Raw genomic sequence first — 115,343 nt, 5'->3', positions numbered from 1 at the left:
CGATGTTCACGGCATCTACATACTGGTCATCGATGAGGTGGAGCAGGTTGTTCAGACGGTTGCTTCCACTGTTGATGACATTGAGACGGTTGCCGGCGAAATGATTCGAAAAGAATGTGCCGATGATGATGCCCAGCACAACGCAGATCGCCATGATGAAGGGCATATACCGATTGGTCTTATTCTTATTCATATTCATAACTAACTAATTTAATATACTAACGTTTCTTTCTCTCTTTTTCTCTCTTTAATCCTGTGAGGCTTCTTCTTCATCCGGATTCATGTATTCTACCACAACTCCTGCACGCTTCAGAAGATCCACACCGTCGGTGAGGCGGTATTTCTCGGCATAGACCACACGCTTGATGCCCGACTGGATAATGAGCTTGGAGCATTCGATGCAGGGAGAGGCAGTGACATAGAGTGTACTGCCCTCGCTGTTGTTGCTGCTGCGAGCCAGCTTGGTGATGGCGTTGGCTTCGGCATGCAGAACGTATGGCTTGGTTACATTGTTCTCCTCGCAGATATTCTCGAATCCGCTGGGAGTTCCATTGTATCCATCGCTGATGATCATCTTGTCCTTCACCACCAGCGCACCTACCTGGCGGCGCTTGCAGTAGCTGTTCTCAGCCCAGATGCGAGCCATGCGCAGATAGCGCAGGTCGAGCTTCTTCTGTTTAGAAAGTTGATTTTCCATCCTTCAACATTTTCTATTTAGATTCAACATTTTCTATATAGATTCTACTTTAGATACTACATATCTTATTTAGATTCTACATTCCTCTTGATCTCGTTGCGTTCGAGCAGGGCATCGATGGTTGGCTCCTGTCCGCGGAATCGCTTGTAGAGGGTCATCGGATGCTCGGTGCCTCCCTTGGAAAGGATATTGTCACGGAAGCTCTGGGCGGTAGCCTGATCGAAGATGCCGTTCTTCTTGAATACGCTGAAGGCATCGGCATCGAGCACCTCTGCCCACTTGTAGCTATAGTAGCCAGCCGCATATCCACCTGCCATGATATGAGAGAACTGTACGGTCATACAGGTATCAGGCAACTGTGGGAAGATCATCGCCTTTTTCCATGCCTCCTTCTCAAATGGGATGATATCTTCGGTGAAGGCATCCTTCTTGGTATAGTATGCCATATCCAGCAATCCGAAACTTACCTGGCGCAGGCAGGCATAAGCCGTCATGAAGTTGCGGCTCTTCACGATGCGCTCGATGAGATTGTCCGGCAATGGTTCGCCTGTCTCGTAATGGAAGGCAAAGGTGCGCAGGAAATCCTTCTCCACCGCATAGTTTTCCATAAACTGGGATGGCAACTCTACGAAGTCCCACCATACATTGGTGCCCGAAAGACTCTCGAAACGGGTATTGGCAAACATGCCGTGGAGGCTGTGACCAAACTCGTGGAGGAAGGTCTCTACCTCGCCCAGGGTCAGGAGGGCTGGCTTCTCGGCGGTAGGCTTGGTGAAGTTCATTACCACGCTGACATGAGGGCGCACATTGGTGCCCTTGTAATCTATCCACTGTCCCTGGAACTCTGTCATCCAGGCACCTCCCTGCTTGCCCTTGCGAGGGAAGAAGTCGGCATAGAAGACTGCCAGATAGCTGCCATCCTTATCGAATACCTCGTATGCCTTGACATCAGGATGATAGACCGGGATGTCCTTGTTCTCCTGGAAGGTGATGCCGTAGAGCTTGTTGGCAAGACCGAATACGCCATCAATCACCTTATCGAGCTGGAAATAAGGACGAAGCATCTCTGCATCGAGATTGTACTTCTCCATCTGGAGCTTATGAGAATAGAATCCGAAATCCCATGGCTGCATCTCGAAATCATCGCCCTCCAGTTTCTTGGCGAGTGCCTCTACCTCTGCCGTCTCGTGGATGGCGGTAGGCTTGTAGGCATCGATGAGATCGTTCAGGAGCTTATACACATTTTCTGTGGTGCTTGCCATACGATGACGGAGTACGTAATCGGCATAGGTCTCGAAGCCCAGAAGCTGTGCCAGCTCTCTGCGCAGGTTGACCAGTCGCTGACAGATCTGCAGGTTGTTCTGCTCGTTGTCGTGGGTGCAGACGGTATTTCTCGCCATGTACATCTGCTTGCGGAGTTCGCGCTGGGTAGAGTAGGTCATGAAAGGAGAGTAGCTCGGGAAGTCGAGGGTGAAGATCCATCCCTCTTCGTTCTTCTCCTTTGCATTATGGGCTGCGGCAGCGATGGCGGTCTCAGGGAGTCCGTCGAGCTGATTCTTATCGGTGATATGCAGGGTGTAAGCCTTGTTTTCCTTCAGCAGATTCTGCGAGAACTGGAGGGTGAGCATGCTTGCCTCCTCGGTGAGCTTGCGCAGCTTCTCCTTGCCTTCTTCATCGAGCAGGGCACCGCTGCGCACGAAACCGTCGTAGCTGGTATCGAGGAGCATCTGTTCCTCGGCATTGAGCTTACGGTTGGGATGATCGTGAACAAACTTGATGCGCTCGAAGAGCTTCTTGTTCAGGGTGATATCGTTGGCATGCTTGGTGAGGATCGGACTCAGTTTCTGTGCCAGTTCTTCCATCTCATCGCAGGTTTCTGCACTCATCATGCAAGAGAATACATTGGAAACACGACTCAGGAGATCGTAATAATGTTCTCCTTTCTCGGTATCTACGCGGGCAATGGTGTTCTCGAAGGTTGGTTCTGCCGGGTCATTGATAATCTTATCAGTGGCCTCGTCATCGCGTCGGATACCTTCCATGAAAGCCTCTTCGTAATCACCGAGCTGGATGCGGTGGAAAGGGACTGTATAATGTGGGGTGCCATAGGGCAGGAAGAAAGGATTCTCTCTCTTCTGGGTTTCGTTATTCTTTGTGGAATTATTATCTTGCATAATTTTAATTGTTATCTATTGATTAATTTCTCGAGTGAATGTTATCTATTGATTAATTTCTCGAGTGCTGGGATGCTGATTCTGCCGCGATGGAGTTCGATCAGTCCCTGGGTCTCCAGTTCGTTGAGCGCCACTGATACCTTGAGCCGCTTGACATTCAGTTCCTGTGCCAGGCGATCCATCTTGATGTAGAAGCTTTTTTCGCCTGCCGGGCGTAGGCAATGATTCTCGAAGAATCGGATAATGCTGTCGCTGAGCGTCTTCGGGGGTACCCTGAAGAGGCGGCGATTGCTTCTCTGTGCCTGGGTGGAGATGAGGTTGAGCAGATTGATGTGGAAGATTTCGTATTGTTTGGCGAGTCGCAGCACTTCTTTCTTGCTGATGCTCATCAGGCTGCAGTCATTTCTCGCCACATAGTGATGGGGCGAGTGCTGGTCGTATCCGAAGAGGCGTTCTATCATGAATACCTCCGGTGCCTTGATGGTCTCTACGATTCTATACCCACGGTCGTCTGCCATGGTCTCTACTGCCACTTCTCCGGAAAGGAGAAAGAGCAACCGGTGATAGGGTTCACCTATCTCGGTTAAAGTCTCACCTCCTTCTATCTTCTGGAAATCGAACTTGGTATGTCCGGCAATCTGAAGAAGGTCGGTGCGGCTCATTCCGAGAAACAGAGGCAGATTCAAGAGCGTATCGTATAACTTATCTTCCTGCATCGTTCTATATTTTTCTTACTTTTTCTGAAGTTTTATTTTCCTAACTTCTTCTGAAGAGATGGAGAATACCAGATTTGGTTGCTGCCCTTCTGGTCTGAATAAATCAGATAGGCGCAAAGCTCGGGATGTTTCTCCAGAATCTTCTTGGCTCCATCCAATCCCAGTACCATGAACGAAGTGGCATAGGCATCGGCAGTGGCACAGTCATCTGCAAATACGGTGGCAGAAAGGATGTTGTGCTGTACCGGATAGCCTGTCTTCGGGTCGATGGTGTGGGCATACTTCTTTCCGTTCTTGTAGTAGAAGTTGCGGTAGTTGCCACTGGTTGCCATCGCGATATTGCTTACGCTGACTACATCCTGGATAGCCTGATTGGTATTGAGCGAATCGTCCGTAGGCTTGTTGATTCCGATGCGCCAAGGCTGCAGTTTCTCGCTGTTGCCGTTAACCACGATTTCTCCACCTATCTCTACCATGAAGTTCTGAACGCCCTTTTTCTTGAGGAATCTCGCTACCACATCGGTGCCATATCCCTTGGCAATGGCAGAGCAGTCGAGCATTGTCTTCGGATTTTTCTTGATGACGTAACCATCCTGCAGGGAAACGGTGTGGAATCCCACGATGGCACGCAGACTGTCGATGGTCTGTCGGGTAGGAGGGTTACCGGTCTTGAAACCGAATCCCCAGGCATTCACCATAGGCGCCACGGTGATATCGAAGGCTCCGTCTGTATCTCCGGAAATCTTCTCGGCGAGTTGGAATACCTCGCTGAACATCTCATCTACCTTCACCTTTTCATTGCGGTTGATGCGTGAGATGATGGAGGTCTTGTTGAAAGGGGAAAGTGAATTGTCCACCTTCTGCAACTCAGCCTCTATCTCTTTCTGATAGTTGGTGTCGCTCTGGTAAGTGATGTGATAGATGGTGCCGAACACCATACCCTCATCTTTCTGGAATGGGGTGTTGTGCTGCTGGCGTATCACGAAGATACTGCCTATGATCAGAATGAGCAGAAAAGGTATCTGCCAAATCAGTTTCTTTTTTTTCATTGTCTTGCTTACTGAACTTCCGCTTTTGCGAAATTTGAATGAACGATCTGTCTATATCTCGGATTATATCTCGAGTGTAACATTAAAGGTGCCGCCTAATCGGGAACCGCCTTGCTTTCCGAAGCCCGGCACATAGTAGCAGTTGCCTATTTCGCCATCCTTCTTAGCCAACCGGCGCTTGTATCGGAAACTCCATCCCATGCGGACGGGACCCCAGATCTTGGCATCTACTCCGAAGACTCCTTCCAGCCAGTGATAGTTGCTCTTCACGCCTTCGGCTCCATAAGGAACATCGCCACCCCATACCGGATCCTTGATAGGAGGAGAGGTGACATCGTATTTGAAGGAGGTGAAACCATAGCGGAAGCCACCGAACAGACGGTAATCGTCGTGCTTGTTCTTCAGCAGGTTCCAGTCTATACCGATGCGGGCGTAGGGAGCGCTGGTCTTGTAATTGATCTTCGTGCTCTCGTCGCTGGCATCAGCCTTGCCATATCCCAGCTCGAAGACCGGATAGTACTTGTCCTTGAGATTGATACGGAGGGATGCCTCATACTGGCCGTAATCGCTGACCATCAGCTGAACCGGTCCGATGACATCTACTCCCACAGCCATTCCTCGGAAGAACGGGATGGTATCCTTCTCCACAGTAGCCATCTTCTTCTGGTTCTGTGCATTCGCAGAAGCACCTCCCAGCATCAGAAGACAAGCCAGAAGGAAAGCTCCTTTCTCTACAGCTTTTGTCATCTCCAAAGAAACAGCTTTGGTTATCCCCATGGAAGCTGTCTTAGTGGCGATTGCCGAAATAGATATAGAAATGTGCTTTAGATGCATCATAATTTACCTCTTTATTGTTGATGACTATCGAGTCGATGTAGTTGTGAGTGGTCTTCACCTCCGTAATGGTATGGAAGAATGACGGACCGCAATCCACAGACTCGAAATGCGAATAATTCTCCTTCTTCACGGTCACCGTGTCTTTCCACACCTGATGATCGCGGTTGTGAATCTCGAAGTAGAAAACATCCTCCGGCTGATGATAACTCATCGGAAGAATGAAACTATCTACTTTCACATCCTTGTTGATGAGCACGCTGTCGGTGCCCGCAGTCTTGGTGGTCGAGATGGTCATGGTGTCCTGCAGGGTCTTGATGTTGCCCATCAACTTGTACTTGGTGTAAGTCGTGTTGTTGAGCGGGCAGTCGAGGGTAGAACACCCTACCATCGTGAGCACCATCATCAGGATGACCATTGGTATTATTTTCCGCATCTTATTTCCTTTTCTATTTGATAATCGTTACGGTTTGGATTCTGACGGCTGATCAGGTCGCCCAGGAATCCGGCAAGGAAGAACTGGCTACCCAGTACCATAGCGATGAGCGCAATGTAGAAGTATGGGGAGTCGGTAATGAGATGACCATATACGCCATGGTAGAGGTCGATGCTCTTGTCGATGCCCAAGCCGATGAGCGAGAGGAAGCCGATGAAGAATACGAGACTGCCCAGGAATCCGAATACATGCATTGGCTTCTTGCCGAAGTTGCTGAGGAACCAGAGGGTCATCAGGTCGAGATAGCCGTTTACGAAACGGTTCCAGCCCATGAACTTGGAGGTTCCGAACTTGCGTGCCTGGTGATGAACCGGTTTTTCGCCAATCTTGGCAAAGCCGGCGTTCTTGGCAAGATATGGGATGTAGCGATGCATCTCGCCATATACTTCGATGTTCTTGACTACTTCGCGGCGATAAGCCTTCAGTCCGCAGTTGAAGTCATGGAGATTATGGATTCCGCTTACCTTGCGGGCTGTAGCATTGAACAGCTTGGTAGGGATGGTCTTGCTGAGAGGGTCGCCCTGCTTGCGGTTCTGCTTGTAACCGGAAACGAGGTCGTAGCCTTCCTTGGTAATCATCTGGTAGAGTCCCGGAATCTCATCAGGAGAATCCTGCAGGTCTGCATCCATGGTGATGACTACATCTCCCTGTGCCTCCTTGAATCCGCAATAGAGTGCCGGGCTCTTTCCGTAGTTGCGGCGGAACTTGATGCCCTTTACCTGCTCGAACTTCTCGGCAAGCTCTTCTATGACATTCCATGAATGGTCGGTAGAACCGTCGTTCACGAAGATAACTTCGTAGGTGAAATCGTTGGTGTCCATCACTCGCTTGATCCAAGCAAAGAGTTCTGGCAATGATTCTTCCTCGTTGAAAAGAGGAACTATAACTGAAATATCCATTTTCTTATGTTATGTTTTAAGATTTTCTAATTTGCCGGTTACTGCTGGCTGATTCGTTTCTTTGAATAGATGGCTGCGAGAATCGGACTGAGTACTGCGCCTGCTACCAGGTCGGTGATCATGAACATGGATGCCCATGCGATAGGCTTCATCATCGTGATGGCATCGAAGAGGGATTTGGATTCCTCTGCTGTCAACTGATAAGCCTGGGCTATCATCTGGTAGTTCGCCTGAAGCTGGGTCATAAACATGCCGGTATTCATGAATCGGAACCAGAGATACTGTATGATGGTGAGCAGCAAGGTGGCATAGAAGAATGTCTGGACACAGTAATACAATCCGTGCTTGAAGGAGATATGACCTTCTCTTACCACATCACGGAAATATTTCAAACGCTTTGCCACCACAAATGGAGTGGAGAGGATGAGGAGATTGGAAAACAATCCCAAAATATGGTGTTCCGGATCGGCTGCCAGCATGGTACAAACGAAACTGGCTACCCATACGATACCAAGCAGGGTACCGTCTTGACGGGCAAAAGCCTTGGTCTGTTTGATCTTACCTGTATCAATCACAAAGATCTTGATCTTCTGATCAGAGTTGTCGAACTTTGTCTGGCTCTGTTCATCGTTCTTCTTTTCTTCTTGCTTCTCGTTATTTTCTGTATTCATTGTCTTAATGTATTTCTACGAATGTAACATATCAATTTGCAAAAATACAACTTTTTTATTATATAAGGTGTAAAGGGGGAGAATATTTATAGATAATTAAAGATAGAATGGTTTTGAAAACAAAAAAAGGAACCTTCTGAAAGAAGATTCCTTTTTTGAGCCTCTTGTCGGATTCGAACCAACGACCCCGAGATTACAAATCACGTGCTCTGGCCAACTGAGCTAAAGAGGCGGGTGGACAAGCGATTCATATCGCACCGCTACAACCAAGTACCCTTGCTATGTTCCCATCCTGGGGGATTCCGAGGGAGCTGGTCGTATGAGACTTGTCCGTCTCATATACTTGAAAGCGGTTATTGCTTTTAAGCGAGTGCAAAAGTACTGCAAATTTCTGAACCTGCCAAATTTTTCAATGAAAAAGTTTACACTGTTAACGTTTATTTAGAAAAAGGAGGCAGATAATTGCCCCCTTTTTTCTATTACACCTTATTATATTTAGAAGATGATAACTCCTTTTTCTGGCGCTTTTTTCTTCTAAAAATCAACTACCGTGATGCCGGCACCGCCGAATTGAACATGCTCATCGGCATAATGCGTCACATTTGGAACGCTGCTCAGGTACTGACGGATGAGCTGGCGGAGAATTCCATTGCCCTTGCCATGAAGAATTCTAACTCTTGGCATTCCTACCAGGATGGCATCATCAATGAAATACTGAACGGCATTCAGTGCCTCATCGCCACGCATACCTCGTACATCCAGATCCTGGTGGAAGTTGGTCTTGTGGGCATCTATCGTCTTGCGGGTCTCCTTGCTGATACCATAAGAAGCCAGGTTTTCCTTGCGCTCCTCGGTCTTATCTACGTTTTCGGCTGTGGCTGTGGCGTGCTCCAGTCTGTTGAGGCGCATCTTGGTACGCATGCCGCCAAAAACAGCAGTGGCAGTATCGCCGTTGATGTTCTCTACCTTTCCTATCGTAGTCAAGCCCTTGATTCGTACGGTATCGCCCACCTGGATTTCCCGCTTGCTGTCGCTCTGTATCTTGCTCTGTGCATTTCGCAGAGCCGCAGCCGCCTTCTCCTGGTTCTCTTTCTTCTCAGCCTGGCGCTTGGCATGGCGCTCCTTGCGCTGCTGAATCTGGGCAATCTTGCGGGCAATCTTGTCGTCCGATTCCTTGGTGTCAATCTCCTGGACCTCCTGCTTGAAGGCATCGAGTTCCTGACGGATGCGACGGGTTTCCTCCTTCTCCGCCTGACTCTCTCGAATCTCTCGGATGGCATTCTCAATCTTCTTGTTGCTCTCCTTCAGAAGTTCTGCAGCTTCCTCTTTCGCTTTCTTGAGAATCGCCTTTCTGCTGCGCTCGATATCCTCGATGTCGCTTTCATATTTCGAGATGGTCTTCTCTATATCCTTCTCGCGCTGATGGATGTTCTGGCGCTTGTTCTCCCAGTATCGCTTGTCGCGGACGATATCCTGCAGGTACTTGTCGCTCTGGATGTATTCGGAACCTACGATGTCGGATGCCTCCTTGATCACTTCTTCCGGCAATCCGATCTTTCTTGCGATTTCGATGGCGAAAGATGAACCTGGACGACCGATGGCGAGCTGGAAGAGGGCCTTCATCTCGTGACGGTCGTAAAGCATGGCACCGTTTACCACTCCCTCGTGACTGTCGGCAAAATGCTTCAGGTTCTGGTAGTGGGTGGTGATGACGCCGTACGCCTGCTGTTTGCAGAACTTGTCGAGCACGGCTTCGGCGATGGCACCGCCAATGCCCGGTTCGGTACCTGTACCGAACTCATCTATCAGTATGATGGTGTCGCCATTGGCTGCCTTCATCATATTCTTCATGTTCAAGAGGTGAGAAGAGTAGGTACTCAGATCGTTCTCCAGACTCTGTTCGTCACCGATGTCTATCATGATGTTCTGGAAAATACCTGTCTTGGAACGCTCGCTTACAGGGATGCTCAATCCGCATTGCAGCATATACTGAAGCAGACCTACGGTCTTGAGACATACGGATTTACCTCCGGCGTTAGGTCCCGAGATGATGAGGATGCGCTTATCCTGTGTCAGGGTGATGTCGAGTGGTACCACCTTCTCGTTCTTCTTCTGCAGGGATTGCTGGAGGAGTGGATGGATGGCACGGATCCAATCCACGTGTGGATGGTCTTCTACCTCTGGCTCTATCGCCTTGAATACATCGGCGAGTTTCTGTTTAGCCTGAATCAGGTCGATGATGGCGAGGAAGCGGTAGCTGTCTAATATTTCCTTGGAGAATGGGCGCACCTTGTTGGTGAAATCGGTAAGGATTCGGATGATTTCCTTTCGCTCTTCTCCTTCCAGTTCGCGCACGCGGTTGTTGGCTTCCACCACTTCGGTTGGCTCGATGAAGACGGTCTTGCCGGTGGCACTTTCGTCGTGAACGATACCCTTGATTCGGCGCTTGAGGGTAGGGATGACAGGGATAACCAGTCGGCCGTCGCGCAGGGTTGGGGTAACATCTTTCTCTACGATTCCTTCGCTCTGTGCCGAGCGCAGAATACTATATAAGGTACGCGAGATGCTTCCCTCTGTCTTAGCCAGTTCTCTGCGAATCTGGAGAAGTTCAGGGGTTGCGTTGTCGCGAATCTTACCAAACTTGTCGAGAATCTGGTCGATGCGCTGAATCAACTGTGGGAAGGTCATCACATCTTGTGAAAGGCGATGGAGGGCAGGATAAGGATACTGCTTTTCTCTGCGCCAGCCATCTTCCGGTTCGCCGTGACCATCATCCTCGTCGCTGTGATTCAGAATCTTTACCATTCCTGCGATGGTGGCAAGCGAACGTCTTAGATCGAACAGTTCATCCTCTTCCAAGTGTGTGTTTTCCACACGGATACGGAGGATGCTTTCTCTTACGTCATAGAAATATTGAAGGGGGAAGTCTTCTACTTCCTCCATCAATCTACGGAACTCACGCACCTGCATGAGCCACTCGTTAACGAGTTCTGCGTCGCTGCTGAAAGACATCTTGTCCACCTGTTCCTTGCCAAGTGGAGAGAGACATCTTTCTCGCAACATTTTACGGATTTCATTGAATCCTATCTTGTTTTCAAAATTATCTGGATAAATCATGGGTGCAAAAGTACAACTATTTTGGCTAACTACCAAACATTTGAGCCATTAAGTGTGTTCTTGGCTCCTCGTGGTGTTAATCTTTGTCTGATATCTATCAGGTATTCCTTCCAGTTGTATTCGTGTCGTCGGTTCCAGATGTCACCCAGAAAAGCTGCTCCGCCAAAGTTCCAGGCGCGCAGCTGGGGAATGAATTGAGGAATGATGCCGCCAAGGGCTATTACCTTTTCGTTGATGATGCCGCTGTTGCCCGCATCTTCCAGATCTCTGTTGGAGAAGGAATGCTTGTAGCCTTTCTTCGAAATGCTGTCGAAGATCGGACTGAGGAATACGTAATCGAATGTTGTCTTCGATCCCTTTGGAAAATCGGGATTAGCGTTATCTAACGATTCGGTGACTTCCTCGAAACTGTGGCAGGAGCGGGAAATGCTTCCCTGGAAGTTCTCTGGAATCTGGTTGTTTCTCCGGTTGAGGTGAATGCCATGGAGATGGTATTTCTCGCAGAGTTCGAAGTGGTCGTGAATCACGATCTGAGGATACCATTTCGGGTCAATCTTCTGGAGCAGTTGCTCGCATTCTTCTGGTGTTGAATCGGGTTTGCGCAGATGGAGCAGATCGATTCCTGCTTCAAAAAGCTGGTCGATGTACTTTGCTTCATGCGAAATAAAGGTTGGTGTTGTGATTATAATCCATTTCATTTCTTCTTGCTTTTGGATGTTTTCTTAGTTTCTTGCTTTTCCTCGGAAGCTGTTTCTTACGAGTGCTGATTCGCAGTTCTGGCAGAGTGCTTCTGTGGCAGTATGGTGCTTGAAGCCTTCTGTCATTGCCTGGGCACGGGGGGAAGAGAGGATTTCTTCGAGTGACTGATGGAGCAGGTTGCCCAAAATGACATCGCCGTTATGGTCGAGACAGCAAGGTACGAGACTTCCGTCGGCAAGAACGCCAATCTGCTTCAGCAATGCTTTGCAGAAGACTTCCCGATTTTCGCCGTTGCCTTCGTTCTTGTCTTTTCTCTCGCTTATTTCGTCTTTGTCTTTTCCCTCGCTTATTTCGTCTTTGTTTCTGTTTTCATCTTTGTTCTTGTTATCATCCCCTTTCTTGATGTCGTTTTCGAAGTTAGGCCATTCGAATTTCCGGTCAAACTCCAGATATAGATGATCGCAAAGTCGGAACCCGTCAGGGCGTTCCTTCCATGGCTTGGGTACGTATTTCTCGATGAGTCGCATCACTTCCTCGTTTTCCTTGTCCCTTCCGCCTTGGTTCCAGAGGCGCAATACCATACAGGTGCCTTTGGAGGCGGCTTGGGTGGAGAAGGTCATCACCTCATCCATATAGCTGGAGAGCTCTCCCTTGGCATTGCTTTCGTGGGAATGGAGGGAGAGTTGTATCTTGTGGGGTAGGGTGTCGAGGAGTTTCATGGCACGGTGCAGGAGGGTTCCATTAGAGGTAAGCACCGTCTTGAATCCTTTCTCGCGTGCCGTTGTGATAAACTGTGGCAGCAGGGGATGGAGCAGGGGCTCACCCATCAGATGGAAGTAGAGGAAACAAACCTTTCCACGGATCTTGTCGGTGAGCAGGTTGAATTCCTCTGCACTCAACTGTCGCTTTTCCCGGGTGTGCTTGGGACAGAAGTGACAGTTGAGATTACAGGTGTTTGTGATTTCTATGTAACAACGATCAATCATTCTTTCTTTGTCTTTTCTCTTCTCTGTTTTATCAGCTTTTTCATGAGCGGCTTATTGTTTTCGCTCTTTTTCAGCTTTTGGTAAATAATGATTTTGGTTCGTAGAAGTGGTTCACTGGACCGTGACCTTCTCCAATCTTAATGTCCTTACCTGCCAGAATGGCACCTGAAAGATAGGTTTTAGCCATAGCGATGGCTGTGTTCATATCCATTTCTCTTGCCAGATAAGAGGTGATGGCAGAGGATAGGGTGCAACCGGTACCGTGGGTATTGCGCGTGTTGACGCTGATGCCACGATAGCTGGTTTTCTGTTTGCCGTCCTCGAAGAGGTAGTCTATCTTCTCCTCTCCATCAAAATGACCGCCCTTGATCAATACATATCTGCATCCCAGTTTGCTGATGGCAGCTGCGGCAGCTTTGATATCTTCTGCATTCTCTATTTTTCTATTGGCAAGAATTTCTGCCTCTGGGATATTTGGAGTGAGCAGGGTGGCTAAAGGCAGCAGTTCGGTGATGAATACATCGAGTGCATCCTCCTGCATCAGTCGGCAGCCACTGGTAGATACCATGACAGGATCAATAATGAGATGCTGGAAGCTTTCCTGATACTTCTTGAGGGTTTCTGCAATGGCACGAATGGTATCGCAATCATTTACCATACCTATCTTTATAGCATCAGGGTGGATATCTTCCATCACGGCCTCTATCTGTCCTTTCACGATTTCCGGTTCCACATTCTGAATGCCAAACACTCCCTTGGTGTTCTGTACGGTGATGGCTGTGATTGCGGAAGCGGCATATACGCCCAATGCCGACATCGTCTTGATGTCTGCCTGAATGCCAGCTCCTCCGCAACTGTCAGAACCGGCTATAGTTAATGCTGTGTAGTATCTCATATCTCCTTTTTTTTTGTATGTTACTTTTGCAGAAGTATAGTCGTTTTTATATCTATATTGCAAAAGTACAATTATTTATTGAATTATCACTCTCTTTTATGGATAAATTTGATGGTTGGGCTTACTTTTTATTCATTATTGAACTTTTGTATGTGGTTCGAATATGAGCTGAAAGCTTAAAAGCTCTGGAAACTGTACGCCCTGAAAGTTTAGTAATATCAAAGATCTAGGAAGGTGATATAAAAGAAAAAGCCTTCTGAAATTTCTTTCAGAAGGCTCTTGCGGAGAGAGAGGGATTCGAACCCCCGGTACCTCTCGGTACGACGGTTTTCAAGACCGTTGTAATCGACCACTCTACCATCTCTCCAAATTCGGTCTGGATGACTATAGCTTGGTTTTCTTAAGCGGGTGCAAAGGTACTACTTTTTTTTGAATCCACCAAATTTTAGGGGGATAAATTTGCAGAAAATATTTAAGGTGAATCGTAAATCTCCTTTCACGGAATGTGGATTGTATTGAAAATAAGAGAGTTAAGTGTGAAAGGAGAAATCTCTTTATTTTGAGTTGGTAATTGATGGCTAAGCTTAAATATGGCGATGTTCCTTGCTCCGATAGGGAATAGTGGGCGTCTTGATAGGGAATAGTGGTCGTCTTTATTATGAATGTTGGGATGAAGCATCGTAACCAGAAGGATGAGGGATAGATGTTGGCAGGCGAAAAGGGTTGATTCATCGGATGGATGACTAAGCTCGTCTATATGGATGACTCGGGTCATCTATATGGCTCACTCCCGTCATCTATATGGATGACCCGGTTCATCCGATACAAAGAAGCCTTTTCTATTCCTTTTGTGATAGTTGCTTTCTCCTTTATACTAAGTTGCCTTCTCCTTATATCTATAGTTCTTTCTGCTGATTATTATAGTTGTTTCAGCTCCAGGTATATGGTGCGGTGATAAGCGCAATAGTTTCTTTTATCGTTTTCCTATGGTTATGTAGTTCTATTGGGTTGTAGAAATCTCCTTTCACACTTAAGCAATTGATTTTGAGCGGATTTTTGTGATTGTGAAAGGATAATGAGTTTTTTTATTGTAAAAGTGTGAAAATGAAAAAAGCCTTCTGAAAGAAATTTCAGAAGGCTCTTGCGGAGAGAGAGGGATTCGAACCCCCGGTACCTCTCGGTACGACGGTTTTCAAGACCGTTGTAATCGACCACTCTACCATCTCTCCAAATTCGGTCTGGATGACTATAGCTTGGTTTTCTTAAGCGGGTGCAAAGGTACAACCTTTTTTTGATTCCACCAAATTTTTGAGAAACTTTTTGAGAAAAAATATCGAAAAATATGGGAAATAGCTCTGAAAAAGCATCAGAACTGGTGAAAAAGGCATAAAAAAAGGGCTACCGCCGTAGCCCCAACCTTGATAACCTTAAATCTAATACTATGAAAAACACAGTGCAAAAATACGAAATATATCTGTTTCTTGTGTATAGAAAACAGAAAATCTATATTTTAGCTGTGATTTTTTATCTTTTTTAAGCGTTCTCCTTTCTATTTTAAATAACCTTTAGCCTTGAACTCTTCCATCAATGGCAAGGCGAGAACCTTGGCATCTGGGTGAGGAGCTCCTGTGGTTCCTAAAGCACGGAGATCGAAGAAATGCTTCCAGTCGCTGATAAATGCGGTATGTACCAACTCAGTGTTGCAATCCAATGGCAGGATGGCACGAGCCTCCTGTGGTTTGCAGCCAGCTTCTATCAATTTCATGTAGGCATATTCTGCAGCCTGATTGGCGAAGATCCAGGTGTCGAGCTTGCTCCATTCCTGTGCTCTGCCTTCAGCAATGTCGGCGCACATATCTTCCAATCGGTAATCCTCTTTCTCCTGAGAACCATTATAACCTTCTTCTTCTACCCAGGTAGGAAGGTTGATCGTAATCTCATTGTCGAACTTGTTCTTGGAGTAGTTGCAGTAGCGTGTGCTCTGCTCTGCCATAGAGTTGGCACGATGGCGGTTGTACTCACGGGTGATGGCAATCTGTGTGGTAAAATGTACGGTGATGCGGAGCTCGTGCTTTCCTTCCTCATAGTTGCTGAGGAATTTTAGATCATCTAGTGCCTTGTTTTCTGCCAGAACACGGAGATTGGTAGTGATGTAATCCTTGCCGTTGATGGTGTGGCAGCGAGAGAATTTATTGGTGGTATAGAGTGGCAGCTCTCCATGATTGCATACGAGATAGACTGTGCCATGTTCCAACATTGCATAGTGCTCACTCTGTATCATTCTATCTACGAATGGCTTAGCCGAGTCGTTGGTGGTGTTGTTCTCACTCTTGTAGCACACTCTTCCGGCACGTTCTATCTGCTGATAGATGCCGAGTTCTCCTGGCTTTTGCAGCCAGATTTCATATTGAGGCCTTTCTATTTTCATTGTTTTCTCTTTTTATTTCATTGATTGCTTGTTAATATTATGGTGCAAAGGTACATTATTTTATGGAGACAACAAAATAATCGGGCGCTTTTTTCGTACTATATATATAATAAGGTGTAATCGTTGGTATATATGGAAATATACCCCATAATATGGAAATTGGAAATGAAATCAATAGTATAAAGATATCGAAATATAAACAATAGCATAAAGATATGGAAATAAAACCAATAGCAAGATTCCGTTCTCCGTTCAGCAGTAAGTTTGGTATTCCCAAGCAGGCTGGATTGGTGGCTGAACTGGAAGGACAGATTGTTTTTGAACCCGAATATCGCAATCCGGATTTCCTCAGAGGAATGGAAGGTTTCGATTTTCTCTGGCTTATCTGGGAATTCTCGGCAAATAAGCATAAGGCGAACAGTCCGGTTGTAAGGCCTCCTGTCTTGGGAGGTAACGAGAAGGTTGGGGTATTTGCTACCCGCAGTCCTTTCCGTCCGAACAACATCGGATTGTCATCCGTGAAAATCTCCCGTATTGAATGGGAAACAAGCAAGGGACCTGTCATTCATGTAAAGGGTGGTGACCTGATGGATGGTACTCCCATCTATGATATCAAGCCTTACGTGGTGTATGCCGATTGTCATCCTGATGCACGAAGTGGATTCGTGGATGATCGGAAATGGGCGAAGCTGGATGTTGAGATTTCCGGGGAAATAAGGGAATACCTGATTTGCCAGGGATTGAATGATGAGAAGATTGAAATCTTGAAAGAGGTTCTGGCGCAGGATCCTCGTCCGCATTACCAGAAAGACCCTCATAAGGTTTATGGAATGCCTTATGAGGGTCTGGATATTCATTTCTCTGTCTGCGAAAAGACGCTTACTGTTGTAAGGTAAGTGTTTGACGCATTTAGAGAGAATGGTTTGCGATATGGTTTCTTACTTTGCAAAAGTAGCGAAGTTCACATTCTCGAGCTTGATTTTGCAAGTCTCATCGATATCCTGAGCCTTCTGATTGTAGAAGATATAGGTATCCTTGACGGTAATGTCGTGAACCATTCCCTCTGCGCCGTGAGCAACGATGCTGTTGTTATCTCCTTTTCAGAATACGTAAAAAGGCGGCTCTAACCGAAGTCAGAAACCGCCTAAATGAAAGGAGGAGTGGTACCACCAGGAATCGAACCGGGGACACAAGGATTTTCAGTCCTTTGCTCTACCAACTGAGCTATGGCACCATCTTGCTTTTTGCGGTTGCAAAGGTACAACAAAAATTTTAATTGAGCAAGAGAAAACCAAATATTTTCTCTTGCTTAATGTTTATTAACTAAAATCGCCTCTTTCGGGTTTCTTCCTTAGAGAAGGCGATTCGTGAAACTAGTCTTTCAGAGGATTCCATCCCTGCGCCTTGAGTTCGAATTCCTGACCATCGCGGGTAATGAGGAACTTGCCGAGGCTCTCCTTGGTGATGTAACCAATCTGCTTCACGCCTTCCATTTCCTCGATCTTGGCATGGTCGCCGATAGGAACGGTAAAGAGAAGCTCATAGTCTTCGCCACCATTCATGGCACAGGTAGTGAGGTTCATGTTGAATTCCTCTGCCTGAACTGCTGTCTGGTAGTCGATAGGGATATTCTTCTCATAGACACGACAGCCGCAGTTGCTCTGTTCGCAGATGTGCATCAACTCGCTGCTCAAGCCGTCGCTGATATCCATCATAGCGGTAGGTCGGATGCCTGCCTCACGGAGCTGGGCTATGATGTCGCCGCGAGCTTCTGGCTGGAGCTGGCGCTGCAGCAGGTATTCCTTGCCGGCGAAGTCTGGCTGGAAGTTACGCATTTCCTGCAAGTCTTTGTTGAGGGCTGCCAACTTCTGGTCGTCACCCTGCGCTTTTGCCTCTGCCATCTTCTTGCGGATGTCTTCTACCTGTCCGTAATATACAGCCTTTTCGCGTTCCAGGAGCTGCAGACCCATATATGCAGCACCCAGGTCGCCGGTTACACAGATGAGGTCTGTTTCCTTGGCACCGCTGCGATATACGATATCTTCCTTTGCAGCCTCGCCAATGCAGGTGATGCTGATGGCAAGACCGGTGAGTGAGGAAGTGGTGTCGCCACCTACGATGTCAACGCCAAACTTATCGCAAGCCATACGCAGGCCTCTGTAGAATTCATCAAGATCTTCTACCTTGAAGCGCTTGCTCAGTGCAATGCTTACCACCATCTGGCGTGGCGTTCCGTTCATGGCGAAGATGTCGCTGATATTGACCATGGCACTCTTGTAACCCAGGTGCTGCATATCAATATAGGTCAGGTCGAAATGCACACCTTCCATCAGCATGTCGGTAGTCATCAGCACCTCCTTGTCGGGATAGTGCATCACCGCGCAGTCATCGCCTACGCCATAAACAGTAGAGGCGTTCTTGTTTTCATATCCTTTGGTGAGATGGTCTATCAGTCCAAACTCACCCAACTTAGCTATATCCAAGATAATTTATAATTTATAATTAATAATTATGATCTGCGAATCATTTCTCGCATAATCTCAGTCATCTTAGGCTGAGCAGCATTGGCAGCAATCTGCACCTCCTCATGGCTTACCTCTACAGGAACGTCGAAGCCGCCGAGGTCGGTGATGATGCTGATGCCGAATACCTTGATGCCGCAATGGCGGGCCACGATCACCTCTGGAACGGTGCTCATGCCTACGGCGTCACCACCCAGGGTTCGGTACATGCGGTACTCTGCCGGAGTCTCGAAGGTAGGACCCTGGACGCCCACATATACACCATGCTGAACAGGAATATCCTTCTCCTTGGCTATCTCGTCGGCAAGATTACGGAGCTGCTTGTCGTATGCCTCGTGCATATCTGGGAAGCGAGGACCGGTAGGGAAGTTCTTGCCACGCAATGGATGCTCTGGGAAGAAGTTGATGTGGTCGTCGATAACCATCAGGTCACCGATCTGGAACTTAGGGTTCATTCCGCCAGAGGCATTGCTTACGAAGAGGGTCTCGATGCCCAACTCGAACATCACGCGCTCTGGGAAAGTTACTTCCTTCATATTATATCCCTCATAGAAGTGGAATCTGCCTTCCATCGCCATGATGTCCTTGCCGCCCAGCTTTCCGAAGATGAGCTTGCCTGCATGTCCTTCTACGGTAGATACCGGGAAGTTAGGAATTTCACTATATGGGAATTCGTAACTATCAGTTATTTCTGAAGCTAATTGTCCGAGACCTGTTCCCAGAATGATTGCAGTCTTCGGACTTGTGCTCATCCTTTCTCTTAGCCAGGATGCTGTTTCTTGAATTTTTTCGTACATAGCTTATTATCTTTTCGTTAAAATTATCTTCTTGGTCAAGCATGAAGCTTACCTTGATAGGCAATTCGTACATGCTTTCTTTCACACTCTCGTAGAGTCCTTCTGCCTCTCTCAGTCTCACGGCATCCTTTTCTGTTGTGATGATGATGCGTGGTTCCGGCAAGGCTTCGAATGCCTCATTGATGCGGTCAATGTCTTTGTTCTTGAAGCGGTGATGGTCGCCGAAAGAGAGAGACTTCATCTCCTTGACCATCGGTTTCAGGTCGTGCTCCATCTGTTTTGGAGACGCGATGCCGGTGAGCAGAAGCACGTGATAGTCTTTTGGATCTTTCAGTTCTTTTCCAGTGAAAACACCCTTCAGTGTATCGTAGTCGATGCAGGTGAAGTAGAGCTTCTGGAATGGATAGAGATCCATAGCCTTGGTGAGTACACGAAACTCCATAGGTTTCAGATCCTTTGGACATTTGGTGATAATCACGATGTCGGCACGGCTCTTTCCGCTCAATGGTTCGCGCAGTCTTCCTGCTGGTAGCATCTTGTCGTAGATGATGAGACGATGGTAATCTACCAGGAGGATATTGATGCCTGGCTTGACATAGCGATGCTGGAAGGCATCATCAAGCAATACCACATCTACATCCTTGGTCTCTTCGTTGCTTTGCAGGTTGTTGATGCCTCTTACTCGTTTGGCATCTACCGCTACGTAGATATCAGAAAACTTCTGGTGCATCTGGAATGGCTCATCACCTATATCCGACATTTCTGTATTTTCATCTGCAAGTACATATCCGTGGCTCTTGCGTTTGTATCCACGTGACAGCACGGCAATTTTCACCTTGTCGTGCAAGAGGCGAATCAAGTATTCCACATGCGGAGTCTTTCCCGAACCGCCCACGGTGATATTGCCCACCGAGATGACGGGAATCGAGAAGTCGCGGCTCTTCTTCAATCCGATGTCGAAGAGCCAGTTGCGGAATCTTACGATGCTGCCGTATATCCAACTGAGCGGTAGCAGCCAATCGTTGATCTTTATCAGATCTCCTTCTGTTCTCATTTCCTCACTCCTTTTTTATACCTTATTATATATATTAATGTATATTCAGTACGAATGGCATTGCTGCCTGCACTGGTTCTTTCTCCTTGATGTTGCGAATCATCATAAATGGTTGGTAGAGGTCACCCAGTGTGAGTCGTAACTGCTCATCGAGATAGTTGCCGCCGCTGCCTGACAGTCCGTCTAAAAGCTGGTCTATCCAGTCTGCAGGCATAGGATACTCTGTGGTTCCGTAATCGGAAACCTTGGCAAGTTGAGCTGCCTTGGCAACAGCGTCGTCGAGACTGCCAAAACCGTCAATCAGTTTGATGCTCTTGGCGTCGGTTCCGAGCCATACTCTTCCTTGTGCAATCTTCTCCACTTCTTCGGTCTTCATCTTTCTGCCATCAGCCACACGCTGGCGGAAGAGGCCATAGCCACGGTTGACATAAGCCTGGAGATGGCCGATTTCTTCTGCACTCCAAGGACGGGCACTGCCGGCACTGCCGTAGGCACTGTTGCGGTTGGTCTTTACCTCGTCATATTTGAATCCCAACTTCTTGGTCATCAGGTCACTGATGTCTGGCAAGGCACCGAAGATACCGATGCTGCCCGTCAGTGTTGTTGGCTGAGCCATGATATAGCTGGCACCCATACTCATATAATATGCACCCGAAGCAGCCATACCACCCATGGATACCACTACTGGTTTCTTCTTGTTGAGCTGACTGACTGCACGCCAGATCTGTTCTGAGGCATAGGCATCGCCACCACCTGAGTTGATGCGGAGTACCACAGCCTTGATGTTCTTGTCGTTGCCCAGATCCTGCAGATCCTGTATCACGTCGTTGCTCACAATCTGCTGCTCGCTTCCGAATGCGCCTGGAGTTGCTACTCTTACGATTTCTCCCTGGCAATAATATACGGCAATCTGGTCGCCAAGAAGGTTACTGTCATCTACGGCTGCATTTACATCACTCATAGATACCTGACAAATCTTCTCATCGGTTTTCAGACCGAGCTGTTTCTTTATTACGTCTCTGATTTCATCATAATAGCAGAATCCATCTACCATCTTTCTGGATTTCAAGAGCTTGGTATCATCGAATGCCATAAGTCCGTCTGCATAGCGATTCAGGGAATCCTTGGAAATGTTTCGGCTCTTGCTGACATCTGCCAGAATCTGATTCCAGAGACCTCCGATATATCGGGTAACCTGTTCGCGGTTGGCATCGCTCATCTTGTCCTCTGTGTACATCTCGGTGAAGCTCTTGTATTTGCCCACCTTTACAATGGTGAAGTGAACGCCAAATTTGGCAGCCACATCTTTTATATATTGTGTCTGTGAGGCAATACCGTGCCAATCTACCGAACCTTCCGGGTTGACATAGATTTTGTTGGCGACCGAAGCCAGGTAATATCCACCTTGGGTCATGGCATCACCATAGGCGATGATCCACTTGCCGCTCTTCTTGAAGTCGGCAAGAGCGTTGCGGATTTCCTGCAATGTAGCGTAGTCTGTACTCAGAATACCCGTTTCCAGATAGATACCCTTCACCTTATCCTCCTGTTTTGCCTTCTTGATGGCTGAGAGGATATTGTTCATGCCAAGGTTGTTATATTGGTTACCGGTGAGCTGTCCCAACCAGTCGTCGTTTGCTTGATCACTGATCTGACCTTGCAGCTTCATCACCATCACAGAGTTGTCTTTCAGTGAAGGAGTCTTGCTGCTATTGCAGATCATACCAATAAGTGTGATGACGGCGAGAATCATCATGATGATTCCGAATCCGAAGATACCTACGATGGTAGCTGCTACATTCTTGAAAAATTGCTTCATAATTCTGTCTATATTACGTTGATACCGATTTATTTTTCTGCAAATATAGTAAAAAAGTAACAAATGACAAAGAGATTTGTACAAAAACACCGAAAAATGATGAAAATATAACGTTGTGTTAACAAAAAATGCTTATCACAGCAAGGAAGTTCGTATTGAAGAACAGTACGGATGGACAGAGTGAACTCACTTGTTATCTACCCAAGAAACCAACGGGTGGCTTCAGCATTTTTAGGTAAAGGCTGACAGAAATGTCAGTAGATGTGTAGTTGTGAGCGTGCCAAAGTGTCAGTTTTGACGCTTTGGCACGCTTTTCGTATAGGGTGAGGGTGTCTGGCGTATGCCCGAATAGGCTGAAGTGAAGACGAAAAATAGAAGTAATAACAAATTAAAATATAAGAATCATGAATATTAAACCATTAGCAGATAGAGTGCTGGTACTTCCTGCACCAGCTGAAGAAAAAGTAGGTGGAATCATTATCCCTGATACAGCAAAGGAGAAACCACAGCGCGGTAAGGTCGTTGCAACAGGTAAAGGTACCAAGGATGAAGAAATGATTCTCAAGGAGGGCGATACTGTTCTCTATGGAAAGTATGCTGGTACTGAACTTGAGTTTGATGGTACTAAGTATATGATGATGCGCCAGAGCGACGTTCTCGCTGTGGTAGAAGAGTAATTGATAATTAACATTTTAATTAAGAATAAAGAAATGGCTAAAGATATTAAATATAATATGGATGCCCGCGACCTCTTGAAGAAGGGTGTTGATCAGTTGGCAAATGCAGTAAAGGTAACTCTTGGTCCTAAGGGACGCAACGTGGTAATCGAAAAGAAGTTTGGTGCTCCTCAGATTACTAAGGATGGTGTTACCGTAGCTAAGGAAGTAGAGTTGGAGAACAAGTTTGAGAATACCGGTGCACAGCTCGTAAAGAGCGTTGCCAGCAAGACTGGTGATGATGCCGGTGACGGTACTACAACAGCTACTATCCTGACTCAGGCTATCGTAACTGAGGGCTTGAAGAACGTAACTGCAGGTGCTAACCCAATGGATTTGAAGCGTGGTATCGACAAGGCAGTTGCTGCAGTTGTTGCCTTCATCAAGGATCATGCAGAGCAGGTAGATGACAACTATGACAAGATTGAGCAGGTGGCTACTGTTTCTGCCAACAACGATGCAGAGATTGGTAAGCTCTTGGCTGACGCTATGCGCAAGGTTTCTAAGGATGGTGTCATCACTATCGAGGAGAGCAAGAGCCGTGATACCAATATCGGTGTTGTTGAGGGTATGCAGTTCGATCGTGGTTACTTGAGCGGTTACTTCATGACTGACGCAGACAAGATGGAATGTGTAATGGATAATCCATACATCCTTCTTTACGATAAGAAGATTTCTAACCTGAAGGAGTTCTTGCCAATTCTCCAGCCAGCTGCTGAGAGCGGTCGTCCTTTGTTGGTAATCGCTGAGGATGTTGATTCTGAGGCTTTGACAACATTGGTTGTTAACCGTTTGCGTGGCGGTTTGAAGATTTGTGCTGTAAAGGCTCCAGGTTTCGGCGACCGTCGCAAGGCTATGTTGGAGGATATTGCTGTATTGACAGGCGGTGTTGTTATCTCTGAGGAGAAGGGCTTGAAGTTGGAGCAGGCAACATTGGAAATGCTGGGCTCTGCTGACAAGGTTACTGTTACCAAGGATAATACAACTATCGTAAACGGTCATGGTGAGAAGGCTAATATCCAGGATCGTGTAGCTCAGATCAAGAACGAGATTGAGAACACCAAGTCTTCTTACGATAAGGAGAAGCTTCAGGAGCGTTTGGCTAAGCTCGCTGGTGGTGTTGCTGTTCTCTACGTAGGTGCTAACTCTGAGGTAGAGATGAAGGAGAAGAAGGATCGTGTTGACGATGCTCTCTGCGCTACCCGTGCAGCTATCGAGGAAGGTATCGTTGCTGGTGGTGGTACTACTTATATCCGTGCCCTCGAGGCTTTGAAGGATATGAAGGGTGACAACGCCGATGAGACAACTGGTATCCGCATCGTAGAGCGTGCTATCGAGGAGCCTCTCCGTCAGATTGTAGCCAATGCTGGTGGCGAGGGTTCTGTAGTCGTCAACAAGGTTCGCGAGGGCGAGGGTGACTTCGGTTACAATGCCCGCAAGGATGTTTACGAGGATATGCGTCAGGCTGGTATCGTAGATCCTGCTAAGGTTGAGCGTGTTGCTTTGGAGAACGCAGCTTCTATCGCAGGTCTGTTCCTGACAACAGAGTGCGTATTGGTTGATAAACCAGAGCCAGCTCCAGCTGCACCTGCTGCAGCTCCAGGTATGGGCGGCATGATGTAATAGAGTGCGTTTTTGCAACCTAAATATAACAAATAGGGGTGATTCTCAGAGAATTATCCCTATTTTTTTTGTTTTTTTAGCAATTGATATGCAAAAAATCGCAAAATTGTTTGGTGCTAATACGCTTTTTTTGTAACTTTGCAAGCGAAAAGAAAAGGTAATACCGACCGTGAGGTCGATGAAGATATTTTTTTGATTTGTTTTAGTAGATTAGTTTTTAAGTAGTTTGTTTTTGAAAATCGGTTGTCGTGAGACATCCGATTTTTTTTGTGCTCATCTCAAAAATATGCTTAATCTTATGGCTAGCTCAGAAAAATGTTGTATCTTTGCAGAACAAATAGTTTTTTGAGTATCATGCATAATATTGATTGGAAAAAGGCATTGGTCTTCCTGATCGTTATCGGAGGACTGATTTATATAACAAAGGCGGAGTTAGGAATGACTACTACGAATTCTTTCCTCACTACGCTAGGTATCTTATTGCTTCTCTTCATCGGTGATAACTTCGCACAGAAGATAGATGATGACAGAAAACGCAGAAAATTGAATGATGATGGAAAAGCTAATTAATCTCTACAAGCAATGGACTGGCGAAGAGCCTGCTGATGTCATCAAGCTGGCAGGGCAGGGAAGTAACCGCCAATATTTCCGTATCATCAAGCAGGATGGGGATACGGTGATAGGTGTTATCGGTACGAGCCGTGATGAGGATCACGCCTTCGTGTATCTGGCTAATCATTTCAACCTCCGTCAGTTGCCGGTGCCTAAGATTCTGGCTGTGAGTGATGATGAACTCTGCTATATCCAGACTGATCTGGGCGGAACTTCGCTCTTTGATGCCATCAAGGGCGGAAGAGAGGCTGGCGGTAGATACAATCAGAAGGAGAAGGAACTCCTGAAGAAGACAATCCGTGAGTTGCCTAACATCCAGTTGCGTGGTGCACGTGGGCTGGATTGGTCCAACTGCTATCCTCAGCCAGAGTTTGATGTGGACAGTGTGCTCTTCGATCTCAACTATTTCAAGTATTGTTTCCTGAAACCGACAGATTTGGATTTCCATGAATTGAAGTTGGAAGCCAACTTCCGTCTTTTTGCGAAGGATTTGACGTCAGAAAAGATGGATTGTTTCCTCTATCGCGATTTCCAGGCTCGCAACATAATGTTAGACGAAAATGGCAATCCGTACTTTATTGATTTCCAAGGTGGCAGAAAGGGACCTTTCTATTATGATCTGGCTTCCTTCCTTTGGCAGGCTTCAGCCAAGTATTCCTTCAAGTTCCGCCGCGAGTTGGTATGGGAGTACTATCAGTCGCTGAAAAACTATACCGAGGTACCATCTGTACGTCATTTCGTGCATCGCCTGAGTCTCTTTGTGTTCTTCCGTACCTTGCAGGTGTTGGGTGCCTATGGATTCCGTGGCTATTTCGAGCGCAAGAAGCACTTCATCGAGAGTATTCCGCCTGCTATCCAGAATCTGCGTGATCTGCTGAAGATGGGCGAGAAGGTTTTCCCATATCCTTATATGATGGATATGCTGCGCCGACTTACGGAGTTGCAGCAGTTTAAGCGCATCGAGAGTGCGGCTATAACCCGTGCTGATGGTTATAAGATTACAGATAACAATATCTACAGTGCGCATCCGCAGGATGGACCTGCCACTTATTCCAAGTATGACGGCAAGGGACCGTTGGTTGTGCGGGTATTCAGCTTCTCCTTTAAGAAGGGAATCCCTGAAGATCCGTCTGGAAATGGCGGCGGTTATGTTTTCGACTGCAGAAGTACTCACAACCCAGGTAGATATGAACCTTACAAGAAACTTACGGGATTGGATGAGCCAGTGATCCGATTCTTGGAGGATGATGGTGAGATTCTGACGTTCCTGGAGAGTGTCTATAAGTTGGCAGACCATCACGTGAATCGCTATATCCAGCGCGGTTTTACCTCCCTGATGTTCTGTTTCGGTTGTACGGGCGGTCAGCATCGCAGTGTGTATTCAGCCCAGCATCTTGCCGAACATATCCACGAGAAGTTTGGCGTAGAAGTGCAAATATGTCATAGAGAACAGCATATTGAGCAGGTTTTGCCTGCAAAACAATAATATTTAGCGTGCAAATTTGGCTATCTCGCAAAAAGTTAGTAAATTTGCACGCACATTAATATATAGCTATTTAGCAATGATGCAAGCAATGATATTCGCAGCAGGTTTGGGCACTCGCCTGAAGCCACTTACTGATCGCATTCCGAAGGCATTGGTAAGTGTCGGGGGAGAACCTTTGCTCAAACGTGTCATCTTTCAGTTGAAGGATGCCGGTTTCACTCGTATTGTGGTGAACGTGCATCATTTCTCTAAACAAATCATCGATTATCTTCGTGATAATAAGAATTTCGGTATGGACATCCGTATCAGCGATGAGAGCGAAAAGCTCCTAGAAACGGGTGGTGGTATCAAGAAGGCATGGCCACTCTTCGATCAGACAGAGCCTATCCTGATTCATAATGTGGACATCCTGAGCAATGTGGATCTGAAGAAATTCTATCAGATGGAGTCGAAGGAACTTTCAGATGATTCTTCGGATTCCGTGAAGGAGAAGGCTCCCTTGGCTGCCCGCCTTCTGGTGAGCGAACGCAAGACCAAGCGTTATCTCCTTTTCGATGATACCATGCGATTGGTAGGCTGGACGAATATAGAGACAGGTGAGGTGAAAAGTCCTTATCCTGATCTCAATCCAGAAGATTATAAGATGTATGCTTTCTCGGGCATTCACATGGTAGCCCCATCGCTTTTCCCGCTGATGGAGAATGAACCGGATAAGTTCCCCATCATGGACTTCTATCTGAAGCATTGCGACAAGGTTCGCATTGAGGGATACGTGAAGAACGACCTCAAGCTGATGGATGTGGGAAAGCAGGAGACGCTGAAAGAAGCGGAAGCATTCCTGAAAGAATTATGAATTGTAAATTATAAATTATAAATTAGACAATATGCAACAGAAGATTATTATTTTGGATTTCGGTTCACAGACCACACAGCTGATTGGCCGTCGTGTTCGTGAGCTTGATACCTTCTGCGAGATTATGCCTTACAACAAGTTTCCAAAGGATGACCCATCTGTGATTGGTGTCATCTTGAGCGGTAGCCCTTATTCCGTTCATGATCCGGAAGCTTTCAAGGTAGATCTGAGCCAGTTTATTGGCCGCATTCCTGTGCTTGGCATCTGCTACGGTGCTCAGTTCCTCTCTTACGCCCAGGGTGGTAAGGTGGAAGCTGCTGACAGCCGTGAGTATGGTCGTGCTAACTTGGAGCAGTTCGACAAGGAGAACCCTTTGTTCAAGGGATTCATCGAGAACTCTCAGGTTTGGATGAGTCATGGTGATACCATCACAGCTATTCCTGAGGACTATAAGTGCATCGCTTCTACTGCCAATGTGAAGTATGCTGCTTATGCTTCTACCAAGCAGCCTGTTTGGGCTGTACAGTTCCACCCAGAGGTGTTCCACTCTTTGCAGGGTACACAGCTTCTGAAGAACTTCGTGGTAGATATCTGCGGTAGCAAGCAGGATTGGAGTGCTGACTCTTTCGTTGAGACTACAGTAGCTGAGTTGAAGGAGCAGTTGGGCGACGACAAGGTTATCTTGGGTCTTTCTGGTGGTGTTGATTCCAGTGTAGCTGCTGTTCTCTTGAACAAGGCTATCGGCAAGAACCTCACCTGTATCTTCGTAGATCACGGTATGCTCAGAAAGAATGAGTTCCGTGATGTTATGGAGGATTACAAGTGCTTGGGCTTGAATGTTATCGGTGTTGATGCATCAGAGAAATTCTTTGCAGATTTGGCTGGTGTTACTGATCCTGAGGAGAAGCGTAAGATTATCGGCCGCGACTTCGTGGAGGTTTTCAATGCTGAGGCTAAGAAGCAGACTGGTGCCAAGTGGTTGGCTCAGGGTACTATCTATCCAGACCGTATCGAGAGTTTGAACATCACTGGTAAGGTAATCAAGAGCCATCACAATGTAGGTGGTCTTCCTAAGGAGATGAACCTTCAGTTGTGCGAGCCTTTGAAATGGTTGTTCAAGGACGAGGTTCGTCGAGTAGGTCGCTCTATGGGTATGCCTGAGCATCTGATTACCCGTCATCCATTCCCTGGTCCTGGTTTGGCTGTCCGAATCTTGGGTGATATCACTCCAGAGAAGGTACGCATTCTTCAGGATGCAGATGATATCTATATCCGTGGCTTGCGTGAGTATAAGGTGAAGTTGAGTGGTGAGGAAGCTCGCCGCGTCCTGGCTGCCGGTGTTCCTGCTGACATGCAGAATGGCGAGATTGAGGTTTCTCTCTACGATCAGATTTGGCAGGCTGGTACCGTATTGCTTTCTACCGTCCGTTCAGTAGGTGTGATGGGTGATGAGCGTACATACGAGCACCCGGTTGCATTGCGTGCCGTAACCAGTACTGATGCGATGACTGCCGACTGGGCACATCTCCCATACGACTTCATGGCTAAGGTAAGTAACGAGATTATCAATAAGGTAAAGGGTGTTAACCGCGTTTGCTATGATATCTCTTCAAAACCACCTTCGACAATTGAGTGGGAATAATATCCTGATGATGGGCTGAGGAAATTTCCTTACCCACATCTATGTAAAAAGACCACCATTTGAGTTGGATATTCAACTCAGATGGTGGTCTTTTTTATTATTGATAAGTACTGAGTACTTCTTGGTAATGTTGTACTCAGTACTTTTTGTTTTTAATAACCGTCGTTCTGCTTCAACTGCAGGTTAGCATCACGTGCACCCTGTGGGATAGGGAGATAACGGTTGGTGGTCTTGAATACACGATCCTCAATCTTCTTGTCTGCTGCTGTTGCATTCACATTAATAGTGGCACGCATACCAGGAGCCACAGACTTATCCATGCTCACGGTACCTACACGGCGCTCCAATGTGCAGTTCAACAGAGTCTCAGCCAACATCTTGCCACTGGCATCCTTCCAGCGTAAGATATCTGCACGGCGGATACCCTCACCTGCGAACTCAACACCACGCTCGCGACGAATCAATTCACGAAGCTTCTCCTTGGTATTGTACTTAGCTTCATCTACATCAGGCATACCTACACGGTTACGAACCATATTCAGATAGGTGTAAACCTGTGCAGAAGGACCGTTCAATTCATTCTCTGCCTCGCAGTAAGTAAGCAATACTTCTGCATAGCGGAAGACGATAGGCTGGCAAGTGGTGTTCCAGATGTCTGCATACTGGTTCATAGGTGCCAAGTACTTACCCCATGTCAAACCAGTCTTTGAACTGTTGTTGGCAGCGAGATAATAGTTGGCGTTGGCAGCACCATCAATCGTCTTGTCGAGTGTATTGAAGATAGCTTCCTGACCATTACCATTGATGTAGTCACAACCAGGATAGATGACTGTCATCGCCATACGAGGGTCGCGGTTGTTGAATGGGTGAGCAGGATCATAGCCTGAACCTGGCTCGTCCTTGGTCAAACCGTTTGCCATTTCGTAGGTGTCGATCAAACCGTAGCTAGGAACGATAGAAGACCAACCGCCATCGGCATTGTTGTACATACGGCCAATCACATCGTTATAGTAGTCGTTTTCTACAGCCTGTACGGCAAGGATGATTTCCTTGGAATCCTGACCTGCTACATTGAACAGGTTAGCATAGTTGTTGTCCAACTCATACTGGTTCAATGCAATGATCTTCTCAGCACGATCCTTAGCAGTAGCATAGTCTCCATAATAGAGAGCCTCGCGCATACGGAGAGCCAAAGCTGCACCCTTGGCGATGCGACCACGGGCTGCAGGAGTTACATTGATATCGTTTACCAACTCGTCGAGTTCTTTTTCGATATACTCCTTCACCTCCTGCTCGGTATTACGAGGTACCATCGCTTCCTCTGCAGTAGCATAGCTTTCGATGAGAGGCACACCACCATAGTTCCAGTTCATCAGGAAGTAGCGGTAAGCGCGGATCCAGCGAGCCTGAGCCTTGATATCCTTCTTGGCTGCTTCTGGCATGTTACACTTATCCACATTAGCCAACAGCTCGTTGACGCGACGGATGCGTGAGAAGTCGTACCAGTCTCTACCGCTGGATGCGGTCAAGGTACCATTACCGATGGCTGTATAACCCTCCCAAGGGAACTGGTCGTAACCGAAGTCACTTGTACCATCCCAATACAGGAGGAAGCCATCCCAACCCCAACCGGAGTTGTACTGGTCTTGCCAGTTGTTGTAACAGCCAACGAGGAACTTGTCTGCGTCTTCCTGAGTCTGCCAGGTGCTGACAGGTGAAAGTGCATCCTTTGGGGCTGTATCGAGGAAATCGGAGCATGAGGTTGCCAAGAGGGCGGTCATGCCGATGAATATATATTTCTTAAGATTTCTCATGATAATATCCTTTTTAAGTTATTAGAATGTTACGCTCAAACCGAATGAGTGAGTGCGGAGCAATGGATAAGAGCTGAGTCGCTGACTGGTTGCCTCTGGATCCACGTTGATGTCGAGATTGTCGATTGTGAACAGATTCTCGCAAGAGTAGTAAACACGTACCTTGTTGACATGAAGGAATTCAAGTGCCGACTTAGGAAGTGTATAACCCAACTGCAAGTTCTTCAAACGGCAGTAAGATACATTCTTGAGCCAGAATGTAGAGATTACATTACGTGAAGAGCTAGGAGAGTTTGTGTCAGTAAACAATCGTGGCATCTTAGGATTTGACTTGTTGTAAGTCCAAGAGTCTCTCCAGATGGTTGCTGGGTGAGAGCTGTCACCAACAAAAGCACCTTCTACCTCGTATGCATCGAAGTAACGGTAAGCCTTAAACTGTCCGTTGAAGAACAGAGAGAGGTCAAAGCCCTTCCAAGCTGCGTTCAGGTTCAGACCGAAGGTCCAGCGAGGAACAGAACTGCCTGCATAGAAGCGGTCGTTCTCGGCATCAATCTTGCCATCACCATTGATATCGGCATACTTCAAGTCACCAGCCTTGAACTTGCCACCACTGAAAGGACAAGCACCCTTTGAACCGTCTGCTGGCCAATATTTGTTCATGTATTCCTCTGCTTCAGCATCTGACTGGAAGAATCCGTCAGCCTTATATACATAGTAGCTGTTGAACTCCTGACCCGTAGCGTTGCGCTGATTGTAGCCAGTACCTACGTATCCCTTACCAGGCATGCTCTCGATTTTGTTCTTGTTGTATGCAACATTCAAGCCTGCGCCTACTGTCACCTCACCAAACTTATCGTTGTAGTTGAGGCTCATCTCGACACCCTGGTTGCGCATCTGACCCACATTGTCAAGATAGCTACCCAAAGCGAACTCGTAAGGAGCATCTACAGAGATCAAGATACCATCTGTAAGACGGTTATAGTAATCAACAGATGCAGTAATCTTGTTGTCGAGGAATCCCAGGTCAACACCTACGCCCCATGTGGTCGCCTTTTCCCAAGTGATGGTGTTGATCTTGTATGAACTCTGGTAGTATCCAGATGTTACCTTGCCGTCGAATGCATACTTGGCGTTGATACTGTATGTATTGATAGCTGGATAGTAGTCGCTCAAAGCCTCCTGGTTACCCAACTGACCCCAAGATCCGCGAATCTTGAAGTTAGAGAGCCAAGACTTGGTACCCTCCATGAAAGCTTCCTCGCTTACACGCCATCCTGCAGAGAATGATGGGAAGTAACCCCAACGATGACCATCTGCGAAACGGCTGGATGCATCGGCACGGAGGTTAGCCTCGAAGAGGTAACGGCCTGCAAAGTCGTAGTTAACACGACCAAACCATGAAAGCATATTCAACTCACGGGTATTTCCCTGTGCCTGCTGGGTAGATACATCACCCGCATTGATATCGGTCACATTATTGTTAGGGAAGTTCTTGCGGTAAGTGTACCAATACTTATAGTCGTAAGCCTCTGCATGCCATCCTGCCAAAGCACCAACGGTATGCTGTCCGAAGGTCTTGTTGTAGTTCAGCAATGCTTCGAAGGTTTTACGTTCCCACTTATATACTCGTTCATCGTGGAAATTTGGATCGGTCTTCTTGTTCGCATTGTAAACGAAGAACTTCTGGAAGTAGTCGTAGTTCTGGTTGTCGTTTACATAAGATGCACTCAACTTAGCTGTCAAGCCGTCAAGAATCTTGTAATCAACACCGAAGAGACCTGTGAAGTTGGTATTGCGGCGATATACCTTCAGATCGTTGTCGAGCCATGCAATAGGGCTACCGTCAGAAATGGTTCCCCATGTACCATCGTCATAACGAGCGGTAATCCATGGTGAAATCAAGTTGAGCTGACGGATGATCTGGTCAGAACCACCACCTGCGTATGCAGAAGAAGGGTCGGTATAATCGTTCTTGATGTAAGCGAGATTCAGGCGGGCTGTAAGGCGGCTGTTAATCTTCATCTCCAGGTTTGTACGGCCGTTTATCTGTTCACGACCAGCATGAGGCAAGATACCCGACTGCTTCAGATAACCTACAGATGCCAGATAGTTTACGTTCTCTGTTCCACCGTTTACGCTTACGTTGTGGTGCTGCAAAGAACCTGTTTTGTAAGCCAGGTCGTACCAATCGGTATTAGGGAGTGCATTGATTTCCTCTTCAGAGGTAAATTTCTTAGCCTTGCCCTCGCTTTCGAGCGCATCATTCAGCATGTGGGCATACTCGTATGAATCCAGACGGTCAACCAAACTAGTTGGATTCTGCATACTCACATAACCATTATAAGAAACTTGAGGCTTACCGCTCTTACCACGCTTGGTAGTGATAAGGATAACGCCGTTGGCAGCCTTGGAACCATAGATGGCAGCAGAAGCAGCATCCTTCAATACAGAGATGCTCTCGATATCGTTAGGGTCGAGGCTACTCATGGTACCTGACTCTACGCCATCAATCAAAATATAAGGAGAGGAAGAGTTGAGGGTTCCCACACCACGTACGTTGATGCTACCTGAATCCATACCAGGAGCACCATTGGTACCGCTGATGGTAACACCAGGCATCATACCCTGGAGTCCACTCTGTACGTTCTGGATAGGACGGCTTTCCAAAGCCTTGCTATCTACTGATGATACAGAACCGGTGAGGTTCACCTTCTTCTGTGTACCGTAGCCTACAACTACAACTTCATTGAGCTCCTTGTCTTCAGACTTCATGGTAATCTGCATGTTGCTTGCAGCTGTAAGAGTCTGTGGATTGAAGCCGATGTAGGAAATTGTAATCTTGCCATTAGGGTTTTTCAGACTGAGGGAGAAATTTCCGTCTAGGTCGGTTACTGTTCCATTGGACGTGCCAACTTCCATCACGGTAACACCGATAAGAGGTTCGCCTTGATTGTCAACAACACGTCCTGTTGCTACTTTCTTCTGCTGTTGGATGCTGGTGGTAGGGCGGTTCAAGTTGTCTGCTTTTACCATAGTACCATTTGCAAACGCAGGAGACATGGAAGTCAGCGCACAAATCAGCAACGCTGTCTTCATTTGGTCTTTAGGTTTCATGTTCTTACTCATATTGTTTATGTTAAGAGTTGATGTTTTATTAAGATTTAGAATCTCAACTTAAGTCTTTAATCGGGGCAAAATTACAAAAAATATATCTAATAAGCAAGTAAAAATGAAAGTTTTTTCTAATAAACGTGAAAAAATGTGCGTTTTTTTCAAAAGTAGGGGAGTAAATGTGGCTCTTTTTCTTTTATACCTTATATTATATATAGAAATCCACCCTTAAAGAAAAATATATTTTCCCTTAAGGAAAAAAATAAAAACCCTTAAGGAAAAAAATATTTTTCTTTAAGGAAGGGTAGGAGTGGCTTGGATAGAATTCTTCTCAAGTCTTGATAGTAGTATTCATATCCTCTCACTCCTGTCTTCTTTTTTTATCCTGCCATGAAAAAACAGTGGTTATCCCTTCTGCTCTTTCAGCAAATCGCGAATCTCTGTCAGAAGCTTCTCTTCCTGGGTAGGCTCTGGAGCCTTAGGAGCTTCAGCAGGCTTCTCTTCCTGTTTCTTGGCGGTAACCTTGTTCACTACCTTGATGAGCATGAATACACAGAAGGCAACGATGAGGAAGTCGAGAGTGGTCTGGAGAAAATTACCGTAGTTGATGGTTGCCGCCTGAAGCTTCTCGCCACCGATCACCTCTACTGATGGAAGAGTGACTTTGAGGTCGGAGAAGTTGACGCCACCAATGAGCCATCCGATAGGAGGCATGATGATATCATCTACTACAGAACTTACGATCTTGCCGAAAGCACCGCCGATGATCACACCGACTGCCATGTCGAGCACGTTGCCACGCATGGCGAATTGCTTGAATTCATTCAAAAATTTACCCATAGTCTTTGATGTTTATAATGATTAATACTTCCCTTGAAATGATCCATTTTTTGCCTTTCAGTGTGCGATGAAGCTTTTTCCCCTTAATATAATAAGGTGTAAGTTTCAGCCGCAACTTTCACTTTATCTTCTGGTGTCATATTCTACTTCCTTTTAATAATTGCATTTTGCTATATGGAGTTGTCAGTATGGCATCTTAAAGTGCTAAAAATAGGTAATATTCGAGTTCTATCGCCCTTTTTTAACTTATTTAATACTCTATTCGTATGCAAAGTTAGAAAATTTTTTGTAACTTTGCGCTCGAAAAGAAGAAAAAATGCTTGATAGGGATGAAAAAAGGTGTTATCAGCTCCTTCGGATTCGCTTGATAGCTTAAAAGATATAATTATTAAACTTTTAATTTAAATATTAGAACAATGATTAAGATTGGTATTAACGGATTTGGCCGTATCGGTCGTTTCGTATTCCGTTCTACAGTTGAGGCTGAGAACGCAAAGGAAGTACAGGTAGTAGCTATCAATGACTTGTGCCCAGTTGATTACATGGCTTACATGTTGAAGTATGATACAATGCACGGTCAGTTCGACGGTACTATCGAGGCTGACGTTGAGAAGAACGAGTTGATCGTAAACGGTAACCACATCCGTGTTACTGCTGAGCGTGATCCTGAGAACTTGAAGTGGGATGAGGTTGGTGCTGAGTACGTAGTTGAGTCTACAGGTCTCTTCCTCGCTTACGACAAGGCTGAGAAGCACTTGAAGGCTGGTGCTAAGTATGTAGTACTTTCTGCTCCTTCTAAGGCTGACGCTAACGGTAACCAGGCTGATATGTTCGTTTGCGGTGTTAACACTGACAAGTACAATGGTCAGAAGATCGTTTCTAACGCTTCTTGTACAACAAACTGCTTGGCTCCTATCGCTAAGGTATTGAACGATAACTTCGGTATCGAGACAGGTTTGATGACAACTGTTCACTCTACAACTGCTACACAGAAGACTGTTGACGGTCCATCTATGAAGGACTGGCGTGGTGGCCGTGCAGCTGCTGGTAACATCATCCCTTCTTCTACAGGTGCTGCTAAGGCTGTAGGTAAGGTTATCCCTGAGTTGAACGGTAAGTTGACAGGTATCTCTATGCGTGTTCCTACTTTGGACGTATCTGTTGTTGACTTGACAGTTAACTTGAAGAAGGCTGCTTCTAAGGAGGCTATCTGCGCTGCAATGAAGGCTGCTTCTGAGGGTGAGTTGAAGGGTGTACTCGGTTACACAGAGGATGCTGTTGTTTCTTCTGACTTCTTGGGTTGCGCTTTGACATCTATCTTCGACGCTAACGCAGGTGTTTACTTGACAGACAACTTCGTTAAGGTTGTTTCTTGGTATGACAACGAGATTGGTTACTCACACAAGGTTGTTGAGTTGATCAAGATCATGAAGAAGCACAACGGTTAATTCGTTGCCTCTTAACGATTAAGAAATATAGCCGCCCAGCATTTCTGATGCTGGGCGGCTTTTTTTCTATCTCAGATTGTCTTGATGTGAGAATTTCTTTTCGTTTTATTTTGTATTATCAATTATTTCCTTTATCTTTGCGGCATGAAACAGACGATGATTACCATATTAGGTCCTACTGCGAGCGGAAAGACGAGCCTTGCCGCAGCGCTTGCTTCCAAGATCAACAGCTTGGATGCTGCGTCGTGGGGTGGAATTACCCAGGGGGCGGAGATTATCAGCGCCGATAGTCGCCAGGTGTATCGTGGCATGGACATCGGTACGGGAAAAGACCTGGAAGATTATACCGTGGACGGCAAGTTGATACCTTACCATTTGATAGATATCTGCGAACCGGGAACCAAGTATAACCTCTTTGAATATCAGCAAGACTTCTATGATGCCTATCTCGATATCCAGAAACGGGGTGTGCTGCCTATCTTGTGCGGCGGAACAGGACTGTATATCGAGTCTGTGCTCAAGGGATATCATCTTTCGCCTGTACCACAGAATCAGGAGTTGAGAGACCGGCTGGCTGATAAGAGCCTGGATGAGCTTACGGTGATGCTGAAAGAGCTGAAGGCTAAGACGGGTTCCAATATGCACAATCGCACAGATGTGGATACCGCACAGCGAGCTATCCGGGCTATCGAAATAGAAACCTATAATCTGGAGCATCCTATGCCGGAACGGGAATTGCCTGCGGTAGATTCGCTTATTATAGGTGTCAGTATCGATCGTGATGCCCGTAGAGAAAAGATTACCCGAAGGCTGAAGCAGAGACTCCAGGAAGGAATGGTAGATGAAATCAAAGGTTTGCTAGACAGGGGAATTCCTGCAGAAAACCTTATCTATTATGGTTTGGAATATAAGTTTATCACCGAATATGTGATTGGTAAAACCACCTATGATGAAATGTTCAGAGGTCTGGAGATAGCCATCCATCAGTTTGCCAAGCGCCAGATGACCTGGTTCCGCGGTATGGAGAGAAGAGGTTTTACCATTCATTGGATAGATGCTCTGCAGCCGATGGAACAGAAAGTGGAGCAGGTGCTGGAGATAGTTAAAAGTTCAAAGTAAAAATCATGGCAGTGAATGAAAATAAGTGGGGGCTCCTGTATTGTCCCCGTGGCGGTTGGCGCAGTGCCAAACGCTGGGAGAAGATAGAAAAGGTGCTCAGGCAGCAGGGCGTGGATTACGACTTTGTGCAGAGCGAAAACCAGAAAAGCGTAGAGCGACTGGTGAAGATGTTTGTCAACAATGGCTATAAGACGATAGTGATTGTTGGCGGAGATTCTGCGCTCAATGATGCCGTCAATTGCCTGATGCAGATGGATGCTTCCGAGCGTAATGAAGTGGCGTTGGGAGTGATTCCTAATGGATTGATGAATGATTTCGCCCGTTTCTGGGGATTCGATGACAGTAATGTGGAGCAGACGGTGGCTTGGCTCAAGAAGCGCAGGGTGAGAAAGATTGACCTGGGATGTATCCGGTACACCAGCAAGAAGGGGGAGAAGTGCTTGCGCTATTTCCTCAACTGTGTGAACATCGGACTCATAGCTGCGATTATGAATCTGCGTCGCCAGACCCGTCATGTCTTCGGTTCCCGTACGCTGTCTTTCATCTTCTCGTTCATTCTGATGATTTTCCAGCGTCTCGACTACAAGATGCATATCAAGATCAATTCTGATGTCATCAAGCGCAGAGTGATGACGATGTGTGTAGGCAATGCGGCTGGTTATGGTCAGACGCCGAATGCCGTGCCGTATAATGGGTTACTGGATGTCTCTGTGGTTTATCATCCGCAAATGACCCAGCTTTTTGAGGGTATTTATCTCTTTGTAAAGGGAAAGTTCCTGAATCATAAGAGTGTGCATCCTTACCGTACCCGCGAGGTGGAGGTAGAGGAGGCTTCTCATGCCTTGATTGGCATTGATGGAAGATTGATGAATACGCCTGTGGGTTCTTATAAGATAACTGTAATTCAGGAAGTCATCAACTTCCTGATTCCTGCATAAACGCCAATGAGGGTGAGTTCTACGGTTAGAACTCACCCTCATTGGTTATGTTGTGGCTTTTATCCTTTTGCTATTTTCTTGATTTCCTCTTCATTGAGAATCTTGATCTTTCTGACATTCGTTTCTATCAGACCTTCTGATACAAAGGCAGAGAGTGTGCGGATGCAGTTGCTCGTTGTCATATTGGATATGTTAGCGAGGTCTTCACGACTCAGGCTGCAGTCCAGTGTGACTCCGTCTTTAGCCAGTCCGTATGAATCATGCAGAAACAGAAGTGCTTCGGCGAGGCGGGCACGGATGTGCTTCTGGGTGAGATTGACAGTACGGTCGTCTGATTTTCCAATCTCTACACTCAGGTACTTGATGAAGTAGTGTCCGATCTTGTAGCTTTTCTGCAGCAGCTTCATCAGTACGGGCAGTGGAAAATGGGCTACGGTGCAAGTATCCAAAGCCTGTGCTGCAGTCTTGTAGATTTCGTTTGCGAAATAAGCACGGAATCCGAAGAATTCGTTCGGCTTGATGACGCGGATAATCTGGCTTTTTCCGTTGATGCCATCCTTGAATATCTTCACTTTGCCAGTGAGAAGACACATTGCTTCAGTGGGAGTTTCATCGCACTGATAAATCATTTCTCCTTTCTTGTATTTGGTGATTTCAACATGTTCTTTCAATGTTGCAATCTGGTCGCTCTCGAGTCCGCCCCATATTTTCGAAATCTCCCGAGCTACCTTAGCTTTATTCGCATCTTTCTTCTTTTCAACCATTATCGTTCTTCTATTTATGCACTAGTTCGTTAAATCGGCTGCAAAATTACACATTTTTTTTGATATAACTCAATAAAAAACGCTAAAAATATGTTTTAAAACATACAAAAGTAAGATTTTCTAAAAATGTGTCACTTTTTCCTTTGTCTTCCCGCAAAAAAGCCGTACCTTTGAATGCAATAAATATAGTCAACAAATATTAAAACCTTAATATAGATCTATGAGTTATCTAAAATTCGAAAAGGCCCTGATGACCAACTTACAAGAGTCATTGCCGAAAGAGTTGTTAAGGACTAATCGTTCGGGCGCATATTCGTGCTCAACGATAGTGGACTGTAATATCCGTAAGTACCACGGACTTCTGGTTGTACCGGTTCCTGAACTGGACGACGACAATCATGTTCTCCTGAGTTCTCTGGATGTTACGGTGATTCAGCATGGTGCTGAATTCAATCTTGGTCTGCATAAGTACCAGGGCAACAACTTCAGTCCATTGGGCCACAAGTACATTCGTGAGTTTGATTGCGATAAGGTGCCTACTACACTTTATCGCGTGGGTGGTGTGATTCTCAAGAAAGAGGTAGTCTTCCAGCATTATGAAGATCGAATCCTGATCCGCTATACGCTGGTTGACGGTCATTCTGCCACAACACTTCGTTTCCGTCCTTTCTTGGCGTTCCGCAGCGTGCGTCAGTTTACCCATGAGAATGCAACCGCATCTCGTGACTACTCTGGTGTTGACAACGGAATTAAGACATGTATGTATGCTGGTTATCCAGACCTCTACATGCAGTTCTCAAAGAAGAACGAGTTTAAATTCTGTCCAGATTGGTATCGTGGTGTGGAATATCCTAAGGAGCAGGAGAGAGGTTATGCTTCTAATGAAGACCTCTATGTGCCAGGATATTTCGAGATGGATATCAAGAAAGGCGAGTCTATCGTCTTTGCTGCAGCTACATCTGAAATCAAGACTACCGGCTTGAAGAAACTCTTTGACAAAGAGGTGGATGAACGTGCACCTCGCGATAATTTCTTCCATTGCCTGGTGAATGCTGCACATCAGTTCCATCGCCGTGAAAAGAACGACGACCGCTACATTCAGGCTGGTTATCCATGGTTCAAGTGCCGTGCCCGTGATACATTCATTTCGCTCCCAGGTCTTACTCTCTCTATCGAGGAGAATGATTACTTCGAACTTGTGATGCAGACAGCCATGCGCGGATACTATGAGTTCATGGAGGGTAAGCCTCTTACCACTCATATTACTGAAATCGAGATGCCTGACGTGCCTCTTTGGGCTATCTGGGCTCTCCAGCAGTATGCCAAGGAGACCTCTAAGGAGGAGTGCTACAAGAAGTATGGTCAGTTTATCAAGGATGTCATCAATTTCATCAGAGACAACAAGCACCCTAACCTGGAGTTGATGGAGAACGGCTTGCTCTATACCAATGGTAAGGACAAGGCTGTGACCTGGATGAACTCTACGGCTAATGGCCGCCCTGTAGTGCCTCGTACCGGATATATCGTAGAGTTCAATGCTTTGTGGTATAACGCTTTGTGCTTCTGTGCAGCTTTGGCAGGAACTGCTGGCGAAGAGGATGCACAGCAGGAATTGCTGGCTCAGGCTGAGGTGACCAAGAAGTCGTTCGTTGATACATTCCTCAATGAGTATGGCTATCTCTACGACTATGTAGATGGCAATATGATGGATTGGAGTGTTCGACCAAATATGATCTTCCCAGTGGCATTCGATTATTCTCCATTGTCGCAAGACCAGAAGAAGAAGGTACTCGATATCTGTACCCGCGAACTCCTTACACCTAAGGGATTGCGCTCACTCTCACCTAAGAGTGGCGGTTACAACCCTATCTATGTAGGTCCTCAGACACAGCGCGACTATGCTTACCATCAGGGAACAGCATGGCCATGGCTGGGTGGTTTCTATATGGAGGCAAGCTTGAAACTCTACAAGCGTACCCGCTTGAGTTTCGTAGAGCGCCAGATGGTAGGTTATGACGATGAAATGTCTTATCACTGCCTTGGTACTATCAGTGAGCTCTTCGATGGCAACCCACCATTCTCAGGTCGAGGCGCCATATCTTTCGCCATGAACGTGGCAGAGATTCTCCGTGCGCTCGAATTACTAGAAAAGTATCAATATTAATATAAGGAGGACGCTATATGAAAGTATTAATGTTTGGATGGGAGTATCCTCCTCACGTATTTGGTGGCTTGGCTACTGCCAACTTTGGTATCACCCAGGGCTTGCATGCCCAGGGAGATGTCGATATTACATTGTGTCTGCCTCATCCTTTCGGTGATGAGGACCGCAGTGCATGTAAATTTGTGGCTATGAACAGTGTGCCTATCGCCTGGCGCGACGTCAATCATGACTATGTGCAGCAGCGTGTGGGCAACATCATGAATCCTGATGACTATTTCCGCTACCGTGACCACATCTATGCCGACTTTAACTATATGAACGTGAATGACCTCGGCTGTATGGATTTTGCCGGCGGTTATCCATCTAATCTCCACGACGAGATCAACAACTACAGCATCATCGCTGGCGTTGTAGCCCGTAGCGAAGAATTTGATATTATCCACGCCCACGACTGGTTGACATTCCCTGCTGGTATCCATGCCAAGCGAGTGAGTGGCAAGCCTTTGTGCATCCATGTACATGCTACCGACTTCGACCGTAGCCGTGGTAAGGTGAACCCTACCGTATATGCTATCGAGAAGGACGGTATGGATAATGCCGACTGCATCATGTGTGTATCTGAGTTGACCCGTCAGACCGTGATCAACCAGTATCACCAGGATCCACGCAAGTGTTTTGCCATGCACAATGCGGTGTATCCACTGAAGCAGGAGTGGCAGGACATCCCACGCCCAGACCGTAAGGGCAAGGAGAAGGTGGTAACCTTCCTGGGTCGTCTCACCATGCAGAAGGGGCCTGAGTATTTCGTAGAGGCAGCCAACATGGTATTGCATCGTACCCGCAACGTGCGTTTCTGCATGGCAGGTTCGGGCGATATGATGGATCAGATGATTTATCTGGCAGCCGAAAGAGGTATTGCCGACCGTTTCCACTTCCCTGGTTTCATGCGAGGAAAGCAGGTATATGAGTGCCTGAAGGATAGTGATGTATATGTAATGCCATCCGTGAGTGAGCCATTCGGTATCTCTCCTCTTGAGGCTATGCAGTGTGGTACACCTACTATCATCTCCAAGCAGAGTGGATGCGGTGAAATCCTCACCAACTGTATCAAGGTAGATTACTGGGATATCCATGCCCTTGCCGATGCTATCTACAGCATCTGCCACAACGAGAGTCTCTTCGATTATCTCTCAGAGGAAGGCAGAAAGGAAGTAGATCAGATTACTTGGGAGAAAGTGGGAGCCCGCATCAAAGATCTCTATCTCAAGACTTTGGGATGGAAGTAATGTTTAATGTTAAAGGGCTAATCATAAAGTTCAAAGTTCAAAATTTAAAGTTCAAAGTATGAAAACAATTTGTTTATATTTCGAGATACATCAGATTACCCATCTGAAACGCTACCGCTTCTTCGACATCGGTACTGATCATTATTACTATGATGATTATGAGAATGAGCGTAGCATCAACGACATCGCAGAGCGCTCTTACATGCCTGCACTCAATGCTATCCAGGAGATGATTGAGAAGAGCGGTCAGTATTTCAAGGTTGCCTTCTCGCTCTCTGGTGTGGGTATGGAGCAGTTGGAGCTTCACGCTCCTCAGGTTTTGGAGAAGTTGCAGGAATTGAACCAGACCGGTTGTGTAGAGTTCCTCGCAGAGCCTTATTCTCATGGTCTTTCTTCTCTCGTCAACGAGGAGACCTTCAAGTCAGAGGTGAAGCGCCAGTGTACAAAGATTGAAGAGTACTTTGGCAAGAAGCCTACCGTTCTCCGCAACTCTTCTCTCATCTACAGCGATGAGATTGGTGCTACTGTAGCTGATATGGACTTCGTGGGTATGCTTACCGAGGGTGCAAAGCACGTGTTGGGTTGGAAGTCACCACATTATGTATATCACTGTGCGATGAATCCAAAGCTCAAGCTCTTGCTTCGTGATGTACGTCTGAGCGATGATATCTCTTTGCGCTTCGCCAACAGCGACTGGGAGGGTTATCCACTCTTCGCAGATAACTATATGAACGATATTGCTTCATTCCCAGAGGAGGAACAGGTTATCAATATCTTCATGGAGTTGTCGGCTCTTGGTATTGCTCAGCCATTGTCAAGCAACATCCTTGAGTTTATGAAGGCTTTGCCAGAGTGCGCTAAGCAGCGTGGCATTACTTTCTCTACTCCTACAGAGATTTGCAAGAAGATCAAGTCTGTAGGCGAGATTAATGTACCTGATACATTGAGTTGGGTAGATGAGGAGCGTGACGTAAGTTCCTGGCTCGGTAACCCAATGCAGCGCGAGGCTTTCAACAAGCTTTATAGCGTAGCTGACCGTGTACGTATCGCCAATGATCCACGTATCAATCTGGACTGGGATTATCTCCAGGCAAGCAATAACTTCCGCTTCATGACCACCAAGCCTAGCAACGTAGGTCTTGACAGAGGTATTTACGCCAGCCCATTCGATGCATTCACCAACTATATGAACATTCTGGGTGACTTCATCAACCGAGTAAACGATCTCTATCCTGCTGATGTAGATAATGATCAGTTGGAGGGTCTTCTTACCACCATCACCAACCAGGATGAGGAAATTGAGATGAAGGACAAGGAGATTACCCGTCTCCAGGCTAAGATAGAGAAGATTGAGAAGGAGGTAGCAAAGCTTCGTGCAGCGAAGTCTGAGAAGCCAGCTGCCAAGAAGACTGCTGCCAAGAAGGCACCAGCCAAGAGAACTACAGCCAAGAAGACAGCAGAAAAGCCTGCTGAGGCTGCAGAAGAGAAGTAAGCTTAGAATTTAGATTACTCATAACTTTTAGTCTCCCTTGCGGCTCGTGTTGAGCAGTGAGGGGGACTTCTTATTTAGAAATACTCGTTACATCTTTTATAAGGATGCGCTCGCTGCGTACGAAGTTGATGAGCTGTGGACGGAGACCCTGTCCGAGTCTGTAGCCTTGTATGCGTAGATGCATGGTGAGTAGTGTACATACAGGAATGAGCAAAGACAATAGTAATGTCTTGAATAATCGGTTCATTGCTTGTTTCAGAGATTAATGAATAAAAATTTTGTTTGTTGTATTTGGTTACAAAGATACATAAAATATATATTTCCGATAGTTTTTTAGTTAAAAATTTGGCTGTTCTAACAAAAAAGTGTATCTTTGCGGTGAAATTTAACATTATTAATACTTCAAATAAAGATTCGCCTATCGATTTAGACATTTACTTAATGATAAAATAAGGATTAAGAAATGAGAAAACTCAATCAAATGACAGATGAAGAATTGGCCTTGGCTTACGTCGAGGGCGACAATAAGGCTTTTGACCTATTGTTGTCCCGCTGTGAGGTAAAGCTGTTTTCTTACATTCTCTTTGTCGTACATGATGAAGAGTTGGCGAACGATATATTTCAGGAAACTTTCGTGAAGGCGATAGTCAAACTTCAGAATGGGCAATATTTGCCTAATGGTAAGTTTGTCTCATGGCTTATGCGTATAGCTCACAATGTAATTGTCGATGGCTATCGTGATGCCAAAAATCTGCTTTTTACCGACCAGCATAACGATAATGATCTTTCTCGTCTGAAGGGAGATGCTGTGACGGATAGTTTTGTGGAGAAGGAAATCGTGCGCAACCAGGTGTTGAGCGATGTGAGACGGTTGGTGGATTTTCTGCCTCCTAACCAGCGGGAACTCATATATATGAGATTCTATCAGCAATTGACTTTCAAGGAGATTGCTGAATTGACGAATGTGAGTATCAATACGAGTCTGGGACGTATGCGTTATGCGCTTCATAACCTACGTCGTATGGCGAAGGACTATCACATCAGCTTGCAGCTTGACTAAACTTTCCGCTGTTTTATCAGCGGGAAGTTTAATCTTCTTGCTACTTCTATATCGTTGGTTCAGGGCGTATTGGGTAATTTCAACCATACAGGTCGAAATTCTTTAATCCTCTTCCTTTTTCAATTCTTTCAGATCGTGAATAGTTGCACAAGGATCTGAACTCTTGAAGACGTAGCTGCCACTCACCAGTACATCGGCTCCAGCCTGTACGAGTCGTGGGGCAGTTTCACCCTGTACACCACCATCTATCTCGATAAGTGCATGGCTGCCACTCTCCTTGATGAGCTTGCGTAGGCGATGTACCTTCTTGATGGTGTTTTCTATAAACTTCTGTCCGCCGAATCCTGGGTTCACGCTCATCAGCAGCACCATATCCACATCGCAGATGATATCTTCCAGGACATTTACAGGAGTAGAAGGATTGAGGGTTACGCCAGCCTTCATACCAGCTGCATGAATCTGCTGGATAGTACGGTGTAAGTGAGTGCATGCCTCGTAGTGCACATTCATCATCATGGCACCAATCTTGGCGGTTTGCTCTATGTATTGCTCTGGGTGTACAATCATGAAGTGTACGTCGAGAGGTTTGGTGCAAACTTTCGCCACGGCTTCCAATACAGGGAAACCGAAGGAGATGTTGGGCACGAATACACCATCCATAATGTCCATGTGGAGCCAGTCTGCTTCACTCTTATTGATCATTTCTACATCGCTCTTCAAGTCAATGAAATTGGCTGAGAGGAGAGAAGGGGAAACCATTGTCTTCATCTTTATTTCTTTACTTTGATTATATGTTGCAATCAGTTGATGAAATACGCCTTGCAAGATTCATTCTTCTTGAATGCGCGATAAGTGTAAGCCATCTGTTTGATGAAATAGATGGTCTTGGCAGATGGTCTCATCTCTTCGGAAGTAAATAAATGCTTCATAGGCATATTTTTTGTGAATTGATTAATACTATGCTGTTTCTGATTGGCATCGGTTATGGGAATGATTCCTCATCATGATGCTTATATATTCATAAACGATGACCTTGTGGTTTTATTATATCTGGTGCTTATATTTTTTTGTGAATAGTACTCCGATTACTTATATATAATAAGGTGTAAGGGGAAAAAGAAAGAGAAAAATAAGAAGGAAATAACTTTTTTCTGTTAAAATGATTATTTTTTAGATAAAAAGTTTGCTATTTCGTAGAAAAAGTGTAATTTTGCAATCGGTTAGTTGTAGTGACTATGCCAGTAACAAATTATAATTAAAAGAAACAAAATAAAAAATTAAAAATATGATGAACTCGTTTGTATCTACAGCATGGTGGTGGCGTAACTCAAGATCTAGAAAGTCGTGAGTCGAGTACCCGTGTGGATGCAAATCCAAATATACTAAGGGCCTGCCGTAACTTACGACAGGCCCTTTTTACATATCTGGGGAGTTTCGGAAAATGATTCTTACTTGAAAGAGTATTAACAAAATAAAAATATATAGGAGAACAGGATTATGGAAATGAAGAATATCTTGAACAGAATGTTGAACCACGAGGAGTTGACCCGTGAAGAGACCAAGAATATTATCCTGGGAATTACTCAGAGTGAGTTTCCCGAGGAACAGATTACAGCCCTGCTTACTGGTTTGCAGATGCGCGGTGTGACTGTAGATGAACTTCTCGGTTTCCGTGATGGTATTTTGGAGACTGGTGTTCCTGCCATTCTCAATTGTGACCGATATATCGATGTTGTAGGAACTGGTGGTGATCGCAAGAATACTTTCAATATCTCTACTACCTCTTGTTTCGTCATTGCTGGTGCAGGATATAAGGTGGCTAAACATGGTAACTTCGCTGCAACTTCGGTGAGTGGTGCTTCCAATGTTATCAAGAATCACGGAGTACAGTTTACTGATGATCTTGATAAACTCAACCGTTCTCTCGATGAGGCTGGAATCGTTTATCTTCACGCTCAGCTTTTCGCCAAGGCAATGAAGTTTGTGGGTCCTATCCGCAAGGCACTTCAGTTTCCTACCGTCTTCAATCTCCTGAGACCTTTGGTTAATCCTAGTCAGCCAAAATGCCAGTTGCTCGGTGTTGCCAACCTCGACCAGATGCGTCTCTATAATCAGGTTTACCAGAAAATCGGCATAGATTACGGAATCGTAAACAGTATTGATGGTTATGATGAAATTTCACTTACCAGTGATTTCAAGGTTACTACCAACAATTACGAGAGAATCTTCAAACCACAGGACCTGGGCTTCGAGATTGCCAAGCCTGAAGAGGTAAGAGGAGGAGCTACCGAGCAGGAGGCAAAGGATATTTTTGATGCAGTGCTCGAAAATCGTGCCCTGCCAGCGCAGAAGAATATCGTGCTCGCCAATGCAGCCTTCGGCATCCAGGTGATGGAGAAGGGAAAGAAGAGCATCGATGAATGCGTGGAGATTGCACGCGAAAGCATTGATTCTGGAAAGGCTCTTGCTACATTCAAGAAATTCGTGGAACTCAATAGTTAAGGAAAATGGATATTTTAGAAGAAATCATCGCTCACAAGAGAATCGAGATAGAACAGCGTAAACGCTTTATCCAACCCCGCCAGATGATTACCCTCACTGAGCAGAAGATGCAGGAGGATGAAGGATGTGTTCCGGGTGGAAGTATGAAGGAAGCGTTGATGAAGTCGGAGACTGGAATCATCGCAGAGTTCAAGCGTAAATCTCCTAGCAAAGGATGGATCAAGGAAGAGGGAAAGGCCAGTATCATTCCTCTAAGCTATCAGCAGAATGGGGCAACGGCGCTGAGTATCCTCACAGACATAGATTACTTTGGTGGCTATGATGAGTTTATCCAGGAGGCTCGCCATGTAGGTGTAACTCTACCTATATTATATAAGAACTTCGTGGTAGATGAATATCAGCTCTTGCAGGCTCGATATTGTGGAGCTTCGGCGGTGTTGTTGATTGCTGCCTGTCTTTCCAAGGAAGAATGCAAGAATCTGATGCGAATGGCTCATCAGCTGGGATTGGAGGTTCTTTTGGAAATGCATGGCGAACGTGATTTCGAATATGCAGAGTTGGAACCGGATATGTACGGAATCAATAACCGCAACCTCGGAACCTTTGTGACGGATGTGGAAAACAGTTTCCGACTGTCCGAAATGCTTCCGAAGGATGTATGCAGAGTGAGTGAGAGTGGAATCTCCCAGCCCCAGACTGTTCTTAGATTAAGAGAAGAAGGTGGATTCAGGGGGTTCCTGATGGGTGAGCAGTTTATGAAACAGGCTGACCCTGGAGAGGCGCTCGCTCAATTTATCAATCAATTAAAATCATAGGCAGATGTTAGTAAAGGTTTGTGGAATGTGTGAGCCTGAGAATATAGAAAAGGTGGCTCAGCTAGGGGTGGATATGATGGGATTCATCTTCTACCCCAAATCACCGAGATTCGCTTCTCAATCTGTGGATCGAACGGCTGCAGATAAGAATGTTTGCAGAGTGGGTGTCTTTGTCAATGAATCTGCTGGATTGATTTCTGATAAGATTCATCTGTTTGATTTGAATGCCGTGCAGTTGCATGGAAATGAGAGCCGCGAACTCTGTGAACTGCTTCATAAGCAGAATGGCTTGTTGAAAGTTATCAAGGCTATCAGCGTTTCCACAGCCGGGGATATCCAGAAATATAAGGAATACGTAGGCGCTGTTGATTATTTCCTTTTCGATACCAAGTGTAAAACGGTAGGTGGAAGTGGTCAGCAGTTTGATTGGCAGGTTTTGGAGAATTACGATGGCGATGTTCCATTCATCTTGAGTGGTGGAATAGGGCCGGAGGATGTAGAGAGAGTCAGGAACTTCCATCATCCAAAGTGTATCGGAATCGATCTGAATTCGAAATTCGAGTTGAAGCCGGGCTTAAAGGATGTGGAGAAGTTGAATACATTTCTTGAAAATATAGAAAACAAAGAAATTTAAAAAGAGTATTATGAATAAGATAAATGCATTGTTTGCAAACAATAAAGACCGCAAGCTTTTGAGCTTGTATTTCTGCGCAGGTTGCCCAACCCTCGAAGAAACGGGTGATGTGATTAAGGCGATGGAGCGCAAGGGAATAGATATGATAGAGGTAGGAATCCCGTTCAGTGATCCTCTGGCAGATGGACCTGTCATTCAAAGTGCTGGTACTAAGGCTTTGAAGAATGGAATGACCGTAAAGAAGCTCTTCGCTCAGTTGAAGGCCATCAAGAATGAAGTGCAGTTGCCACTTGTGCTGATGGGCTATCTGAATCCTATCATGCACTACGGAATTGAGAAATTCTTCCAGAGTTGTGTAGAGAGTGGTGTGAGTGGAACTATCATTCCTGATCTTCCATTTGATGATTATCTGAAAGTGGTAAAGCCTATTGCTGACAAATATGATATCCGCGTTATCATGATGATTACCCCAGAGACAAGTGAGGAGCGTATCCGATTCATCGACGAACATACTGACGGCTTTATCTATATGGTCAGCTCTGCCAGCATTACGGGCGCCCAGAGTAGCTTCGGCGATGCTAAGTTGGCTTATTTCAATCATATCAATGCTATGAATCTTCGTAATCCTCGTATGATTGGTTTCGGGATCAGCAACAAGCAGACTCTTACGAGTGCACAGGATAACGCAGCAGGTGCCATCATCGGTAGTAAGTTTGTGACATTGCTCAATGAAGTAGGCAATCCAGACCAGGCACTCGACCTGCTTTTCGAAGCATTGAAAAAATAATTCAACCTTTTAATTTTATAGGAAAGATGTATCAAGTTGACGATAAAGGATTTTTTGGAAAATTCGGAGGAGCTTATGTTCCTGAGATTTTATATAAGTGTGTAACTGAGCTTCAGGAGGCTTATAAGCCTATCATAGAGAGCGAGGAGTTCAAAAAAGAGTATTATGCGCTCCTGAAGGATTATGTTGGCCGTCCTTCACCTCTTTACTTTGCGAAGAGAATGAGCGAAAAGTATGGATGCCAACTCTATCTGAAGCGTGAGGATCTGAATCATACCGGTGCGCACAAGATTAACAATACCATCGGTCAGATCCTGATGGCAAAGAAGATGGGTAAAACCCGTATCATCGCAGAAACCGGTGCTGGTCAGCATGGTGTTGCAACTGCCACCGTCTGTGCCTTGATGGATATGAAGTGTGAAATCTTTATGGGTGCTACCGATGTGGAGCGCCAGCATACCAATGTGGAGCGTATGAAGATGCTGGGTGCCAAGGTGAATCCTGTCCGTACGGGCAATATGACTTTGAGTGATGCATGCTCAGAGGCTATCCGTGACTGGTGCTGTCATCCACAGGATACATTCTATATCGTAGGTTCTACGATGGGACCTCATCCTTATCCTGATATCGTAGCAAAGATGCAGAGCGTAATCAGTGAGGAGCTGAAATGGCAGTTGGAAGAGAAGATTGGCCGCGATTATCCTGATTACCTCATCGCTTGTGTTGGTGGCGGTAGCAATGCTGCAGGCACCATCTATCATTATATCGATGATGAACGGGTTCAGATCTATCTGGCTGAGGCTGCCGGTCATGGTATTGATACCAATTACACGGCTGCAACCATGCATTGTGGTACAGAGGGAATCATTCACGGTGCCCGTACGCTTGTGATGCAGACAGAGGATGGACAGATTGAGGAAGCCTTTACCATCAGTGCCGGTTTGGATTATCCGGGTATTGGACCTATGCATGCAGACTTGTCAACAAGAGGCAGAAGTCATGTACTTGCCATCAAGGATGATGAGGCTATCTATGCCGGTTATGAACTGACTCGTATGGAGGGTATCATACCTGCCATTGAAAGTGCACATGCTGTGGCTGCCTTGAAGAAAATGAAGTTCAAGAAGGACGACGTGGTTGTTTTGACCGTTTCTGGCCGTGGTGACAAGGATGTAGAAACCTATTTGAGCCATAAGGAAATGGCTGGAGAATATGGAAATTTCTAAGTCCTGAAAGAATATGATGTGGAATGATTTACTAGAAATGAGAAGTAATGGCTAAGTTTAATTATACGACAGTAACTCGCACGATTCTCGCCGACCTCTATACGCCTGTGGGAGTTTATATGCGATTGAGAGATATTTACCCCCAGTCGGCTCTGATGGAGAGTAGCGACTACCATGGTTCTGAGAATTCCCGTTCCTTCATAGGTGTACATCCATTGGCTAGCATTGCCGTGAGTCATGGAGAGATTATCAAGACTTATCCTGATGGCAGTGTTGAAAAACAGCAACTTCCAGCTTTTGGCGAAGGAAAGGGAGAAGATTGTAAGCTCGCCATTTCGAAAGCTTTCAATGAGTTCATCCAGAGTTTTCATGTAGAGGGAGAGGGGAAGATTTTCTGTGGACTTTATGGATTCACGACCTTTAATGCAGTACGCTACTTCGAGAATATCCCTGTAAAGGATACCACGATGGCAAAGAATGATGCGCCGGATATCTATTATATTATGTATAAGGACATCATCGTGTTCGATCATTTCAATAATACGATGCAACTTATCGCTTTGAGCGAACGATATGGCGAAGAGGAAACCGCTGATGATGATCAGGCTTTTGAGGCAAATAGGGCTATCGGCAATGCTGAGTTGGATGCATTGATGAAGGCGGTGAACAAGGCAAATGTGAAGCCTTATGATTTCCATCCGGTAGGCGAAACAACCTCTACTCTTACTGATGAGGAGCACAAGGCGAATATTCGCAAGTGTATCCAGCATTGTATGCGTGGCGATGTGTTCCAGATTGTGGTGAGCCGAAGATTTGTGCAGCGTTATGAAGGGGATGACTTCAAGCTCTACCGTGCCTTGCGCAGCATCAATCCATCACCTTATCTCTTCTATTTCGATTTTGGTGGCTTCCGTATCTTCGGTTCTTCACCTGAAACTCATAATCGTATTGTAGGAGAGAAGGCTTTCATTGATCCTATTGCAGGAACGACCCGACGAACGGGTGATATGGAACAGGATAGAAAGGCTGCAGAATTTCTCCGTAATGACCCGAAGGAGAATGCAGAACATGTCATGCTTGTGGATTTGGCACGAAATGATTTGAGCCGTAACTGCCACAATGTGAAGGTGGATTTTTATAAGGATATGCAGTTTTATAGTCACGTGATTCATCTGGTGAGCCGTGTGAGCGGAACATTGGATCAGAATGCTGACCATATTAAGGAATTCATTGATACTTTCCCTGCTGGTACCTTGAGTGGTGCGCCTAAGGTGAGAGCGATGCAGATTATCTCAGAATTGGAGCCTCACAATCGTGGTGCTTATGGTGGATGTATCGGATTCATAGGACTGAACGGCGATTTGAATCAGGCTATTGTAATTCGTACCTTTATCAGCCGTAATGGCGAACTCTGGTTCCAGGCTGGAAGTGGAGTTGTGGCGAAGAGTAACGACCAGTATGAGTTGGAAGAGTGTAATAATAAACTGGGAGCTTTGACTAAGGCAATTCATATTGCCGAGAAGCTTTAGGTAGTGAAAAATGAAGAACGAAGAGTGAAGAATTCATGTGCTTCAAGTAAACATTAAACTCTAAACATTAATAAGATGAAAATAGTAATCATAGATAACTATGACTCCTTTACTTATAATCTTGCCCATTTGGTAAAGGAGTTGGATGCTGAAGTGACGGTGTTCCGTAACGATCAGTTTCAGTTGTCGGAGCTTGACCGTTTCGACAAGATCATATTGAGCCCAGGACCAGGTATTCCTTCGGAGGCTGGACTTCTGATGGATGTGATCAGAAAATATGCAGGCAGAAAACCGATGCTGGGAGTTTGTCTAGGTCATCAGGCTATTGGTGAGGCTTTTGGTGCTAAACTAACCAATCTCTCTGAGGTTTATCATGGAGTAGCTACACCTTGTACTCAGTTTGGTAACGATCCTATTTTTGAAGGATTGCCTAAGCGTATCGAGATTGGCAGATATCATTCCTGGGTAGTAGATAAAAGTGGTTTTCCTGATTGCCTGGATATTACGGCTGTAAGTGATGATGGTCAGATTATGGGTCTCAAGCATAAGAATTATGATATTCGAGGCATTCAGTTTCATCCTGAAAGTGTGCTGACACCTGATGGAAAAAAGATGATTCAGAATTGGTTAGAGCTTTAGTCCTTTGGGGCTAAAGCTTTTTCATTGCATCTTGAATGTATGATATTGCGGTGATTGTTAAAAGAAAAGAGTTTGATGTCCTGAAGGACACCAAACTCTTTTTTACTTTTTTATATAATGAACTCTAATAAGAGAACATATAATCAAATATTATAAATCCCAAGCTACAGCACTTGCACCAAGTACAGCTGCAGAACTGCCATCAAGAGTAGAAACAAGGAACTTAGCCTTGCCCTTGTAAATCTTGAGCACGTTCTTGTCGTAAGCTTCCTTCAAAGGCTTCATCAAGAGGTCACCTGCCTTGGTGAGACCGCCGAAGAATACGAATGCCTCAGGAGCTGAGAATGCTGCGAAGTTAGCGCAAGCCTCACCCAGCATCTTACCTGTGAAATCGTAGATGCGCTTAGCCAGAGCATCACCCTTGCTGGCAGCAACGCTGACATCGTAAGAGGTAATCTTCTCTGGATCCATCTCGCGGAGCAAAGAAGGCTCATCGCTTGTCTCCAGGAACTCACGTGCGGTGCGAGCTACACCTGTAGCAGAGCAATATGTCTCCAAACAGCCTCTTCTACCGCAGCCGCAAACACGACCAGCCTCGCCTGGAACCATAATAACATGACCCAACTCACCTGCGAAACCATCGCTTCCATAGAGCATCTGACCATTGATGACAATACCAGAACCTACACCTGTACCGAGGGTAATATCAATGAAGTTCTTCATTCCACGAGCAGCACCATAGGTCATTTCTCCAAGTGCAGCTGCGTTGGCATCGTTAGTAAGAGCTACAGGAATACCGAGAGCTTTGCTGAACATATCAGCCAAAGGTACAACGCCATCGTGAGCCCAAGCCAAGTTTGGAGCAAACTCGATAGCACCCGTATAGAAGTTTCCATTAGGAGCACCAATACCCATTGCCTTGATCTTTTCGATACCGCCTACGGTCTCGATGATTGGCTGGAGTGCCTCTACAGATGCCTTTACATAGTCATCTACCTTATCATAACCACCAGTTTTGATAGCTGTTGTTGCCTTGATTTCGCCACGAGCATCAACGATTCCGAACACAGAATTAGTACCGCCGAGGTCTAAACCAATAACGTACGGTTTTAATGTATTTTCAGTCATGTTACTTTTTAAATTAGTTAGAATTGTTTATTTATGCTGCAAAGATAATGAATCCTTTTGAAAATATCAACTTTTTCTTGTATAAAAAAGTATAATTTTAGAAGTTTTGGGCAAAAATATTGCAAATGTGCCCTTTTTTTTGTAACTTTGCCCGCTGTTATAGAATAATGTACGAAAAATGAGTTTAGCATTTCCAATAGAGATAAACATCCTTGACTTTATATTCAAAGGAATTATCATCGGAGTGATTGCCTCTGCCCCTATGGGGCCTGTAGGCATTCTTTGTATTCAGCGTACGCTCAACAAGGGACGCTGGTTTGGGTTCGTCACGGGCATTGGTGCTGCGTGCAGTGATATCGTATATGCACTCTTCACGGGTCTAGGTATGAGTTTCGTGATGGACTTTGTGAATAATGCGCAGAACAAGTTCTACCTGCAGATTTTCGGTAGTGTATTGCTGCTGGTGTTCGGAATCTATTGTTTCAAGAGCGATCCGATGAAGAATATGCATAAGTCGAGCAATAAGCAGGGTACTTTATGGCATAATGGAATTACGGCTTTCCTGGTTACCTTGAGTAATCCGCTCATCGTGTTTCTCTTTATGGCTACCTTTGCACAGTTTGCCTTTGTGGTTCCGGATATGCCGCTAGAGATGGGTATGGGATATCTGAGCATTATGTTTGGTGCCTTGTTGTGGTGGTTTGGACTCACTTGGCTCGTCGATAAGATCAGAGGTAAGTTTGATACTAATGGAATCCTTATCATCAATAAGGTGATAGGAAGTATCGTGATTATTTTCTCGATCATCGCTCTTTTTGGAACGATGTTTAATCTTTATCATTTACCAGAATTTTAAGTTATGTTTGTAGCACAGAAATTAAGAAAAGAAAGTATTGCAGAATACCTTTTATATATGTGGCAGATAGAGGATATCATCCGTGCCTACGGATGCTCGCTGCCGGTGATTAAGAAAAACTATATCGAACGGTTCGATTTCACTCCTGAGCAGAAAGACGAGGAACTCGATTGGTTTGGAAATCTCATTCGTATGATGAATGAAGAAGGTAAGCGTGAGAGCGGGCATCTTGACATTAATAGAGTGTTGTTGCAGGATGTCATCGATCTGCACGGCAGACTTCTTCAGAGTTCGAAGTTCCCTATTTACAATGCTGAGTATTACAAGGTGTTGCCTTTTATTGTAGAGTTGCGCAATCGTGGTGATAAGGATATTAATGAGGTTGAGACCTGTCTTGATGCACTTTACGGAGTAATGATGCTCAGATTGCAAAAGAAGGAGATTACCCCTGAAACAGAGAAAGCTATCAAGGAAATCTCAATCTTCGTTGGATTGCTCAGTGATTATTATATCAAGGATCGTACTGAAGGCTTGAAGTTTGAAGATGACGATATGTAATCTGCTGGCGTAACAAGTGTTTTTTCGTAATTAGAGAGTAGTATTTATTTTTTTAGGATATACATATTATAATATATATTATTGATGAAAGAGATTGAAAGAAGAAGAACGTTTGCCATCATTTCGCACCCTGATGCTGGTAAGACAACATTGACCGAGAAGTTCCTGCTCTTCGGTGGACAGATTCAGGTGGCTGGTGCCGTTAAAAATAATAAGATTCGTAAGACTGCTACTTCTGACTGGATGGATATCGAGAAGCAGCGTGGTATTTCCGTATCAACTTCTGTGATGGAGTTCGACTATCTGCCTGACGGACAGAGTGGAGAACCTTATAAGGTAAACATTCTTGATACTCCGGGTCACCAGGATTTCTGCGAGGATACTTATCGTACTCTCACTGCAGTGGACTCTGCTATCATCGTGGTCGATTCTGCTAAAGGTGTTGAGGCACAGACCCGTAAACTGATGGAGGTGTGCCGTATGCGCAATACTCCTGTAATCATCTTTATCAATAAGATGGACCGTGAGGGTCGTGACCCATTCGATGTTCTTGATGAGTTGGAGGAAGAGTTGAAGATTTCTGTTCGCCCTTTGTCTTGGCCTATCGGTCAGGGTGCTCGCTTCAAGGGAGTTTACAATATTTATGAGCATCAGCTCAATCTTTTTACACCTAATAAACAACGTGTTACTGAGAAGGTTGAGGTAGATATTCAGTCTAAGGAACTTGATGAGCGAGTAGGTGAGCGAGAGGCAAATCAGTTGCGCGAAGAACTGGAATTGGTGGATGGTGTTTATCCGAAATTCGATGTGGAGACCTATCGTTCAGCAGAAGTGGCACCGGTATTCTTTGGTTCAGCCTTGAACAACTTCGGTGTGCAGGAACTCTTGGATTGCTTCGTGCAGATTGCTCCATCACCAAAGCCAACAAAGGCAGAGGAGCGTATGGTGGAACCGGAGGAGCCTAAGTTTACTGGTTTTATCTTCAAGATTACTGCAAATATCGACCCTAACCACCGTTCATGTATTGCATTCTGCAAGATTTGTTCTGGTAAGTTTGTGCGCAACCAGCCTTACTACCATGTACGTCTCGACAAGACCGTACGTTTCTCTTCACCTACCCAGTTTATGGCGCAGCGTAAGAGTACCATCGATGAGGCCTATCCTGGCGATATCGTTGGTTTGCCAGACAACGGCATCTTCAAGATTGGTGATACTCTGACTGAGGGCGAGAAGATTCACTTCCGTGGATTGCCATCGTTCTCTCCACTTCTCTTCAAGTACATCGAGAACGATGACCCAATGAAGAGCAAGCAGTTCCAGAAGGGTTTGGAGCAGTTGATGAACGAGGGTGTGGCACAGTTGTTCATCAACCAGTTCAATGGTCGTCGCATCGTGGGTACTGTTGGTCAGTTGCAGTTCGAGGTTATCCAGTATCGCTTGGAGAACGAGTACAATGCCAAGTGTCGTTGGGAGCCTGTTCATTTGCATAAGGCATGTTGGATTGAGGCTGACGATGAGAAGGAATTGGAGAACTTCAAGAAGCGTAAGTACCAGTATATGGCAAAGGATATTGAGGGCCGCGATGTGTTCCTCGCTGATTCTGGCTATGTGTTGAGTATGGCTCAGCAAGACTTCGAACATATCAAATTCCACTTTACATCGGAATTTTAAAATAACAAAAGAATGATGGATGAAGAGTTATCAGAATACAAACAAGGCAGGATAGAAAGATTCGTTGTTTGGCAGAAGGAACATATTTCCGACCGCCAGATGACCCTTATCCTTGCTTTTGTGATAGGTTTGCTCGCTTCTGTAGCAGGTTTCTTCCTGCATGGTATCGTGCACGAAATACAGTTGCTGCTTACTTCCGGGTTCCAGCAGAGCAGTTATAATCTGCTCTTCCTGCTTTTCCCTATCATTGGTATTTATCTTACCTCACTTTTTATCAAGTATGTGGTGAGGGACAATATTTCGCATGGTATTACCCGTGTGCTTTACGCCATCTCGACCAAAAATTCCCGTCTCAAGGGGCATAACTGCTGGTCTTCGGTGGTTGCGTCCGGTATTACCATTGGCTTCGGTGGATCAGTTGGAGCCGAGGCACCTATTGTACTTACCGGTTCTGCCATCGGTTCTAATCTGGGACAGATTTTCCGTATGGATAAGAAGACCATGATTCTGCTGGTGGGCTGTGGAGCCAGTGCTGCTATTGCAGGAGTCTTCAAGGCTCCAATCGCAGGACTTGTCTTCACTCTCGAGGTACTGATGGTTGATCTTAGTATGGCTTCACTTCTGCCAATCCTTATCAGTTGTGTCACTGCTACCTGTTTTACCTATATCTTTATGGGTGACAGTTCGCTTTTCGATTTTACTCTTACCAATCCATGGGAGTTGAATCGTACGCCTGCATGTATCTTGTTGGGTATCTTCTGTGGTTTGATGAGTCTTTACTTTATGCGCACGATGTCATGGTGTGAGGGGCTTTTTGCCAAGATGAAGAATCATCCTTATTGTAAGTTGGTTTTTGGTGGACTCATTCTCAGTTCGCTCATTTTCCTTCTTCCTTCTCTTTATGGAGAGGGATATTCGGCAGTAAATGTGCTTCTTAAGGGACAGAATGAGGCAGAGTGGGGGCAGGTGATGAACCGTTCTCTTTTTTCAGGTCATCAGAATCTGTTGATTCTCTATATCGGCTTGGTGACCTTTACCAAGGTTTTTGCCACTTCGGCTACCAATGGTAGTGGAGGATGTGGTGGAACCTTTGCTCCTTCGCTTATCATCGGTGGATTTGCAGGTTTCTTCTTTGCCAGACTCTGGAATGTTTACGAGGTAGGTGTTTATGTACCCGAGCAGAATTTCACCTTGATGGGAATGGCAGGACTGATAACGGGCGTGATGCATGCTCCACTTACCGGTATTTTCCTTATCGCCGAACTTACAGGTGGTTATCAGCTTTTTATGCCACTTATGATTGTGTGCATATCTTCGCTCCTTACCATCAGTATCTTTGAGAGCCATAGTATCTATGCCTTGCGTTTGGCTAGAGAGGGCAAACTTCTCACGCATCATATTGATCGTGCAGCGCTCACTCTGATGAGTATGCAGAGCTTGGTTGAGAAGGATTATCATCCAATCAAGGAAGATTTGCCGATGGAAAAACTGGTGAGCGAGATTAGTCGAAGTAATAATAACTTCTTGCCTGTGCTTGATGAAGCGGGTGTCTTGCTGGGAGTTATCGATATTACTAAGATTCGTCATATCATATTCCGAACCGAACTCTATAAGCATTTCAAGGTAAAACAGCTTATGTTGCAGCCTTCTGCCGTAATTAGTGAGAACGAGAGGATGGATGAGGTGATGCAGAAGTTTGATAAGACTGATGCCGCACAGTTGCCAGTAGTAGATATAAATGGTGTGTTGAAGGGCTATATCAGTCGTACCAAGGTGTATGAAGTATATCGACACATTGTGGCAGATATATCTGCAGAGTAATAATATTAATAATGAACAGTATGACAAAGAAAGATTTAAGAATCATATTTATGGGAACCCCAGAGTTTGCTGTGGAATCCCTCAAGCGCCTTGTAGAGGGCGGCTACAATGTGGTGGCTGTGGTTACGCAGCCTGATAAGCCTGTGGGCAGACATCAGGACACTTTGCAGCCTTCTCAGGTGAAGCTGTATGCTGTGGAGCATGGACTGCCAGTGCTTCAGCCTGTGAAGATGAAGGATCCCGATTTCCTGGAACAACTTAAGAGTTATCAGGCAGACTTGCAGGTAGTGGTGGCATTCCGGATGTTGCCAGAGGTTGTATGGGCAATGCCAAAGTTTGGTACCTTTAATGTTCACGCTGCCTTGTTGCCACAGTACCGCGGTGCAGCTCCTATCAATTGGGCTGTTATCAATGGTGAGACAGAGACGGGTGTTACTACCTTCTTCCTCGATCATGATATAGATACAGGTCGCATCATTATGCAGAAGCGTTTCCCTATTCCTGACGAGGCGAATGTAGAGTATGTATATGATGGATTGATGCATTTGGGTGCTGAAATTGCATTGGAAACCATCGATCAGCTGATTGCATCAGATGGTAATATTTCGAGCATTGCTCAGGAAGAATTTATCGGTGAAGGTGTAGAGCTCAAGTCTGCTCCTAAAATTTTCAAGGATACTTGCTGTATTGATTTCCACAAGCCTGCTAAACAGGTACACGATTTCATACGTGGTCTCTCACCATATCCGGGTGCCTGGACCAACATCAAGAAGAAAGATGCTGTGAAAGAGCAGGTGCTTAAGATTTTCAAGACTACAGTTAGCGAAGACTCGCGAGGTATGGCACCTGTAGGATGTTTCAGAATAGAAGACGGACATTTGCAGATAGCTTGTATCGACCATTGGCTCAATATCTATGAGTTGCAGCTTGCAGGTAAAAAGCGTATGGAAGCTTCTGCCTTCCTCAATGGAATGAAGGATATTGCATATTACGAATGTCAGAAAGCACCAGATTCTGATGCTGGATTACGGTAATTTAGATTTAAATTTCAGGGTTCAATTTTCAAACAGTTAAGAAAATGACTAGAGAAGAGGATATTAAGAATGCAGTAGAATGCATGCGTAAGGGTGGAGTGATTCTCTATCCTACAGATACAGTTTGGGGAATCGGTTGTGATGCTACTAATCCTGAGGCTGTGAAGAAAGTATATGAGATTAAGAAGCGCGATGATTCTAAGGCGCTTATCTGCCTCATTGACTCGGCAGATCGTATGGCTCGTTATTTCCGTAATGTGCCTCAGGTGGCTTGGGATTTCATTGATGCGGCTATGCCTGTTAAGCCTACTACCATCATCTTGGATGATGCGAACGGTGTGGCTAATAATCTTGTAGCAGAAGATGGAAGTTTGGCTATGCGAGTTACTTACGAGGAGTTCAGCAAGCAGCTTTGCTATCGTTTCCAGAAGCCTATCGTAAGTACAAGTGCCAATGTAAGTGGCGAGCCTGCAGCTCAGAACTATCGTGATATTTCAGAAGAGATTCTGAATGCGGTAGATTACGTGTGCTGGACCCGTCGTCAGGAGCATAAGCCTCATCAGCCTTCAAGTATTGTTAAGATAGCTAAGAACGGCGAGGTAAAGGTTATCAGATAATCATTTATATTGATTGCTGTATATAAACAAGCCTGCTAGGAGTTTTTTCTCTTAGCAGGCTTTTTAGTAGTCTATACCTTAACTGTAGATATATCATATAGCAAGAATTAATATGATAATATAACAAGAAACCCTGCAAGAAATAAATCTTGCAGGGTTTATCCTGGGTGGAAGGTGGGACTCGAACCCACGACATTCAGAACCACAATCTGACGCTCTAACCAACTGAACTACGTCCACCATATTGGTATGTTTTGCTTATCCGGAAAAGTTGGGTGGAAGGTGGGACTCGAACCCACGACATTCAGAACCACAATCTGACGCTCTAACCAACTGAACTACGTCCACCATTTTCTCGTAAGCGGGTGCAAAGGTACGAAAAAAAAATGATTCCACCAAATTTTTTCGTACCTTTTTTCTATTTTTTTATTTAGCAGGGCCATTTGGCACTACTGGAGCTGCCTTTTGAGCATCTGCACCTGCTGCAGGAGCCGCTTTCTGAGCACCTGCTGCTGCATCCTTGCTAGCGCCTGGCATGGCTGGAAGAGCAGTCTGCTCCTGAGTTGCACCCTCCATAACGCTATTTTCGCCTGTTGCCTGCGGAGCAACGTATGCGCAAGCAACGCTGATTACTACCATAAGAGCTGCGAGACCCCATGTAATCTTTTCTACGATGTCGGTAGTCTTGCGTACACCCATGATGGAATTGGTTGAAGAGAAGTTAGATGCCAATCCACCTCCCTTTGACTCCTGGATCAACACGATGAGAACCATCAGGATTGAAACCAGGACGATTAATACTACAAATAATGTGTAAGCCATTTTTTAATTTTAAAACTAGTTTTATTATTATTATTTTATTTATTTTTTATCCCTTTGCAGAGCATATTATTTCTTAGCATTCAGCATCAGCTTCTCCAGAAACCTGAGTTGATCTACATAATAGGCACTCTTTTGTGGGTGCTGCTTATGCAGGCGATCGATGATCTGATAGGCTCTCTCATACTTTCCCTGCTTGATGTAGATTCTAGCAAGGGTTTCTGTAAAGATTCCGCCATTATCGCTAGACTCATTATGAGGTGTTGCTTCTGCAGGCTCTGTGTCTGCTGATGATTTTGGTTCAGATTCCTCTGTGCCGTTAATCTTTTCCAGGTTAAAACCACCTTCTTCGATGAAGTCATCGATGAGACTGATTGTACGGGATGGTTGCTCCATCTTCTGTTCTGTCTCTGTCTCCATCAGATATGATACGTAATCTACTGCTGCATCTGCTGGTGTAGGTTTGCGTTTCTCTTTCTTCTTCTCGTTTTCCTCAGCATCGGTAGGGATGGAGTCGAGGAAGTGGTCGATGAGGCTGCTGGTGCGATCTTCTTTCTTCTTGGCATCAAGAATGCCCATACCTTGTGGCTTATTCTGGGTACGCTTGAGCTGATAGTGAGCTGCCTCTATCATCTGGAAGATGACTTTGCGGTCGGAGATATAGATGGCTGCTCGGCGAAGTTCTTCATCGAAGCTGGGGTCGTGGAGCAGGTATAGATTTTTCAACATCAGCAGGCGAGCCGTCTGATAGTACGGATAAAGAGCCAAGAGCGCACGTAGGTCGTAGAGCGTCTCTCGGTCCATTTCCTCAGGATGTTGTATTAATCTATTTAATTCCACGATGTTTTGCTTTTTTCTTTGAACATTGAATTTTTTACCAGTTAGCTACAGTTGCATTGAATATCTGATCAACCAAATCCTTTACCATCTGGGTAACCAGCTCTTCCTGCACTGAAGCCAGGCTCTGAGTGGTATCGTAGGTCTTGGCGGAGGTAAACTGTCGCTCGAAGTCCTCGTTGTGGTTTTTGGTATTGGTGAAGCGGACGTTCACTGTAATGCTCAATTCGGTCTGTGCAGAATATCCCTCTGCACTCACCGACTTGTTACGCTGTGAGTATTGGGTGATTTCTCCCTCAATCTTCAAATCTCCGTTTCGGGAAACCTGGCGCAGCTGAGTGTTGCTGGCAAACTTGTCTTTCAGCTCATTGTTGAACATCGGACCCATTGGTCCCCAAACATACGAGCTTCGGATAGGGAAGTCGGCCAACTGGATGGTCTTGGTCTTGGTATAGTCAATGCTGGCTCCGTTAAACTTGTAGCTTACGGAGCAGGCAGCAGTAGCTCCCATTACCAATATGATGCCTATTATATATAGGTACGCGCGTAAGTGCTTCATTTTTTTTTCTTTATTATTGTCTTTCCCAGCAATGAGTCATTAATCATTTCCGAGCCCGTATTTCTTGATTCTTCGATAGAGGGTGCGGTCGGAGATTCCCAATTCGTCGGCTGCTTTTTTTCTATTGCCATTGTTTCTCTCCAATGCTTTTTCTATCATCTGCCTGCCTAGTTTGCTGAGGTTAAGCGATTCGTTCTCGCTCATCTCTTCGTTGTCGAAGTCCTTGATTTCCTCTGCCTCTACTTCCTGAGCTTCTGGTCGGGAATGTATCAGGTCTGGATGAGAGTTCAGCATCTCCGAGTGAGACTGTATGATATCCGACGTACGAGATGGTGTCACATCTATTGGATAGTTTGCGGGTATGATGCTATTGTCTATCGGTTGTGATTGAGAGAACCCTTGGGCACCGTTCAGTCCGCGTGCTTCATCAAGTTGTTTTCTCAACGAGTTCATTTCGCGTCTCAAGTCGCTTACGTTTCCTCTCAATTCGTACAGAATCTTATAGAGAATTTCTCGTTCGCTTTCATAGCTGTGCTGCCCTCCACTCTGTTGGGGAATCGGGGCCAGCTGTGTACTCTCCTCATCTTTTGGGATGAATTGGAGAAGTGCATCCAGTCCGATTTCTCTTTCTTTTGAGAGTACCGACATCTGCTCTGTGATATTCTTGAGCTGTCTTACGTTTCCTGGCCACTTGTATTTCAACATTAGTTGCTTGGCATCTTCCGAAAGCGAGATTTTCGGCAAGTGGTATTTCTCAGCCATTTGCATGGCAAAGAGACGGAAGAGCAAAAGTATGTCACCGCCACGTTCGCGCAAAGGAGGCATCTGGATAGGAATCGTATTGAGACGATAGTAGAGATCCTCACGGAATCTTCCTTCGCTCACAGCCTTGCGCATATTCACATTGGTGGCAGCTACGATACGAACATTGGTCTTTCGGATTTCTGTGCCTCCTACTCGAATATATTCACCAGTTTCCAGCACACGAAGCAGTCGGGCTTGGGTCTGAATAGGGAGTTCTCCTACCTCGTCGAGGAAGATGGTTCCCTTGTTGGCTATTCCGAAGTAGCCTTCGCTTTCACCGATGGCTCCAGTGAAGGAACCCTTTTCGTGTCCGAAGAGTTCGCTGTCGATAGTTCCCTCTGGGATGCTGCCGCAGTTGATGGCGAAGTATTTCTCTCTTCTTCGTGGAGAATTGTCGTGGATGACTCTTGGAATGATTTCCTTACCCACTCCGCTTTCTCCGATGATGAGCACGGAAAGGTCTGTCGGTGCCACCTGTAAGGCAACATCGAGAGCACGATTCAATCCGTCGCTGTTTCCGACGATATTGTATCGTTGTTTTATCTTTTGAAGTTCGGAATTATCCATTTAGCTGCCAAAATTACATATTTTTTTTGAATTATCTGCTTTTTTCGTCCAAAAATAGGTTATAGAGAGCAGAAAATAGGTGATTTTTAACTTTTTCGCCTATCTTTCTGCTCTTTTTCCTTAATTTCTAGTCACGTATCAGGCTGATATTGCTGCCGGAAACATACAAGTTCCAGCAGCTAATTTCGCCTTGTTTTTTACTCTTTAGAAGCTGGCTTCTGACCAGCCTGAACTGCAGAGAGAACAGCTGAGAGAGCTGCAGCAGCCTGTGCAGCCTTCTGCTTGTTAGGCTGTTGAGCTTTCTGATTATTGTTCTTCTGCTCATTGTTCTGTGCCTCCTTCTGCTCGTTGTTTCTTGGAGCATTGTTCTGCGCCTCCTTCTGCTCGTTGTTTCTTGGAGCATTGTTCTGTGCCTCCTTCTGCTCGTTGTTTTTTGGTGCTCCCTGTTTTCCGTTCTTGGAAGGGAATGGAGATGGAGCATGCTTCTTAGGGATAGAGAAGCGAACCTTTTCACTTTCGTCTCGCTTCTCGTGATAGAGTTTTGGCAGCGGGTTTGTACCCACCTCGTCGCTTGTTTCGCGATGGCGGAATGCATCGAGTGCCGTGAAGATAGCATGGCGGAAAGATGTTGGGTCTGCCTCGTTGCAGCCTGCCATGAAGTAGCAAGGAGTAGTGTTGGCTGCGGTATGGATAAGTGGCAAGCCTGCAGTGTAGAGCACGCCATCCTCGTTGTAGAGAGCATGGAATGGCACGGTAGCCTGATCGTAGTACATTGCCATGATTCCATCGAATTCGCTGAAGTAACCGCTGCCGAAGAATTCGTCTGCAGGGTAAGGACCAAACGCCTGGATTCCCTTGTCTGCAAGGTGGTCGATAGCCGGGATGATGATTTCGCGTTCCTCTTTGCCGCAACTCTGTTCCTCGTTGATGCTAGGATTCAGGGCTAGAACGGCGATACGTGGATTGGTGATGAGGAAGTCGCGCTTCAATGTCTGCCAGAGCAATGTTGTCTTGCTCACGATACTTTCCTGACTGATTGCACCAGCTACTTGAGCCAAAGGTGTCTTTTCTGTGATAGCTGCGATACGGAGGTCGTCTCCGATGAGGATGCTCAGGGAACTGTTGCGGTCGCCGATGCATGTTTCGATGTACTCCTTGTGTCCCTTGAAGGTATATCCTTCTATTTTGACGTTCTGACTGCTTACTGGTGCTGTAATCAAGACATCATAGAGATTGTTGCGATAGTCGGTCATAGCACGGTCGAGTGCTTTGATGGCTGCAGCTCCTGATTCATCAGTAGGAAGTCCCATATCTACCTTAACCTCTTCATCTACGGCTGCGAGGAGGTTGATACGTCCATCTTCTGCATCTTCTGCTTTCTGGATGATAGAGAACTGGGCTGGCAGATTCATCGCCTTGCGATAATAAGCTGCCACTTTAGGTGAACCATAGATGATTGGGGTGCAAAACTCCAACATCTCTGGCTCACTGAATGCCTTAAAAATGAGTTCATATCCGATACCATTGGTATCTCCGTGGGTGATAGCCACCCTGATTTTCTTGTTGTCCATTAATACTTATTTTATAGTAGAAATCGCAGCTTCGAGCTGCTTGATTAATATTTTCTTTTTCATTTCGGGAGCATAGACGAAGCCGATGATGTAGAGGTCGTAGCCTTGCTGAATTTCTGCTTGGCTTGTTGACTTATGAATGCGATGCATGACATAAGGTCCTCCCATGGCATCCCCCTTCATCTCCCAGAGCCCTCTTTCTGAAAGAACTGGAATCTCCATATACATGCTGTCGGTTTCGCCGAGCATGTTGGTTCGAAGAATGCTGTCAATCAGAGCCTTATCATTTGCATAAGCTGCATTTGAATTCTTCATTCTTCGTTCTTCACTCTTCACTTTAAACACGAGCAGGTTTTGCATTCCCGTACTTGCATTATTCGAGATCCAGATGAAGTCTTTTGCTTTTTTGCTGGCGTTCATCGAGACCGGAATCTTCATGTCAATTCCAAACATCTTCTTGATTTCGTCCTGCATCTCCTTGTTTTGTTTGCTGGGGTTGCAGGAGATGATATCTGCCAGATGTTTCAACTCTACTTCATTCACGATTTGGCGGAGTTTTTCGCCATTGAGCTTTTCCAGCAACTGCTGTGTCGAGCGGGCTGTAATGCGGATGATATTCTGCGGTGCAGCATTTTCGTCGTGGCTCAGCCTGACGGAGAAATCCCGCTCTCCGATATTCACGATGATTCGGGTTCTGACGAGCAGATAGCTGCCTTGTGTCTTGCCCTTTTTCACCTGAATCAGTCGGCAGAGTGGTTCGGGTTGGGGCAGTCCTGTCACATCCTCCGTCAGCATCTTGGTTACGATGCTGTCGGTATCACCCTCGAGTACCACCTCGTAAGGTTGTCCCGTGCTGGCTGGCTTTTTCCTGTTCTTACCTGTTATATCGCAACTTGTCAGGAGAACGAATATAAGATAGAACGGGAAAAGAAACGTTATCGTTTTTCTCACCATTATGTTATTCTCTCTACATCTCCTCTTTCTGCTTCTCATCCTCATGATGTCGGATTTCTCCGATCTTTTTCGAGGTGCTGAGCAGACCGCAGGCTGCATAGATGTCCTGGCCGCGGCTGGCACGGATAGTGGTGAAAACACCATGGGAAGTGAGGTAATCACGGAACTGCTCCATCTTCTCATCGTTCACACCCTGCAATGGGATGTCGGGAATCTGATGGAAGCGGATGAGATTGAAACGGCAATCAAGCCCCTTCACCAGTTTGATGATGGCCTTGGCATGCTGCATACTGTCGTTCACTCCCTTGAATACGATGTACTCGAAACTCAGGCGGCGCTGATGAGAGAAATCGTAGTTCTTCAGAAGCTCTACCACCTGTTCTATACTCATTCCGCGTTCAGCAGGCATCAGTTCTGCACGTTCTGATGGTATCGGGTCGTGCATTGAAATTGCCACATGGCATTCGCTCTCTTCCAGGAATCGCTTCAGCTTATTCTTCACGCCCACAGAACTTACAGTGATTCGTTTCGGACTCCATGCCCAACCGTAATCGGCGGTGAGAATTTCAGTGGCACGAAGCACATTGTCGAGATTGTCCATCGGCTCGCCCTGTCCCATGAATACGATGTTGGTGAGCTTGTCCACCTCAGGCAGCGAGTAAATCTGGTTCAGGATGTCGCCGGCAGGTAAGCTACCCTCGAATCCCTGCTTTCCTGTCTGGCAGAAGAGGCAGTTCATTTTACAGCCCACCTGTGATGAAACGCAGAGGGTGGCACGGTCTTTATCCGGGATATAGACCGTTTCTACGAATTTGCCGCTTCGGGTAGGGAAGAGGTACTTGATGGTACCATCCACAGAGTATTGTGCGTCAGAGAATTCTGCGCATCCTATTTCGTATTCGGCAGCGAGCTTGGCACGGTTGGCTTTCGAGATGTTGGTCATCTCATCAATGCTCTTTACGTGCTGCTCATAGAGCCACTTCGCCATCTGCCCGCCGGTGAAGGCAGGCATGCCGAGATCCTTAGCCACCTGCTTCAATTCAGCAAGTGTAAGACCTAAAAGATATTTTTTTTCATTATTCATACTGCAAAGATACGCTTTTTTGCTGAAAAATTCGTATCTTTGCCACATATTTTAATATAATAAGCTAAAATAAGGTGAAAATGAGAGAAAAAATAGATCTTTTCTTGCCTTGTGACGACCTACAGGAAGCTAGATTTACGACCATAGATCTTCACGAAGACAAAACAGTACAGCATATCAACCTCCTGGTGAGCGCTGACTTCGCTGCCCAGCATCCGGTGCCGGAAGGTTGCACCTTCATTGCCGTTGACCGCCTTGAGAGTTCTAACACAGTAGAGAGCATCGCTGAGAACACCGATGCCGACTATGTGTTGATCTGTACCAAAAATACAGATATCCAATGGGGCAATCTCGCATTGGAGCGTTTTCTCCGTGTGGCTGATGACACGGGAGCTGTGATGGTTTACTCCGACCATTATACGAAGGTGTTGGATGAGGAGGAAACAGCCAAGTTCCAGGCTTCATTGGGTGAAGATGCTTCTGAGCAGGAGAAATCACTGAGAGTTTCTAAGTTGGAAAAGCATCCGGTAATCGATTATCAGCAGGGTTCACTCCGTGATGATTTCGATTTTGGAAGCCTCTGGCTCATCAAGGCACAGGCTCTCCGTGATTATGTAGCTCAGCGCGATCGTCAGGAATACCTCTATGCAGGTCTCTACGACCTGAGACTTTATCTGAGTCGAGTAGGAGAAATCTTCCATATCAATGAGTATCTCTATACCGAGACTGAGAGAGACAATCGCAAGAGCGGTGAGAAGCAGTTCGACTATGTGAATCCTCGTAATAGGGAGGTGCAGATAGAAATGGAAAAGGCTTGTACCCAGCATCTTGGCAAATTGGGCGCTCTGATTGATACCTGTTACTATCGTCAGCCGAATTTTGATGAGCAGGACTTTGAATATGAGGCATCTGTCATCATCCCGGTTTTCAATAGAGAGAAGACCATCGCAGACGCAGTGCTTAGTGCAATGAGCCAGAAGACCAATTTCAAGTTCAATGTCATCGTCGTAGATAATCATTCTACCGATCGTACCGGTGAAATCGTGCAGAAAATAGCTGATAGTCCGCGTCTCTTCCTGCTCCAACCTGCAAGCAAAGACCTTGGAATAGGTGGATGCTGGAATCTGGCCATCTCTAGCGAGTTTTGCGGAAAGTTTGCCGTTCAGCTCGATAGCGATGACCTCTATTCTTCTACCGATACACTGCAGAAGATAGTAGATGCTTTCCATCAGCAGAAGGCTGCGATGATTGTGGGTTCTTATCGTATGTGCAACTTCGATCTGCAGACCCTTCCTCCTGGACTTATCGACCATAAGGAGTGGACCGAGGAGAATGGATGCAACAATGCCTTGCGCATCAACGGATTAGGCGCTCCTCGTGCTTTCTTTACCCCGTTGGCAAGACAGATACCGTTTCCTAATACCAGCTATGGCGAGGACTATGCGATGGGCTTGGCTTTCTCTCGCCGCTACCGCATCGGCAGAATCTATGAGGAACTCTACCTCTGTCGTCGCTGGGGAGGAAACTCTGATGCTGCCCTTAGTATAGAAAAGGTGAACGCCAATAATCTTTATAAAGACCGTTTGCGCACCATGGAGTTGAAGGCACGTCAGCAGATGCTGTTGGGAAAGGCTGATATCATGGAAGATAGCAGTATTTCCCGATTCTTCAATCGACAGTTGGAGCAATGGGGGGAGGCACGCCATCGTTATCGCGACCTCAAGCACGTAGAGACCAGGACACTCTCTGAGTTTGTGAAGTTGCAGTGGAATCCGGCTCGTATGGTTAGCACGGGAGCCAAAATCGACAAGAAGGCATTGAGCGAGCGCCCTTGCTTCCTCTGTGCTGCCAATCGTCCGGAAGAACAGATGGTGCAGCAGATAGACGATAAGTTCCAGCTGTTGGTGAATCCGTTCCCTATCTTGCCAATCCATTTCACGATCCCGGCACGCAAACACCAGTATCAGCTCATTTATAAGAACTATGGTGAGATGCATAGATTCCTGAGTTTGCACAGCGACTTGATGGTATTCTATAATGGTCCGAAGTGTGGAGCTTCTGCTCCAGACCACCTGCATTTCCAGGCTGGTTCTAGCGGACTTCTTCCTTTGCAGGCAAACTGGCAGCGTCTTTCCCGCAATCTTACCGATATCATCTCGCTGAATGATGATGAGAAGATTGCATTGGTTCGCGATTTCATCGTGCCAGCCTTTGTTATCATCTCGAAGAGTGAAGAGAGTGATGAAACCCTCTTCCGCCGACTTTACAAGGCTTTGCCTCATCGTGGCGACGAGAAAGAGCCAATGATGAACATCGTTGCCTGGCGTAAGTGTGAAGAATTCATCACTGTGGTTATCCCAAGAGAGAAACATCGACCAGATGCTTACTTTGCTGAAGGGGATGCACAGGTGATGGTTTCGCCGGGAGCACTCGATATGAGCGGACTCATCATTACTCCTCGTGAGGAAGATTTCCGTAAACTCACCGATGAAAAGGCTACTGCTATCTTGCAGGAATGTGGCATCAGTCCAGAGAAGGTAGAGACTATCGTTAACAAGCTGAAGGCGGCAAAGGAGGCTAAGGCTGCTGTCGGAGCTTCTGCCTTATATAATAATGGTAAGGAGCCGGAAGTAACTGTTGGAATCGTGAGTGCGCAGAAGGTTCATTTCATACTCAACAAACCTTATCTTGCCAAGGGAGAAATCGTGATTGGTGAGCAGGAGGTGGAATTCTCTGAAGGTGGCGTGCTTTGGAACGGAAATCAGTATAGTTCACTGACTTTCCATCCGCAGAGCTCGAATGCCTCTTTCTCCTTGAGTGATGTAACCATCGGTGTAAACTTCCATTGGGAACGCAAGGAAACCCAGACTTTCCTGGGTACGCTGAGATTCCTGGTAGAATCTGATAAGATTTTAGCCATTAATGAGCTGCCTGTAGAAAAATATCTGGAGAGTGTCATCAGCAGTGAGATGAGTGCCACATCCAGTCTCGAACTCCTGAAGGCGCACGCCGTGATTTCCCGTTCTTGGCTTTTGGCTCAGATGCAGCATCGCAGAGAGGTGGCGGAGAGTGGCAACAATTTCTTCTCTTTCGTGAAGAAGGAGGATATGCTCATCCGTTGGTACGATCGCGAAGATCATACTCTTTTCGATGTTTGTGCCGATGACCACTGTCAGCGTTATCAGGGTATTACGAAGGAGACCTCACCACATGTGGCAGAGGCGGTAAGACTCACCAGAGGACAGGTTCTGCTGGATGGTGATGAGATTTGTGATGCCAGATTCTCGAAGTGTTGTGGCGGTATTACCGAAGAGTTCCAGTATTGCTGGGAGAATACGCCGAAGAATTATCTCACAGCCGTAAGGGATATTGCCTTGGGTGTAGAGGATGCAAAGGTTATGCCTGATCTTACCAGCGAGGAAGAGGCTGAGAAGTGGATTCGCTCGAACCCACCTGCTTTCTGCAATACGACAGACAAGAAGATTCTTTCGCAGGTATTGAATGACTATGACCAGGAGACTGCCGATTTCTATCGCTGGAAGGTAACGCTCACTCAGGAGAAACTCCAGCAGCTTATCGCTGACAAACTGAAGATGGACTTTGGTGCCATCCTCGACCTGAAGGCCGTGGAGCGTGGTAAGAGTGGAAGAATCAGCAAACTCCAGATTATCGGTACCGAGAAGACCTTCACCATCGGTAAGGAACTCGAAATCCGACGTGCGCTCAGCGATTCTCATCTTTTAAGTTCTGCTTTTGTGGTAGATAAACAGGATGAAGATGAGCAGGGAGTACCTCAGCGTTTCGAACTCATCGGTGCAGGATGGGGCCATGGAGTAGGTCTCTGTCAGATTGGTGCTGCTGTGATGGGAGAGGAAGGTTATCTGTATGATGCCATCCTCCTGCACTATTATCAGGGTGCTGAAATCAAGAAACTCTATAAATAGTGATGTAAAATGGTAACAAAGAAAAATAGTCGGAATCCATGGGCTTGGATTCCGACACTCTACTTTGCGGAAGGACTGCCTAACGTTATCGTGACAGCCCTCTCTGTGGTTATGTATATGCAGTTGGGCTTGACCGATGCTGAGGTGGGTCTCTATACCGGATGGCTCGCCCTGCCTTGGGTTATCAAACCCTTGTGGAGTCCATTCATCGACCTGCTGAAGACCAAGCGCTGGTGGGTATTGACGATGCAGGCGCTCATCGGAGCAGCTCTTGCCGGAATCGCCTTTTCGCTGCCTACTGCCTTCTGGTTCCAGGCAACGATGTGTTTCTTCTTCCTCATCGCCTTCTGTAGTGCCACCCACGATATTTCGGCGGATGGTTTCTATATGATAGAGTTGGATGAGCATACGCAGACCAAGTTTGTGGGTTTGAGAAATACCTTCTATCGCCTTGCCATCATCTTCGTGAATGGATTCCTGGTGATGCTGGCTGGTGTTCTCCAGGTGCTGTTCCGTAACCAGATTCGCTTCTCATGGGCGCTTATCTTCTACGGATTGGCAGGTATCTTCATCGGATTGTGGCTCTATCATAGCCGGTTCATGCCGCGTCCGAAGGAGGATGTGCAGACCGATAGAACGGTGGGCGAAGTGGCGCACGAACTGAAGAATATGTTCCGCACCTTCTTTGTGAAATTCGGATTGGGAGAAACCATCTGTGTGATGCTCTTCCTCCTGCTCTATCGTTTCCCGGAAGCACTCTTGAATACGATGACCAAGACCTTCATCCTTCGTCCTAATTCGCAGGGCGGACTGGGATTGTCTCCGCAGGAATATGGCTTTGCCAATGGTACTGTGGGACTGATCGGTTTGTTGCTGGGTGGAATCATCGGTGGTATTCTGGTGAGTAGGGATGGTATGAAGAAATGGCTTTGGCCGATGGTTTGTGCCATTACTTTGCCTGATGTGGTTTACATCTATTTGAGTTACTCACTCAATAGCGACATCATCGTGGTTTCGAGCTGCCTCTTTATCGAGCAGTTCGGTTATGGTTTGGGCTTCACGGTTCTTACCCTTTATATGCTGTTCTATAGCCAGGGCAAGTTCAAGACATCCCATTATTCCATCTGTACAGGTATCTCTTATTTAGGTTTGATGTTGCCAGGTATGGTTTCGGGATATCTGAAAGATATGGTAGGCTATCGCTTGTTCTTCATTATCGTGATGGCATGCTGCGCCATCACCTTCCTGGTTACCGCTTTCCTGAAGATAGATCCTGAGTTCGGAAAGAAAGAGAAGGAGATCAAGGAGGACATAGAAGAGGAAGAAATGGAAGTGATAGAATAATATTTCTATATATAAATAGGTGAAAATCTGAGAAAAGGTCGTTGGGTATCGTCCCGACGACCTTTTTACGTTAAAGTATTTGAAATCTTTTTCTTCTGCCCTTGTGATATCATTTTAATATCGTATATTTGCGATATCAAAATGATATCAACATTAATAACGTAATAAATAAAGTAAAATTATGGAGAATAAGGAATTTACGTATCAGGGAAAGACCTTGAATGGCATCCTGATGTTAGTATTAAACATCATCGGCTTCCTGGCTGGAGTTGGCTTGTTTATATTTGCCTGCGTTTCGCAAGAAGGCTGGCTGGCAAATGTCTGTGGCGTTTGCGGCGTGTTGCTTCTCATCCTGAGCATCATCTGCGTTTGCGGTTTTATTCTGGTAGAGCCGGGTCAGGCTCGCGTGTTGCTTTTCTTCGGTAAGTATCGTGGCACTTTTACAGAGCCGGGTTACTATTGGCTGAATCCGTTTATCAGTCAGAAGAAGCTTTCGCTTCGTGTGCGTAACCTCGATGCCGAACCTATCAAGGTGAATGACAAGACGGGTAATCCGATTATGATTGGTATGGTGCTGGTGTGGAAACTGAAGGATACCTACAAGGCTATCTTCGAGATTGATACCCAGACCATGGCTGAGGGTTCTACAGGTCAGGCTGGCATTGGTGCTTCTGCTGCACAGATCATGAACATGCTGGGCCGCTTTGTCCAGATTCAGGCAGATGCCGCTCTCCGACAGGTAGCTGGACAGTATGCCTACGATGATGACGAGGGTGGAAAGTCGAATCAGATTACGCTTCGAGATGGAAGTGACGAGATTAATAAGGAGTTGGAAGCTCGCATCGATGAGCGATTGGCAATGGCAGGTATCGAGGTGGTAGAGGCCCGCATCAACTATCTGGCTTATGCTCCGGAGATAGCAGCCGTAATGCTTCGTCGCCAGCAGGCTTCAGCCATCATCTCTGCCAGAGAGAAGATAGTAGAGGGTGCCGTGTCGATGGTGAAAATGGCATTGCAGAAGTTGAGTGATGAGGATGTGGTAGAGCTTGATGACGACAAGAAGGCTGCCATGGTCAGCAATCTGCTCGTAGTGCTCTGTGGCGATGATACCGCCCAGCCTGTAGTAAATACGGGAACATTGAATCATTAAAAAAGTATGGCTAAAAAAGAAACAAATACGAAGAATTTTATATTGCGCATTGATTCGGAAACGATGAGTGCCATTGAAGCGTGGGCGGAGGATGAGTTCCGCTCAACCAACGGCCAGCTGCAATGGATCATCGCCGAAGCGCTGCGCAAGGCTGGCAGACTGCCGAAGAAAAAGAAGGCTGCATCAAAGAAAACGAAGGAAGAAGTCGATTCAAATCAAATAGGAGGGGAAAAGAAAGATGAAGAATAAAATATTTAATTTTGTGCTCGGTTTATTCAAAAATGGCGATAAGGAAGAGCAGGCTGGCATCTTTGCGCAAGTCAAGATCTATCGTTCTACAAGTGCCAGGGTCTTTGAAATTATTGTAGGAATCCTGGTTCTTGCCATGTGGCTGCTCACCATCAGGAATGTCATTCATGCCACATCTGATGATTTGCCTTATCTTCTTCTGTTGGCTGGAATGGGTACTTTTTTCCCTATTGCTTGTTTGCTTCACAGCTATCATCCAAAGGCCAATGACTTTCCTTTCGTCAAGATAGTCAATGCCAGACAGGTATATTACCTGTCTCTGTTGGATCGCTATGCAGCTTTATGGTCAGCCCTCTTCTGGTTATGGATTAGTTGTATGGATTTTATCGGAAGTGAGCCTGTATTTGTGGGTGGAGTGATCGTTTGCTGTGTTCTTTTATGTCTGAACGGTGTATTCTTTTTTTATAAGATATACCAGTTGAGAAACCTGGTAGAAGTAGAGAATCCTGAGCCAGCTATCAAAAACGAGAAACTCTTGACCATCGGTGTGTTGGTATTGACGGCGGTTTTAGGTTTTGCGATGCATCTTCTGCCTATTTGGGATTGTATGCCAAAGATATTAAGTGGAATTTTAAGAGGAATCCTCGTCATAGCAATGGTTGTCGGCATCGTCTGGGTATGCAAGAGATACTTCGGCCTTTTCCGTGAAATTGATAAAGACGCCTCCGGTTCATCCAGGAAATAGAGGCGTCTCCGATTCGTCGCAACGGTTATTTATTCCCCGATAATCGTTGCGATGAGGTGTCGGCTTCCGCCTCCCTCTCTGAATTCACAGAGGTAAATTCCCTGCCATGTACCAAGGTTCAGTCTGCCATTGGTAATAGGAATGGTGAGCGATACCCCCACCATGCTCGATTTGGCATGGGCCGACATATCCGTAGGTCCTTCATCCTGGTGCAGATACCTTGGGTCGCCATCTGGAACCAGTCTTTCGAAGATGCCTTTTAAATCATGTCTCACATCCGGGTCGAAGTTCTCGTTCAGCGACAATCCGCAACTGGTATGTCTTACGAAGAGATTCAGTATTCCCGTCTTAGGCAGCGCCGGCAAATTCCTCATCACCTCGTTGGTTACGAGGTGAAAGCCGCGAGGAAGCGGGCGCAATGAAAATTCTACTTGCTGTATCATATTCTTCTTTTTATTTATATTCTTATTCTTTATAATAATATCAGTATTCTTTATAATTCCTTTTTCAGCCATTCACCGAAGAACTTATCGTACAGTTCGTAAGTTCCATCCGTCTCTGTAACAAAATCTTTCTCCAATAATCCCTTGATTCCACCTTGTACAAAACTAGCGGAAGGAAGATTGTGCTTCTTGATGAATGCCGATGACATGATGTTTTGAGCCTTGCCAGCGTTGCAGATGGCAAAGAGAAGTTCCTTTTGCTTAGCTGGCAATTGAAAGAGGAGTGCTTCGTATGCAAAAGCACTCTCGTCTATAATCGAGTTGAGTGCCAGTTCCATCATCTTATCGTCAGCCCTTTCCATCATCTTATCATCAGTCCTTTCCGTGAGGGAGAAAATCTTGTTGAGCATCCTTTGCAGATACCAGGTGATGCCGTCAAAACGGTCGTATATTCGATAAATGGTTTCTCGTTTGATATGCTTCTGTCTTTCCTCGAAAAGACGAGTAGCGAAGTCGGCATACACCTCTCTATCAATAGCTTTCAGTGTTTTGATGGAGGTGCTCTGGTAGAAAGGACGGGCATGGCTCAAGAACATTTCCGACATCATATTGCGCTGAGATCCGGCAAAGATGAAACTGGCATTATGACAGTGCTGAATGTAAGTGCGCAGTATGGCTTCCACATTTGCTTCTCTATAGCTGCTGATGGTTTGAAATTCATCAATGGCCACGATGCAAGGCTTATCAGCGCTCTCCAAATAATGGAAAATTTCATCGAGCGTTGTGGTTGGACTGGTGATTTCTCCCAAATCTACTCCCCACGAAGGCACGCCATTCATGTCGAAGCTGATGGATGAACGGAGTGAGTGGAGGCAGTTAAGAAAATGTTCCACTACTTTGGTGCCTTTAGGTTTCAGACTTTGCAGAATACTTCTGCCTAGCTCCTGAATGAAATCGGCTAGGGTTTTCGTGGCATAAATATCTACAAGAAATGTATAGTATTTATCCTTGATTTCTTCCTGGGCATAGACGTGTTGCACCAACCCTGTTTTGCCGATTCTTCTAGGTGCAATCAGGGTGATATTATTGCCATTCTTGATTTCTCTTATCAAGTCGATGGTTTCCTTTTCTCTATCACAGAAGTAAGCGTCGGATATGTATCCTCGCAGAATAAACGGATTCTCTATCATTATATTATCTTCTTTATTATCTTTGAATTGTCCTATATCTTTCTGATAATCATGGTGCAAAGATAATTATAATTTTATTATTATGATACTATTATAATGCAAATATAGGAAAGTTTAACCATTTAAGGAATTCTCTTCCTTGCTATCTGCTACCCCGAAAAATCTTCTTCTTAGAAGAAGGAAAAAAAGAAGAAAAATAGTTTCGAAAAAATTTGGTGGTTTCAAAATAATGATGTACTTTTGCATCCGAAATCAAGCATTAAGAGTTGCCCAGTTGCGGCACACCAACCGAGTTTCGCATAGAGATAACCACGGTGGTAAAAGAATGTGTAAGTGTTTAACAACTTAAAATAATTATCTTTATGAATCCAAATTCAGATTTAAAGAACAATCAGAGTGTAATGGCAGTTAATGCCGAGTCTTCAACAATTAAGGCATCTAATGCTGAGACATCAACTGTTGATGCAGGCTATGCCGAGTCAAGAATTTCAGAGTATGCTGCCCGTTTTGCCGCATACAGCGATGAGCGTTTGAAGCAGACCGTGGATCACGAGCGCAAGGTTCGTGGTTGGGGCAGCGAGCGCAGTTACTTCCTTGCCGCCTTGCGAGGAGAGTGCGAGAAGCGAGGCATTGATTACTGCTGGAAGTAGGGGAATGTTTCCCACAGATTTCACAGATTACCACAGATTTTTTTGACCAATGCGGTCGGATGAAGGTCACGCAGATTTTGCAAATGACGCAGAATTTATTCGACCGTATACGTCGAACAGTTTTTGCCAATGTTGGCAGAAGACTCCGTAAAATTGGCAACAAAGGATGATTAATTTATGCTTTGCTGCCAAAACTTCATGCTTTTTTAAGCCTGTTTTTCAATCCATGCCATCAATACCGCTACGGCATATTGCTGTTCTTCTCTTGTCAGCTGTCTTCCGGCTGGTATATGATGCCATTTAGAGAAACATCCACGACAGCAGCAGCCTGTAGCATGCTGGGCTATAAATACCGGATGCCCTCTCATCGGTGTCTGCTTGCCGTCATTGGGTATTACGGCTGGAGCAAGGCGTTTGGCAACAAAATCCTCTGCATGCTTATGGATGGTTGCCAAGCCCTTTTCTGCAATATATTCCTTATCCCTCTTCGAAAGGTGAAAACGGCTGCGGAATGCTGATTGGGAAAGTCTTTCAAACAGATCCGTCAAGTTATACTCTTTGTCTGGAGATGTATGATTTTCCTTGTTTTCTGAAGAGACAGAATCTTTATGATGATCTTCTTCTTTCTCCTCAGGAAACAAATTGAGCTCTACATATCTAGCATGGTTTGCCCTTGAATCTTTTTTCATATCTGTTTATCTCCTATATCTGTTTATCTTCTATATCTGTTAATTCATCTGTTTCTTCTATGCTTTTCTTCTGGGTATTCGGCAAGAATCCTGCAATGATGCCGAGCAATGGCAGGAAGGCACTCACCTGGAAGATAAACTCAATACTGGTCTTGTCGGCTAGCCATCCGAAGAAAGCTGAACCCAGTCCTCCCAGTCCGAACATCAGTCCGAAGAAAATGCCTGCTATCAATCCCACTTTATCTGGCATCAGGTCGGTGGCATATACCACGATGGAAGAGAATGCCGAGGCGATGATCAAGCCGGAAAGGAAGGTACAGATGATGGTCCACGTGAAGTTGACGAAAGGCATGGCGATGGCAAAGGGTGCTGCTCCCAGAATGGAGAACCAGATGACATACTTTCTGCCAAACTTGTCACCCAGCATGCCTCCTGCTACGGTACCTATGGCAAAGGCGGCAAGGAATACGAAGAGGCACAGCTGCGAAGTCTGTACCGAAACCCCGAACTTATCTATCAGGAAGAAGGTGAAGTAACTCGTAATACAGGCTGTATAGAAATACTTGGAGAACACGAGCATGATGAGGATGAACAGAGCCCAATACTTCACCCTTTTAGAGATATGGGTGTTGAGAAGCGGTTGTTTCTGCGGATGGTTCACCACGTAAGCCAATCGTGCCTTATACCAGACTCCCAATCTTACCATGATGATGGCAGCCAGTAGTGCTGCAAGGGCAAACCAGGAGATGGCATGCTGACCGAAAGGCAGGATGATGATGGCTGCAAGCAATGGTCCTATTGCAGACCCTCCATTGCCACCCACCTGGAAGATGGATTGTGCCAGACTCTTCTTGCCTCCCGATGCCATCTGTGCCACTCTCGATGCTGTGGGATGAAACACGGACGAACCCAGACCTACAACGCTCACTGCCAGGAGAATCAGAAAGTAATTCTCGGCGAAAGCCAGCAGGAGCAGACCCACCAATGTGAAACACATGCCGATGGAGAGGGCATAGGGACGGGGATGCTTATCGGCATAAAGTCCTGTGAAAGGTTGCAGAATAGAAGATGTCATCTGGAAAATCAGCGTGATGATGCCTATCTGTGCAAACGAGAAATCGAACTTATCCTTCACTATCGGATAGATGGAAGGGATAATCGACTGAATCATATCGTTCAGGAAATGGGAAATGCTACAGATGATGAGCATGGAATACACTGTACCCTCTACCATCGTAGGATTTCCCTTGATTTTACTGCCTATAGACTTGATGTTCATTTGTTTTTTACTCTCTTATTTGAAAATCAACTTTTTATGTTTTTTTTCTGCTTCAAGCTCCAATAGCCTTCTCTTTGCGTCTAATCCTCCGGCAAAACCTGTAAGGCAATGATTGCTACCGATAACACGATGGCAGGGAATGAAAATGCTGATGCCATTAGCTCCGATGGCACCAGCCACGGCTCTTGTGCTATTGGGGTTACCCATACTTATGGCTATTTCCTTATAGCTTCTTGTTTCTCCGTAGGGTATGTTGAGCAATGCATGCCATACTTTTTTCTGAAAATCGGTTCCTATAGGACGCAACGGAATATCGAATATCTTGCGGATGCCGGTGAAATATTCATTCAGCTGCTTCTTGGCAAGTTCCAGGATAGGGGATGTCTCAATTTTGAACTCAGCCTTCATATACTGCGAAACCCGAAGCTTATTGCGCTCTGCACATGGCATTTCATTCCAATCACAAAGACACAAATCATCACCCACAGATGCCAGAATTAACTCTCCGCAGGGCGAGTTGTAATATTGGATGTTTATTTGCTGCATTCTATCAAATACGATGAAACGGAATCTTTATTTTTCATACAATTCTATCGGCAAACCATCTGGGTCACTGAAGAATACAAATTGCCCCTTCTCTAGAAGACGCAAGGCAGGGCGGAGAGCTCCTGCATGATGGTCTTTGCCATACGGGAATGGCCGGCATCATTAGGATGAAGACGGTCGGTGTTTGGCTTGTTGAACATCTGGGCACCTGCATCGTAAAGAGGGAAGAGACCAGAAAGGGAGTTGAGGTCGATGACAGGAACCGCCCATACATTGCCAGTCTCCTTGATAGCCTTTACGTATTCATCAAAGAAAAGACCACGGGCATTCTCGTACATCTCATTAGGCTGGATATTCTTGTCGCCAGATGCAAAGTAAGCACGATGTACTGGTGTCATTACTACAATTTGCTTGGTAGGATACATCTGCTTCAACTTCGACATGGCGATGTTGATACGACCTTTCAGGGTGTTCTTATCCATGGCAAAATGGCGATGGCGACGTTGAATCATTTCGCTTGGCTTGTGGCGGGCTACTCTCACACTGTCGAAAGTCTCCGTGTACCATTCGCCGATAGGCACACCATTGTTATAATCGTTGGTACCCATAAAGATAAGGATGGCATCGAAATCATCGCCATGCTCTTTCTGGAGCTTATCTGCCTGGCGGGGAATGTCGTTCCACTGTCTGCCGCTTACACCATAAACGTATGGGGTGATGCCGAGCCAATCCTGCAGGAATCCCCAGTATTTCACTTTAGAAGCCTTGATGTTCGGATCTGTGATGGAGTCACCGAAGTAAGCCACCTTCTTGCCTTTCCAAGGATGCTGAAGGTTCTTGAAAGCCTTTTCTTTTTCGGCGATTTCTTTCTTGCTCATCGCCTTCTGGGCGAAGGCGGGCATGGCTGGCATCGCCAAAGTCAAGGCGAGTGCCAGGGTAATCATTGTCTGTTTCTTCATTGCTAGTTTGTTTTTAATCTCTTTCTAGGCGCAAAGGTACGGCAAAAATCTCATACTAAGCTATATTTTTTGTTCAAATATCGTTCTTTTTCTGCTTTTTTTAGTAATTTTGCAGCCGAAAACAAAAAATCGGTATTATTAAATAAGGTATTAAGAGGGATGACTGTAAGTTTGAATCATTTGAGTGATTTGGTTCGCAAGCGAGTGGCTGTTGCGGCTTATTATTTTGTACCGGGAGTGGTGTTTGCCAGTTGGGCAAGCCGTATTCCTGATGTCAAGCAGATGTTGCATCTAAGCAACGGACAGTTGGGAACGGTGCTTTTCGCCATTCCTATCGGTCAGCTTCTGATGATGGCTTTTTCGGGCGTTTTGGTGAGTAAGTTTGGCAGCAGGAAGATGATTCTGCTTGCTGAGGTGTTCTATGCTTTCGTGTTGTTCTGTATGGGAAGCAGCAGTACGGTGTTCCAGCTGATTCTTTCTCTGGTGGCTTTCGGAATGATGGCAAATCTGATGAACATCGCTACCAATACGCAGGCATGTCTGGTAGAGAAGATGTATGGGCGCAACATCATGTCTTCTTTTCATGGCTTGTGGAGTTTGGGCGGATTCTCGGGCGGTATCATCGGAGCTGTCTTTGCCAATACCCTGCTTCCGATAGAGGCTCATTTCGGAGCAGTCTTGTCGATGAGTCTTCTCATTATCGCTATCGGATTCAGATACCTGGTAGATGATGCTACAGCGAAGGCGGAGGAGGAAGATGTTCCAAAGTTCTCTTTCAAGACCATTGACCCGATTCTGTTTCTCCTGGGATTGATGGGATTTGCCGGCATGTTCTGTGAAGGAACTGTTTACGATTGGAGTGGTGTATATTTCTCATCAGTAGTAAAACCCGATGAGGCTTTTATCCGTGCGGGCTATGTGGCTGGCATGGGAGCGATGACTCTGGGTAGATTCCTTGCCGATGGCTTTGTTACGAAATACGGCCCAGCTAGGGTGTTGAAGGTTTGTGGTGGTTTGATATTGGGCGGTTTGTGGCTGGCTGCCGCCTTGCCTTATCTGATTCCTGCCACTTTGGGCTTCCTGCTGGTAGGTTTCGGCATTTCTTCATCGGTGCCTATCTGCTACAGCATCGCCGGAAAGCTGGGAACCATCAAGGCGAGCATTGCCATCACCATCGTTTCAAGCATCAGCTTCTTCGGTTTCCTGGTAGGACCTCCGGTTATCGGATGGCTTGCTGAGGCTACCGGTCTCCGCATCGCCATTAGTATTGCCGCCTGTCTGGGTCTGATGATCGCGTTTGTTGCCGCAAAGGTGGAAAAGAGAATATCTTGACTGCTGGTGAATATGATTCATAGTGATGTTATTCACCACGATATTTCTTTTTATCCTTAATGGTAATTGTTTCTGCCCTTAATGATAATTGTTTCTTTTCTTAATGGATTTCTATGTTCAACACTGCTGAACGTAAGTTCAACACTGCTGAACATAAGTTCAACACTGCTGAACATAGGTTCAACACTGCTGAACATAGATTTCTGTTAGGGACAGAAACATTTTTCTTATGGCTTACCAAGAACTTTCCTGCTTCTCCTGCTTTTTCCGGCAGGTAAGAACGGACATCATTCTTATGAGCAACAAACAAAAAGGGTGTGACTAATCGACTAGTCACACCCTTTTTGCTTGAATTCACGTTGTTATTTTAGATAAACAAGCTTCCTATCTGGAAGACAAGGGCTGATACTACCCATGCCAATAGCGTGGTGTAGCCGGCGGCGAAGCCTGCCCATTTCCAACTGCCCGTCTCGCCCTTGATGGCGGCGATGGTGGCGATGCAAGGGAAGTAGAGTAATACGAAGAGGAGGAAACAGTAGGCGGTGAGCGTAGCCTTGGATTCAGCCTCGGCATCGCTGTAACCGTAGGTCTTCTTCAGGTCAGAAGTCATCTGCTTCTTCAAAACCTCGTATTTTCCGTCTTCATCGTTGTAATCCTGATCGTCAGAGAAACTATCGTTGTTGCTGTAGAGCACACCCATCGTTGAGGCTACAATCTCCTTGGCACCTACACCGGAAACCAAGCCCACATCTAACTTCCAGTCAAAACCCTGTGGGGTAAAGATAGGCTCGATGGTCTTACCGATTCTGCCGATATAGCTCTGCTCCTGCTGAGCCTGGTTGTCAAGTTCCTCATTGTGAGGGAAGTAGCCCAAAGCCCAGACGATGATACTTGCCACGAGGATGATGCCACCCATCTTCTTCAAGTACTGCTTACCCTTTTCCCAGGTATGTCTGCCTATCGCCTTCCATGTAGGGAAGCGGTAAGGAGGCAACTCCATTACGAATGGGGTATCTTCGCCCTTCACCACGAAACTGGCAAAGATGCGGCTCAATATCACGGCAAGGAAGATGCCGATGAGATAGAGCGATACCATGATGAGTGAACGGTATTGGATGGCAAAGAATGTTCCGATGACCATGATGTAGATTGGCAGACGAGCCGAACAGCTCATCAATGGCAATATCAGCATCGTTATCAGACGGGAACGGTGACTCTCGATGGTTCTTGTTGCCATCACGGCTGGTACGTTGCAGCCGAATCCCATAATCAGCGGAATGAATGACTTGCCATGCAGGCCCATCTTGTGCATCAGCTTATCCATGATGAAGGCGGCACGAGCCATATATCCCGAATCCTCCATATAAGAAATGAAGAAATACAGAATCAGAATCTGTGGCAGGAATACGATGACCGCACCAACACCACCAATCACACCATCTACCAGCATATCCTTCACTGGTCCATCTGGCATTGTATTGCTGATGAACTCGCCCAGCCATGCCACGCCGTCCTCAATCCATCCCTTAGGAATCTCGCCCAGCACGAAGGTGGCTGAGAACATGATGAACAGCAGGAGGACGAAGATAGGGAAGCCTACATATTTATTGGTCAGGATGCTGTCGATGAGATGGGTTACCTGATAGGTATCCTTTGCCTTACCCGGTTCATAGCCCGCTTCCTGCAATGCACCATGGATAAAACCGTATTTGGCATCCATGATGGCGGTTTCGCTATCTTCCAGAGTCTCTTCCTTCACACGCTTGGCTGCCTCATTGCGGGCTGCGAAGATTTCCTTGGCCGATTTCAGATGACTAACGTATTCCTCAGCGTGCTTATCATTCTCCAACAACTTGATGGAGAGGTAACGGGTGGAGTAACGCTGGCGGATGGAATCATCTGCCTTCAGATATTTCTGGATATGCTCGATGCCGTGCTCTATCTCATGTCCGTGGTTGATGTGGATATGGCGATAGTGAGCGCTTGAATCTTCCTTGCCTTCATAGAGTTCGATGATGGTCTCGAAGAGCTTATCCACGCCTCGACCATTGGTGAAGACGGTAGGAATCATCGAGATACCGAAGAGTTCGCCCAGTTTGTCGTAGTCGATGTTATCGCCACGTTTTTCGGTTTCATCAAACATGTTGAGGGCGCAGACCATGCGGATGTGCATGTCTATCAACTGGGTGGTGAGATAGAGGTTGCGCTCCAGGTTGCTGGTGTCGATAACGTTGATGACGATATCCGGCGTATGCTCGATGAGCTGCTTGCGCACATAAAGCTCTTCCGGAGAATAGGCAGAAAGGGAATAGGTGCCCGGCAAATCTACCAGGTTGAAATGATAACCGTTGTATTCGGCTTCGCCCACCTTGGCATCCACGGTTACTCCGCTATAGTTGCCCACACGTTCGTGAGCACCCGATGCGAAGTTGAACAATGAAGTCTTTCCGCAGTTTGGATTTCCCACCAGTGCCACGTTGATGACGCGGTGGAGTCTTTCTGCTTTCTGTTCTGCCAAGGCTTCGTTGCTGGCAGAGTCTTTTCTTTCAGCCACGAGCATCTTGTCGCCGAGCGCCTGCTCGTCGCTATCGTTGGATTCTACTACTTTTGAGTCAATTACCTGCTGGCGGTCTTCTTCTTCCGCCTTGCAGAGCTGTGCATCATGCTTGGCTTCCTCGATGGAAACCACCTCGATATGGTCAGCTTCGCTGTGTCGAAGTGACACCTCGTAACCCATAATCTTGTATTTCACAGGGTCCTGGAGTGGGGCGTTCAGGAGCACATCTACCTTCTTGCCCTTGATGAATCCCATCTCGATGACTCTCTTGCGGAAGCCGCCGTGTCCTGAAACCTTGACGATAACGGCGCTTTCACCTGTTTTAAGTTCTGATAATTTCATATATCTTTCCTAGAATTAACCTTATTTTCTCTAGAAACTGGCTTTATTGCCAGCTCTTTTTTCTTTTCGACTGCAAAAATACTAATAATTATTTGCAACTCGGTAGCAATGAACTTATTTATAACAAAAATACCTAGAAATGATGAGAGTATCATCAAATCTAGGTATTCTTATCATTATTTCTTGTGATGGCAAGATTTCGCTGTCATCACTTATCATCCTTTCTGGTGATTAGATGTTTCTGCCGTGGCAGTTCTTGAACTTCTTTCCGCTGCCGCATGGACATGGATCGTTAGGACGAGGCATGTGCTCGGCACGGTATGGAGTGCGGTTCACCTGGTCAGCTCCCTCGCGGGTATCCTGATTGGCTGCTGCCTCCTGTGCTGCACGCTCAGCATCGATATCCACCTTGCTCTCTACGTAGTTCTGCTGGGTGTGCTGCTCTGGTGCTGCCTCCTGAACTGGCTGCTCCTGCTCCATGACAGGAATCTGACCACGCATCAGGATGCTGGCGATGCGGTCGTTCATATCATTGATCATAGCGTCCCATACCTTTGCACTCTCCAACTTGAAGATGAGCAATGGGTCCTTCTGCTCGTAGCTGGCATTCTGTACAGAGTGCTTCAACTCATCGAGCTTGCGGAGGTTCTCCTTCCAGTCATCATCGATGATGTGGAGTACTACGCTCTTCTCGAACTCCTTCACTACGTTCTTTGCCTCAGTCTCGTAAGCTTCCTTCAGGTTGCATGCGATGTTGTACATACGCTTGCCGTCGGTGATAGGCACCATGATGCGCTCGTACATCGCACCCTGGTTTTCATACACCTGCTTGATGATTGGCATTGCTGTTGCCTGGATGCGGTCGGTCTTGCGCTTGAAGGCAGCCATAGCCTCCTGGAAGGCACGCTCAGCCATCTCGTCGCGTCTGCCGTTCTCGTATTCCTCCTCTGTGAAAGGAATCTCCATGGCGAGGACCTTCAGGAACTCTTCCTTGGCACCGGTGAAGTCGTTGTTGTTCACGATGTTCAGTACGCGGTCCCAGATTACGTTGGCGATATCCATACCGATACGCTCACCCATCAGGGCGTGGCGACGCTTTTCGTAGATAACGGTACGCTGACGGTTCATCACGTCATCATACTCCAGGAGGTGCTTACGGATACCGAAGTTGTTCTCCTCAACCTTGCGCTGTGCACGCTCGATGCTCTTGCTGATCATTGGGCTTTCGATACGTTCGCCATCCTCGAAACCGAGACGGTCCATTACCTTGGCAATGCGCTCAGAAGCGAACAGACGCATCAGCTTATCCTCCAATGATACATAGAATACAGAAGAACCTGGGTCACCCTGACGTCCGGCACGACCACGGAGCTGGCGGTCAACACGACGGCTCTCATGACGCTCTGTACCGATGATGGCGAGACCACCTGCAGCCTTCACCTCTGGGGTCAGCTTGATATCGGTACCACGACCTGCCATGTTGGTAGCGATGGTTACGGCACCCTTGCCATTTACTGAGCGACCAGCCTCGGCTACGATCTGAGCCTCCTGCTGGTGCAGCTTGGCGTTCAATACATTATGAGGAATGTTGCGCATCTTCAACATCTTGCTCAACAACTCAGAGATTTCCACAGATGTGGTACCAACCAATACTGGGCGACCAGCATTGCGTGTCTCCTCAATCTCATCAATGACGGCACGATACTTCTCGCGGGCAGTCTTATATACACGGTCATCCAAGTCCTTACGCAGGATAGGGCGGTTGGTAGGAATCTCAACTACATCGAGCTTATAGATATCCCAGAACTCACCAGACTCGGTGCTTGCCGTACCGGTCATACCTGCGAGCTTGTGGTACATACGGAAGTAGTTCTGGAGTGTGATGGTAGCAAAGGTCTGTGTTGCTGCCTCTACCTTTACATGCTCCTTAGCCTCTACAGCCTGGTGTAAGCCATCGCTCCAGCGGCGACCCTCCATGATACGACCTGTCTGCTCATCCACGATCTTCACCTGACCGTCCATGACAACATACTCATCGTCCTTATTAAACATGGTGTAAGCCTTCAAGAGCTGCTGCAAGGTGTGAACACGCTCGCTCTGTACGCCGTAGTGAGCCAGCAACTCGTCCTTGATGTCCAGACGCTCCTGGTCAGAGATGTCTGTGCGAGCTTCCAGGTCACTCATCTGTGTAGTAATATCAGGCAATACGAAGAGCTCTCTATCGTTCACCTGCTTAGCCAACCACTCTGTACCCTTATCGGTCAGGTCGGCAGAGTTCAGCTTCTCATCAACCACGAAGTACAAAGGCTCAACAGCCTTAGGCATCTCACGGTTGTTGTTTGCCATATAGAATTCCTCGGTCTTGAGCAATCCAGCCTTGATACCCTCCTCAGAGAGGTACTTGATCAATGGCTTGTTCTTAGGCAGCGCCTTGTAAGAACGGTAGAGTGAGAGGAAACCTTCCTCAAGCATCTGCTGGTTCTTGGTCTTGCCGCCCTCTGTAATCTTCTGCTTAGCCTCGGCGAGCAACTCGGTAGCCTGCTTGCGCTGTACCTCGTAGAGCTTCTCTACCAGTGGCTGGTACTGCTCGAACATCTGGTCGTCGCCCTTTGGAATAGGACCAGAGATGATCAATGGAGTACGGGCATCATCGATCAGCACGGAGTCAACCTCATCTACGATGGCGTAGTTGTGCTGGCGCTGTACCAGGTCGCTAGGGTTGGTAGCCATGTTATCACGCAGGTAGTCGAAACCAAACTCATTGTTGGTACCGAAGGTGATGTCTGCCATATATGCCTTGCGGCGCTCGTCGGAATTAGGACGATGCTTGTCGATACAATCTACAGAGAGGCCGTGGAACATATAGAGAGGTCCCATCCACTCAGAGTCACGCTTAGCCAGGTAGTCGTTCACGGTTACTACGTGTACACCATTACCTGTGAGGGCGTTCAGGAAGATAGGGGTTGTACCTACGAGGGTCTTACCCTCACCGGTAGCCATCTCTGCAATCTTACCCTGGTGGAGAACAACACCACCGAAGAGCTGAACGTCGTAGTGGATCATTTCCCACTTCATATCGTTGCCGCCGGCAGTCCAGTGGTTGTGATAGATAGCCTTGTCACCGTCGATGGTCACGAAGTCGTTGGCTGGGTTTGAAGCCAGCTCGCGGTCAAAGTCTGTAGCAGTAACTACGGTCTCCTCGTTCTCAGCGAAGCGGCGTGCTGTATCCTTTACGATAGCGAAAACCTGAGGCAAAACCTCGTTGAGTGCAACCTCATACTTGTCGAGTGCTTCCTGCTCCAACTTGTCGATCTGGTTGAAGATACCTTCACGCTCGTCGATTGGAGTGTCCTCGATCTTAGCTTTGAGTTCGGCAATCTTAGCCTTCTCTTCCTTAGCGTACTCCTGTACGTACTTCTGGAGTTCCTTTGTTTTTGCACGAAGTTCGTCATTGCTCAAGGCATTCATCTTAGGGGATTCTGCCTTGACTTTCTCTACGATTGGCTGGATCAACTTCATATCGCGAGTTGACTTGTTGCCAAACAATGACTGAAGAATTTTGTTAAAGTTCATTGTATATTTATTTTTTATTATTATTCGATGTATGATATAGGAATTAAAGGAGTTAAGGAGTTAAAGGAGTTAAGACAAATGTGGGCTGTCAGTCCTTTTTCCTCTTCTGCTTTTTCCTGTTGTTTGTTTACTAGCTTGCAAAAATACAAAAAATATCTGTAAATCTGCAATATTTTACCAATTATTGCCCTTTCTGGCTGCATTTCTTGCTAGTTTTGCTGTCAGAAAGCACCTAATCAGCAGTTTGGACCTCGAATAACAATGCTTCCGAAGGGTGCTTTGTACTTATGCACCACAACGGGGCGAAAACAAATATTTAAATGTGAATCTGTCAGAATGTCAGTCTTGACAGCTGCAGGCACAGCTGCCTGATGGTAATGATGCTCTGACATGTTTTCCTCTTCGGAAGCCTGCTTGATGGCTTTGATGACATAGAGGATGTCCTCCTCCAATGCCTTCGCCTCCGGTTGCTGGATGAATTCATCGTAGGATATATCCGTGAGCGCAAACTTCAGCGCCTGCTGATAAGTCTGCGCCTCCATGCCGGTTGCCGCCAGGACAACCAAAAGGGCTGTGATATATCTGTTTACCATCATTTTTGTTTCCTTTATTTATGTAACTTTTGAAAGTCTTTTTTAGAGCATCTTCTCTCCGTTTCGGTCTAGAGAAGTGTCTCTACTTGTCTTTTCTGAGTTTATTCATTAATTGTTTCTGTATAGCCAGCTTGCTGCTGTTGAGGTCGAGCAGGGTTGACTTGATTGCATATCTCATCAGCAAAGAGAATGCCAAAGTGCTCATTCCTTCGGCATAGCTCTGCCAGATTTGCAGGAGCAATGCCACGAGCAGGCACCATCCCCATACCTCGTAATACCAGTAGAGCTTGCCTTTTCTCATCTTCGAGATGGTTTTCCAGGCGAAGATGAGGTTCACTGGGTTCAGCAGCAGAAGCTGGAAGTTGATCTGCACGGTAGGGTGCTGCGAGAAGATCATCGCAAAGAGGATGATGCCCGGCAGACCCGTCAAGATGAGCAGGAAGGCATCAACCCCCCAGAAGTTCTTCTTCTTGCGCCATTCGATGATGCTCACGCCTATGATGATGATGGCGATGAATGTTGCCACCATGATTGGAGTGATGGCTTCCGATTCTGCCACCTGTGCCTGCTTCGGTATCAGGTAGCTGGTGCTATCTACCATCGTGATATAGCCCTCCTTGCCGTTGTAGTATCGGGTGCTTGCCAGATCCTGGGTCGCATTCATATTGTCTTTTCTGCCTTCTGTGGCAAAGTCACGGCTCAGATTGTCCGGCAGGAACTCCCATTCACGCTTGCTGATCGGCTGGTCGGCAAGACAGCCCAGGAGCAGGTCGTTGCCGAAACGGCTCCATCGGTGGTCTCCGTTCAGCTTGTGGATTTCCTGGCGATAGGTGGATTGGGTTTCCTTATCATCAAAGTTGGTATTGCAGTAACCGATGTTGGTGAGAATCATCTCCCTTGCACGGGTGGTGCAGTTGTCGAAGAAGAAGTTGTACCGGTAGGTACGGTTCTCCGGCTTGGCATTCTCCTCGATGGCATGCAGGATGTTGATCTTCTCGTCCCTGGAGAGATTGATGCGCTGCTGGCGTACCCATCTTCCTTCTGCTGCATATTCGGCGAGGAAGTCGGTCATTGGGTAGATGCCGATCTGGTAGTCGGTGAGTCCGAATACGAAGCGCAGGATGAAGAAGTTCTGCCTGAAACTGAACATGCCCCAGTTGACTGCCACGTCGCTGCCGTGCATCTTGTCCTGGATGCGCAGGGCTGAATGACCGTAGTACGACCATACCTCGTTGCCTGGTCCGCAGGTGAGGAGCGAAATATCTACCGAGTCGAGCCAGGATGTAGCATCCTCATTGACACGACTGTTCTGCACAGAAATGTCAGGAGTCTGATAGCCTGAAAAATCCTGTGCTGTCACATTAGTAGTTAAATTGGTTAAAATAACCGCTAAAATGACGCTAAAAATATGCTTAAATCGTTTCACGATGCAAAAATAACTTATTATTTTGGAATATCCTTCTTTTTTCTAGATTTTTTTTAATACTTTTGCACTCTGAATATAATTTTGACTGATTTATATATAAATGAGAAAGTTTATTTTAGCAGCCCTCTTGTTGGGTTCTACTCTTATGGTTAATGCCCAAAGTGGTACTAATTCTCCATACAGCCAGTATGGTTTAGGCGTTTTGTCTGAACAGACTTCTGGCTTCAACCGTGGTATGAATGGTGTTGGACTTGGTTTTCATGAGCATAATCAGATTAACTATCTGAACCCTGCTTCCTATGCTGCCATCGACTCCATGACTTTCATCCTGGATGCAGGTATCTCGGGTCAGGTAACCAACTTCAACGAGAACGGGGTGAAGAAGAATGCCAATAACTCCAATCTCGAATATGTGGTAGCAGGCTTCCGCCTCTTCCGCCATCTGGGTATGAGTTTCGGTATTATCCCTTTCACCAACGTGGGATACAACTATTCTACCAGCGGATGGGTGAACAAGAACGACAAGGATGTTACCTACACCAACTCCTACGAGGGTGAAGGCGGTTTGCATCAGGTATATGTGGGTGCCAGCTGGTCTCCACTCAAGGGCTTGTCTGTCGGTGCCAATATTGGCTATATCTGGGGTTCCATCGACAGAACCGTGCAGAACTACTATAGCAACAGCTATTATAAGTCTCTTTACCGCACCTATGGTACTCGTGTGAACAACTACAAGATCGACCTGGGTGTGCAATATACCCAGAAGTTGTCGAAGAAGGATGAGGTAACCCTGGGTGTCACTTATTCGCCAGGTCATAACCTGCATGCCGATGCCGATATGAGCATCATTTCTTCCAATGCGCAGACCAGTACATCTGATACACTTGCCTTCAGCATCAAGAATGCCTACGAGTTGCCTACAATGTATGGCGCCGGTTTGATGTGGAATCACAACAACCAGTGGAAGATTGGTGTAGATTACAGTCTGCAGAAATGGGGTAGCCTGGGCTATCCTACCTACGAGGCTAACAGCAGCGAGCCTTGGGCATTGCGCGATGGGGTGTATAAGGATCGCAGCAAGGTGAATGTCGGATTCCAGTACTGCTATGGTGAGCGCAGCCGTGCTTTCCTCAAGCGTGTGGCTTACCGTGCCGGTGTGAGCTTTGCTACACCATATTATAAGGTGAACGGCGTGGATGGCCCTAAGGAGCTTTCTGTAAGTGCCGGTTTCGGTATTCCTATCATGAACTCCTACAACAACCGTTCGCAGTTGAATATCAGCGGCCAGTGGGTGAAGAATTCGGCTACCGGACTTATCAAGGAGAATATCTTCCGCCTGAACATCGGATTCACTTTCAACGAGGATTGGTTCAAGAAGTGGAAGATGCAGTAATCTGCCCATATTGTGGTGTTTTCTTCGGGAGATGCCACATCTTCTATATATATAATAATGTATAAGATTAAATATTTCATAGTAATAGGTGTCATAGTTTCCTGGGTTTTGGCTGCCTGCCAGAATCCGGTAGAACATACTGCGCCTGCTATCCACGACAGAGACTCTGTGGCGATGATGACTTCGTATGGCGTCAATACGCTCATCAGTGATTCGGGTGTCATCAAGTACCGCATCGTTACCGAGCGATGGGAGGTGAATACCAACCGTGTGCCTTCCCGCTGGATTTTTGATAAGGGTATGCTGCTCGAACAGTTTGACGAGAAGTTCCACATCAACAGCTATATCCAGTGTGATACGGCTTATTACTTTGATCAGGAGCGTGTCTGGAAGCTTTATGGCCGTGTGCGCATCCTCACCAAGGATGGTCTTCGCTTTACCAGCGAGCAGCTCACCTGGGATGAGAACAAGCATGAACTCTCCAGCCATGTGTTCAGTAAGCTCGTTACTCCGGAGCGTACCCTTCAGGGTTCCTATTTCTGGAGCGATGAGCGTATGACCCGCTATTTTGTGAGCAATTCTAAGGGTAGCTTCGAGAAGGGCGACTTTGGAGGTGGAGGCAGTTCATCTTCTGCTTCATCATCCGATTCTACCAGTGTGCCTATGCGCCAGCCGGCAACGCCGCAGCGAGCCACCACCATTCCTATCATGCATTGATAGGGTAGGAGGAAATATGTTTTTAACGATATAATGTATCATGGAAGAAGTTGATATAAGTCTGATAGTGAGTATCCTCATCACGATGGTGTTTTCTGCATTCTTTAGTGGAATGGAAATAGCCTTCGTCTCCTCCAACCGTATGTTGGCGGAAATGGACAAGGAGAAAAACGGACTTACGCAGCGACTCTTGTCGCTCTTTTATAATCATCCCAACGGATTCGTCAGTACCATGCTGGTGGGCAACAATATAGCCCTCGTAGTATATGGTATCCTGATAGCCCGTCTGTTTGATAATACCATCTTTGCTGGTCAGGATGATGGTGTCAAGGTTACCTGCGATACCATTCTCTCCACACTCATCGTGTTGTTTACGGGTGAGTTCCTGCCGAAGACGCTTTTCAAGTCGAATCCAAACCGACTGCTGTCCATCTTCAGTCCGTTTGCGTATCTGTGCTACGTCATTCTCTGGCCTATCAGCAAGTTCAGTACCTTCCTCAGCAAGGGATTGCTGCGCATGGTGGGTATGAAGATGGAGTCTGAAGAGGGAGATGAAGGCTTTTCTAAGGTAGATCTTGACTATCTGGTGCAGTCGAGCATCGACAATGCCACCAATGAGGACGAGATCAACGACGAGGTGAAGATTTTCCAGAATGCCCTGGATTTCTCAGATACCAAGGTGCGCGACTGTATGGTGCCACGTACCGAGATTCAGGCGGTAGAGATCGATACCTCGCTGGAGGAACTCCGCCAGAAGTTCATCGAAAGCGGAAACTCCAAGATCATCGTCTATGAGGATGATATCGACCATATCGTGGGCTACATCCACAGTTCCGAGCTCTTCCACAATCCGAAGCGATGGCAGGATCATATCCGCACGATGCCTTTCGTGCCGGAGACCATGCAGGCGCAGAAACTGATGCAGACCTTCCTGCAGCAGAAGAAGTCGCTGGGCGTAGTGGTAGATGAGTTTGGCGGAACCAGCGGACTGGTGAGTCTGGAGGATATCGTGGAAGAGATCTTCGGCGATATCGAGGATGAGCATGATTCTGCGAAGTATGTAGCCAAGAAAACCGATGACGGCGACTATCTGCTGTCGGCTCGACTGGAGATAGACAAGGTGAACGATCTGTTCGACCTGGATCTTCCGGAGAGTGATGAGTATATGACTCTGGGTGGACTCATTCTTCACGAATATCAGAGCTTCCCGAAGCTGAATGAAGTAATTAAATTCGACAAGTTTGAGTTTAAGATTATCAAGTCCACATCCCGCAAGATAGAACTTGTGAAACTCCACATCATCAAATAGTTGGATGAGAAGAGGGAATTTTTCGACTTTTTTGCGTTTTCAGCCAAAAAAGATACCGAAAAATTCCCTTTTCTCGTATTATTTTTGTATTTTTGCAACCAATTGGCTACTTGTATCAAAAGCAGTACAATCCTAATAAGGAAAAAATAAAATAATAATAATAATTAAAACGTAATGGCAGCATTAGGAACAATTAGAAAAAGAGGCGTGATACTGGTATGTATTATCAGTTTCGGTCTTTTCGCCTTCATTGCTGAGGAAGCTTTCCGCTCTTGCGATTCTGCAAAGAACAATGAGCGTCAGCAAATCGGTGAGGTGTATGGCGAGAAAATCAGCGTGCAGGATTTCCAGAAGCTCGTTGATGAGTACACAGAGGTTATTAAAATGCAACAAGGTCAGGAAAACCTTCCTGAGGAGCAGATGAATCAGGTGAAGGACATGGTATGGAATACATACGTACAGAACCAGATCATTGCCCAGGAGGCTAGCAAGTTGGGTCTTACCGTAACAGACGCAGAGCTTCAGGATATCTTGAAGACTGGTACAAGCCCAATGCTTCAGCAGACTCCATTCGTAAATCAGCAGACAGGTCGTTTCGACGCATCTTCTCTCCAGAAGTTCCTGGCTGATTACAAGGCTCAGAAGGCTAACCCATCTGCTAATCCTCAGATGATGGAACAGTACACCAAGATTTTCAACTACTGGTCATTCATCGAGAAGACACTCCGTCAGCAGACATTGGCTCAGAAGTATCAGGCACTCCTGGCACACTGCTTCCTTTCAAACCCTGTAGAGGCTAAGATGGCTTTCAAGGAGGAGAACGAGGAGAGCCAGATCCAGTTGGCTGCCTTCCCTTATTCTGATGTTCAGGACGACAAGGTGAAGGTAGAGGAGAGCGACCTGAAGGCTAAGTATGACGAGATGAAGGCTCGCTTCAAGCAGCCTGTAGAGAGCAGAGATATCAAGTTCATCGATGTTCAGGTTGAGGCTTCCAAGGCCGACCGTGCAGCACTCAACAAGGAGTTTGCTGAGTATCATACACAGCTCGCTGCTGCAGCTGATCCTGCAGAGCTTGTTCGCAAGTCAGCTTCTACCGTAGCTTACCTGGGTATCCCAGTGAGCAAGGAGGCTTTGCCATCAGACATCGCTTCAGCTATCGATTCTATGGCAGTAGGTGCAACTTCTGCAGTAAAGGCTAACGCTTCTGATAACACATTGAACATCGTGAAGCTGATGAGCAAGCAGCAGTTGCCAGACTCTATCCAGTATCGTGTTATCCAGGTGGCAGCAGCTTCTCAGGCTGAGGCTAAGACCAAGGCTGACTCAATCCACAGCGCTCTTGCTGCTGGTGCAGACTTCGAGGCACTCGCTAAGAAGTATGGTCAGACTGGTGAGAAGGCTTGGATGACTACCAAGCAGTATGAGTATGCTCAGACTATGGATAAGGACAACAAGGCATTCATCAACACATTGAATACAGCTTCTGTCAATGCATACAATGAGCTTCAGCTCGGTCAGGGTTATGTCATCCTCCAGGTTTGCGACCGCAAGGCAATGGTAACCAAGTATGTGGCAGCAGTCATCAAGAAGGAGATTCAGTTCTCTAACGATACTTACCGTACAGCATTCAACAAGTTCTCTAGCTATGTAAGTGCTAATCCTAAGTCCGAGGATCTCTTGAAGAATGCAACCAAGAGCGGTTATCGCGTACAGAACCTGAATGATATGACTACAGCTACTCACTATGTAGCTAACATCCATTCTACCCATGATGCCTTGAAGTGGATCTTCGAGAGCAAGGAGGGTGAGGTTTCTCCTATGTATGAGTGTGGCGACAACAACCACTTGCTCGTAGTAGTATTGGATAAGATTCATCGCATCGGTTACCGCGACTTGAGCGATCCTCAGGTTAAGGAGATGGTAAAGGCTGAGGTCATCAAGGACAAGAAGGCTGAGCTGATTATGGCTAAGGTAGCTGGTGTGAAGAGCATCGCTGCTGCTAAGGCTAAGGGTGCCAAGATTGCTACCGTTAATCAGATTACTTTCGCAGCTCCTACCTTCATCTCTGCTACAGGTGCCAGCGAGCCAGCTGTTTCTGGTGCAGTTTCTGCTACCAAGAAGGGTGCTTTCGTAGCTAACGCAGTAAAGGGTAACGCAGGTGTTTATCTCTTCCAGGTTACTGGCAAGACCAACCGTCCTGTTAAGTTCGATGAGAAGGCTTACGAGCAGAAGTGCCGCCAGAAGGCTATGCAGTATGCCGGCAACTTCATGAACGAGCTTTATATGAAGGCTCACGTAGTGGATAACCGCTACTTGTTCTTCTAATTATAGTAATTATCATTTTCTATTATTTGGGCGTGTCACGATTCTTTTGTGATGCGCCCTATTTTTTTTGATGCATAAAACGTGCAGCACTTTGATTCAAGTGCTGCACGTCGTTTTTTTTATCGTGATTCAAGATCTAGATCTTGATGCTGTCATCATTGGTGTTGTTGCTGAACAAACCGTAGGAACCGAAAGAACGGTTGCCGTTTTTGCTGTATTTGCCAAATCCGTAACTGTATGCGAACTTCTTCTTGGAGAGGTCGATATCGTTGATTACGATTGAGATATTTGGCAGTTTCTTCTGCTCATCGAGCTTGTTGATGTAAGTGAAGCTAGACTTGGTTGAGAAGTCTGCGCGGCAAACGAACAGGGTTCTGTCTGCCAGCTTGCTGAGCTGCAGGGTATCTGCTACCAGACCTACAGGCGCTGTATCAATGATCACATAGTCGTAGTGCTCTTTCAGCAGGGCGATGGTCTGCTTCAGGCTCTTTCTTACCATCAGTTCACCAGGGTTGGCTGGTGTAGGACCTGCCATCAGCAAGTCTAAGTTGTGGTTCATGCCAGATGCTACGATCTGAGCCTTTACTTCCTCCCAGTTGCATTCCTCGTTGGCAAGGATGTTGGTGATGCCGTGCTGGCGGTCGCCGATGCCGAAGAGTTCTGCCATTCTAGGCTTTCTGATATCGAGTCCCACCATGATAGTCTTCTTCTCCAGCAGAGCGAGGCTCATGGCAAGGTTCGAAGCGATAAAGGTCTTGCCTTCTCCGGTAGTGGTAGAGGTCACGATGAATACCTTTTCCTTGTCGTCACCTGCCAGTTGCAGGTTGGTACGCAATCCTCTGAATATTTCCGACATCAGGTTGCTCTTGTTTTCCTGTATCACGATGTTACCCTTGCTTCCGTTGGCGCTGGCAGTAGGGATGTCTCCGATGATAGGGAGCTGGGTCAGTTTCTCTACATCGTCGTGACCCAGAATCTTGTTGCGCAGCAGTTCGCGCAGGTAGATGATACCGGCAGGGATGGCAACACCCAGGATGAATGCGATGAGCAATGCGATGATTCCCTTAGGGCTTACCTTATCTACGAAGGCTGCAGGCTCGATGATCTTTGCCTTGTCGGCGGTAGATGCCAGCGACATGGATGTCTCCTCGCGTTTCTGCAGCAGCATCAGGTAAAGACCTGAGGTAACCGACTGCTGACGTCCGATCTGTGTCAGTGCCTTCTCCTGTTCTGGAGTCACACCGATGGTCTTCTCGTATTTGCTTGCCATGTCGGCGATGCTGTTACGCTGGATCTTCATATTGATTCTTGCCTGGAACATAGCTCGCTTGATGGCAGTCATCAGGTCTTCCAGCTGTGCCGTGATAGGGGTTACCACTGGTGAATCCTCGCTCGCACTGTGTAGCAGCTGCTTGCGGGTCAGGGCAAGGCTGTTGTATTGTCCGATCAATGCCGTAGCACTCTCATCCTCCAGACCTACGTTGGTAGGGATAGGCTGATACTTGTTGGCTGGCTGATCCATATACTTACCGATCTCGTTGAGCAGTTCCACCTGCATGTTGGCCTTGTTCAATTCCTGGTCAAACTGGTCGGAACTCAATACAGCCTGCTTGGCGTTCAGTCCGATGTCCACCATACGGTTCTTCTGCTTGTACTTCTCCAGGTTGGTATCGTTGCCGGTCAACTCTGTAGAGATCTTTGCCAGTCGGCTGTTGATGAAGTCTTCTGTGCGCTTCTGTATCTCGTTCTTGTCGATGTTTGCCTGATAGTTGTAGGCATCAATCAGACCGTTGAGGAAGTCAACGCCTCTTTCTCTGCTCTCATCGTTGAAGGTCAGCTCCACGGTGTTAGCCGTCTTCTTGGTCTGGTTCATGGTCAGACGCTTGAAGTATTCCTTAGAAGCCTTGAAAGGAGAAATCATCTCCACCTTCAGCTCAGTACCTTCCTTCAGCTCATAGACAGGGTTCTGTGTCAGGGTCAGTGTACCCGCCTTGGTTCTGATCTGTGCCGGGAGTTTGGCGAGGATTTTGTTGATTTCGTAAGGAGCCTTCTCGAAGGTTTCTGCATCGATAGGCTTGAAATACTTACCCTTTACGTGGTAGATGCCTCCCTCACGAGTGATGGTGAGCTTCATCGGAGCATTCAGCTGCTTCAGGCTGGTGGTGTCCATGTCCACGTTTACTTCCTGCTTGGCATAGATCAGCGTATCTACCAGCATGCCGCCGTGCTTGTACTCAGCGTAGAGCTTCAGGTTCTTGATGGTCTGCTGTACCAGAAAGCGTGAGTTCAGAATTTCCGTCTCGTTGTCGATACCGTTGGAACTGGACATGAATCCCAGACTCAGGTTCGACATCGCCGCAGCCGCTGCACCGGCAGCACCGCCGCTCTTCTTGGATTCATCATCCTTGATCAAAATCTTCGTAGAACTCTGGAATACCTTTGGTGCCAGCTTCACGTAAGCCACTGCAAGGGCACAGCAGAGAACAATCGAGAGAAGGAACCATTTCCAGTTCAGAATCAGAGTGGAATAGATGGTCTGAAAGTCGAGCGCCGACTGTTCTTCCTGCTCCTGCAAGTCCTCAAGTTCGTAATTCTTGTTTTCTTCCATTTTACTATTAATGATATTCTTATTTTATTCTGTTGAAATCTCAGTCTTGAGTCAGAGCTTATCTGTTGTCAGTAGCAATAGCCATCAGATACTGTCCGTATCCGTTCTTGAGCATCGGCTCTGCCAGTTTCTTCAGCTGTTCCTTGCCGATCCATCCCTGGTTGTAGGCTATCTCTTCCAGGCAGGCTACCTTCAGTCCCTGGCGCTTTTCTATCACCTCGATGAAGGTGCTGGCTTCCGAAAGACTGTCGTGGGTACCGGTATCCAGCCAGGCAAAACCGCGCTGCAGGGTTCTTACCTTCAGGGTCTTCTCTGCCAGATAGTGCTGGTTCACTGTGGTAATCTCCAGCTCTCCACGCGCACTAGGCTTGATGTGCTTCGCCACTTCCACCACGCTGTTCGGATAGAAGTAGAGTCCCACTACGGCATAGTTGCTCTTAGGCTGTGCTGGCTTCTCCTCGATGCTCAGGCAGTTGCCGTCCTTGTCAAACTCCGCCACGCCGTATCTTTCCGGATCGTTCACGTAGTAGCCGAATACGCTTGCCTGTCCTGCTTCGGCAGCCATCACGCTCTCCTTCAGCAGTCCGGTAAATCCGGCTCCGTAGAAGATGTTGTCACCCAGCACGAGGCATACATCATCCTTTCCTACGAATTCCTCGCCGATGATGAACGCCTGCGCCAGTCCGTCGGGCGATGGCTGTTCAGCATACTCGAAGTGAACCCCCAGTTCGCTTCCGTCGCCCAGCAGTCTCTTGAATCCAGGCAGATCGAAAGGCGTAGAGATAATCAGAATTTCCTTGATACCAGCCAGCATCAGTACCGATACGGGATAATATATCATAGGTTTGTCAAAGATAGGAATCAGCTGCTTGCTGATGCCTTTTGTGATAGGGTACAGTCTGGTACCCGAACCACCTGCTAATACGATTCCTTTCATATCTTCTTCTTGTTTCTTTCCTTTATTAATGGGAAAAGTTCTTATTATACCTTATATTATATGTTGCACGTTCCGCAGTCAGTGTAGTCTCTGGGCGGAACAGAAAAAACGTCTTTAAAAACGTGGCAAAGTTACTAAAAAATATTGAGCGGTGAAAATAATCAGCCTAAAATCTTCATATAATATAGGAAAAATATACTTTAAGGGAAAAAAACTACTTCTTAATTTGGGTATTTTGCGATTTTATTGTATTTTTGCAGAACATTTAAGAACATTAATGAATAAATAAGATTAAGAATGGGAATATTTTCTAAACTATTCAGTCGTAAAGACGAAGATAAGAAAGTAGGTGGAATGGAAGACTACATGACCCTGGTCCGTGTATATTTCCAGGCAGCCTTGGCTTCACAATTAGGTATCACCAATCTGGCTATGCTTCCAGACCTCCGTGTCTTCAAGACCAGCCTCCATGTTCCTACCGTCAACAACCGTCTGGGCATCGGTGAGAAGGCACAGGTCAAGAAGATGATGAAGAACATCTATGATACCGACGATAACTTTTTCAAGGAGATTGATGCCAGCATCCGCAAGAACTGCCAGAAACTCCAGGATGTCAATACCTATCTCATCCAGTTCCAGAACTTCACCCAGGATCTGATGATGCTCATGGGCAACCTGATGAAGTTCAAGCTTCGTCTGCCAAGCTTCATGAAGAAGACCCTCTATAAGCTCACTGCACAGACTGTGGACGACATCTTCAACAAGAACGATTTCTCGGATGCCAGCGTGCTCAAGACCGTGGTAGGCTTGCGCCACTTCAACACCCGTCTGAAGTTCAGCCAGCAGTGGGTTACCGATTTCACATTCCAGGTACTGATGTTGGCTAAGAAGGAGCCACGTCCATCCGATGAAGAGGTGGAAAAGGCAAAGCAAAAGATGGGAAAGTAGCCAATATTCTCCCAAAAAGATAAAAAAAACAGGAGAATATTTGTTTTTTTCAAATTATTCTCTTAAATTTGTAGCCAAAAATAAAAAGTCATGAGTGCTAGTGAGAAAACAATCAATACGTTTGCCACAAGAGTAAGACAGATGATTCTCAAGTTTGAAGATATCAAGCATGAGAATGCAGAGCTGTATGCGATGGTGGATGAGCGCGATGCCAAGATCAAGGAATTGCAGGAGAAGTTGACTCAGGCAAAGCATGATTACGACAGTCTGAAGATGGCGAAGATGATGACGATTTCCGACTCCGACATGGAGACCACCCAGAAGCGCATCGCCAAGCTCATCAGAGATGTCAACAAGTGTATAACGCTACTGAGCGACAAGTAATAACTATTGGAGCGGAGGCAGATCAGATGGAAGATAAATTACAGATCAGATTACATGTATATGATACCGACCTCACGGTAAGAATACCGAGAGAGGATGAGGAGTATTATCGTAAGTCGGCTAAGTTGATCGATGAGATCGTCAATTCGTATGCAAAAATCTTCAAGGGGCGCAAGAGCGACAAGGAGATTTTGTATATGGCTCTCATTGATGTAGCTTTGAGATTCGAGAAGGAATCAGATAAAAATGATACCCAACCATATAATGATATTCTGGACAAACTGACTGCGGAGATAGAAGATACCTTGGCTAAGTAAGAATATTAATAATTATAATATATATATGGTAACAATAATAGCGGCCCTGGTAGCTCTCGTTCTGGGAGGTATCGTGGGGTATGTCATTTTCCGTTATGTCATTAAGGGAAAATATAATGAAATGATAGATGCTGCCAGCAAAGAGGCAGAAGTGGTAAAGGAGAAAAAGCTTCTCGAAGTGAAGGAGAAGTTCCTCAATAAGAAAGCCGAGTTGGAGAAGGAGGTGCAGCAGCGCAACTCCCGCATCCAGCAGAGTGAAAACAAGCTCAAGCAGCGCGAAATCTCGCTCAACCAGCGCCAGGAAGACCTCGGTCGCCGCAAGCAGGAGGTAGAGCAGTATCAGCAGCGCATCGACAATGAGAAGAAACTCCTCGCCGTGAAGCAGCAGGAACTCGAGAAGATGCAGAAGCAGGAGCAGGCTAAGCTCGAAGAGCTTTCTGGGCTCAGTGCCGAGGAGGCGAAGAGCCGCTTGGTAGAAAGCTTGAAGGATCAGGCTCGTCTTGATGCAGCCAGCTACATCAATGAGATCATGGATGATGCCAAGCTCAATGCCAATCAGCAGGCTAAGAAGATTGTAATCCAGACCATCCAGCGTGTGGCTACCGAGACAGCTATCGAGAACTCTGTCTCTGTATTCCATATCGATAATGATGAGGTTAAGGGACGCATCATCGGTCGTGAAGGCCGCAACATCCGTGCTCTCGAGGCAGCCACCGGTGTGGAAATCGTGGTAGATGATACTCCTGAGGCTATCGTTATCTCAGCCTTCGACCCTGTGCGCCGTGAGGTTTGCCGTCTGGCTCTCCATCAGTTGGTAGCCGATGGCCGTATCCACCCAGCCCGTATCGAGGAGGTGGTAGCCAAGGTGAAGAAGCAGTTGGATAATGAGATCATCGAGACCGGTAAGCGTACAGCCATCGACCTCGGTATCCATGGTCTGCATCCAGAGTTGATTCGTATCGTAGGTAAGATGAAGTATCGTTCTTCTTACGGTCAGAACCTTTTGCAGCATGCTCGTGAAACCGCCAATCTCTGTGCGGTGATGGCTTCTGAGTTGGGCTTGAACCCTAAGAAGGCAAAGCGTGCCGGTCTGTTGCACGATATCGGTAAGGTGCCAGACGAGGAGAGCGAGTTGCCACACGCACTCTATGGTGCCAAGATTGCCGAGAAGTACAAGGAGAAGGCAGATATCTGCAATGCCATTGGTGCTCACCACGACGAGATGGAGATGAACACCCTTCTGGCTCCTATCGTACAGGTATGTGATGCCATTTCCGGTGCCCGTCCAGGTGCCCGCCGTGAGATTGTAGAGGCATATATCAAGCGATTGAACGATCTTGAGGCTATCGCCATGAGCTATCCTGGCGTTACCAAGACCTATGCCATCCAGGCTGGTCGTGAGCTTCGTGTCATCGTGGGTGCCGACAAGATGAGCGATGAGCAGAGCATCAAGCTCTCTGATGAGATTGCAACCAAGATTCAGAACGAGATGACCTATCCTGGTCAGGTGAAGATTACCGTGATCCGTGAGACTCGCAGCGTGGCTTATGCCAAGTAAGAAGAAATCAAGCGATAAAACGCGTTTTCATATATTCGAAGTTTAAATTATCGTTTCTCTCCTTCATAGGATGAGGAATGTATTTGATATAGTCGCTGTTCTCTAGGGGACAGCGGCTTTTTTCTTTTATATCATGTACGGCTACATTTATATAATATAATGTGATGAAAGCAGAACAGAAGATTTTAAAGCGATTCAATAAAGGATGCGTGGATTATCACCTTTTGGAGGATGGTGACCGGATTCTCATTGCCTTGAGCGGCGGAAAGGATTCTCTGGAACTGTTGCGCCTCTTGGCTCAGCGTGCCCGCATCTATAAGCCGCATATCGAGGTAGAGGCGGCGCATATCATTATGGATAACATTCCTTACGAGACCGACCGTTCTTATCTGCAGGCATTTTGTGCAGAGAATGGCATCAAACTTCATATCCTGCATAGTTCTTTCGATGAATCCACCGATCCCCGCAAGACCCGTTGTTTTCTTTGTGCCTGGAACCGCCGCAAGACGCTCTTCGAATTTGCAGTGAATAATGGTTTCAATAAGATAGCCCTGGGCCATCACATGGATGATATCCTCGTAACTTTCCTGATGAATATCACCTTCGAGGGTTCTCATTCCACCATGCAGCCCAGTCTGCGGTTGAAGCATTATCCGCTTATCATCATCCGCCCCCTTTGTCTGGTGCATGAGGCGGATATTCGTCAGGTGGCAGAGGAGTTACAATTCACGAAGCAGAAGGCGCTGTGTCCGTACGAGGAGACCACGCGCCGCAGTGATATGCAGCAGATCTTCCAGCAGCTGGAACAGCTGAATCCCGAGGCGAGATACAGTCTTTGGCGGGCGATGATGAATAAGTGATTTAATCCGTGAAACAGGTATGCATCTGTGTTATTTGTGAAATTAGTGGGAGAATGCTTTCAGAAGAATATATGATTCTAGCAGGCTGCTAAACCCTTGAGCTGATAGTTCAGCAGATGGGTGGCGCTGGATAGCATCTGGTTCGTGATATGCGCATATCGCTGCGTGGTGTTGATGTTCTGATGCCCCAGATACCTCATGATGGTATAGAGATCCGTGCCCTGCGTCAATAATAGGGTGGCGCAGGTGTGGCGTCCCGAATGGAAGGTGATATGCTTGTCGGAGATACAGCAATCCTCCAGCCATACTTCCAGATGCTCGCCCAGATGATGGGGCGAGAGATGGGCGAAAAAGTAGGGGGTATCACCATTCTTGGCATGGAGCTTCGAGAGAATATGGTGCGCCTCTTCCGGCAGCGGAAGCCGGAGCCAGCGTTGTGTCTTCTTCATCTTCTTATATATATAATAGGTGTCATCGCATTTTTCGATGTCATGGATGGATAGACTCAGGATATCGCTTTTCCTCAGTCCCGTGATGCAGCTTAGCAGGAATGCCTCCTTCAGCTCGGGAGTATTACAGGGTGTTTCGCTCAGCTTGATGAGTTCCTCCTGGGTCAGCGCTGTTCTTTCCCTGTACTGGGCTTTGACGCGATAGGAATGGGGCAGCAGGTCGAATGGGTTCTCATCCAGCAATCCCCGTCTCACGGCTTCCCTCAATACCGATTTCAGGATATTCACCTTCAGATGGATGGTGCTGTCGGATAGTTTTCTGGGTGCTTTCATGTTTTTATGCAGGTCGTGGGCAGAGCGTAGGTAGTCGATAAACTGCTTGACGGTTTCCACATCCACCTTTTTCAGCGGGATGTTGCTTCCGCCGAAGGTCTCCAGGTGCTTCAGCATGCTCAGAATGCTGCCGCATCTTCCTTCATACATTTTCTCTCCTTCCTTGTGTCTTTCATCCGCATAGCTTCGGGTAAACTCTCCTAATGTAATATCTTTTGATTTCTTACGTGCGTCTGCTGCGAATTTCTTGATTCGGCTAAAGATTGTAATCTTCATCATATTGCTTTCTGATTAAAAATTAAAATTTAGAGTTATCTTCGTTACAAAGGTATCGCTTTTTTCTAGAATAACCAAACAAAAGGTAGAAATGGAATATAAAAAGCGTGATTTTGTGCAATAGTTGTACTTTAACTTTTGCGCTGCAAAGATAGTATAATATCTTCAATTTACAATATTTTCAATCTCTATTTAACACTTAATTAACACTTTGTAGTCAATAATTCTTATTTTATAGCCAAAAAGGGTATATTTGTGCAATTTTAGTTTTAACAAACAACACAAAAAAGACTTTTTTAGGATTTATTTCAGTCATCTGATACAGTTAAAGTACAACTGTATCGCAGTTAACGAAGCTTTTAGCTACAGTTAAAGTACAACTGTATCGGTTCGTACTGATAGAAGACATAAGGTGAATGCCAACTCAAAATGACATAGCTATAGTAAATGATGATTGGAACCCTTAATAATGAAACTGTATAAAATCCAAGTCTATCTTTTTATAAAAGAAGACAGGTAATAAACTCAAAGTAGATAAACAATTAGATTAATAATAAAATATGGTGAAGAAAATTGTAATGGTGATGCTATTGCCCACTACAATTATGGCAAATGCATACGCCGGCACGGTAGGCGACAGCCTCCGGACAACGGTTTATTACCGGCCGGGCTATTCATTATTAGATCTTTCCTATATGAACAATGCTGCCAGCCTGGAAAGGCTCAAAGAAGGGATCAGAGGTGTGGAGGGCAACCCGAACATAGTGTTGCAACGTATCAAGATCCTTTCGGGTGCTTCGCCTGAAGGAGCGACCTCGCTCAACAAAAGGCTGGCTAGGCGACGTGGAGAAAGATTGCGTGATTATCTTAGGGAAAAGCTCATCCTGCCCGACAGTATCTTCGTCCTCTCTTCGCTCGGTGAAGACTGGCAAGGACTGGCACAGGAGCTTGCCAAGGCAGATGTACCCTGGAAAGACAAGGCACTGAACATTATTGAAAACACGCCTGTATGGATCGTGAAAAACGGTAAGGTGGTGGACGGAAGAAAGCGGCGACTGCAAAACCTCAATGGCGGTAAGGCATGGAACTATATGCTCGCCAATCATTTCGAAACGCTCCGTTCCGGTACCGTCGTAGTTTGTGAAATCAGACATATCCAGCCGACTGATCAGTCTGCTGTAAATCCTTCAGATACTCTCTCGTCACTTGCTTCTCAGCAGGGTAGCGAAGTAGATTCTCTCTCTTCGCTTACCCACAGGCAGGGAAGTGAGACTGATTCCCTCTATCATTCCAATATCGGAACATCCGGTTCGGGACAGGAGGGATTCTTTGACGGGACAACGGTAGAAACGGTTCTGGGCAACAGATATTATGCCCTGAAAACCAACCTGCTATATGATGCCCTCCTGGTGCCTAACATCGGCATCGAGACCAGCATCGGCAGGGGATGGACCCTCGGAGCCAGCGGTATGCTAGCCTGGTGGAGCAAGGATGCCAGCCACAAATACTGGAGAATCTATGGTGGAGAAATGGAGATAAGAAAGTACTTCGGCAGGAAAGCCAAGGAAAAACCGATGCAGGGACATCACGTCTCCCTCTACGGACAGTTCCTCACCTATGATATCGAAAACGGAGGCACCGGTCACCAGAGCAAGAAAACCTACGGAGCAGGAATGGAGTACGGATACTCACTGCCGATAGGAAGACGCCTGAACCTCGACTTCGGACTGGGCGTGGGATACATCAAGTCCCACTACAAGACCTATGAGCCGAAAGACGGATGCTACGTATATGAGGCAACCCGCAACCGCACCTGGATAGGACCTACCCGCGGAGAAGTATCACTGGTATGGCTCTTCGGCAACGGAAACACCAATAGCAAGAAAGGAGGTAAGAAATGACTAGAATGACAGAGTTAAGACAATCAATGATCCTATTCTTCCGCGTAATCGTCTGTGCAGCCTTCTTCCTGATGATGGCAGAACTGCTCTCATCCTGCGAGCACAAGGACCTCTGCTACGACCATCCCCACCGAGAGACTGTGGAGGTGACGTTCGACTGGAGCGAAGCTCCCGATGCCAATCCTGCCACCATGAGTCTCTATCTCTATCCTGAGAATGGAGGTGAGCCTATCAGATACGAGTTTACGGACAAGAAAGGTGGAACCATCTCGGCGGATGCTGGAGTCTATCGTGCCATCTGTGTAAACAGTGACAAGGAGACGCATCGTATCAACAACAAGGAACAGTTCAATACGTTCGAGGTTACTTCGGCTGAAACACGAGCACTCCAGGGCTTGCTTGCTGCTATGGCAAAGGCTGAGCCACGTGCCAGGGGCACAGAAAAGGAGCGAGTGATGCAGGGACCGGCTATGCTCTATAGCGCCCAAGCCGAGCGAGTGGTCATCAAGCCGGCAGGTGAGATGAGTACCATTACGATGAAACCCAAACCGAGAGTGAAGTATTTCACCGTAGAAATCAGGAACGTGGAGAATATCCGGAGTGTGAAGGCGATGAGTGCCAGCTTGTCTGGACTCTCTGGCGGATGGCTGGCTGGTATCGATCAGCTGTCATCAGAGAGGGTTACCATTCCGTTTGCACTTGAGTTGGATCCTAGTCTTACCATCGTCAGGGGCAAGGAAAACCTCTTCGGTCACTGTCTGGACTTTTCTGCCAAGCATGTACTGATGGTTTATGCGCAGCTCACCGACGGCAGCAACTGGTTTTACGAGGTGGATGTTACCGATCAGGTTCACGCTGCCGATCAGGAAGAGGGTGCTCCTATCAGGATTGAGTTGGATAAACTGCCATTCCCTGAGGCTATACCTGGTGGTTCTGGTGTGCAGCCGAGCGTGAATAAGTGGAACGAGGTTTATATAGATATCAACGTATAATCATTTTTTGGTTATCTCATAGGTTTATCTATCATTAAGAATCATATAATCGATATTATTATAACAATTTAATTATTAATTTTTAAAAGAAAACAGTTATGAAAAAAAGTGTTTTGTTAATGGCAGCAGCTACTGCTATTGCCTTGTCTTCATGCTCTTCAGAAGATACTAAGGATGTTGCGAAGAGCTCTAACATCACCTTCCGCAGTACAGTAGGCTTGAACAGCCGTGGAACTGAGGCAACAACAGATAATCTCAAGAATATCTGGGTGAGTGCATGGGCTGATAATGACGTGGTATTTACTAAAGAGCAGTTTGCAAAGAAAGGTGCTGGAACGACGTTTGAGAGTGTAGGCGGTCCTTGGTTCTGGGAGAAGGATAAGGCTTATACCTTTATGGCGTTTGCTACAGGTAAGGAGAATATGGATGGCGTAACTCCTACAATTTCCAAGGATAACATTACTTTGACTGATTACACTCCAAATACAAATCTTGCAGATCAGTTGGATTTGCTTGTAGCTAAGGCAGAAGGCACCAAGGCTCAAAATGGAACAGCAGGAGCTGATTTGAATTTCGACCATATTCTTTCCCAGATTCAGATCAAGGTGCAGAATACAAATGCGAATTTAAAGTATGTTATCAAGGGCGTTCGTATCACTAATGTACAAGGTACAGGTACCTATACATTTAAACCTGGAGAGGCTGCTAAGCACAACTGGCAGAATCAAAACTTTACGACCCAGTATATCCTTCATCAAGGTGTAAACATCACGCTTGATGAAAATAATAAAGCCGTTACAGATTTGCTCGTAGGTGATAACAGCGCTATGCTTCTCCCACAGACGATTACATCATGGGATGGACGACCTATAGACATGAATGGAACTGATGATTACCACCAAGCTAATGGTGCGTACATTTCTCTCTTGATTAATGTTCAGAAGAAGAATGGCGCTGGCGACTGGGTGCAGGTTTATCCAAAAACCGATCAGGTTGATGAAACTAAATGCGCTTGGACTGCTGTAGCTATCCCTGCTGTCAATTGGGAAAATGGTAATAAGTATATTTACACTCTCAACTTGAGTAAGGGTGCTGGTAAGGTAGATCCTGCAGAGCCAGGTCCGGATTGGACTAATAAGGATCCAAAGCCAGGTGATACTATTCTGGGTGAAGAAATCTTCTTCAATGTTACTGTAACCCAATGGGTTGATCAGGCAACAAATGTCCCAATGTAAATATTGAATATACCAGATTATAATTTTAGAATTGGAGGGTATCCGGCTCACGAGAGAGTCTGAGATCGGAACCCTCCGATTCTTTACCCTTATTGGCGTAAAAAGAATTTAAAGAAAACTATATGATGAGAAAAACTTATAAATGCAGTTTGTTGGCACTCAGTGTACTCGCATCCTTTACGTCATGTTCAGAAAGCGAATCACTGCAGCAAGCCAATCTATCTGATGATAAAATTACATTTCAACCATCGCTCGACAACAGCTGGAAGCCTCTGTCTCCCAGCTCCTCTTCACGTGCAGCTAAAGATGCAGCAAACGAGGAGGGGCCTATCGTCGTACCTACATCCTACGGTAAGCCCCTCTATCTTCATTCGTTAGGGCAGAACGGTATCTATATCTGGAGCAAGGACGGAAAACGCATCACCCGTTCCGGTGCACTGCTGGAAGACGGGGAACAGGAAAGAGCTGTGCAGACCCGTGGAGCCCAAAAGAAAAATATTGGTGATTATGGTAGTTTTGGCGTAACTGCTATTTATAAGGAAGGAAACACGAATGTATCATTATTCCAGAAAGATGGCAATCCGGAAATAGCCGTTGCCACACCATCCAATAATTTTTGGGGAATCCAGGACAGCCGATGGCCAAATACAGGAGAAGTGTCTTTTCATGCTTTCGCTCCATATAATGCAAATGTAAACTCACCTCTTGAATACACCCAAGACATAGCCAACGGCAAGCCCCAGATCACATATACTGCATCAAATACGGATATTGCCAATCAGCCCGACTTGATTGTTGCCACCAACAAAGGCTCGAAATCAAAGGAAGCTCTGGGCTTGAACTTCTATCATGCCCTTACTGCCGTAACCTTTTCCGTCGATAAGAATTTACCAGCTGTTGTAGGTAGCGGAAAACAGCTGACAAAGATAGAATTGCAAGGTATTTATAACAAGGGCATCTGTGATCTTTCTTTGTCAGAAACGGCTAATGTGCCAAATGCTGTGTGGACATTAGATAAAAATAATAAGGTTACATACACCTTCGATGTTACTGACAAAAATATAATTGTTGGTCAGCAAGATTATGCGCTCACACAGGGCGCTCAAACATTGATGATGATTCCTCAGACGTTGGAAACGGGGGCAAAGGTATGTTTCACTTTGACGAAAGGTGGACAAACAGAGACGTTTGAAACAAACCTCACGGGTGAATGGAAGGCAGGTACAACCATCAACTATAACCTTTCAGCCGATATGTTTAAGACTATCGGGGATTATATTTATTATGATACTTCCTGGAATTTAGTGGACCAAGTTCCCGATAATTCATGGGAATATTACAAGAATGATCCAAAGAACTCGTTCGAAATTGGAGATCAGATAGGAGTTTACGTAGTAAATAAATACAATGAACTGGTTGTAGAAAATTTGAAGCTTACCAGAGTGGAAGCTACCCAACAGAATAACTACAATCTGTGGGAACCGGAAAATGGAGAAAAACTCTTGTATTCAAAAAGTTGTAGATATTTCTGCTATTATCCATATAGTGCTAGTCAACAAACTGTAGATCCAACAGCCACAACAGCCGAAGCTTTCTTTGCAGATAAGATTAATAATCTGCAATTAGTAACGGATCAAAGTACTAAGGAAAAATTCCAATCAGCTGATTTTCAGGCGGGTAGCTTTGTTGCTGATTCATATGGTAGCTTTACAGTAAAAATGAAACATCTGGTAGGTTTTGTGATTCTTAATATTCCAAGTTCTCGTAATAAAACCTTACGTTTCAAGGATGATGGTTATAAGTACTACTATGGTGAAAACGTGAAAAGACCAGAATCATCTGATTTTGAGGTGTCCGAAACTTTCCTACATAAAACTGACGCACATTATTTCCCATCACGAACATTTGTTGGTAACAAACCATATGTCAATGATCTTCACAATCACAATGACCTGACGGCATTGTACAGATGCGGTTTTATTGTTCCGTTTGGAAAGACTGTAAAATTTCAAGCTCAAGCTGATCCAGCGGAACAACGACTTAACACTTGTTGGGGATATCTTCAAGATATTAGTGCTACACCTACTCGTGATAATCCTATAGTTAAAAAAGATATTGAATGTGATGTGCCTGGTGCAAAGATTACACGTCTCTACCTTGTTCGACGCGAAGATGTGGATGAATTTGATATCCCTGAAGTTACAGAGTATACATTAAGTTGTTGGGGCGCGACTGGTACTTCATTAAATAATGGTACAGTTTCTGCTGGCGGTTTTGCTAAAGCAACGTGGACATCATCAGTATCTGATAAAAAACTTTATATCTGTGTAGGTAATCGATCTGGATATAATAATGGTAAAAGTAAGGGTTACGATCCAAAAGGAGGTTGGGGAGGAGGAGCTTCCCACATTGCTACCTCTTTACAAGGAAACGGAGAAACATATAATTATGAAAATTATAAAAATTACCTGTTAATGGTAGCTGGTGGATCTGGAGCTGCATCATTCTCAAATGCTAGCAAACCTTCGGGATATGGTGGAGGTGAATCAGGAGGAAATGGAGCCGGTAACAGTTTATGGGATTCGACTATTAAACCATACGGAGGAACCAAAACTGCTGGGGGAAGAAATACACCGTCAAATGCAACTCTCAAACAACCATCGGCATTCGGAATCGGGGGGTATGCCTTGAATAATAATTTTGCAGTACAAGGTGGTAGTGGCTTTTATGGCGGTGGAGGAGGATTTAATACTCATAACGCTGGAGGTGGCAGTGGCTATATGAATACCAGCAGAGTAAATCAACTAAAATTTCTCGGCGGCAATGAATCTAACGGATATGAAGATAATCCTGACAAAAACAAGCTAGGGGCTTGTCAAATCACTTGGACTTATCATCGCCCAGCTACGCTTAAATAGCGCCCGATATGCCCATCCCTCCGTTAGGCGTCCCGGCATCGCTGGAAATGCCCATCCTCCGCTGGGTGTCCCGGTAGTACTGGATAAGCCCATCCTCCGTTAGGCGTTCCGGCGGATTTGCAATCCGCCGTCAAGAAATGTCCTAACCTCTTTATGTTCTGGGGATTTGTAATCCCCAACATAATGAAGGATATCTTCGAATCAATCATATGTAAAAAAAACTCGCCCCCTCGCTGGCTGATGGTCTCTTGACTGAGAGCTACAGCAGCGGGGGAGGCATAGGTGAAGCAGTTGTTGAGACATATTACGGATTAATAAAGATAAATAGCAAATAATTGATACTTACGATGATATGATAAAAAACAGTTCGATATATAATAGGTAGGCTAAAGATAGTCTATGATGATAAAAGTCGTAAGAATTTGAGTCTATTGATTGCGGGTGTATGTGAATATGCCTCCTTCATATATAAGAAAGCAGATTAATGTGTGTAGAATCTGCAAGATTAATTTTATAGTTTTAATAAGTAGGTTGTACAGTGGTACATCTATTTACATCTTTTACTTATAATTATCCCCTGCCTGCTTGTGAAAGCCGGCAGGGCTTTTTTTAGGTTTAATTATTACATAAGCAAAACCCCCATCCCGCTTGAGAAAGTAGGATGGGGGATTTCTTTGCTTATCTGTTATTCAAGTACTGAAATGGGTTTGGAATATCAGTTAGGATAATATTTCCTGTATTTTCTCCTCTCCGATATTCAAAGTCTTTGCTATCATTTCTGCATTCATGCCCGACTTCGATAAAGCCAAAACTGCTGCGCGCAAGGATGCTTTCTGCTCTTCAAGTGACGCCTTCTGCTCTTCAAGTGCCGCATCCTTCTCTTCAATTGCCGCTTTCTGCTCTTCAATTGCCGCATCCTTCTCTTTAAGTGCCGCCTTCTGCTTTTCGAGTTCTTTTTTCTGCGTCATGATTGTAGCATCCATTTGCATAATGGCTGTATCCCTGTCTTCCAGGGCCTGGAAGAACTCATCCTCTGCATTCATCCTGTTTCTGATGTCAGGATTAGCCGCCGCCGACTGGAGCCGATGGAGTATATGCGTCATTTCGGCATCATCCCCATATTTGTTCTCATCCAACTCAAGCATTCGCTGGTCGTCCGGATAAATCTGCGACTGGTCGAATACGCTCAGTATTTTCTCCAGTCTATTGTTTACCCTTCCTCTCAGCCGCGGAATCTGGACAATGATGCTGTCATGCTGCAGACTCTCTACAAATGGGTCTGGCTCCTCCTGGTGTACTTCATTTCCCTCATAGTCATATATCTTATGTCTGGCATAGATGACGGGTTCCGTGAATTGTCCCACGTTATGCCCCAGCAGATACACCGCCACGGTAGGCAGGGCATACTTGCCCTTGGTCTCCTTGCGCATATTCTCCTTGTTGTTATACTGCACAGCCAGGTATTGACGGAAGCGCAAGGTTTCCGTCTCCAGCCATGTTTTCTGCAATTCTATCAGAATCAGATTCTTACTTCCGTCATCTTCCAATACGGTTGCAGCAAAGTCAACACGAAACATAGAGATGGCATCACGTGAAATGTTGGGATATTCATGACGACGCATTTCTACAGCAATCACCGTTTTCTGCAAGAGTGCAGAAAGCAATGTCTTGGCTATTCGCTCATCTTCCATCATATACTTGAAGACGGCATCGTAAAGTGGGTTGGCTACGTATATCATCATATTCTATCCTCCATGATTAATTAAATATATTTGCAAAGATACGCTGAATATTTGTAACCTCCAAATTTTTAGGCAGTTTTTTTGCTTTATTCCGAGAATGCTTCGCTTACTTACTTCTGGCGAGGCTGGATCTCGTAGGATGGATTGTTGCGGATCTCCCAGCGGTCGAGCTTAGTGCCGTTGGTCAGGATCAGCTTCTCCTTCTGGTAGGTTACGATGGTCTGGGATGGCAGGCTCACTCGGCCGTCGCCCGCAAAACTGCGGATTGGCTGAGAGAAGTCTCGCTTCTGGATATCAGCCAGAGTGTATTCTGCCAGCTGCATCTTGCCGTCCTTCTCCATCGATACGAAGAACTTCTCCTTGTCGTCGGTCTTCGAGATGGAACGGATTTTCTCTGTTGCGTTCTGGGTAATCTTGGCTGGCGCATCGTTCTTCTTCTCGATGATGTCCTGTACCTTCCAGGCATAGATGGTACCTGTACGAGGGATGAAACTGTAGAGCGAATCGCCTATCGCTTCCATATCATAGGATTCAGACTGCGGCTCAAACTTGCTGCCGATGAAATAGCTGCCTGTAGCCAGCTTGGCATAGACATTGTTGTTGTTGGCTGCATTCATATCCAGCGCCTCACGGTCGAATACTCTGATATTGGTCTCCTTAGAGTCTCTTACGAACACCAGGCGAGGGGTAGCGCACACGCATCCCGCCCACGAAACATTGCTGGCTGGCCAGGAACCGGTGCCCAGACGACTGAGATACTTACCCGTCTTCTTGTCGAAGATCTGCACCTCTCGGCTGTCGCCGGCTGCCACGAAGAGGTGCTCGCCCTCGGCATATACATCCCTAGCCAGTGTGCGGTCGGCATTGCTGATACTGCGCTTCAGCTCCAGTGTTTCAGCATCGAAAACATCGATGCATTTGCCGGCAAAGTTGGCTACATACAGGTCTTCGCCATCGTGATAGAGGTTTACGGCATTCAGCTGTCTGCCTCCGATATCCTCTGATGTGCGCGAGAGATAGCCGTCCAGGTAGAAATGGTCTGCCACCTTGATGGTATCCACCGGCTGCGGCACTACACGGTCTTCTGTAATCTCTCTATATTCTGTCTTGTCGCAGGATGCCATTGCCATCATCACCAGTCCTGCGCTGATCATCATTACGTCTTTTCTCATTTTTCTTAGTCCTCCTTTGTTATTTGGTATTGTCCTTAAGCGGGTTCTCGGTGAAGTACTTCACGAGTCGGCTCTTCTTATAAAAACTATCGATGTTCTTCTGCAATACGGCATCATCCTGGAAA

At 46.2% G+C, this 115,343-nt stretch carries 94 protein-coding genes, 6 tRNA genes, 1 pseudogene and 1 riboswitch (1 of these 102 running past the window's edge); of the genes and pseudogenes, 47 read left to right on the top strand and 54 right to left on the bottom strand.

Annotation, left to right across the window (positions count from 1 at the left end):
- The 17 genes from DW657_RS00500 to DW657_RS00420 form a co-directional block, all read right to left on the bottom strand.
- Window positions 1-193, bottom strand: the start of a protein-coding gene (locus DW657_RS00500; protein WP_118311037.1) for a S41 family peptidase. The gene continues 1,490 nt to the left of window position 1, outside the view; the window shows 193 of its 1,683 coding nt (coding positions 1-193); it begins with the start codon at window positions 191-193; its stop codon lies beyond the left edge, outside the window.
- Window positions 194-247: 54 nt separating this feature from the next.
- On the bottom strand, window positions 248-697 hold the full coding sequence (locus DW657_RS00495) for a dCMP deaminase family protein (protein ID WP_117662805.1): 450 nt from the start codon (window positions 695-697) through the stop codon (window positions 248-250).
- Between the two features lie 65 nt (window positions 698-762).
- Complete coding sequence (locus tag DW657_RS00490; RefSeq protein ID WP_118310996.1) at window positions 763-2,871, bottom strand: M3 family metallopeptidase; 2,109 nt, start codon at window positions 2,869-2,871, stop codon at window positions 763-765.
- A 41-nt stretch (window positions 2,872-2,912) separates the two neighbouring features.
- Entirely contained in the window at window positions 2,913-3,587 is a 675-nt protein-coding gene (locus DW657_RS00485; RefSeq protein WP_118310995.1) for a Crp/Fnr family transcriptional regulator, read from the bottom strand.
- 32 nt (window positions 3,588-3,619) lie between these two features.
- Window positions 3,620-4,636 carry an FAD:protein FMN transferase gene (locus tag DW657_RS00480; protein ID WP_118310994.1) on the bottom strand — a complete coding sequence of 339 codons (1,017 nt, stop codon included), beginning with the start codon at window positions 4,634-4,636 and terminating at the stop codon, window positions 3,620-3,622.
- A gap of 63 nt (window positions 4,637-4,699) precedes the next feature.
- Window positions 4,700-5,473 (bottom strand): DUF6048 family protein, encoded by a 774-nt coding sequence (locus DW657_RS00475; RefSeq protein WP_233546573.1) that lies wholly within the window; start codon window positions 5,471-5,473, stop codon window positions 4,700-4,702.
- Window positions 5,424-5,906, bottom strand: a complete 483-nt coding sequence (locus DW657_RS00470) for a DUF6452 family protein (RefSeq protein ID WP_118310993.1) — start codon at window positions 5,904-5,906, stop codon at window positions 5,424-5,426. The genes DW657_RS00475 and DW657_RS00470 overlap by 50 nt, the downstream gene beginning before the upstream one ends.
- Window positions 5,894-6,865, bottom strand: coding sequence for a glycosyltransferase family 2 protein (locus DW657_RS00465; RefSeq protein WP_118310992.1), 972 nt, complete (start codon window positions 6,863-6,865; stop codon window positions 5,894-5,896). Before DW657_RS00465 ends, DW657_RS00470 begins: the two co-directional genes overlap by 13 nt.
- Window positions 6,866-6,903: 38 nt before the next feature.
- The gene (locus DW657_RS00460; RefSeq protein WP_118310991.1) at window positions 6,904-7,536 is read right to left on the bottom strand and encodes a DUF4199 domain-containing protein; all 633 of its coding nucleotides are present in this window, start codon (window positions 7,534-7,536) and stop codon (window positions 6,904-6,906) included.
- A 158-nt stretch (window positions 7,537-7,694) separates the two neighbouring features.
- A tRNA-Thr gene (locus DW657_RS00455) sits at window positions 7,695-7,768 on the bottom strand.
- A 302-nt stretch (window positions 7,769-8,070) separates the two neighbouring features.
- A complete protein-coding gene (locus DW657_RS00450; RefSeq protein ID WP_117662813.1) occupies window positions 8,071-10,653 on the bottom strand; it encodes an endonuclease MutS2 in 2,583 nt (860 codons plus the stop codon).
- A gap of 29 nt (window positions 10,654-10,682) precedes the next feature.
- Window positions 10,683-11,351 (bottom strand): thiamine phosphate synthase, encoded by a 669-nt coding sequence (locus DW657_RS00445; RefSeq protein WP_117662815.1) that lies wholly within the window; start codon window positions 11,349-11,351, stop codon window positions 10,683-10,685.
- A 24-nt stretch (window positions 11,352-11,375) separates the two neighbouring features.
- Window positions 11,376-12,338: a radical SAM/SPASM domain-containing protein gene (locus DW657_RS00440; RefSeq protein WP_118310990.1), complete on the bottom strand. Its 963-nt coding sequence runs from the start codon at window positions 12,336-12,338 to the stop codon at window positions 11,376-11,378.
- A gap of 70 nt (window positions 12,339-12,408) precedes the next feature.
- The gene (gene thiD, locus DW657_RS00435) at window positions 12,409-13,233 is read right to left on the bottom strand and encodes a bifunctional hydroxymethylpyrimidine kinase/phosphomethylpyrimidine kinase (RefSeq protein WP_118310989.1); all 825 of its coding nucleotides are present in this window, start codon (window positions 13,231-13,233) and stop codon (window positions 12,409-12,411) included.
- A gap of 282 nt (window positions 13,234-13,515) precedes the next feature.
- Window positions 13,516-13,600, bottom strand: a tRNA-Ser gene (locus DW657_RS00430).
- Between the two features lie 777 nt (window positions 13,601-14,377).
- Window positions 14,378-14,462: transfer RNA gene (locus DW657_RS00425), tRNA-Ser, on the bottom strand.
- 320 nt (window positions 14,463-14,782) lie between these two features.
- Window positions 14,783-15,661: an FAD-dependent thymidylate synthase gene (locus DW657_RS00420; protein WP_118310988.1), complete on the bottom strand. Its 879-nt coding sequence runs from the start codon at window positions 15,659-15,661 to the stop codon at window positions 14,783-14,785.
- A 215-nt stretch (window positions 15,662-15,876) separates the two neighbouring features.
- Here DW657_RS00420 and tsaA point away from each other — a divergent pair, with 215 nt between their 5' ends.
- Window positions 15,877-16,557, top strand: a complete 681-nt coding sequence (gene tsaA, locus DW657_RS00415) for a tRNA (N6-threonylcarbamoyladenosine(37)-N6)-methyltransferase TrmO (protein WP_089544269.1) — start codon at window positions 15,877-15,879, stop codon at window positions 16,555-16,557.
- A 265-nt stretch (window positions 16,558-16,822) separates the two neighbouring features.
- Here the strand turns inward: tsaA and DW657_RS00410 are convergent.
- The 5 genes from DW657_RS00410 to sppA all read right to left on the bottom strand — a co-directional run bounded on the left by DW657_RS00410 (window position 16,823) and on the right by sppA (window position 21,853).
- Window positions 16,823-16,895: transfer RNA gene (locus tag DW657_RS00410), tRNA-Phe, on the bottom strand.
- Window positions 16,896-17,034: 139 nt separating this feature from the next.
- Window positions 17,035-18,144, bottom strand: coding sequence for a thiamine-phosphate kinase (gene thiL / locus DW657_RS00405; protein ID WP_089544268.1), 1,110 nt, complete (start codon window positions 18,142-18,144; stop codon window positions 17,035-17,037).
- 26 nt (window positions 18,145-18,170) lie between these two features.
- Window positions 18,171-18,980, bottom strand: coding sequence for a purine-nucleoside phosphorylase (locus tag DW657_RS00400; protein WP_118310987.1), 810 nt, complete (start codon window positions 18,978-18,980; stop codon window positions 18,171-18,173).
- Window positions 18,865-20,034 (bottom strand): tetraacyldisaccharide 4'-kinase, encoded by a 1,170-nt coding sequence (gene lpxK / locus DW657_RS00395; protein ID WP_117662828.1) that lies wholly within the window; start codon window positions 20,032-20,034, stop codon window positions 18,865-18,867. Before lpxK ends, DW657_RS00400 begins: the two co-directional genes overlap by 116 nt.
- Window positions 20,035-20,068: 34 nt before the next feature.
- Entirely contained in the window at window positions 20,069-21,853 is a 1,785-nt protein-coding gene (gene sppA / locus DW657_RS00390) for a signal peptide peptidase SppA (RefSeq protein WP_118310986.1), read from the bottom strand.
- Between the two features lie 404 nt (window positions 21,854-22,257).
- Between sppA and groES the strand changes: the two genes are divergently transcribed.
- From groES to guaA, 6 genes are all read left to right on the top strand, one after another.
- On the top strand, window positions 22,258-22,530 hold the full coding sequence (gene groES / locus DW657_RS00385) for a co-chaperone GroES (RefSeq protein ID WP_117662833.1): 273 nt from the start codon (window positions 22,258-22,260) through the stop codon (window positions 22,528-22,530).
- Window positions 22,531-22,563: 33 nt separating this feature from the next.
- Window positions 22,564-24,192 carry a chaperonin GroEL gene (gene groL, locus DW657_RS00380; RefSeq protein WP_117662835.1) on the top strand — a complete coding sequence of 543 codons (1,629 nt, stop codon included), beginning with the start codon at window positions 22,564-22,566 and terminating at the stop codon, window positions 24,190-24,192.
- Window positions 24,193-24,546: 354 nt separating this feature from the next.
- Window positions 24,547-24,762, top strand: a complete 216-nt coding sequence (locus DW657_RS00375; RefSeq protein WP_118310985.1) for a transporter — start codon at window positions 24,547-24,549, stop codon at window positions 24,760-24,762.
- The gene (locus DW657_RS00370) at window positions 24,746-26,290 is read left to right on the top strand and encodes an RNase adapter RapZ (RefSeq protein WP_118311035.1); all 1,545 of its coding nucleotides are present in this window, start codon (window positions 24,746-24,748) and stop codon (window positions 26,288-26,290) included. Before DW657_RS00375 ends, DW657_RS00370 begins: the two co-directional genes overlap by 17 nt.
- Before the next feature lie 76 nt (window positions 26,291-26,366).
- Window positions 26,367-27,143, top strand: a complete 777-nt coding sequence (locus DW657_RS00365; RefSeq protein ID WP_118310984.1) for a nucleotidyltransferase family protein — start codon at window positions 26,367-26,369, stop codon at window positions 27,141-27,143.
- Window positions 27,144-27,174: 31 nt separating this feature from the next.
- A complete protein-coding gene (gene guaA, locus DW657_RS00360; RefSeq protein WP_118310983.1) occupies window positions 27,175-28,785 on the top strand; it encodes a glutamine-hydrolyzing GMP synthase in 1,611 nt (536 codons plus the stop codon).
- Between the two features lie 152 nt (window positions 28,786-28,937).
- Here the strand turns inward: guaA and DW657_RS00355 are convergent, their stop codons facing one another.
- From DW657_RS00355 to mscL, 3 genes are all read right to left on the bottom strand, one after another.
- Window positions 28,938-30,599 carry a RagB/SusD family nutrient uptake outer membrane protein gene (locus DW657_RS00355; protein WP_118310982.1) on the bottom strand — a complete coding sequence of 554 codons (1,662 nt, stop codon included), beginning with the start codon at window positions 30,597-30,599 and terminating at the stop codon, window positions 28,938-28,940.
- A 21-nt stretch (window positions 30,600-30,620) separates the two neighbouring features.
- On the bottom strand, window positions 30,621-33,725 hold the full coding sequence (locus DW657_RS00350; RefSeq protein WP_233546572.1) for a TonB-dependent receptor: 3,105 nt from the start codon (window positions 33,723-33,725) through the stop codon (window positions 30,621-30,623).
- A gap of 390 nt (window positions 33,726-34,115) precedes the next feature.
- Window positions 34,116-34,550 (bottom strand): large-conductance mechanosensitive channel protein MscL, encoded by a 435-nt coding sequence (gene mscL, locus DW657_RS00345; RefSeq protein ID WP_118310980.1) that lies wholly within the window; start codon window positions 34,548-34,550, stop codon window positions 34,116-34,118.
- Between the two features lie 416 nt (window positions 34,551-34,966).
- On the opposite strand from mscL, the gene gap reads away from it, so the two are divergent.
- The 3 genes from gap to DW657_RS00330 all read left to right on the top strand — a co-directional run bounded on the left by gap (window position 34,967) and on the right by DW657_RS00330 (window position 38,055).
- Window positions 34,967-35,998: a type I glyceraldehyde-3-phosphate dehydrogenase gene (gene gap, locus DW657_RS00340; RefSeq protein WP_117662844.1), complete on the top strand. Its 1,032-nt coding sequence runs from the start codon at window positions 34,967-34,969 to the stop codon at window positions 35,996-35,998.
- Window positions 35,999-36,142: 144 nt separating this feature from the next.
- On the top strand, window positions 36,143-37,117 hold the full coding sequence (gene miaA, locus DW657_RS00335; RefSeq protein ID WP_118310979.1) for a tRNA (adenosine(37)-N6)-dimethylallyltransferase MiaA: 975 nt from the start codon (window positions 36,143-36,145) through the stop codon (window positions 37,115-37,117).
- Window positions 37,118-37,122: 5 nt separating this feature from the next.
- On the top strand, window positions 37,123-38,055 hold the full coding sequence (locus DW657_RS00330; protein WP_118310978.1) for a diacylglycerol kinase family protein: 933 nt from the start codon (window positions 37,123-37,125) through the stop codon (window positions 38,053-38,055).
- 59 nt (window positions 38,056-38,114) lie between these two features.
- On the opposite strand, the gene DW657_RS00325 is transcribed toward DW657_RS00330, so the two are convergent.
- The gene (locus DW657_RS00325; protein WP_118310977.1) at window positions 38,115-38,819 is read right to left on the bottom strand and encodes a Crp/Fnr family transcriptional regulator; all 705 of its coding nucleotides are present in this window, start codon (window positions 38,817-38,819) and stop codon (window positions 38,115-38,117) included.
- 220 nt (window positions 38,820-39,039) lie between these two features.
- Between DW657_RS00325 and DW657_RS00320 the strand changes: the two genes are divergently transcribed.
- Genes DW657_RS00320 through DW657_RS00310 form a run of 3 tightly spaced genes read left to right on the top strand, consistent with a single transcriptional unit; the run spans window position 39,040 to window position 43,761 of the window.
- Window positions 39,040-40,983 carry a glycogen debranching enzyme N-terminal domain-containing protein gene (locus DW657_RS00320; RefSeq protein WP_118310976.1) on the top strand — a complete coding sequence of 648 codons (1,944 nt, stop codon included), beginning with the start codon at window positions 39,040-39,042 and terminating at the stop codon, window positions 40,981-40,983.
- Between the two features lie 17 nt (window positions 40,984-41,000).
- Complete coding sequence (locus tag DW657_RS00315; protein WP_118310975.1) at window positions 41,001-42,269, top strand: glycosyltransferase family 4 protein; 1,269 nt, start codon at window positions 41,001-41,003, stop codon at window positions 42,267-42,269.
- Between the two features lie 58 nt (window positions 42,270-42,327).
- On the top strand, window positions 42,328-43,761 hold the full coding sequence (locus DW657_RS00310) for a glycoside hydrolase family 57 protein (RefSeq protein WP_118310974.1): 1,434 nt from the start codon (window positions 42,328-42,330) through the stop codon (window positions 43,759-43,761).
- Between the two features lie 70 nt (window positions 43,762-43,831).
- On the opposite strand, the gene DW657_RS17610 is transcribed toward DW657_RS00310, so the two are convergent.
- Window positions 43,832-44,008 (bottom strand): hypothetical protein, encoded by a 177-nt coding sequence (locus DW657_RS17610; RefSeq protein ID WP_158573506.1) that lies wholly within the window; start codon window positions 44,006-44,008, stop codon window positions 43,832-43,834.
- Window positions 44,009-44,224: 216 nt separating this feature from the next.
- Here DW657_RS17610 and DW657_RS00305 point away from each other — a divergent pair, with 216 nt between their 5' ends.
- Window positions 44,225-44,821: a sigma-70 family RNA polymerase sigma factor gene (locus DW657_RS00305; RefSeq protein WP_089544251.1), complete on the top strand. Its 597-nt coding sequence runs from the start codon at window positions 44,225-44,227 to the stop codon at window positions 44,819-44,821.
- 102 nt (window positions 44,822-44,923) lie between these two features.
- Here the strand turns inward: DW657_RS00305 and rpe are convergent, their stop codons facing one another.
- Complete coding sequence (gene rpe, locus DW657_RS00300) at window positions 44,924-45,589, bottom strand: ribulose-phosphate 3-epimerase (protein WP_118310973.1); 666 nt, start codon at window positions 45,587-45,589, stop codon at window positions 44,924-44,926.
- Between the two features lie 32 nt (window positions 45,590-45,621).
- Window positions 45,622-45,750, bottom strand: coding sequence for a hypothetical protein (locus DW657_RS18545; RefSeq protein WP_254918927.1), 129 nt, complete (start codon window positions 45,748-45,750; stop codon window positions 45,622-45,624).
- Between the two features lie 568 nt (window positions 45,751-46,318).
- Between DW657_RS18545 and trpD the strand changes: the two genes are divergently transcribed.
- The 7 genes from trpD to DW657_RS00265 all read left to right on the top strand — a co-directional run bounded on the left by trpD (window position 46,319) and on the right by DW657_RS00265 (window position 52,953).
- On the top strand, window positions 46,319-47,323 hold the full coding sequence (gene trpD / locus DW657_RS00295) for an anthranilate phosphoribosyltransferase (RefSeq protein ID WP_199658275.1): 1,005 nt from the start codon (window positions 46,319-46,321) through the stop codon (window positions 47,321-47,323).
- 5 nt (window positions 47,324-47,328) lie between these two features.
- Window positions 47,329-48,138 (top strand): indole-3-glycerol phosphate synthase TrpC, encoded by an 810-nt coding sequence (gene trpC, locus DW657_RS00290; protein WP_118310972.1) that lies wholly within the window; start codon window positions 47,329-47,331, stop codon window positions 48,136-48,138.
- Between the two features lie 4 nt (window positions 48,139-48,142).
- Window positions 48,143-48,772, top strand: coding sequence for a phosphoribosylanthranilate isomerase (locus tag DW657_RS00285; RefSeq protein ID WP_118310971.1), 630 nt, complete (start codon window positions 48,143-48,145; stop codon window positions 48,770-48,772).
- A gap of 10 nt (window positions 48,773-48,782) precedes the next feature.
- On the top strand, window positions 48,783-49,559 hold the full coding sequence (gene trpA / locus DW657_RS00280) for a tryptophan synthase subunit alpha (protein WP_118310970.1): 777 nt from the start codon (window positions 48,783-48,785) through the stop codon (window positions 49,557-49,559).
- 26 nt (window positions 49,560-49,585) lie between these two features.
- Complete coding sequence (gene trpB / locus DW657_RS00275) at window positions 49,586-50,785, top strand: tryptophan synthase subunit beta (protein WP_118310969.1); 1,200 nt, start codon at window positions 49,586-49,588, stop codon at window positions 50,783-50,785.
- 47 nt (window positions 50,786-50,832) lie between these two features.
- Complete coding sequence (locus DW657_RS00270) at window positions 50,833-52,314, top strand: anthranilate synthase component I family protein (protein WP_118310968.1); 1,482 nt, start codon at window positions 50,833-50,835, stop codon at window positions 52,312-52,314.
- A gap of 75 nt (window positions 52,315-52,389) precedes the next feature.
- The gene (locus DW657_RS00265) at window positions 52,390-52,953 is read left to right on the top strand and encodes an aminodeoxychorismate/anthranilate synthase component II (protein ID WP_117662709.1); all 564 of its coding nucleotides are present in this window, start codon (window positions 52,390-52,392) and stop codon (window positions 52,951-52,953) included.
- A 150-nt stretch (window positions 52,954-53,103) separates the two neighbouring features.
- Here DW657_RS00265 and DW657_RS00260 read toward each other — a convergent pair whose 3' ends face one another.
- Complete coding sequence (locus DW657_RS00260) at window positions 53,104-54,081, bottom strand: ROK family protein (RefSeq protein WP_089544243.1); 978 nt, start codon at window positions 54,079-54,081, stop codon at window positions 53,104-53,106.
- 178 nt (window positions 54,082-54,259) lie between these two features.
- Here DW657_RS00260 and DW657_RS00255 point away from each other — a divergent pair, with 178 nt between their 5' ends.
- From DW657_RS00255 to DW657_RS00230, 6 genes are all read left to right on the top strand, one after another.
- Window positions 54,260-54,937 (top strand): LysE family translocator, encoded by a 678-nt coding sequence (locus tag DW657_RS00255; RefSeq protein ID WP_118310967.1) that lies wholly within the window; start codon window positions 54,260-54,262, stop codon window positions 54,935-54,937.
- A gap of 3 nt (window positions 54,938-54,940) precedes the next feature.
- The gene (locus DW657_RS00250) at window positions 54,941-55,495 is read left to right on the top strand and encodes a DUF4924 family protein (RefSeq protein WP_117662710.1); all 555 of its coding nucleotides are present in this window, start codon (window positions 54,941-54,943) and stop codon (window positions 55,493-55,495) included.
- Between the two features lie 84 nt (window positions 55,496-55,579).
- Window positions 55,580-57,166, top strand: a complete 1,587-nt coding sequence (locus tag DW657_RS00245) for a peptide chain release factor 3 (RefSeq protein WP_118310966.1) — start codon at window positions 55,580-55,582, stop codon at window positions 57,164-57,166.
- A 15-nt stretch (window positions 57,167-57,181) separates the two neighbouring features.
- Complete coding sequence (locus tag DW657_RS00240) at window positions 57,182-58,987, top strand: chloride channel protein (protein WP_117662782.1); 1,806 nt, start codon at window positions 57,182-57,184, stop codon at window positions 58,985-58,987.
- Window positions 58,988-59,007: 20 nt separating this feature from the next.
- On the top strand, window positions 59,008-60,021 hold the full coding sequence (gene fmt, locus DW657_RS00235) for a methionyl-tRNA formyltransferase (protein WP_118311033.1): 1,014 nt from the start codon (window positions 59,008-59,010) through the stop codon (window positions 60,019-60,021).
- Between the two features lie 44 nt (window positions 60,022-60,065).
- A complete protein-coding gene (locus tag DW657_RS00230) occupies window positions 60,066-60,638 on the top strand; it encodes an L-threonylcarbamoyladenylate synthase (protein WP_117662714.1) in 573 nt (190 codons plus the stop codon).
- A gap of 165 nt (window positions 60,639-60,803) precedes the next feature.
- Here the strand turns inward: DW657_RS00230 and DW657_RS00225 are convergent.
- The 9 genes and pseudogenes from DW657_RS00225 to rlmN all read right to left on the bottom strand — a co-directional run bounded on the left by DW657_RS00225 (window position 60,804) and on the right by rlmN (window position 67,833).
- A tRNA-His gene (locus DW657_RS00225) sits at window positions 60,804-60,879 on the bottom strand.
- A 32-nt stretch (window positions 60,880-60,911) separates the two neighbouring features.
- Window positions 60,912-60,987: transfer RNA gene (locus DW657_RS00220), tRNA-His, on the bottom strand.
- A 77-nt stretch (window positions 60,988-61,064) separates the two neighbouring features.
- Window positions 61,065-61,460 carry a preprotein translocase subunit SecG gene (gene secG, locus DW657_RS00215; protein ID WP_089544238.1) on the bottom strand — a complete coding sequence of 132 codons (396 nt, stop codon included), beginning with the start codon at window positions 61,458-61,460 and terminating at the stop codon, window positions 61,065-61,067.
- A gap of 66 nt (window positions 61,461-61,526) precedes the next feature.
- The gene (locus DW657_RS00210; protein ID WP_118310965.1) at window positions 61,527-62,297 is read right to left on the bottom strand and encodes a tetratricopeptide repeat protein; all 771 of its coding nucleotides are present in this window, start codon (window positions 62,295-62,297) and stop codon (window positions 61,527-61,529) included.
- 34 nt (window positions 62,298-62,331) lie between these two features.
- Entirely contained in the window at window positions 62,332-62,853 is a 522-nt protein-coding gene (gene lptE, locus DW657_RS00205; protein ID WP_187360457.1) for an LptE family protein, read from the bottom strand.
- A 39-nt stretch (window positions 62,854-62,892) separates the two neighbouring features.
- A complete protein-coding gene (locus DW657_RS00200) occupies window positions 62,893-64,224 on the bottom strand; it encodes a sigma-54-dependent Fis family transcriptional regulator (RefSeq protein WP_118310964.1) in 1,332 nt (443 codons plus the stop codon).
- Window positions 64,225-64,706: 482 nt separating this feature from the next.
- Window positions 64,707-65,795, bottom strand: a pseudogene (locus tag DW657_RS00195) (PdxA family protein); the annotation flags it as partial.
- A gap of 6 nt (window positions 65,796-65,801) precedes the next feature.
- Window positions 65,802-66,749: a DUF4837 family protein gene (locus DW657_RS00190; RefSeq protein WP_158577294.1), complete on the bottom strand. Its 948-nt coding sequence runs from the start codon at window positions 66,747-66,749 to the stop codon at window positions 65,802-65,804.
- Between the two features lie 13 nt (window positions 66,750-66,762).
- The gene (gene rlmN / locus DW657_RS00185) at window positions 66,763-67,833 is read right to left on the bottom strand and encodes a 23S rRNA (adenine(2503)-C(2))-methyltransferase RlmN (protein ID WP_117662725.1); all 1,071 of its coding nucleotides are present in this window, start codon (window positions 67,831-67,833) and stop codon (window positions 66,763-66,765) included.
- A gap of 80 nt (window positions 67,834-67,913) precedes the next feature.
- On the opposite strand from rlmN, the gene DW657_RS00180 reads away from it, so the two are divergent.
- The 5 genes from DW657_RS00180 (at window position 67,914) to DW657_RS00160 (ending at window position 75,265) form a co-directional block, all read left to right on the top strand.
- The gene (locus DW657_RS00180) at window positions 67,914-71,777 is read left to right on the top strand and encodes a DUF4922 domain-containing protein (RefSeq protein WP_118310961.1); all 3,864 of its coding nucleotides are present in this window, start codon (window positions 67,914-67,916) and stop codon (window positions 71,775-71,777) included.
- Between the two features lie 9 nt (window positions 71,778-71,786).
- Complete coding sequence (locus DW657_RS00175) at window positions 71,787-73,121, top strand: MFS transporter (RefSeq protein ID WP_118310960.1); 1,335 nt, start codon at window positions 71,787-71,789, stop codon at window positions 73,119-73,121.
- 181 nt (window positions 73,122-73,302) lie between these two features.
- Entirely contained in the window at window positions 73,303-74,271 is a 969-nt protein-coding gene (locus tag DW657_RS00170; RefSeq protein WP_117662731.1) for an SPFH domain-containing protein, read from the top strand.
- A 6-nt stretch (window positions 74,272-74,277) separates the two neighbouring features.
- The gene (locus DW657_RS00165) at window positions 74,278-74,520 is read left to right on the top strand and encodes a DNA-binding protein (RefSeq protein WP_117662733.1); all 243 of its coding nucleotides are present in this window, start codon (window positions 74,278-74,280) and stop codon (window positions 74,518-74,520) included.
- Window positions 74,510-75,265, top strand: a complete 756-nt coding sequence (locus DW657_RS00160; protein ID WP_117662735.1) for a hypothetical protein — start codon at window positions 74,510-74,512, stop codon at window positions 75,263-75,265. Before DW657_RS00165 ends, DW657_RS00160 begins: the two co-directional genes overlap by 11 nt.
- 29 nt (window positions 75,266-75,294) lie before the next feature.
- Here DW657_RS00160 and DW657_RS00155 read toward each other — a convergent pair whose 3' ends face one another.
- Both DW657_RS00155 and DW657_RS00150 read right to left on the bottom strand, forming a co-directional pair.
- Window positions 75,295-75,708 (bottom strand): secondary thiamine-phosphate synthase enzyme YjbQ, encoded by a 414-nt coding sequence (locus DW657_RS00155; RefSeq protein WP_006846346.1) that lies wholly within the window; start codon window positions 75,706-75,708, stop codon window positions 75,295-75,297.
- A 50-nt stretch (window positions 75,709-75,758) separates the two neighbouring features.
- Window positions 75,759-76,898, bottom strand: coding sequence for an ATP-binding protein (locus DW657_RS00150; RefSeq protein ID WP_118310959.1), 1,140 nt, complete (start codon window positions 76,896-76,898; stop codon window positions 75,759-75,761).
- 251 nt (window positions 76,899-77,149) lie between these two features.
- A riboswitch (SAM-I-IV-variant riboswitch) is annotated at window positions 77,150-77,261 on the top strand.
- Between DW657_RS00150 and DW657_RS00145 the strand changes: the two genes are divergently transcribed.
- Window positions 77,261-77,548 (top strand): hypothetical protein, encoded by a 288-nt coding sequence (locus DW657_RS00145; protein ID WP_118310958.1) that lies wholly within the window; start codon window positions 77,261-77,263, stop codon window positions 77,546-77,548. (Overlaps the previous riboswitch by 1 nt.)
- Window positions 77,549-77,754: 206 nt before the next feature.
- On the opposite strand, the gene DW657_RS00140 is transcribed toward DW657_RS00145, so the two are convergent.
- The 4 genes from DW657_RS00140 to DW657_RS00125 form a co-directional block, all read right to left on the bottom strand.
- Window positions 77,755-78,237: a DUF4186 domain-containing protein gene (locus DW657_RS00140; RefSeq protein ID WP_118310957.1), complete on the bottom strand. Its 483-nt coding sequence runs from the start codon at window positions 78,235-78,237 to the stop codon at window positions 77,755-77,757.
- A 13-nt stretch (window positions 78,238-78,250) separates the two neighbouring features.
- Window positions 78,251-79,516, bottom strand: a complete 1,266-nt coding sequence (locus DW657_RS00135; protein ID WP_118310956.1) for an MFS transporter — start codon at window positions 79,514-79,516, stop codon at window positions 78,251-78,253.
- 15 nt (window positions 79,517-79,531) lie between these two features.
- Window positions 79,532-80,062 carry a methylated-DNA--[protein]-cysteine S-methyltransferase gene (locus DW657_RS00130; RefSeq protein WP_118310955.1) on the bottom strand — a complete coding sequence of 177 codons (531 nt, stop codon included), beginning with the start codon at window positions 80,060-80,062 and terminating at the stop codon, window positions 79,532-79,534.
- A 92-nt stretch (window positions 80,063-80,154) separates the two neighbouring features.
- The gene (locus DW657_RS00125) at window positions 80,155-81,021 is read right to left on the bottom strand and encodes an SGNH/GDSL hydrolase family protein (RefSeq protein WP_233546571.1); all 867 of its coding nucleotides are present in this window, start codon (window positions 81,019-81,021) and stop codon (window positions 80,155-80,157) included.
- A 159-nt stretch (window positions 81,022-81,180) separates the two neighbouring features.
- On the opposite strand from DW657_RS00125, the gene DW657_RS00120 reads away from it, so the two are divergent.
- Window positions 81,181-82,353 (top strand): MFS transporter, encoded by a 1,173-nt coding sequence (locus DW657_RS00120; RefSeq protein ID WP_118310954.1) that lies wholly within the window; start codon window positions 81,181-81,183, stop codon window positions 82,351-82,353.
- 367 nt (window positions 82,354-82,720) lie between these two features.
- Here DW657_RS00120 and feoB read toward each other — a convergent pair whose 3' ends face one another.
- From feoB to DW657_RS00095, 4 genes are all read right to left on the bottom strand, one after another.
- Window positions 82,721-85,252, bottom strand: a complete 2,532-nt coding sequence (gene feoB, locus DW657_RS00115; protein WP_118310953.1) for a ferrous iron transport protein B — start codon at window positions 85,250-85,252, stop codon at window positions 82,721-82,723.
- Window positions 85,253-85,483: 231 nt separating this feature from the next.
- Window positions 85,484-88,825: a preprotein translocase subunit SecA gene (gene secA / locus DW657_RS00110; RefSeq protein ID WP_118310952.1), complete on the bottom strand. Its 3,342-nt coding sequence runs from the start codon at window positions 88,823-88,825 to the stop codon at window positions 85,484-85,486.
- Window positions 88,826-89,061: 236 nt separating this feature from the next.
- On the bottom strand, window positions 89,062-89,421 hold the full coding sequence (locus DW657_RS18245) for a hypothetical protein (protein ID WP_233522232.1): 360 nt from the start codon (window positions 89,419-89,421) through the stop codon (window positions 89,062-89,064).
- A gap of 79 nt (window positions 89,422-89,500) precedes the next feature.
- Window positions 89,501-90,778: a DUF4105 domain-containing protein gene (locus DW657_RS00095; RefSeq protein WP_233546570.1), complete on the bottom strand. Its 1,278-nt coding sequence runs from the start codon at window positions 90,776-90,778 to the stop codon at window positions 89,501-89,503.
- A gap of 166 nt (window positions 90,779-90,944) precedes the next feature.
- On the opposite strand from DW657_RS00095, the gene DW657_RS00090 reads away from it, so the two are divergent.
- From DW657_RS00090 to DW657_RS00075, 4 genes are all read left to right on the top strand, one after another.
- Complete coding sequence (locus tag DW657_RS00090) at window positions 90,945-92,237, top strand: hypothetical protein (RefSeq protein WP_118310949.1); 1,293 nt, start codon at window positions 90,945-90,947, stop codon at window positions 92,235-92,237.
- A 57-nt stretch (window positions 92,238-92,294) separates the two neighbouring features.
- Window positions 92,295-92,954: an LPS export ABC transporter periplasmic protein LptC gene (gene lptC / locus DW657_RS00085; protein ID WP_117662761.1), complete on the top strand. Its 660-nt coding sequence runs from the start codon at window positions 92,295-92,297 to the stop codon at window positions 92,952-92,954.
- A gap of 37 nt (window positions 92,955-92,991) precedes the next feature.
- The gene (locus DW657_RS00080; RefSeq protein ID WP_117662763.1) at window positions 92,992-94,263 is read left to right on the top strand and encodes a hemolysin family protein; all 1,272 of its coding nucleotides are present in this window, start codon (window positions 92,992-92,994) and stop codon (window positions 94,261-94,263) included.
- A gap of 174 nt (window positions 94,264-94,437) precedes the next feature.
- Entirely contained in the window at window positions 94,438-96,588 is a 2,151-nt protein-coding gene (locus tag DW657_RS00075; RefSeq protein ID WP_118310948.1) for a peptidylprolyl isomerase, read from the top strand.
- 136 nt (window positions 96,589-96,724) lie between these two features.
- Here DW657_RS00075 and DW657_RS00070 read toward each other — a convergent pair whose 3' ends face one another.
- A complete protein-coding gene (locus DW657_RS00070; protein ID WP_118310947.1) occupies window positions 96,725-99,196 on the bottom strand; it encodes a polysaccharide biosynthesis tyrosine autokinase in 2,472 nt (823 codons plus the stop codon).
- Between the two features lie 58 nt (window positions 99,197-99,254).
- A complete protein-coding gene (gene rfbA, locus DW657_RS00065) occupies window positions 99,255-100,133 on the bottom strand; it encodes a glucose-1-phosphate thymidylyltransferase RfbA (protein ID WP_118310946.1) in 879 nt (292 codons plus the stop codon).
- Window positions 100,134-100,430: 297 nt separating this feature from the next.
- Here rfbA and DW657_RS00060 point away from each other — a divergent pair, with 297 nt between their 5' ends.
- From DW657_RS00060 to DW657_RS00040, 5 genes are all read left to right on the top strand, one after another.
- Complete coding sequence (locus DW657_RS00060; RefSeq protein WP_117662773.1) at window positions 100,431-101,081, top strand: hypothetical protein; 651 nt, start codon at window positions 100,431-100,433, stop codon at window positions 101,079-101,081.
- A gap of 90 nt (window positions 101,082-101,171) precedes the next feature.
- The gene (locus DW657_RS00055) at window positions 101,172-101,465 is read left to right on the top strand and encodes a hypothetical protein (protein ID WP_089544209.1); all 294 of its coding nucleotides are present in this window, start codon (window positions 101,172-101,174) and stop codon (window positions 101,463-101,465) included.
- A 26-nt stretch (window positions 101,466-101,491) separates the two neighbouring features.
- Complete coding sequence (locus tag DW657_RS00050) at window positions 101,492-101,782, top strand: cell division protein ZapA (RefSeq protein WP_117662775.1); 291 nt, start codon at window positions 101,492-101,494, stop codon at window positions 101,780-101,782.
- A gap of 25 nt (window positions 101,783-101,807) precedes the next feature.
- Complete coding sequence (rny, locus tag DW657_RS00045) at window positions 101,808-103,340, top strand: ribonuclease Y (protein WP_118310945.1); 1,533 nt, start codon at window positions 101,808-101,810, stop codon at window positions 103,338-103,340.
- 164 nt (window positions 103,341-103,504) lie between these two features.
- Window positions 103,505-104,200 carry a tRNA 2-thiocytidine biosynthesis TtcA family protein gene (locus DW657_RS00040; protein ID WP_118310944.1) on the top strand — a complete coding sequence of 232 codons (696 nt, stop codon included), beginning with the start codon at window positions 103,505-103,507 and terminating at the stop codon, window positions 104,198-104,200.
- Between the two features lie 77 nt (window positions 104,201-104,277).
- On the opposite strand, the gene DW657_RS00035 is transcribed toward DW657_RS00040, so the two are convergent.
- Window positions 104,278-105,261: a site-specific integrase gene (locus DW657_RS00035; protein WP_118310943.1), complete on the bottom strand. Its 984-nt coding sequence runs from the start codon at window positions 105,259-105,261 to the stop codon at window positions 104,278-104,280.
- Window positions 105,262-105,818: 557 nt separating this feature from the next.
- On the opposite strand from DW657_RS00035, the gene DW657_RS00030 reads away from it, so the two are divergent.
- The 4 genes from DW657_RS00030 to DW657_RS00015 all read left to right on the top strand — a co-directional run bounded on the left by DW657_RS00030 (window position 105,819) and on the right by DW657_RS00015 (window position 112,304).
- Complete coding sequence (locus DW657_RS00030; RefSeq protein WP_118310942.1) at window positions 105,819-107,159, top strand: DUF3575 domain-containing protein; 1,341 nt, start codon at window positions 105,819-105,821, stop codon at window positions 107,157-107,159.
- A gap of 5 nt (window positions 107,160-107,164) precedes the next feature.
- Window positions 107,165-108,151: a DUF5119 domain-containing protein gene (locus tag DW657_RS00025; RefSeq protein ID WP_233546569.1), complete on the top strand. Its 987-nt coding sequence runs from the start codon at window positions 107,165-107,167 to the stop codon at window positions 108,149-108,151.
- Window positions 108,152-108,249: 98 nt separating this feature from the next.
- Window positions 108,250-109,386, top strand: coding sequence for a fimbrillin family protein (locus tag DW657_RS00020; protein WP_118310941.1), 1,137 nt, complete (start codon window positions 108,250-108,252; stop codon window positions 109,384-109,386).
- Between the two features lie 122 nt (window positions 109,387-109,508).
- Window positions 109,509-112,304: a fimbrillin family protein gene (locus DW657_RS00015; protein ID WP_118310940.1), complete on the top strand. Its 2,796-nt coding sequence runs from the start codon at window positions 109,509-109,511 to the stop codon at window positions 112,302-112,304.
- Window positions 112,305-113,023: 719 nt separating this feature from the next.
- On the opposite strand, the gene DW657_RS00010 is transcribed toward DW657_RS00015, so the two are convergent.
- Together DW657_RS00010 and DW657_RS00005 are read right to left on the bottom strand one after the other, a co-directional pair.
- On the bottom strand, window positions 113,024-114,046 hold the full coding sequence (locus tag DW657_RS00010; protein ID WP_233546568.1) for a hypothetical protein: 1,023 nt from the start codon (window positions 114,044-114,046) through the stop codon (window positions 113,024-113,026).
- 110 nt (window positions 114,047-114,156) lie between these two features.
- Window positions 114,157-115,218 carry a YncE family protein gene (locus DW657_RS00005; RefSeq protein ID WP_233546567.1) on the bottom strand — a complete coding sequence of 354 codons (1,062 nt, stop codon included), beginning with the start codon at window positions 115,216-115,218 and terminating at the stop codon, window positions 114,157-114,159.
- Window positions 115,219-115,343: the final 125 nt, after the last annotated feature.

It is taken from the genome of Prevotella sp. AM23-5, from assembly GCF_003473645.1.
GTDB lineage: Bacteria > Bacteroidota > Bacteroidia > Bacteroidales > Bacteroidaceae > Prevotella > Prevotella copri_A.
The sequence above is the reverse complement of the archived record's forward strand: the minus strand, read 5'-3'. Positions and strand labels throughout refer to the sequence as shown.

Excerpts from the sequence above, each read along its gene's own strand:
- DW657_RS00015 (WP_118310940.1), top strand. The coding sequence starts at position 109,509 with ATGATGAGAAAAACTTATAAATGCAGTTTGTTGGCACTCAGTGTACTC.
- rlmN (WP_117662725.1), bottom strand. The coding sequence starts at position 67,833 with ATGAATAATGAAAAAAAATATCTTTTAGGTCTTACACTTGCTGAATTG.
- DW657_RS00255 (WP_118310967.1), top strand. The coding sequence starts at position 54,260 with ATGAGTTTAGCATTTCCAATAGAGATAAACATCCTTGACTTTATATTC.
- groL (WP_117662835.1), top strand. The coding sequence starts at position 22,564 with ATGGCTAAAGATATTAAATATAATATGGATGCCCGCGACCTCTTGAAG.
- DW657_RS00170 (WP_117662731.1), top strand. The coding sequence starts at position 73,303 with ATGGAGAATAAGGAATTTACGTATCAGGGAAAGACCTTGAATGGCATC.
- DW657_RS00315 (WP_118310975.1), top strand. The coding sequence starts at position 41,001 with ATGAAAGTATTAATGTTTGGATGGGAGTATCCTCCTCACGTATTTGGT.
- DW657_RS00090 (WP_118310949.1), top strand. The coding sequence starts at position 90,945 with ATGAGAAAGTTTATTTTAGCAGCCCTCTTGTTGGGTTCTACTCTTATG.
- DW657_RS00495 (WP_117662805.1), bottom strand. The coding sequence starts at position 697 with ATGGAAAATCAACTTTCTAAACAGAAGAAGCTCGACCTGCGCTATCTG.
- DW657_RS00020 (WP_118310941.1), top strand. The coding sequence starts at position 108,250 with ATGAAAAAAAGTGTTTTGTTAATGGCAGCAGCTACTGCTATTGCCTTG.
- DW657_RS00375 (WP_118310985.1), top strand. The coding sequence starts at position 24,547 with ATGCATAATATTGATTGGAAAAAGGCATTGGTCTTCCTGATCGTTATC.
- DW657_RS00270 (WP_118310968.1), top strand. The coding sequence starts at position 50,833 with ATGGCTAAGTTTAATTATACGACAGTAACTCGCACGATTCTCGCCGAC.
- trpB (WP_118310969.1), top strand. The coding sequence starts at position 49,586 with ATGTATCAAGTTGACGATAAAGGATTTTTTGGAAAATTCGGAGGAGCT.
- DW657_RS00140 (WP_118310957.1), bottom strand. The coding sequence starts at position 78,237 with ATGAAAAAAGATTCAAGGGCAAACCATGCTAGATATGTAGAGCTCAAT.
- DW657_RS18545 (WP_254918927.1), bottom strand. The coding sequence starts at position 45,750 with ATGAAGCATTTATTTACTTCCGAAGAGATGAGACCATCTGCCAAGACC.
- guaA (WP_118310983.1), top strand. The coding sequence starts at position 27,175 with ATGCAACAGAAGATTATTATTTTGGATTTCGGTTCACAGACCACACAG.
- DW657_RS00305 (WP_089544251.1), top strand. The coding sequence starts at position 44,225 with ATGAGAAAACTCAATCAAATGACAGATGAAGAATTGGCCTTGGCTTAC.
- DW657_RS00325 (WP_118310977.1), bottom strand. The coding sequence starts at position 38,819 with ATGGTTGAAAAGAAGAAAGATGCGAATAAAGCTAAGGTAGCTCGGGAG.
- DW657_RS00440 (WP_118310990.1), bottom strand. The coding sequence starts at position 12,338 with ATGATTGATCGTTGTTACATAGAAATCACAAACACCTGTAATCTCAAC.
- DW657_RS00075 (WP_118310948.1), top strand. The coding sequence starts at position 94,438 with ATGGCAGCATTAGGAACAATTAGAAAAAGAGGCGTGATACTGGTATGT.
- DW657_RS00060 (WP_117662773.1), top strand. The coding sequence starts at position 100,431 with ATGGGAATATTTTCTAAACTATTCAGTCGTAAAGACGAAGATAAGAAA.
- DW657_RS00230 (WP_117662714.1), top strand. The coding sequence starts at position 60,066 with ATGACTAGAGAAGAGGATATTAAGAATGCAGTAGAATGCATGCGTAAG.
- DW657_RS00145 (WP_118310958.1), top strand. The coding sequence starts at position 77,261 with ATGAATCCAAATTCAGATTTAAAGAACAATCAGAGTGTAATGGCAGTT.
- DW657_RS18245 (WP_233522232.1), bottom strand. The coding sequence starts at position 89,421 with ATGATGGTAAACAGATATATCACAGCCCTTTTGGTTGTCCTGGCGGCA.
- DW657_RS00175 (WP_118310960.1), top strand. The coding sequence starts at position 71,787 with ATGGTAACAAAGAAAAATAGTCGGAATCCATGGGCTTGGATTCCGACA.
- feoB (WP_118310953.1), bottom strand. The coding sequence starts at position 85,252 with ATGAAATTATCAGAACTTAAAACAGGTGAAAGCGCCGTTATCGTCAAG.
- sppA (WP_118310986.1), bottom strand. The coding sequence starts at position 21,853 with ATGAAGCAATTTTTCAAGAATGTAGCAGCTACCATCGTAGGTATCTTC.
- DW657_RS00460 (WP_118310991.1), bottom strand. The coding sequence starts at position 7,536 with ATGAATACAGAAAATAACGAGAAGCAAGAAGAAAAGAAGAACGATGAA.
- tsaA (WP_089544269.1), top strand. The coding sequence starts at position 15,877 with ATGGAAATAAAACCAATAGCAAGATTCCGTTCTCCGTTCAGCAGTAAG.
- DW657_RS00355 (WP_118310982.1), bottom strand. The coding sequence starts at position 30,599 with ATGAGAAATCTTAAGAAATATATATTCATCGGCATGACCGCCCTCTTG.
- DW657_RS00365 (WP_118310984.1), top strand. The coding sequence starts at position 26,367 with ATGATGCAAGCAATGATATTCGCAGCAGGTTTGGGCACTCGCCTGAAG.
- DW657_RS00470 (WP_118310993.1), bottom strand. The coding sequence starts at position 5,906 with ATGCGGAAAATAATACCAATGGTCATCCTGATGATGGTGCTCACGATG.
- DW657_RS00265 (WP_117662709.1), top strand. The coding sequence starts at position 52,390 with ATGAAAATAGTAATCATAGATAACTATGACTCCTTTACTTATAATCTT.
- DW657_RS00150 (WP_118310959.1), bottom strand. The coding sequence starts at position 76,898 with ATGATAGAGAATCCGTTTATTCTGCGAGGATACATATCCGACGCTTAC.
- DW657_RS00180 (WP_118310961.1), top strand. The coding sequence starts at position 67,914 with ATGAGAGAAAAAATAGATCTTTTCTTGCCTTGTGACGACCTACAGGAA.
- rny (WP_118310945.1), top strand. The coding sequence starts at position 101,808 with ATGGTAACAATAATAGCGGCCCTGGTAGCTCTCGTTCTGGGAGGTATC.
- DW657_RS00310 (WP_118310974.1), top strand. The coding sequence starts at position 42,328 with ATGAAAACAATTTGTTTATATTTCGAGATACATCAGATTACCCATCTG.
- thiD (WP_118310989.1), bottom strand. The coding sequence starts at position 13,233 with ATGAGATACTACACAGCATTAACTATAGCCGGTTCTGACAGTTGCGGA.
- DW657_RS00285 (WP_118310971.1), top strand. The coding sequence starts at position 48,143 with ATGTTAGTAAAGGTTTGTGGAATGTGTGAGCCTGAGAATATAGAAAAG.
- groES (WP_117662833.1), top strand. The coding sequence starts at position 22,258 with ATGAATATTAAACCATTAGCAGATAGAGTGCTGGTACTTCCTGCACCA.
- DW657_RS00420 (WP_118310988.1), bottom strand. The coding sequence starts at position 15,661 with ATGAAAATAGAAAGGCCTCAATATGAAATCTGGCTGCAAAAGCCAGGA.
- DW657_RS00055 (WP_089544209.1), top strand. The coding sequence starts at position 101,172 with ATGAGTGCTAGTGAGAAAACAATCAATACGTTTGCCACAAGAGTAAGA.
- DW657_RS00070 (WP_118310947.1), bottom strand. The coding sequence starts at position 99,196 with ATGGAAGAAAACAAGAATTACGAACTTGAGGACTTGCAGGAGCAGGAA.
- DW657_RS00250 (WP_117662710.1), top strand. The coding sequence starts at position 54,941 with ATGTTTGTAGCACAGAAATTAAGAAAAGAAAGTATTGCAGAATACCTT.
- secG (WP_089544238.1), bottom strand. The coding sequence starts at position 61,460 with ATGGCTTACACATTATTTGTAGTATTAATCGTCCTGGTTTCAATCCTG.
- DW657_RS00165 (WP_117662733.1), top strand. The coding sequence starts at position 74,278 with ATGGCTAAAAAAGAAACAAATACGAAGAATTTTATATTGCGCATTGAT.
- trpC (WP_118310972.1), top strand. The coding sequence starts at position 47,329 with ATGGATATTTTAGAAGAAATCATCGCTCACAAGAGAATCGAGATAGAA.
- DW657_RS00120 (WP_118310954.1), top strand. The coding sequence starts at position 81,181 with ATGACTGTAAGTTTGAATCATTTGAGTGATTTGGTTCGCAAGCGAGTG.
- gap (WP_117662844.1), top strand. The coding sequence starts at position 34,967 with ATGATTAAGATTGGTATTAACGGATTTGGCCGTATCGGTCGTTTCGTA.
- DW657_RS00155 (WP_006846346.1), bottom strand. The coding sequence starts at position 75,708 with ATGATACAGCAAGTAGAATTTTCATTGCGCCCGCTTCCTCGCGGCTTT.
- DW657_RS17610 (WP_158573506.1), bottom strand. The coding sequence starts at position 44,008 with ATGAACCGATTATTCAAGACATTACTATTGTCTTTGCTCATTCCTGTA.
- rpe (WP_118310973.1), bottom strand. The coding sequence starts at position 45,589 with ATGAAGACAATGGTTTCCCCTTCTCTCCTCTCAGCCAATTTCATTGAC.
- DW657_RS00025 (WP_233546569.1), top strand. The coding sequence starts at position 107,165 with ATGACAGAGTTAAGACAATCAATGATCCTATTCTTCCGCGTAATCGTC.
- DW657_RS00130 (WP_118310955.1), bottom strand. The coding sequence starts at position 80,062 with ATGCAGCAAATAAACATCCAATATTACAACTCGCCCTGCGGAGAGTTA.
- trpA (WP_118310970.1), top strand. The coding sequence starts at position 48,783 with ATGAATAAGATAAATGCATTGTTTGCAAACAATAAAGACCGCAAGCTT.
- DW657_RS00450 (WP_117662813.1), bottom strand. The coding sequence starts at position 10,653 with ATGATTTATCCAGATAATTTTGAAAACAAGATAGGATTCAATGAAATC.
- DW657_RS00485 (WP_118310995.1), bottom strand. The coding sequence starts at position 3,587 with ATGCAGGAAGATAAGTTATACGATACGCTCTTGAATCTGCCTCTGTTT.
- mscL (WP_118310980.1), bottom strand. The coding sequence starts at position 34,550 with ATGGGTAAATTTTTGAATGAATTCAAGCAATTCGCCATGCGTGGCAAC.
- lpxK (WP_117662828.1), bottom strand. The coding sequence starts at position 20,034 with ATGAGAACAGAAGGAGATCTGATAAAGATCAACGATTGGCTGCTACCG.
- miaA (WP_118310979.1), top strand. The coding sequence starts at position 36,143 with ATGAAACAGACGATGATTACCATATTAGGTCCTACTGCGAGCGGAAAG.
- trpD (WP_199658275.1), top strand. The coding sequence starts at position 46,319 with ATGGAAATGAAGAATATCTTGAACAGAATGTTGAACCACGAGGAGTTG.
- DW657_RS00010 (WP_233546568.1), bottom strand. The coding sequence starts at position 114,046 with ATGATGATATACGTAGCCAACCCACTTTACGATGCCGTCTTCAAGTAT.
- DW657_RS00190 (WP_158577294.1), bottom strand. The coding sequence starts at position 66,749 with ATGGTGAGAAAAACGATAACGTTTCTTTTCCCGTTCTATCTTATATTC.
- DW657_RS00465 (WP_118310992.1), bottom strand. The coding sequence starts at position 6,865 with ATGGATATTTCAGTTATAGTTCCTCTTTTCAACGAGGAAGAATCATTG.
- DW657_RS00135 (WP_118310956.1), bottom strand. The coding sequence starts at position 79,516 with ATGAACATCAAGTCTATAGGCAGTAAAATCAAGGGAAATCCTACGATG.
- DW657_RS00200 (WP_118310964.1), bottom strand. The coding sequence starts at position 64,224 with ATGGATAATTCCGAACTTCAAAAGATAAAACAACGATACAATATCGTC.
- secA (WP_118310952.1), bottom strand. The coding sequence starts at position 88,825 with ATGAACTTTAACAAAATTCTTCAGTCATTGTTTGGCAACAAGTCAACT.
- DW657_RS00240 (WP_117662782.1), top strand. The coding sequence starts at position 57,182 with ATGGATGAAGAGTTATCAGAATACAAACAAGGCAGGATAGAAAGATTC.
- DW657_RS00040 (WP_118310944.1), top strand. The coding sequence starts at position 103,505 with ATGAAAGCAGAACAGAAGATTTTAAAGCGATTCAATAAAGGATGCGTG.
- DW657_RS00330 (WP_118310978.1), top strand. The coding sequence starts at position 37,123 with ATGGCAGTGAATGAAAATAAGTGGGGGCTCCTGTATTGTCCCCGTGGC.
- fmt (WP_118311033.1), top strand. The coding sequence starts at position 59,008 with ATGACAAAGAAAGATTTAAGAATCATATTTATGGGAACCCCAGAGTTT.
- DW657_RS00400 (WP_118310987.1), bottom strand. The coding sequence starts at position 18,980 with ATGTACGAAAAAATTCAAGAAACAGCATCCTGGCTAAGAGAAAGGATG.
- lptE (WP_187360457.1), bottom strand. The coding sequence starts at position 62,853 with ATGAAGCACTTACGCGCGTACCTATATATAATAGGCATCATATTGGTA.
- DW657_RS00350 (WP_233546572.1), bottom strand. The coding sequence starts at position 33,725 with ATGAGTAAGAACATGAAACCTAAAGACCAAATGAAGACAGCGTTGCTG.
- DW657_RS00445 (WP_117662815.1), bottom strand. The coding sequence starts at position 11,351 with ATGAAATGGATTATAATCACAACACCAACCTTTATTTCGCATGAAGCA.
- DW657_RS00370 (WP_118311035.1), top strand. The coding sequence starts at position 24,746 with ATGGAAAAGCTAATTAATCTCTACAAGCAATGGACTGGCGAAGAGCCT.
- DW657_RS00490 (WP_118310996.1), bottom strand. The coding sequence starts at position 2,871 with ATGCAAGATAATAATTCCACAAAGAATAACGAAACCCAGAAGAGAGAG.
- DW657_RS00035 (WP_118310943.1), bottom strand. The coding sequence starts at position 105,261 with ATGATGAAGATTACAATCTTTAGCCGAATCAAGAAATTCGCAGCAGAC.
- DW657_RS00030 (WP_118310942.1), top strand. The coding sequence starts at position 105,819 with ATGGTGAAGAAAATTGTAATGGTGATGCTATTGCCCACTACAATTATG.
- DW657_RS00320 (WP_118310976.1), top strand. The coding sequence starts at position 39,040 with ATGAGTTATCTAAAATTCGAAAAGGCCCTGATGACCAACTTACAAGAG.
- DW657_RS00475 (WP_233546573.1), bottom strand. The coding sequence starts at position 5,473 with ATGATGCATCTAAAGCACATTTCTATATCTATTTCGGCAATCGCCACT.
- DW657_RS00050 (WP_117662775.1), top strand. The coding sequence starts at position 101,492 with ATGGAAGATAAATTACAGATCAGATTACATGTATATGATACCGACCTC.
- DW657_RS00260 (WP_089544243.1), bottom strand. The coding sequence starts at position 54,081 with ATGACTGAAAATACATTAAAACCGTACGTTATTGGTTTAGACCTCGGC.
- DW657_RS00245 (WP_118310966.1), top strand. The coding sequence starts at position 55,580 with ATGAAAGAGATTGAAAGAAGAAGAACGTTTGCCATCATTTCGCACCCT.
- rfbA (WP_118310946.1), bottom strand. The coding sequence starts at position 100,133 with ATGAAAGGAATCGTATTAGCAGGTGGTTCGGGTACCAGACTGTACCCT.
- DW657_RS00125 (WP_233546571.1), bottom strand. The coding sequence starts at position 81,021 with ATGAAGAAACAGACAATGATTACCCTGGCACTCGCCTTGACTTTGGCG.
- DW657_RS00160 (WP_117662735.1), top strand. The coding sequence starts at position 74,510 with ATGAAGAATAAAATATTTAATTTTGTGCTCGGTTTATTCAAAAATGGC.
- DW657_RS00005 (WP_233546567.1), bottom strand. The coding sequence starts at position 115,218 with ATGAGAAAAGACGTAATGATGATCAGCGCAGGACTGGTGATGATGGCA.
- DW657_RS00480 (WP_118310994.1), bottom strand. The coding sequence starts at position 4,636 with ATGAAAAAAAAGAAACTGATTTGGCAGATACCTTTTCTGCTCATTCTG.
- lptC (WP_117662761.1), top strand. The coding sequence starts at position 92,295 with ATGTATAAGATTAAATATTTCATAGTAATAGGTGTCATAGTTTCCTGG.